Annotated in this window: 74 protein-coding genes (1 of these 74 cut by a window edge); 35 read left to right on the top strand and 39 right to left on the bottom strand. The window is 62.5% G+C overall.

Annotation, left to right across the window (positions count from 1 at the left end):
* Positions 1 to 905: 905 nt before the first annotated feature.
* From GRX03_RS15690 to GRX03_RS15675, 4 genes are all read left to right on the top strand, one after another.
* Positions 906 to 1,769, top strand: a complete 864-nt coding sequence (locus GRX03_RS15690; RefSeq protein WP_368278573.1) for an SDR family oxidoreductase — start codon at positions 906 to 908, stop codon at positions 1,767 to 1,769.
* Positions 1,770 to 1,788: 19 nt separating this feature from the next.
* Positions 1,789 to 2,766, top strand: a complete 978-nt coding sequence (locus tag GRX03_RS15685) for a patatin-like phospholipase family protein (protein WP_159765275.1) — start codon at positions 1,789 to 1,791, stop codon at positions 2,764 to 2,766.
* A gap of 174 nt (positions 2,767 to 2,940) precedes the next feature.
* Positions 2,941 to 3,198 (top strand): VapB-type antitoxin, encoded by a 258-nt coding sequence (locus GRX03_RS15680; protein WP_159765273.1) that lies wholly within the window; start codon positions 2,941 to 2,943, stop codon positions 3,196 to 3,198.
* Positions 3,198 to 3,629: a type II toxin-antitoxin system VapC family toxin gene (locus GRX03_RS15675; protein ID WP_159765271.1), complete on the top strand. Its 432-nt coding sequence runs from the start codon at positions 3,198 to 3,200 to the stop codon at positions 3,627 to 3,629. The genes GRX03_RS15680 and GRX03_RS15675 overlap by 1 nt, the downstream gene beginning before the upstream one ends.
* A 54-nt stretch (positions 3,630 to 3,683) precedes the next feature.
* Here the strand turns inward: GRX03_RS15675 and GRX03_RS15670 are convergent, their stop codons facing one another.
* From GRX03_RS15670 to GRX03_RS15660, 3 genes are all read right to left on the bottom strand, one after another.
* Positions 3,684 to 4,088, bottom strand: coding sequence for a hypothetical protein (locus tag GRX03_RS15670; protein ID WP_159765269.1), 405 nt, complete (start codon positions 4,086 to 4,088; stop codon positions 3,684 to 3,686).
* A complete protein-coding gene (locus tag GRX03_RS15665; RefSeq protein WP_159765267.1) occupies positions 4,085 to 4,954 on the bottom strand; it encodes a ParA family protein in 870 nt (289 codons plus the stop codon). The genes GRX03_RS15670 and GRX03_RS15665 overlap by 4 nt, the downstream gene beginning before the upstream one ends.
* 286 nt (positions 4,955 to 5,240) lie before the next feature.
* The gene (locus GRX03_RS15660; RefSeq protein WP_159765265.1) at positions 5,241 to 5,891 is read right to left on the bottom strand and encodes a hypothetical protein; all 651 of its coding nucleotides are present in this window, start codon (positions 5,889 to 5,891) and stop codon (positions 5,241 to 5,243) included.
* 153 nt (positions 5,892 to 6,044) lie between these two features.
* Here GRX03_RS15660 and GRX03_RS15655 point away from each other — a divergent pair, with 153 nt between their 5' ends.
* Positions 6,045 to 6,632, top strand: a complete 588-nt coding sequence (locus tag GRX03_RS15655; protein ID WP_201289264.1) for an acyltransferase — start codon at positions 6,045 to 6,047, stop codon at positions 6,630 to 6,632.
* Between the two features lie 99 nt (positions 6,633 to 6,731).
* On the opposite strand, the gene GRX03_RS15650 is transcribed toward GRX03_RS15655, so the two are convergent.
* Both GRX03_RS15650 and GRX03_RS15645 read right to left on the bottom strand, forming a co-directional pair.
* Entirely contained in the window at positions 6,732 to 8,411 is a 1,680-nt protein-coding gene (locus tag GRX03_RS15650; RefSeq protein ID WP_159765263.1) for an asparagine synthase-related protein, read from the bottom strand.
* Between the two features lie 1,335 nt (positions 8,412 to 9,746).
* Positions 9,747 to 10,973: a nitrate/nitrite transporter gene (locus tag GRX03_RS15645; RefSeq protein WP_368278570.1), complete on the bottom strand. Its 1,227-nt coding sequence runs from the start codon at positions 10,971 to 10,973 to the stop codon at positions 9,747 to 9,749.
* 297 nt (positions 10,974 to 11,270) lie between these two features.
* Between GRX03_RS15645 and GRX03_RS16625 the strand changes: the two genes are divergently transcribed.
* Positions 11,271 to 12,194: a hypothetical protein gene (locus GRX03_RS16625; RefSeq protein ID WP_201289263.1), complete on the top strand. Its 924-nt coding sequence runs from the start codon at positions 11,271 to 11,273 to the stop codon at positions 12,192 to 12,194.
* Positions 12,195 to 12,649: 455 nt separating this feature from the next.
* On the opposite strand, the gene GRX03_RS15635 is transcribed toward GRX03_RS16625, so the two are convergent.
* The 3 genes from GRX03_RS15635 to GRX03_RS15625 form a co-directional block, all read right to left on the bottom strand.
* The gene (locus GRX03_RS15635) at positions 12,650 to 13,300 is read right to left on the bottom strand and encodes an alpha/beta hydrolase (protein ID WP_201289262.1); all 651 of its coding nucleotides are present in this window, start codon (positions 13,298 to 13,300) and stop codon (positions 12,650 to 12,652) included.
* Positions 13,297 to 14,208 carry a VOC family protein gene (locus GRX03_RS15630; RefSeq protein ID WP_159765261.1) on the bottom strand — a complete coding sequence of 304 codons (912 nt, stop codon included), beginning with the start codon at positions 14,206 to 14,208 and terminating at the stop codon, positions 13,297 to 13,299. Before GRX03_RS15630 ends, GRX03_RS15635 begins: the two co-directional genes overlap by 4 nt.
* Positions 14,209 to 14,488: 280 nt before the next feature.
* Positions 14,489 to 15,460: a quinone oxidoreductase family protein gene (locus GRX03_RS15625; protein WP_159765259.1), complete on the bottom strand. Its 972-nt coding sequence runs from the start codon at positions 15,458 to 15,460 to the stop codon at positions 14,489 to 14,491.
* Positions 15,461 to 15,809: 349 nt separating this feature from the next.
* Between GRX03_RS15625 and GRX03_RS15620 the strand changes: the two genes are divergently transcribed.
* Entirely contained in the window at positions 15,810 to 17,141 is a 1,332-nt protein-coding gene (locus tag GRX03_RS15620) for an MATE family efflux transporter (RefSeq protein ID WP_159765293.1), read from the top strand.
* Between the two features lie 178 nt (positions 17,142 to 17,319).
* On the top strand, positions 17,320 to 18,111 hold the full coding sequence (locus tag GRX03_RS15615) for a hypothetical protein (RefSeq protein ID WP_159765257.1): 792 nt from the start codon (positions 17,320 to 17,322) through the stop codon (positions 18,109 to 18,111).
* Between the two features lie 118 nt (positions 18,112 to 18,229).
* Here the strand turns inward: GRX03_RS15615 and GRX03_RS15610 are convergent, their stop codons facing one another.
* Entirely contained in the window at positions 18,230 to 19,981 is a 1,752-nt protein-coding gene (locus GRX03_RS15610; protein ID WP_159765255.1) for a trypsin-like serine peptidase, read from the bottom strand.
* A gap of 40 nt (positions 19,982 to 20,021) precedes the next feature.
* Between GRX03_RS15610 and GRX03_RS15605 the strand changes: the two genes are divergently transcribed.
* Positions 20,022 to 20,723 carry an outer membrane protein assembly factor BamB family protein gene (locus tag GRX03_RS15605; protein ID WP_159765253.1) on the top strand — a complete coding sequence of 234 codons (702 nt, stop codon included), beginning with the start codon at positions 20,022 to 20,024 and terminating at the stop codon, positions 20,721 to 20,723.
* Between the two features lie 23 nt (positions 20,724 to 20,746).
* Here the strand turns inward: GRX03_RS15605 and GRX03_RS15600 are convergent, their stop codons facing one another.
* Positions 20,747 to 21,811 (bottom strand): zinc-dependent alcohol dehydrogenase family protein, encoded by a 1,065-nt coding sequence (locus tag GRX03_RS15600; protein WP_159765251.1) that lies wholly within the window; start codon positions 21,809 to 21,811, stop codon positions 20,747 to 20,749.
* A gap of 394 nt (positions 21,812 to 22,205) precedes the next feature.
* On the opposite strand from GRX03_RS15600, the gene GRX03_RS15595 reads away from it, so the two are divergent.
* From GRX03_RS15595 to GRX03_RS15575, 5 genes are all read left to right on the top strand, one after another.
* Positions 22,206 to 22,412 carry a DUF4177 domain-containing protein gene (locus GRX03_RS15595; protein WP_159765249.1) on the top strand — a complete coding sequence of 69 codons (207 nt, stop codon included), beginning with the start codon at positions 22,206 to 22,208 and terminating at the stop codon, positions 22,410 to 22,412.
* Complete coding sequence (locus tag GRX03_RS15590) at positions 22,409 to 23,416, top strand: hypothetical protein (RefSeq protein WP_233739997.1); 1,008 nt, start codon at positions 22,409 to 22,411, stop codon at positions 23,414 to 23,416. Before GRX03_RS15595 ends, GRX03_RS15590 begins: the two co-directional genes overlap by 4 nt.
* A 307-nt stretch (positions 23,417 to 23,723) precedes the next feature.
* Positions 23,724 to 23,948, top strand: a complete 225-nt coding sequence (locus tag GRX03_RS15585) for a DUF1328 domain-containing protein (protein ID WP_201289261.1) — start codon at positions 23,724 to 23,726, stop codon at positions 23,946 to 23,948.
* Between the two features lie 344 nt (positions 23,949 to 24,292).
* The gene (locus tag GRX03_RS15580) at positions 24,293 to 25,555 is read left to right on the top strand and encodes a tyrosine-type recombinase/integrase (protein WP_159765247.1); all 1,263 of its coding nucleotides are present in this window, start codon (positions 24,293 to 24,295) and stop codon (positions 25,553 to 25,555) included.
* A gap of 126 nt (positions 25,556 to 25,681) precedes the next feature.
* A complete protein-coding gene (locus tag GRX03_RS15575; RefSeq protein WP_159765245.1) occupies positions 25,682 to 26,446 on the top strand; it encodes a pirin family protein in 765 nt (254 codons plus the stop codon).
* A gap of 13 nt (positions 26,447 to 26,459) precedes the next feature.
* On the opposite strand, the gene GRX03_RS15570 is transcribed toward GRX03_RS15575, so the two are convergent.
* Complete coding sequence (locus tag GRX03_RS15570; RefSeq protein ID WP_159765243.1) at positions 26,460 to 27,614, bottom strand: RNA-guided endonuclease InsQ/TnpB family protein; 1,155 nt, start codon at positions 27,612 to 27,614, stop codon at positions 26,460 to 26,462.
* 2 nt (positions 27,615 to 27,616) lie between these two features.
* The gene (gene tnpA / locus GRX03_RS15565; RefSeq protein WP_394351742.1) at positions 27,617 to 27,952 is read right to left on the bottom strand and encodes an IS200/IS605 family transposase; all 336 of its coding nucleotides are present in this window, start codon (positions 27,950 to 27,952) and stop codon (positions 27,617 to 27,619) included.
* A 359-nt stretch (positions 27,953 to 28,311) separates the two neighbouring features.
* On the opposite strand from tnpA, the gene GRX03_RS15560 reads away from it, so the two are divergent.
* From GRX03_RS15560 to GRX03_RS15550, 3 genes are all read left to right on the top strand, one after another.
* The gene (locus GRX03_RS15560) at positions 28,312 to 30,516 is read left to right on the top strand and encodes a PAS domain-containing protein (RefSeq protein ID WP_159765241.1); all 2,205 of its coding nucleotides are present in this window, start codon (positions 28,312 to 28,314) and stop codon (positions 30,514 to 30,516) included.
* 295 nt (positions 30,517 to 30,811) lie between these two features.
* Positions 30,812 to 31,222, top strand: coding sequence for a Rieske (2Fe-2S) protein (locus tag GRX03_RS15555; RefSeq protein ID WP_368278567.1), 411 nt, complete (start codon positions 30,812 to 30,814; stop codon positions 31,220 to 31,222).
* Between the two features lie 75 nt (positions 31,223 to 31,297).
* Positions 31,298 to 31,714, top strand: coding sequence for a universal stress protein (locus GRX03_RS15550; RefSeq protein WP_159765237.1), 417 nt, complete (start codon positions 31,298 to 31,300; stop codon positions 31,712 to 31,714).
* Here GRX03_RS15550 and GRX03_RS15545 read toward each other — a convergent pair whose 3' ends face one another.
* Positions 31,715 to 32,272: an ArsR/SmtB family transcription factor gene (locus tag GRX03_RS15545; RefSeq protein ID WP_159765235.1), complete on the bottom strand. Its 558-nt coding sequence runs from the start codon at positions 32,270 to 32,272 to the stop codon at positions 31,715 to 31,717.
* A 132-nt stretch (positions 32,273 to 32,404) separates the two neighbouring features.
* On the opposite strand from GRX03_RS15545, the gene GRX03_RS15540 reads away from it, so the two are divergent.
* Positions 32,405 to 32,803, top strand: a complete 399-nt coding sequence (locus GRX03_RS15540) for a universal stress protein (RefSeq protein ID WP_159765233.1) — start codon at positions 32,405 to 32,407, stop codon at positions 32,801 to 32,803.
* 78 nt (positions 32,804 to 32,881) lie between these two features.
* On the opposite strand, the gene GRX03_RS15535 is transcribed toward GRX03_RS15540, so the two are convergent.
* Entirely contained in the window at positions 32,882 to 33,199 is a 318-nt protein-coding gene (locus tag GRX03_RS15535) for an RPA12/RPB9/RPC11 RNA polymerase family protein (RefSeq protein ID WP_159765231.1), read from the bottom strand.
* A 46-nt stretch (positions 33,200 to 33,245) separates the two neighbouring features.
* Positions 33,246 to 34,076, bottom strand: coding sequence for a TrmB family transcriptional regulator (locus tag GRX03_RS15530; RefSeq protein ID WP_201289260.1), 831 nt, complete (start codon positions 34,074 to 34,076; stop codon positions 33,246 to 33,248).
* 314 nt (positions 34,077 to 34,390) lie between these two features.
* Here GRX03_RS15530 and GRX03_RS15525 point away from each other — a divergent pair, with 314 nt between their 5' ends.
* The 4 genes from GRX03_RS15525 (at position 34,391) to aglF (ending at position 39,278) form a co-directional block, all read left to right on the top strand.
* Positions 34,391 to 35,179 (top strand): TrmB family transcriptional regulator, encoded by a 789-nt coding sequence (locus tag GRX03_RS15525; protein ID WP_159765229.1) that lies wholly within the window; start codon positions 34,391 to 34,393, stop codon positions 35,177 to 35,179.
* 100 nt (positions 35,180 to 35,279) lie between these two features.
* Positions 35,280 to 35,585 (top strand): HalOD1 output domain-containing protein, encoded by a 306-nt coding sequence (locus tag GRX03_RS15520; protein ID WP_159765227.1) that lies wholly within the window; start codon positions 35,280 to 35,282, stop codon positions 35,583 to 35,585.
* 77 nt (positions 35,586 to 35,662) lie between these two features.
* Entirely contained in the window at positions 35,663 to 38,371 is a 2,709-nt protein-coding gene (locus tag GRX03_RS16950; protein ID WP_159765225.1) for a nucleotide sugar dehydrogenase, read from the top strand.
* A gap of 163 nt (positions 38,372 to 38,534) precedes the next feature.
* Positions 38,535 to 39,278, top strand: a complete 744-nt coding sequence (gene aglF, locus GRX03_RS15510) for a UTP--glucose-1-phosphate uridylyltransferase AglF (RefSeq protein WP_159765223.1) — start codon at positions 38,535 to 38,537, stop codon at positions 39,276 to 39,278.
* A 30-nt stretch (positions 39,279 to 39,308) separates the two neighbouring features.
* Here aglF and GRX03_RS15505 read toward each other — a convergent pair whose 3' ends face one another.
* Both GRX03_RS15505 and GRX03_RS15500 read right to left on the bottom strand, forming a co-directional pair.
* Positions 39,309 to 40,268: a glycosyltransferase family 2 protein gene (locus tag GRX03_RS15505; protein ID WP_159765221.1), complete on the bottom strand. Its 960-nt coding sequence runs from the start codon at positions 40,266 to 40,268 to the stop codon at positions 39,309 to 39,311.
* 90 nt (positions 40,269 to 40,358) lie between these two features.
* Positions 40,359 to 41,273 (bottom strand): NAD-dependent epimerase/dehydratase family protein, encoded by a 915-nt coding sequence (locus tag GRX03_RS15500; protein WP_159765219.1) that lies wholly within the window; start codon positions 41,271 to 41,273, stop codon positions 40,359 to 40,361.
* Between the two features lie 424 nt (positions 41,274 to 41,697).
* On the opposite strand from GRX03_RS15500, the gene GRX03_RS15495 reads away from it, so the two are divergent.
* The 5 genes from GRX03_RS15495 (at position 41,698) to GRX03_RS15475 (ending at position 48,867) form a co-directional block, all read left to right on the top strand.
* Positions 41,698 to 43,122: a sulfatase gene (locus GRX03_RS15495; protein WP_159765217.1), complete on the top strand. Its 1,425-nt coding sequence runs from the start codon at positions 41,698 to 41,700 to the stop codon at positions 43,120 to 43,122.
* A gap of 207 nt (positions 43,123 to 43,329) precedes the next feature.
* Positions 43,330 to 45,135 carry an ABC transporter ATP-binding protein gene (locus tag GRX03_RS15490; RefSeq protein WP_159765215.1) on the top strand — a complete coding sequence of 602 codons (1,806 nt, stop codon included), beginning with the start codon at positions 43,330 to 43,332 and terminating at the stop codon, positions 45,133 to 45,135.
* Between the two features lie 68 nt (positions 45,136 to 45,203).
* The gene (locus tag GRX03_RS15485) at positions 45,204 to 46,592 is read left to right on the top strand and encodes a sulfatase (RefSeq protein WP_159765213.1); all 1,389 of its coding nucleotides are present in this window, start codon (positions 45,204 to 45,206) and stop codon (positions 46,590 to 46,592) included.
* A 176-nt stretch (positions 46,593 to 46,768) separates the two neighbouring features.
* Positions 46,769 to 47,566, top strand: a complete 798-nt coding sequence (locus GRX03_RS15480; protein WP_159765211.1) for an N-acyl homoserine lactonase family protein — start codon at positions 46,769 to 46,771, stop codon at positions 47,564 to 47,566.
* An 86-nt stretch (positions 47,567 to 47,652) separates the two neighbouring features.
* Positions 47,653 to 48,867: a glycosyltransferase gene (locus tag GRX03_RS15475; protein ID WP_159765209.1), complete on the top strand. Its 1,215-nt coding sequence runs from the start codon at positions 47,653 to 47,655 to the stop codon at positions 48,865 to 48,867.
* Here the strand turns inward: GRX03_RS15475 and GRX03_RS15470 are convergent.
* Entirely contained in the window at positions 48,836 to 50,077 is a 1,242-nt protein-coding gene (locus GRX03_RS15470; protein WP_368278562.1) for a glycosyltransferase, read from the bottom strand. The two genes, GRX03_RS15475 and GRX03_RS15470, sit on opposite strands and share 32 nt — an antisense overlap.
* Before the next feature lie 145 nt (positions 50,078 to 50,222).
* Here GRX03_RS15470 and GRX03_RS15465 point away from each other — a divergent pair, with 145 nt between their 5' ends.
* Positions 50,223 to 51,134 carry a hypothetical protein gene (locus tag GRX03_RS15465; protein WP_159765207.1) on the top strand — a complete coding sequence of 304 codons (912 nt, stop codon included), beginning with the start codon at positions 50,223 to 50,225 and terminating at the stop codon, positions 51,132 to 51,134.
* Between the two features lie 30 nt (positions 51,135 to 51,164).
* Here GRX03_RS15465 and GRX03_RS15460 read toward each other — a convergent pair whose 3' ends face one another.
* The 4 genes from GRX03_RS15460 to GRX03_RS15445 all read right to left on the bottom strand — a co-directional run bounded on the left by GRX03_RS15460 (position 51,165) and on the right by GRX03_RS15445 (position 57,202).
* The gene (locus GRX03_RS15460) at positions 51,165 to 53,930 is read right to left on the bottom strand and encodes an Ig-like domain-containing protein (RefSeq protein ID WP_159765205.1); all 2,766 of its coding nucleotides are present in this window, start codon (positions 53,928 to 53,930) and stop codon (positions 51,165 to 51,167) included.
* A 94-nt stretch (positions 53,931 to 54,024) separates the two neighbouring features.
* Positions 54,025 to 54,231 carry a hypothetical protein gene (locus GRX03_RS15455; RefSeq protein WP_159765203.1) on the bottom strand — a complete coding sequence of 69 codons (207 nt, stop codon included), beginning with the start codon at positions 54,229 to 54,231 and terminating at the stop codon, positions 54,025 to 54,027.
* A gap of 391 nt (positions 54,232 to 54,622) precedes the next feature.
* Positions 54,623 to 55,612: a hypothetical protein gene (locus GRX03_RS15450; protein WP_159765201.1), complete on the bottom strand. Its 990-nt coding sequence runs from the start codon at positions 55,610 to 55,612 to the stop codon at positions 54,623 to 54,625.
* A 75-nt stretch (positions 55,613 to 55,687) separates the two neighbouring features.
* The gene (locus GRX03_RS15445; RefSeq protein ID WP_159765199.1) at positions 55,688 to 57,202 is read right to left on the bottom strand and encodes a right-handed parallel beta-helix repeat-containing protein; all 1,515 of its coding nucleotides are present in this window, start codon (positions 57,200 to 57,202) and stop codon (positions 55,688 to 55,690) included.
* A 233-nt stretch (positions 57,203 to 57,435) separates the two neighbouring features.
* On the opposite strand from GRX03_RS15445, the gene GRX03_RS15440 reads away from it, so the two are divergent.
* On the top strand, positions 57,436 to 58,410 hold the full coding sequence (locus tag GRX03_RS15440) for a glycosyltransferase family 2 protein (RefSeq protein ID WP_159765197.1): 975 nt from the start codon (positions 57,436 to 57,438) through the stop codon (positions 58,408 to 58,410).
* A 15-nt stretch (positions 58,411 to 58,425) separates the two neighbouring features.
* Here the strand turns inward: GRX03_RS15440 and GRX03_RS15435 are convergent, their stop codons facing one another.
* The 13 genes from GRX03_RS15435 to GRX03_RS15375 all read right to left on the bottom strand — a co-directional run bounded on the left by GRX03_RS15435 (position 58,426) and on the right by GRX03_RS15375 (position 74,768).
* On the bottom strand, positions 58,426 to 60,348 hold the full coding sequence (locus GRX03_RS15435) for an alginate lyase family protein (protein ID WP_159765195.1): 1,923 nt from the start codon (positions 60,346 to 60,348) through the stop codon (positions 58,426 to 58,428).
* Positions 60,345 to 61,592, bottom strand: coding sequence for a glycosyltransferase family 4 protein (locus tag GRX03_RS15430; protein WP_159765193.1), 1,248 nt, complete (start codon positions 61,590 to 61,592; stop codon positions 60,345 to 60,347). Before GRX03_RS15430 ends, GRX03_RS15435 begins: the two co-directional genes overlap by 4 nt.
* A 3-nt stretch (positions 61,593 to 61,595) precedes the next feature.
* Entirely contained in the window at positions 61,596 to 62,762 is a 1,167-nt protein-coding gene (locus GRX03_RS15425) for an FG-GAP repeat domain-containing protein (RefSeq protein ID WP_233739996.1), read from the bottom strand.
* Positions 62,763 to 62,887: 125 nt separating this feature from the next.
* Positions 62,888 to 64,669, bottom strand: coding sequence for a hypothetical protein (locus tag GRX03_RS15420; RefSeq protein ID WP_159765191.1), 1,782 nt, complete (start codon positions 64,667 to 64,669; stop codon positions 62,888 to 62,890).
* Between the two features lie 146 nt (positions 64,670 to 64,815).
* A complete protein-coding gene (locus tag GRX03_RS15415; protein ID WP_159765189.1) occupies positions 64,816 to 65,730 on the bottom strand; it encodes a polysaccharide pyruvyl transferase family protein in 915 nt (304 codons plus the stop codon).
* Between the two features lie 62 nt (positions 65,731 to 65,792).
* Entirely contained in the window at positions 65,793 to 66,941 is a 1,149-nt protein-coding gene (locus GRX03_RS15410; RefSeq protein ID WP_159765187.1) for a Gfo/Idh/MocA family protein, read from the bottom strand.
* A gap of 44 nt (positions 66,942 to 66,985) precedes the next feature.
* Positions 66,986 to 67,510 carry a metal-dependent hydrolase gene (locus tag GRX03_RS15405; RefSeq protein WP_159765185.1) on the bottom strand — a complete coding sequence of 175 codons (525 nt, stop codon included), beginning with the start codon at positions 67,508 to 67,510 and terminating at the stop codon, positions 66,986 to 66,988.
* A gap of 169 nt (positions 67,511 to 67,679) precedes the next feature.
* Positions 67,680 to 68,678 (bottom strand): glycosyltransferase family 2 protein, encoded by a 999-nt coding sequence (locus tag GRX03_RS15400; RefSeq protein WP_159765183.1) that lies wholly within the window; start codon positions 68,676 to 68,678, stop codon positions 67,680 to 67,682.
* A gap of 102 nt (positions 68,679 to 68,780) precedes the next feature.
* The gene (locus tag GRX03_RS15395) at positions 68,781 to 70,631 is read right to left on the bottom strand and encodes a glycosyltransferase family 2 protein (protein WP_159765181.1); all 1,851 of its coding nucleotides are present in this window, start codon (positions 70,629 to 70,631) and stop codon (positions 68,781 to 68,783) included.
* A gap of 238 nt (positions 70,632 to 70,869) precedes the next feature.
* The gene (locus tag GRX03_RS15390) at positions 70,870 to 72,156 is read right to left on the bottom strand and encodes a nucleotide sugar dehydrogenase (protein WP_159765179.1); all 1,287 of its coding nucleotides are present in this window, start codon (positions 72,154 to 72,156) and stop codon (positions 70,870 to 70,872) included.
* Positions 72,153 to 73,253, bottom strand: coding sequence for a non-hydrolyzing UDP-N-acetylglucosamine 2-epimerase (gene wecB, locus GRX03_RS15385; RefSeq protein ID WP_159765177.1), 1,101 nt, complete (start codon positions 73,251 to 73,253; stop codon positions 72,153 to 72,155). Before wecB ends, GRX03_RS15390 begins: the two co-directional genes overlap by 4 nt.
* Positions 73,254 to 73,472: 219 nt before the next feature.
* Positions 73,473 to 73,748: a PadR family transcriptional regulator gene (locus GRX03_RS15380; RefSeq protein WP_201289265.1), complete on the bottom strand. Its 276-nt coding sequence runs from the start codon at positions 73,746 to 73,748 to the stop codon at positions 73,473 to 73,475.
* 237 nt (positions 73,749 to 73,985) lie between these two features.
* The gene (locus tag GRX03_RS15375) at positions 73,986 to 74,768 is read right to left on the bottom strand and encodes a glycosyltransferase family 2 protein (RefSeq protein ID WP_159765173.1); all 783 of its coding nucleotides are present in this window, start codon (positions 74,766 to 74,768) and stop codon (positions 73,986 to 73,988) included.
* Positions 74,769 to 74,979: 211 nt separating this feature from the next.
* Between GRX03_RS15375 and GRX03_RS15370 the strand changes: the two genes are divergently transcribed.
* The gene (locus tag GRX03_RS15370) at positions 74,980 to 75,978 is read left to right on the top strand and encodes a DUF1616 domain-containing protein (RefSeq protein ID WP_159765171.1); all 999 of its coding nucleotides are present in this window, start codon (positions 74,980 to 74,982) and stop codon (positions 75,976 to 75,978) included.
* A 25-nt stretch (positions 75,979 to 76,003) separates the two neighbouring features.
* Here the strand turns inward: GRX03_RS15370 and GRX03_RS15365 are convergent, their stop codons facing one another.
* Complete coding sequence (locus GRX03_RS15365; protein ID WP_159765169.1) at positions 76,004 to 76,306, bottom strand: hypothetical protein; 303 nt, start codon at positions 76,304 to 76,306, stop codon at positions 76,004 to 76,006.
* Between the two features lie 245 nt (positions 76,307 to 76,551).
* On the opposite strand from GRX03_RS15365, the gene GRX03_RS15360 reads away from it, so the two are divergent.
* Together GRX03_RS15360 and GRX03_RS15355 are read left to right on the top strand one after the other, a co-directional pair.
* Positions 76,552 to 76,977 carry an NUDIX hydrolase gene (locus tag GRX03_RS15360; protein WP_159765167.1) on the top strand — a complete coding sequence of 142 codons (426 nt, stop codon included), beginning with the start codon at positions 76,552 to 76,554 and terminating at the stop codon, positions 76,975 to 76,977.
* Positions 76,978 to 77,089: 112 nt separating this feature from the next.
* Positions 77,090 to 78,049, top strand: coding sequence for an NAD-dependent epimerase/dehydratase family protein (locus tag GRX03_RS15355; RefSeq protein WP_159765165.1), 960 nt, complete (start codon positions 77,090 to 77,092; stop codon positions 78,047 to 78,049).
* A 61-nt stretch (positions 78,050 to 78,110) separates the two neighbouring features.
* Here the strand turns inward: GRX03_RS15355 and GRX03_RS16800 are convergent, their stop codons facing one another.
* Positions 78,111 to 78,764 (bottom strand): DUF7344 domain-containing protein, encoded by a 654-nt coding sequence (locus GRX03_RS16800; protein WP_233739995.1) that lies wholly within the window; start codon positions 78,762 to 78,764, stop codon positions 78,111 to 78,113.
* A 423-nt stretch (positions 78,765 to 79,187) separates the two neighbouring features.
* On the opposite strand from GRX03_RS16800, the gene GRX03_RS15345 reads away from it, so the two are divergent.
* The gene (locus GRX03_RS15345; RefSeq protein ID WP_159765163.1) at positions 79,188 to 79,715 is read left to right on the top strand and encodes a DUF7344 domain-containing protein; all 528 of its coding nucleotides are present in this window, start codon (positions 79,188 to 79,190) and stop codon (positions 79,713 to 79,715) included.
* A gap of 76 nt (positions 79,716 to 79,791) precedes the next feature.
* On the opposite strand, the gene GRX03_RS16945 is transcribed toward GRX03_RS15345, so the two are convergent.
* Both GRX03_RS16945 and GRX03_RS15340 read right to left on the bottom strand, forming a co-directional pair.
* Positions 79,792 to 79,914: a hypothetical protein gene (locus GRX03_RS16945; protein ID WP_267902795.1), complete on the bottom strand. Its 123-nt coding sequence runs from the start codon at positions 79,912 to 79,914 to the stop codon at positions 79,792 to 79,794.
* Positions 79,915 to 80,249: 335 nt separating this feature from the next.
* Positions 80,250 to 80,591 (bottom strand): DUF4870 domain-containing protein, encoded by a 342-nt coding sequence (locus GRX03_RS15340; protein ID WP_159765161.1) that lies wholly within the window; start codon positions 80,589 to 80,591, stop codon positions 80,250 to 80,252.
* 138 nt (positions 80,592 to 80,729) lie between these two features.
* Here GRX03_RS15340 and GRX03_RS15335 point away from each other — a divergent pair, with 138 nt between their 5' ends.
* Together GRX03_RS15335 and GRX03_RS17140 are read left to right on the top strand one after the other, a co-directional pair.
* On the top strand, positions 80,730 to 81,077 hold the full coding sequence (locus GRX03_RS15335) for a winged helix-turn-helix domain-containing protein (protein ID WP_159765159.1): 348 nt from the start codon (positions 80,730 to 80,732) through the stop codon (positions 81,075 to 81,077).
* Positions 81,074 to 81,300, top strand: partial view of a DUF7521 family protein gene (locus GRX03_RS17140; protein ID WP_449271939.1) — the 5' portion only. Its footprint extends 82 nt past the window's final position; the window shows 227 of its 309 coding nt (coding positions 1-227); the start codon lies at positions 81,074 to 81,076; its stop codon lies off the right edge, out of view. Before GRX03_RS15335 ends, GRX03_RS17140 begins: the two co-directional genes overlap by 4 nt.

Raw genomic sequence — 81,300 nt, 5'->3', positions numbered from 1 at the left:
CTTTATCCTTCCCCCGAGACACACACACCACGTTTCCGGTGAAACGGGGAAAAGCACGTCTTCTACTCCAGGAGAAACGGGGGTTTGGCAGGGGTGTATTTATACTAGAGAACCGGGGGAGGAGTTCACAACTTTTTCAGAGGAAATCCGGTTGGAAACGGTCTGATTAGAGCGTACAGTGCCGATACCGAAGAGCGTGATGAGTTGTTTGTACCGTGAGTGTCTCCAGAGATCAGTCAGAATAGAGTGCTGTCTGTTAAAAATGCGTATATAAGTGGAATAAAAAAGGACTACATAAATCATATTGTGAAATGATGATGCTGTAGTGACAAGTACACGGCTTAGATGTGAACTTGGATGTGAAAAGAGAGAGTCTGATCGGGCCAAAAGCATAGGACGAAGAGAGAAAGGTAGGGAGAGCGAGAAGTGAGAAAGGGACAGAGAGGAGTTCTAAAGGGAGAAGAAGAGCTGAGTAGGAAGCAGGAGAAGAGATGCGAGTTTCCTCTGCACACACTGTTCAACGATGTCCACGTATTATCACCATATCAATCTAGTGCTAGTCTACGTTAGTCTAGTAGTAAACGAACTAAGCTAACTGGAAATAGCCAGGACATTGGTTTACATTCATTTCTTTATATGTGGTTGTCAACAGAACCAATCAGATTTCTATCTCGCGTTGCCAGGATTCTCCGTTTCACCGGAAACGTGGTGTGTGTGTCTCGGGACTCCCCACCTCCCACTTTCCTCGCCCGCAGTGATGATGCCGATTCCGGGTACCACCGTCTGCTCCTCTATCTCGACGCGGCCACCACCCACCAAAGATACCGGATCTGGAACTCATCCTACTACGTATCGTTCGTGTCACTAACTCACTGTTAAGACGGTCGGCGGCATACGGTCTACGCGTGACGGACGATAATTTCGATCTGACCCCTCCGGAGCTTCGTCGCGACGACCTGCTCGTCGTCGATGATTCGCGGTTTACCGAGGAGAATATCGCACTCGTGACCGGCGCGGCTTCGGGTATCGGACAGGCAACGGCGGTAGCTCTCGCGGTGAACGGCCTCACTGTCGTCGGTGCCGACATCGACGAAACAGGGCTCGAAGAGACTCGGGACATCGCCGACGATCTCGGTGCGGACGGCACCGTCGAAGCCGTCGAGACGGACCTCACTAACGACGACGATATCGGGGCAGTTGTCGAGACGGCAGCGGAGTACGGAACCCTCCGATACGTCGCGAACATCGCCGGAATGCAACACATCGACTCTATCGCCGAGTTCCCGATGGAGAAGTACGACCTTCTCCAGGACATCATGGTCCGAGCGCCGTTTCTCACCGCGCAGAAAGCGATTCCCCACATCGAGGAGACTGACGACGGCGTCGGAGCCATCGCGAACATGTCCTCGGTCCACGGTCACTACGCGACCGAGCGCAAGGCGGCGTACATCACCGCAAAGCACGCGATCACCGGTCTCACACGAGCCATCGCGGCCGAGGGAGGCGGGACGTTGCGAGGCTTCTCGGTTTCGGTCGGATACGTTCTGACGCCGCTGATGATCAATCAGATCGAAGACACCGCCGAACAGCGCGGTATCTCGAAACGCGAAGTCATCGAGGACGTGATGCTCGGCCAAGCGAGGACGAAGGAGATGATGACTCCCGCCGAAGTCGCGAACCTGTTCACTTTCGGGTTCTCTCGGCACGGCAAACACCTCAACGGGGCGGACATGCTCTGGGACGGCGGGTACACGCACACGTACCAATGACAGTTGCCGAGGCATATCGATGACCGAGCAGACGAACGTCGCAATCGCCTGCCAGGGTGGCGGCAGTCACACCGCCTTCACTGCTGGCGTACTCGAACACCTCTTCGAGAACTGGGACGATCAGTACGAACTCGTCGGGATCAGCGGCACCTCCGGCGGCGCGTTCAACGCCCTCGCGGCGTGGTACGGACTCGTGACCGGCGACGAGGACGACGCTGCGGAAGTCGTGACCGATATCTGGGCGGACATCGCTGCTGACGGCTACGCCGAGCGCACGACGAACAGTTGGCTGAAAACCCTCAGCCGACTCCAGAGCGCCGGGATGCCGTTCCCGCAGGTCAGTCCGTACCAGACGCTCGGTTCGGAACTCGGCAAGAAACGAATCAGAGAGATCCTCGAAGCGCACGTCGATTTCGACGCAATTCCCGAGCACTGCCTGCCCGACGAGCCGGAACTCGTCGTCGGCACGGTCAATATCAACGCTGGGGTATTCGAGACGTTCACCAACGAGGACGTCACGGTCAAGGCCGTCCTGGCCTCCGCCGCCGTCCCGAATCTCTTCGAGGCAGTCGAAATAAACGGACATTTCCACTGGGACGGGCTGTTCTCACAGAACCCGCCGATCAACGACCTCATGCACCAACCCCCCGAGCGGAAGCCAGACGAACTCTGGATCATCCAGATCAACCCACAGGAACTGGACGAGGAGCCCCAGACGCTCGATGCAATCGCCGACCGCCGCAACGAACTGTCCGGAAACATATCACTCAACCAGGAATTGCGCTTCATCGAGCGGGTCAACGAGTGGGTCGAGACAGGAAAGCTTCCGGCCGCAGAGTTCTCTCAGACAGATATCTGTCGCATCGGGATGGACCGGCGGTACCACTGTTCGACGAAACTCGACCGCGATCCGGAGTTCATCGAAGAGCTGATCGAACTCGGTCGCCAGCGGGCAGAGCAGTTTCTCGATGAACGAACCGACGCGTCGACGAAGTAGTCGCCTCACCACCCCCCCTGACCGACTCACCACCGAGTCGATTGCTGCTCGTCCATCAACTTGGACTATCCCCTCGCGTTCACCAATCAGTCGACAGTACCATGCTCTCGTTATATGAGAAGAGCCGCGTCGGCCACCGTACTATTTATAACTTAGTAATACAAATAATACATCATGGCGACCGTCAGTCTCCGAGTGCCCGATGAGTTAAAAGAGAAGATGGACGATCACCCCGAAATCAACTGGAGTGCTGTAATCAGAGCCAACATTGAAGAGGAGATTGAACAGTTAGAGTCACGTAGCGTTGCTCACGCGGTGGCCACGAGCGAGCGACTAAGCAGTGGGATCGACGAAGCGGAAGTCAAGGACAGAAATACAGCGGAGACCATCCGTGAGTGGCGGGACAAGCGTCATGGGGCTGATTCCGACTGATGTCCAAGATTGTGGTTGATACGAGTGTCGTCGTCAAGTGGTATATCCCTGAACGGCATCACGAACACGCTCGTGCACTCCGTGATGCGTATTTGGACGGGGAGTGTGACCTGGCTGCCCCGGCTCTCATGCCATTTGAAGCGGTGAACGCGCTCAGATACAGTGGTCACTACGAGGGAGAGCGTCTCGAAGCAGCCTCGCAATCCCTCTCGGAATACGGGATTGAGCTCGTTCCCTTCGCCAAAGTTGGACCTGTTGCAAAAATTGCAACTGATCTCGATATCACGCTTTACGATGCTGCATACATCGCCCTCGCTCAGAAGCTCGACACAACCGCATACACTGCTGATGAGAACTTACTCGACGACCTCGACGAAGACTACCGCAATCTGGCCGAACACATCGGAGCGTATTCCGAAGAAGGCGTGTAGTCTCGAGCTCGCTCCGTCATACGAAATCGTGCCACTCTCTACTGGAATCGCTCCTCAGTCGAGGTCGTACCCCCATTCGCGCAGTACCGACCCGACTTCATCGAGGTGCTGTAACCCGACGAGATACGCTGCTTCCCGCAGATCGGCCTTGTTGACTGTCTCGTCGATCGGAACTTCGGTGCGAGCCTCGCGCTCTCTCGTCAGCGTCGATTCCTGGAGGTGTAGCTGCACGGTCTTCGCACGACCGTCCGTGATACTGTTGCGGCTGTAGATCCAGGGAAGCCCCTCCCTTCTCGCCTCGCTGGTCTGTTCCGTCGAGGACTCGATATCCGACGACTCCTCTTCGGCAGGCGTGCTCTGTGCTCTGCCTGTCGCTCGCTCGCGTTGTGATTCCTCGGTCGTCTCGTCGTCAGCGGCCAGGGGATCGTCGTCGCTGGCTCCAGATTTGAACCCGGTCATGCTATCTCCTCCAGTGCACCGGGTTCGGGGGGATGTGGCGCTGTAACCCCGGCTTCCTCCTCGAAAAACCGAGCTAGACGGTCGAACTGCGCCAGCGTCTCGACCTCGTAATCGCGTCGCCGCGAGCGGTGCTCGCGAACGTACTTGAACGCGGAACACTGCTGTTTCCAGCACCCCTCCATCAGCGATGTCCGATCTCCGATCACCTCCGGTGTCGGGAACTCGATCTGTTCGACCATCTCGCGCTGATCGCTGGTGTTTTTCACGCCCATCGGGACCGCTCCGAGCACCCCAACGTCGATACTCAACTGCTCGGCGAAGTTGCTCGCCAGGTTCGCCAGCCCTTCGATCGACGCCTGACCCTTCCACGACGGTTCGACCGGGATCACTAGATTTCGCGTCGCGTAGATCGCATTGTACAGGTGATCCGACTCGGTCGCCGGCGGATCGCAGATCAACACGTCGTATTTTTCGCTCACGTTGCCATCCCGCAACACACGCTGCAGTTGCGCGTAGAGATTGTACGCGTCCCCGAGGTCCTCCGCTTTGCTCTGCTCCCGACTCAGATGTGAGGACAGATCCGCGAGCATGTTGTGCTCCGGGACGATATCGACACCCTCCGACGACCGTACGAGCCCGTCGAAGGAGCCTTTGGGGCTGTTCACCATGTGCCTGACGAGATTATCCGCATTGCTGTCCGCTCGATCCTCGTCGACGCCCATCAGCCGCGACAGGTCTCCGTCCTGGGGATCGAGTGGGACAACGAGTGGATCGAGCCCCGCTCGTGCGTGCGCCACAGCGAGGTTGGCTGCCAGGGACGTCTTCCCGACACCCCCTGCTTCGCTGTAAATCGTATACGATAGCATACCAATGTCTCCGTGTTAGTTCCATAAGTAAGTACGTCAGACAACTTTGACATGTGTCTTTCCTCAGTGTCTTATATACGTCTCTAAGATATCTATCTTATATCTGTGTCTTAGATAAGTGTCTTAGGTAGATGCCTCGGATAACAGTGTAATACAGGAAATACACCTATGTGTCTAATCTAACCATCTGCTGGCGCAGTAGCGGTCGTTCAAAATCGGATCGACGGTCGACTCCTCTGGCCGACGGTCGGCTGCAACCCTCGATCGAAACCGCGAATCAGGCAATTCAGAGGTTATACGGATCGAAATCTGGCCGCGTGTCCCTCATAAGAGGACAGTCATACGCCTCCCTGAAGCGATCAGGAAGTTCGCCAGCCTCGTGGGTGAACAGCAGCACAACCCCGTACGGATGCGAATACGTGCCCGATTCCGGGGGATCGGGATCGAGAAATAGCGCTTCAGCCGCTGGCTTCTCGACTCCCGGGATCGAAGACAGCTGATCCTCCAGCGGCAGTAGACCGGCCAGTACGTTCGGGACGAACGCACCGCTCGGGAGCGGCTCCCTCGGCTGGACGCAACAGGCCCCGACTCGGTTACTGTCCTCCGTCAGGACGGCACAACGCGGCGTCGAGAGCTCGGGTTCCCAGAGGTCGACAGCTACCTCCGGAGGGTCGACGTCGACGGCGAAGTCCATCGTCACCCCACCCACTCTCTCGACGTCGACCAGCCGCCAGGGTTCGTCGTCCGCCTCCGGATCTCCCGCCAGTGTTGCCTCGACGAGATCGCCGGTGTCCAGTTCGTCGACAGTCGATTGCAGACCGCCGTATCCCGACTCGTAGACGGTGTACAGTGTCGGATCTCCGACACCCTGGAGATTGATGTGCGGCACAGATTCGACGACTCGGTAGACGCGAAACTGCCCTGACCGTTCGACCATACCAGTATCAGGTGTCCCACGCGCCTGTACTCGTCGGTTTGTCGGACCAGGACGGTTTAACCACGAGAAAACGGCGTGATGGACTAATCACTCTTTCCTGAATCTTTATGTGGACAATACTTTTGCCTCGGACGTACGTCGTGTCTCATTTAAATGCCGGGGGTCTTGACACGGCTCGTATCATTCCTCAAAGTCGACAGTTTACTCGTACAGGTGTTCGGAGTCAAAGAACAGTATCTGGATCGGTACTACGTGTGGGCGAAGAACCGCTACTACCGACGACAGATCGAAGAGACTGCGGAACAGGTCGGCCCCGGACTCCAACTCATGTTCGACAACGAAAAGACGGTGAACTCGAAGACGGTACTCGGGGACAACGTCCATCTTATCGGTATCCAGGTTCGTGGTGAGGGCCGAGTTACGATCGGGGATAATTTCCACGCGGGATCGGGGTGTGAGATAATCACGGAGAATCACAACTACGACGACGGAGAAGCGATCCCGTACGACGATACGTTCGTCACGGAGAGTGTCGAGATCGGAGACAACGTCTGGCTAGGTATCGATGTCACTGTGCTCCCTGGGGTCTCGATCGGAGAAGGCGCAATCATCCAGGCGGGATCGGTCGTCACGCAGGATATCCCGAAAGGGGCGATCGCTGGGGGACACCCGGCAGAAGTGTTCGAACACCGGGATATGGACCACTACGAAACGCTCAAAGCCGAGGGTAAATTTCACTAACCGTTGAACTCGTACCTCTCATCACTCAGTAGACACTCCTGACTGCACGCCCCGAACGGAGTGTGGCTCACACTCCGTGAGGCGGTGTCTCGCCCGCAACTATCCGCTCTTACCGGCACGCCCGACTGCCCGGTCGAGTTCCGTCGATCCCGGCAGTGTGAAATACCCGTTCTCGTAGAGGTAGAGATACAGGAGCGTCCTGTGCAATGCGTTGTCGTCGACGTTCGCGAACGAAAACGAGTCGAAGGTCTCCTCAGAGACGATCCTGTAACGGGGATCTGTGTGATAGAGATCCTGGCTCCGGTACTCGTTGTAGCGGCGACGGATCGCTTCCGTCGCCGGGTCCGGTAGCGCGTGGACGAGGCGAACGATCTGGTTCCAGAGCAGATTTGCCGGCGACTGTGAAGATCCATCGCCCCCGAGTTCGTCGCGTAGCCGAACGCCACGTACCTCCCTGTCGAGACGTGCCGCGTACTCCTTCAGCGCTCGCTTCTCTACGCGGTCTCTGTGATCAGACCGCTGGAAGAACGAAAACAACTCCTTGTCCAGCAGTGGGTACCACATATCGAATCCGAGATACTCGTACTCTCGACGGATCGTGATGAACTTCGGCAGACGCTCCTGCCAGTACCACTGTTCGATGCCGCGCATGGCAGCGGGAGTCGGCTCTACAGTCCCCGAGTGATAGAGGCTCGCGGGAATCTGGTCTACCATTCGACTCTCGAACAACTCCCGCCACTGCGTCCTGGAGGAGGCCTCCCAATGTGAGTAGTGCAGACTCCAGAGGAGGTCGGTGAACTCCGCTCTGCTGAGCGTGTGTTGCTCTCGAACCCAGGCCGGGAGAAACGTGCCTGCGCCCAATAACTGGTGACCCAGTACGTGAACGACCTCTTCCGGATCGATCCCGCCCGCCTCCAGTTTCCGCCGCTGGATGACCTTGTTGATGCTGGGATACTCCGAGAGATAGCCGATATCCTCGACCAGTTTCATCTGCGCGGAGCCGTCGATCCGTCCGTAATCGGCTGCTCCGCTCGTCACGGTGATATGCTCGAAGTCTAGGTCGTCCGCCAGCGACCGCGCTGTTTCGACGTTCTCCGAACCCGATGCGGCCGCTTGGGTCGTGTACGCTACGACGTTCTCGTATCCCAGCCGATGGAGCATGAGAGCGATTATCCTGGAATCATACCCGCCGGAGAGGCCGAGCAGAATCGTCCGTCCGTCGGCCCGGTCGATTAATCGACCGACTGCGCCTTCGACCACCTCGTCCAGTTCGTCCATGTCGATCGAAGTCGTACTCTCGGTCGGGCTGTGGACGAAGTATCGCCCGCTCTGAACGCCGGGCTCGGAGTCGTCAAACCGCACGAGTTCGCCGGCTCGAAGTTGCTTGACATCTCTACTGAGCGTGTCCTTTCCGGAGACGAAACAGCAAAACAGATACTCGGTCGCGGCGATGGGGTCGTAGCCACGACTGGCGCCGGCATCGTGAACCCACTCGGCAGAATCGCTCACGTACACGTCGTCGGTGACAGCGTAGTAGAGCGGCCAACTCCGGACGTGATCGACGGCGGCGAACGTCGCCGCCTCAGTCTGATGAATAACGGAGAAGAACCCGTTGCCCCGGGAGAGAACTCGACGCAATTCGTCCTCGCTTTCAGTTTTCGAGACTCGGTCCGCCAAGTCCTCGGCGGATAGCTGTTCCCCGTCGACGAACGCGCTTCCGGCGACCATCGTATCCCCATTACGTACCCACTGGCTGTCGTGGTGGAGCTGAATCCTCATAGCGGCACACAGGCCAGAAACCGGATTAAGTACGAACAACTTATTACCGAAAGGGAAGCCGGCGTCTCCGACTCGACCGCCGTGACCAATCCACACTGAGAATTCGATCACGTCGACGCCAACGGAACATTGGCAATAGCTGACGAGCAGACCTGCGTCACCGACCGGGTGAAGCGTCTCCTCGACCCGCGGCGACGAGAGGAAGAACTCGCGACTGGGGAGGAAGTGTTTGATATAGCACTATGTAGTTTACAATCGCAGATTCGGGCCGCAACACTCTTCTTCTCCCTGAATTTGGCGTAATACCCTAACCCACAGTTGATCGTGATTAGAGTGGTAATCACGACCACTCTGACGTGTCCTGCCGCCGTCGGGGAAGCACAGAACGTCGAACCGCACAGAGAGTCTTGAACTCGGGGAGACCCTTCGAACACCGCATCTCTGGTCCGCGTCGAGCATCTCCCCGGTAAGATCTGATGTTTTCTGACACGGACCAATACTCGAGATTCCCATCTCGAAAGACGAGTTCTGGTCGATCGACGAGGATGGGCCATCGCTCTCCGACCTCGCGCCGGACACCACCCAAGGTGCGGTGTATCGCTTCCTCCTTGAGCACGCCGACCAGGCGTTTCGCCAACGGGAGATTGTCGACGCCGACGACATCTCCGAGGGCAGCGTCGGCCCCACGCTGAAGCGCTCGCCGACCACCAGGAACGAGAGTCCCGTCTCGAAGAGTCGACAGATCAGGAAGGAGTCGAAGAGCAACCAGACGATCTTCCGGCGTCCCGGCCAAAGCAACGGTCACGATCGAGGAAATCAACGACAACCGCTACTACTACTGGCAGTGACGGGAGGGAGAGAGGATTCGTTCCCAGTACAGAGGGCCGATCAATCCGAACGAGTAAAACCTCGATGAGAGAGGACACCCACCTCACGTTTCCGTCGTAACTGTCTGTGGACAGAGGGAGGAAGGCTGATCTCGATGGGGCTACACCCCCGGGATTTCCGTCGTTTCTCCACGATGACGCAGGGAGAGTCACGGTTCGTACTATACAGCCACTAACTATGCCGATATGGAACAATATGGAGATGAACCGACTCCTACAGGCGGAGCAAGCAAGTGCCTCGGGACTCGACCCCGAGGCGGATCACACTAGCGGTGGCACGATTCAGTTAATCAGAAGCGGCCGCCCATCAAGCCGTCTGCACTCTCCGCTCTGGAATACAGGTAGATGACTCTCGTTCCGAGAGTGATCTGACCTATCGCTCATACGACTGGACGATGGGAGATCGTGGTCTGACCCCTCTCGTGGCCACCTTGGAGAGTGTTCGTGGTTACGCTCGCTCCGGCTCCGGCGCGTACCACGCCAAGAGCACTCCGAGTACTCCGAGCCCGCCGGCCACGAGGAAGGCCGTCTCGTAGTTCGAGGCCTCGATGAGTCGCCCCGCGGCGATGGGTGCGAGAAACGCCCCCGCCAGGCCGACGCTCGTGAGGAAGGCGACGGCAGTCGCGGCGACGGCCGGCTCGACCAGCTCCCGGACGTACACGAAGACGAGGCCGAGACAGAGCTGGATGGCGAATCCGGCGACGAGCAGCGCCGCGACGACGACGGGAACAGTCCGAATCGCGGTAAAGCCCGCGACGATGGGTGTCGCCGCGAGAAAGGAAAGGAGGACGACCGGGCGGCGGCGACCGCCAAAGAGCGTATCCGAGAGGACGCCGCCGGTCACTCGGGAGAGTACGCCGACGGCCGGAAACAAGGCGACAAGCGCGCCGCTAAGCCCCAACGACAGCTGCAGGTTCTCGGTCAGATACGACGGGGCCCAGCTGTTAACGAACAGATACAGCGCGTAGCCGAGAAAGCCGAGGAGGCCGACTGTCCAGACCCGACGGTTCGTGACGACACGACCGAGGTCCGTCAGCGTCGGCGCTGGGGTCCCGGTAGCGTGTCCGCTGCCGCGGCTCATCGGCCAGAAGATAATCACTCCCACGCACGCGATGCCCGTGAAGATCGGAAAGATTGCCGGCCAGCCGAACTGTTCGGCGACGATGGGGCCAGTCCCCTGCCCGATGGCGAACCCGACCGGTCCGCTCGCAGTGAACGTCGCCACTGCTGTCCCCTGTCTGGCGGGATCGAACGACCGCCCGACGATATCGATGCCCGCGTTCCAGACGACGACGTAGGCGACGCCGCCGAGGACGCGTGAGGCGACGAGCGACCAGTACGCGCCTGCGGTCGCGGCCTGCCAGCCCCACGCTCCGGCGACGAGGAGAAAGCCGACCCCCGCGGCGATGGCGTACCGTGAATTCGTCCGGTCGAGCACGATTCCGACGGGAATACTCGCGAGGACCGCCGTCCCGAACATGACGCTGACGAGGAGGCCGGCTTCCGACGCGCTAACACCCAACGACGCCCGAATGAGGGGTGTCACGCTCGCCGGGACCAGCTCGTAGGCGCCGAGGGCGACGGACATGAGAATTGCGCCCGCGAGCAGCCCCCAGCGGGCACGCTCGCTCGTCACGGCCGTCGTCGCGTCTAGCGTGGTGTCCTCACTCGACACACCAGCTCTGTTCACCCCAACACCTTATCAATGTAGTGCGGTGCGCTCGAATAGCCTGCTCGCACGAATCTATCCGACATGGGCAGGCAACAGATAGCTCCGTCGTCTGTTGCATCTTCCCTCTGTACTGATCGATTACGAGTTATCGAATAAACCGCGAGTCACTCACTTCCGGTGCATACCGAGGGATAGGCGCCCTCCCGGTTTCTGGAAAGCGTTCGGAGTGCCGTTCGTGACTGGCACAAAATATTTCTCAACGAACGTGTTTTTCGTTCCCAACAAAAAGAGCGATCAAATATGGATTGGTCCCTCGTCAGCCAATTCCGCGGTGAGGTTGCGATCGTCGTCGGGTTCCTCTTGCTCCTCAATCCGGCCGTCGTTGGCACGCTCGATATCGGAGATCCGGACAGGTATCGATACGAGGCCACCGAGGTTTCGTTCTCGGAAAACGGAACCTACTCGCACGCAGCCCATCCGATCCCTCTCGATTCCGATGTGGGGTGTTTTGGCGACGATGACTGGAGCCGAGCCTGTATTCTCGAGCGAGCTATCCACGCCAACGGAGGGATCACATACGACGGACCCACAAATCCGTTTTTAGAGAGTGAATACAGTTATATCCACATCTGGGAGGAGGGATTCTTCCGACCGATTACTGAGGAACGGGAGGTTTCGTTCTCGGAAAACGGAACCTACTCGCACGCAGCCCATCCGATCCCTCTCGATTCCGATGTGGGGTGTTTTGGCGACGATGACTGGAGCCGAGCCTGTATTCTCGAGCGAGCTATCCACGCCAACGGAGGGATCACATACGACGGACCCACAAATCCGTTTTTAGAGAGTGAATACAGTTATATCCACATCTGGGAGGAGGGATTCTTCCGACCGATTACTGAGGAACGGGAAGACGGGACTGTCCGGTACGGACTTGCGCCCGTCTCGACAGAGGAGGCCCTCGAAGACGTCGCAACGCCGTTGGAACGGACTGAACGTGGCGTCCGAACTGCTATCGAGACCGGGGCTTACGAGACCTCCGACGAACTCTCAGGCGATAACGAACTCGTGCAGGCCGATAATACCTACTATGTCGTCTACGCAACGGCAGTTCACGAGAGGCAAGGAACAGAGCGGAGGCAAGCAGTTATCGTACTACAGTGGGTGCTCGGAATCGCTGGCGCACTGCTGATTCTCCGCGGACAACGGCACCGGGTCGAGCGATAATCACTCAGAAGAGCCGACCACCTGGACCACACTCACAGTAGGTGCCGTGGGTCGGCTTCCCCGTTGCGGCTGCTATGCTGCTACCGACGGGTCGAGGACCTCCGAATAGCCTGTTCCCGGATACAACTTCTGCGTCTTATGCGGCAATTCTGGGACCCCTCTCCCGGGTACACATCTCGACACACGTTGTACCGCCTACATTGGACAATTCAACGAACCGCGGACCACCTATTTACACTGCGAATTGACCACTGAGAGTGACAGGAAATTCATACATCTCCTGAACGCCGCACAAGATGTAAGCCCCATCTCTCACAGAGGGCCTGCTCCAGATCTGACTGTGTGATGACCTGACATCGCGTATATTCACCCCAGTCGCTTCGACAACCGAACCGGTGGGTGATTCCGCGACTTTCGGTGAGATGCGAATCAGACCGCAGCACCGGATCGATAGGCTACTCGGGTGAAACTGCCGCTATCAGACGGTTGATTGCCGATATCTCTCCATCGTTGATGGCGTGCCCAACTTCCGGATACGTCTCAGTGGTCGTCTCGGCACCCATCGCGGCGAGGATATCGACGCTGGCTTCGACGTGGGCCGTGGACACGTGTGGGTCGTCCGCACCGACCCCACAGAACGAAGGAGTCCCTTCGAGACACCCCTCACGTGGCGTGAGAGTGGCAGTCGGCCCGAGCAACCCACCTGCGAGCGCTGCAATCCCTCCGTACCGGCGGGCTCGACGTGTGACGAACTCCAGCGCGACGGCAGCCCCCTGTGAGAAGCCCACGAACACGACCTTGTCCGGAGAGACGCCGGTCTCGCGGATCAGATCGAGGGCGGTCGCAACCTGGCCGAGTGCCGAGTCGAGATAGGCGTTCCGGCGGTCGGTCAACGGATCGGTGAACTCCCCGGGATACCAGACCCGTCCGGCAGCCGCCGGCGCGACGTAGTGGACGCCCCGACGATAGATGTCGTCGACTAACCGGAGGATACCTGCTGGTGAATCTCCGCGGCCGTGCAGTATGACGACACCTGCCCGGGCGGCCTGCGGTGGCGCACCCGCAGTCGCGATTGACTCGTCTGCGTGTGGGTCGATACGGGTCACGGTAGTTCGATCCGGGGGAGTTGGGACTCGATCGTCTCGCGGTCCTCCTCGAACTGCGAGGGAAGATACAGGTGCTCGCCTGGGGACGGATCGCCTGCCGTCATCTCGATCGGTTCGGTAGCGAGTTCGAAGAGGATGCCGCCAGCGTCGCGGACGTACAGCGAGTGATAGTAGTCCCGGTCGTGCACGTACGAGACGCGCACGTCGTCACGGCCAGCGAGCGTTTCACGCCACGCATGCAACGCGTCTACGTCGTCGACACCGAACGCAACGTGGTGGATCGTTCCCGCGCCCTCTCGACCGTACTCTGTATCTCGGTCGAGAATATCGACGACACCGCGACCGGTCCGATATCGAACCCGGGTGCCGTCCTGACCGCCGCGGGTGAAGCCGAACGTCTCCAGGATACTGGCAGTGATATAGGGACTTGCCGACAAGACCGACACGCCGGCGACACCCCGGATTCCGTGTTCCGGCGGCACCGATCCGTCCCACGGTTCGGCGTGGCCCGTTCCCGCCACGAGTTCAATATGCGTTCCGTCGGGGTCGTGGACGGACAGCGCGCGCTCGTCGAAGCGACGGTCTATCGAGCCAACGACCGCCCCACGATCTTCGAGTCGACTGCGCCAGTAGTCAAGCGACTGGTCCGGAACAGCCAGAGCCGTAGACGCGATCTGTGGACGACCGACGCGACCGTCGGCTTCGTCGAGGAACGGAAAAAACGTCAGGACGGAACCGGCCGACCCGGTCGCATCGCCGTAGTGGAGGTGATAAGAGAATCGATCCTCGAAGTCGACTGTCCGTTTCACGAACCGAAGACCGAGCGCGTCGCTGTAGAAATCGACGTTTGATTGCCCATCCCGTACGATGCCGGTAACGTGGTGAATTCCGTGAACGGCTGGTCTCATGCAATCGCATAGGTCGTGCGAGCATAATGTTTCTCCGGCCGCTGGACACACGCTCTAAGTCCCGCGCGGGAATTCAAACTAGGTAGCGAGGCGGATTCCCCGCGCCACCGTGCGCGGGGCAGTTGACTAGACGCTCTCTCACCGGCCGTCCTCTGGCCCACATCTCGCATGCCTCTTATCAAAATGTGTGTTAAAGAACTGTTTCGGACGGAGAGGAGACATGAGCTGAACCACCAACGGAGTAGATAGTCTCCGGAGCCAAGGCGGACGAAAGGCGAGTTCAGGGAGTGAGAACGATTTTGCCGAGGAAGCTCTCTTCCATGATCGCTCGATGGGCCTGTGCCGCGTCCTCTAACGGATAGGTGCGGTCGATGACCACTTCGAGGCGGTCCTCCGCCACGAGTCGTCCGAGCCGGTCGAGAATCGGCCCGATATCCGGGGCGTCCGGGTGGGTGGCGAGATTCGACATGCTCATCATGTGGATGTCGAGCTCTTTCGACCGCGCTGCTGGCACGTCTGAGAGTGTCGCCTCGTCACCCGCGAGGACGGACACGTCCCCGCCGAATCCTGCGACCGCAACGTCCGTATCGAAGTACGTCCCAGGCAACGCGTCGAGAACGAGGTCTGCGCCCCCCGTCGCCTCGACAGCCGCCTCGGTCAAATCATCACGCGTGTAGTCTATGACCGCCGCTGCACCCAGCCCCCGGACGGCGTCGTGATACTCCGGGCGGGCCGTCGCGACGGGCGTAGCCCCTAGCGCAGCGGCGAACCCGACAGCCACGTGTCCCACGCCACCGTTGCCTCCGTGTATGAACGCCGTCGCCCCGGGCTCCAAGTGAGCGTGGTGAACCATCGCCCGCCAGACGGTGACACCGACGAGGGCGACGGCAGCACCCTCCTCGAAGTCGACGCCATCGGGGAGCGGAGCGAGCAGATCCGTCGGAACGACAGCGAAGTCGGCGAAGGATCCACCCCCGAATCGACCGACGTGCAGGCCAGTCGCGAACACCCGGTCGCCCTCCTCGTGATTGTCTACGTCAGCACCCGCCGCGGCGACGACACCGGCGATGTCCGACCCGGTCGTTTTCGGCAGCCGGGGCGCTCCCTGTTCGCGGAGTATTGCGTCTATGGGGTTGATACTCGCTGCACGCATCTCGACGAGGACCTCGTCGTGTGCCGGCTCAGGACGCTCACAGTCTTCGACCCGAAGCACGTTCACCTCGCCGCAATCGTGGTATCGAACAGCTCTCATTCCTTGTTAGACAATGACGCACAACAAAAGGACTCGGCTTGGCTGTATCTTTACCGCTTCTTCCGCCGGATGGACCCAATCGGGTACGTGATGCGACCCGAAGTCGCCTGCGCCTGATAGGGACCGGGGGTTGGGAGGCGCCAGCGGCGAGATTGTCTGCTGGTCGTGCTGACGGAGGGTGACAGTACATTCGCCCGCCGGGAGCGGACAACCACCGCGTCTCATCCCCGACCGTATCGCCGCCATCCGGGAACTGAAGTAGCTCCTTCGTGGAAAGACGTGCGTGGAGTTCGACGGCACGCGACTACTGGCGGTCTGGAAGCGCGTCGGGGGGCTGTCGTGGCCGGTGATGGTCGAACAGGTCTCGCGGACGCTCATGCGGACGACGGACGTGTTCGTGACGGCTCTGTTCTCCCCGCTGGCGGTCGCAGCGGTCGGTTTGGCTGATCTCTACGCCCGTATCCCACTCCGGATCGGTTTGGGACTCGGCGCCGGTGCCATCGCACTGTCGAGTCAGGACACCAGCAGCGGGGCGACCGAACTCCGAGACGAGGCTATCACGCAGGCGCTCGTCATCGGCGTACTTACCGGACTCCCGATGGTCGCGTTCGGACTGACCCTCGGCGAGGAAGCGATCGGGATCTTGGGCGTCCTCACGGAAGACGAGAACATGGCTGATGTGGCGTCGCTTGGCGGGAGCTATCTAGCGATTATTTTCGCGACATCGCCGGCCCGACACGTGGCGCTGATCGGGGCACGAGCGTTGCAGGGGACCGGCGACACCCGGACGCCGATGTACGTCAACCTCGTCTCTAACGGCCTCAATATCGGGCTCTCGCTAATCTTAGGGTTGGGGTTGTTCGGTGCTCCCCGTCTGGAAATTATCGGCGTCGGCCTCGCCACCGCGATCGGCAACGTGTTCACTGCGACCGTGTTTCTGGGACTCCTGGCGACCGGATATACGAGCGCCGGCTATGTCCGTCCACAGCGGTTCGTCATCGTAAAGCAGTTGCTCGTCGTCTCTGCGCCGAAAGTCGCCGAAGGACTGTTCACGACGATTGTCGAGTTTCCGTTCAATGCGCTGTTACTCGCGTTTGGTACAGAAGTCAACGCCGCTTATCAGATCGGACGGCGGATCTACCAGCAGGTGACGAGTCCGCTGTCCCGTGGCTTCCGGACCGGCGCGAGTATCGTCGTCGGGCAAGCGCTCGGTGACGGGGATGCCGACCGCGCTCGGTTTGAGGGCTGGGCGACTGCGCTGCTCGGCTTGATGACCGTCGGAACGAGCGGGCTCGTACTCGCAGTCTTCGCGGATCCAATCGTCCGTCTGTTCACCGACGATCCGGCTACCATCGGGCCAGCGATTGGTTTTGCGGCCGTCTACGGACTTACCGCACCGTTCACCGTACTTTTCGTGTTGCTCGCCGGCGCGTTGCAGGGCGGCAGTGATACCATGACACCACTCGTTGCCCGGACGACAGGGCTGTTGGGATTCTATTTGGGACTATCTTACGTGACCGCTGTCGTCTTGGGCTGGGGAGTCGTTGGCTTCTACGTCGGGATCTTCGGCTACTACACGTGGTCGTTTCTCGTCGTTGCCGTCGGGTTCCGCTACGGTGGCTGGGCTGATCGCGCGACCGCTATGATGGACGAGCGCGGAAGCACCGGGCTCGAAAGTTGAACTATTCAGCCGTGTGAATAGCTCACAGTCAGGAGTGCTACGGGACACTGGATGCCTGTCGTTGCGACCGAACTCATTCAACCTCCAGTTTGAAGTATCTCAATACGATGCCGTGAGATAGTTCAAACTTCATTTCATAAAATTATATTACAATGAACGTACGAGCAATCAGGTGGTAATGAAGCGCACCCCTCTTGAACGATTTTTCGATCTCTTTGTTAACCGTTCACCGCAGAAAATATACGACGGTTCCCCTCCGCCGTCAGACGAGATTCGAGAGGAGACAATTGTCGACGGGTTCGTCGACCGCCTCGATCAACACGAACTGTGGGTTACTCCACGAGTCAACCTCTGGGAACTGAACTCCGAGCAGACTGGCATGTGGAAACCGGAGGAGATTGTGGGCCACTACGGTCATCCGCTCCAACCGGATATCGATCTTCTATTCGGCCCGGTCGATGGCTCCCGGCGGACTGGACCGCTCGTCGGTGTCGAGGTGAAACACTTCGCGTATCAGAGCGGTGCTGGGAACGTACTTCCGAAGACTCGATTGGCTACCGTCCCCGACGAGAATGGGGGCCAAGAGTGGCAGGCAGAGGGCGGATTCTACGCTGGATTAGACCAGGCGTTGGCCCTTCTGCAGACCGGCGTCGACTACGTCATCCTGGCACATATCATCCATTACGACCCGGATATCTGGGAGCTCCCTCACAGCAACAACACCGAGGACAAACGGGCTGCCTATCGAGAAATATCGAAGACGTACTCACGGAATATCGCGAGGTTGATTGACACGTTTGACCTTCCAATCGGGTACGTCGCTGCCGGTGCGGAGCCACTCACCGATGCGATTGCATCGCATACGATCCGAAAACGATCTCCCGATCGGAATCCATTCGTCCGAGCCGAGAGTGCGGGAAGAATACGCGCTTTGTTGAGCGAGGGCCTGGACCTCGACATCGAATACTGACCCCCGTAACTCACAGCTCAGACCCTCTCAGTACGTCGTCCGTTTGATCGCACGAACACCGGCGCTAATATCGAAACCGGTCGCCGTGCGGTTCCATTCTGTCCGCCGCAAGTCGTGCTCAGAGCACCTCGCGCTCGAAGACGAACGTCCGACTCTGCCCGCCTGCCGTCACTTCGATTCTGACGGTTACCTCGCCGTCGTTGTCGATCACGGTACTCGCCCCGTCCGTGTCGAGGTCGACGGTCGCGTTGTACGGCGTCGTTCCCGGTGGGATCTCTTCGAGCGTCCGCTCGTCGCTCCAGACCTGTTCGCCGCCGGCGCTGATGGAGGCATTCGCTGTCAGATTCGTGATCGTGCTGTCGGTCGGGTTCTCGATCGTCGCGTCGATCTCCCGGCAGGTCAGGCCGCACTCGGTCGCATTATCCACCGAGACGTGCAGTTGGGATAGATCGACCGACTTCTCGGACTGCCGTATCGTCAGGGTCGCGGTATCCGTGTCGCCGTCGCTGCTGACGACCGTCACCTCGGCTGTCACCAGCGGCCAGTCCGGTCCGTAGGTGTGCGTGACTTGTGGCGTCGCTGTCGTCGTGTCGGTACCGTCGCCAGAGACGGTGTTGAAATCCCATTCGTAGGATTCGATCGGTTCGTCGGGGGCGAGAGACGTGCCGGCGTCGAGAGCGACAGGCTCACCGAAACTGACTGTCGTCGATTCGGCCGTCAGGTTGGCGACCGGTTGCAGGTCGACGGAGTTCCCCCGCCGAATCATCTTCCCGATGTCGCTGTACTTGTCCCGAGAGAGCCGAACCGCTATTCCGTCGGAGATCGAATCGAGTATCTCCGGGCCCGAGGAGACGACCGAAACCAGCGTCGGTCGATTCCGGTCGTCGGTCGTCCACACCGGTCCGCCGCTGTTGCCCGGATACAGGAGTTCGTTCGTCGCCTGGCCGGTTGCAATCTTGTGGCACATGTTGTTTAGGCGGCAATCTCCCGACTGCAGAATATCCGTCCCCTGTCCGGCCGTGTCGAGGTCCCACTGTGCGGTCCCGTCGCTGCTGACGTACGGTGCCTCCCGAGCGGGATATCCCGTCGTGTGGAGCTGCGTGTAGTCGAACTCGCTCCCGTAGAACGAGGAGTCGGCGGATCGCCCCTCGTAACTGAACGTTCCCGTTTCCCTGGCGAGGTTTCGGTCCAGCGTGAGTACGGCCACGTCGTAGGCCTGGTTGCCCTGGTCGACCCACTTGTCGTAGGTCTGGATGTACTCCACCTCTGCCGGCCCGAGAAGTTCCTCGCTAAAAGGGCGCTCACCGCCGTTTCGTCCCGGGATGAACTCGATGGTGTCGCTGTAGCCGCTGTCGAACGCCCACGCACCGTCCGTGTACACGCAGTGTCCGGCCGTGATGACGTGGTTGCCCTCGACGACGGTCGCCGAGCAGTAGCCGTCACCACTGTGGGTAAGTTGCCCAACCGCGCTCCACGGATAGCTCGCTGTCACCGAGACGTTCCGCTTCGTGCGATCGGGGAACTGGTTCGGAACGTCGCTCCACGTCACCCCGTCCGGAAGCTCCGCCGACGCCGAGTCGAAGGACGCGTCGGGCGTCCGGTCGACGGTGTAGTTGTCGAAGCGCTCGTCCTGCGGATCGTACGCGACGATCGTCTGCTCACCGTCGCTCTCTCTGAACACCGGCGAGAGCGTCGTCTCCGAGTCGACCGTGACCGAGAGGGACCGACTCGCTCGTTCTCCACTCGGATAGTCTCCCTCCCAGCGGACGAACTCGTGACCGACGGCCGCGTGTGCGGTCACCTCCACGGCCGTCCCCGCCTCGTAGGTCGCCGACACGTCTTCCGGTCTCGGATCTGACGCTTTTCCCACGGCGACGCCGCCACCGGTATCGGGTACGTCGACCGACAGCGTGTGCGTCCGCGGAATCGCCCTGAACGTGACGGTCTACGCACTCGCTACCGCAGACGGAACCGAGCGGTGGTCGACCCCACTCGACATTCCGATCAAGAGTGCACCTGCGATTGCTGGCGGACAACTCTGCGTCGGGGGCCTGACCGGGACGATGACGGCACTGTCGACTTCCGACGGCACCGAACAGTGGTCCGTCGAGACCGACGGCCCCGTGTCGGGGTCGCCTGCAGTCACCGACGACGCCGTCTACGCCGGGACCGCGAACGGGACGGTCTACGCCTTGTCGACGGCTGACGGCACCGAACAGTGGACGAACGACGCCGTCGGCCGGGTCCAGTCCTCGCCGGCGGTAACTGAAACCCAGGTCTACGTCGGTGACGATGACAGTATTCTCCGCGCGCTCGCGGTGGACGACGGCAGCGAACGGTGGCGGGTCGAACTCGACGGGTCGATCACTGCCTCGCCGGCTGTCGCCGGAGGCAGTCTCTACGCCGCAACTGAGGCAGGGACCGTCAGCGCGATCACCGGCGAGAGCGCCGACCCCGATAGTTCACAGTCACAGACCGCTGAACAGCCGACCGAACCGACGACCGGAGAGGCGGCGTCAGACTCCGCAAACGGCCCCGGACTCGGGATTCCGAGCGCCGTCGCTGGCGCCGTCGGCGTGGGTTCGTGGCTCGCGGGCCGCGCTCGTGAATAAAAGACGTATTCGGGAGTGCCGTTTCAGGCGAACTCGTTGCAGACGGGGATCCCGACGGTCTGGAAGTCGTCCATCGAGGCGATCGTCTCGGGGACGGCGTCGAGATCGATCGTCTCGGAGACGACGGCACTGGGATTGAGTCGCCCGCGCTCGACCATCCGGAAGATCTCGTCGTAGCGGGTCGGCTGCATGCCGAAAGAGCCGATGAACTCGATTTCCTGCATCACCATGGCATCGGTCGGGACGGCGACCATCCCCTGCTCTTCCTGTGTCGTCAGGCCGATCTGGACGTGCTGGCCCTTCCGACCCAGCGAGAGAATCGAGTTCCGACAGGTGTCGGCGACCCCCAGCGCGTCGACGGACACGTCCGCGCCGTTGCCGGCCAGCGCCTGGACGGCCTCCGGCACGTTCTCGGTGTCGTTGACGTTGACCGTCTCGTCGGCCCCCAGCTCTTCGGCCTTCTCCAGTTTCTCGTCGATCAGGTCGACGGCGATGACGTTGGCCCCCAGCGCGTTGGCGATGTGGACCGCCGAGAGTCCGACGCCGCCACAGCCGTGGACGGCGACCCAGTCGCCCGCACCCAGATCGGCGCGGTGGGCCAGGCCGTGGAACGCGGTCATGAACCGACAGCCCAGTCCCGCCATGTCTACGGGATCGACCCCGTCCGGCAGCGGGACGGCGTTCATGTCGGCTGTGGGCACGTGGAGTTCCTCGGCGAAGGCCCCGGGTGCGGCCTCCGCGAATCCCAGCGGCACGACGTTCTCACAGACGTTCGAGTTGCCGTTGCGACACTCCTGACAGGCACCGTCTGAGAGGTTGAAGGGAACGGCGACACGCTGGCCTTCTTCGACCCGTTCGACGTCGTCGCCGACCTCGACGACGCGGCCGGCGGGTTCGTGACCGAGGATCTGGCCGCGCGGCGGTTTGGCGTCGACCCAGTCCCAGTCCCCCTTCCAGCCGTGCCAGTCACTCCGACAGACCCCACAGGCCTCGACCTCGACAACTGCCCCGTCGTCTGCTGGCTCGGGCCGTTCCACGTCCGAAATTTCGAGCGGTTCCCCGTACTCTCGTAGGACTGCTGCGCGCATGACATGTATTACTACGAAACAATTGACTTAATATTTGTGCAGAATCTGTCATTATTGCCCTCGTTGGTATGAATTGACACGGGAATCGGATGCGAGTGACAGGCACCTCTCTCGGGAGATCCCCGGGATCGTTCGGTCCTGAACTGCCGAGGGATATCCAACCAATACAGCTATTCAGATGTGGTGTCTGTTGGCTAACACGATGGCAGAGTCACTATCCCGTGACCCGCCCACACCGCCGGGGAGTGTCTCCGCAACTGTGGCGGACGCGCTCGACAGACCCACAGTCGGTGCTCTGAAGACCCTCGCTCAGTACACAGACGAGATAGCCGAAAATAAAGACAGTGAGGAGCGTTCCGGTAGAGACTCGTCCGATGAAGGTGAACGACACAGTATGGGACACTCACGCCCGACGCGATGGGAGTACGAGACGTGTCGTCCGGAACGGGACGAGACAAAAAAGGAGGCAACCGACCCAAAAGCACTGTTGAACGAGTACGGACGGGATGGCTGGGAGTTCGTCGACACCATCGATTACACCGGTGGCGGGACGAAGTATCTCGTCTTCCGGCGGCCGGCGGAGACAGGTGAGCGGACGTGAGCGACGAGAGCGGCACGACCCCATCGAATACGATCGGCAACCGGATCGGGATCAGCCGCGTCAAGTCTGCCGTACTGTTCCGAGCGAATCGATTCGCCGTTACGGCGGGGTTCGCACTCGCTATCTTCCTCGCTTTCGTCCTCGTCACGACACTGTTCGAGTCTCTCTTTCTCCAGCAACTCAGCGGCGGCGACATGATCGATACGATGTTCGCGACGATGCTCAGCGTCGTTCTCACCGGCACTACGCTCGTCGTCTCCATCGGCCAACTCGTGTTGGCACAGGAGACGGGACCGCTCGGTGACCAGCGCGAGCGCATGGACAACGCGATGGAGTTCCGCGAGTTCACCGAGGATCTCACCGGTCGCCCGAGTCCTGCCGATCCCGGTGATTTCCTCGCTGCTCTGGTCGACGCGACGGCAACCAAAAGCACTACCCTCCGCGACGAACTGAGTCTACCGCGTTCGACCGACGCCCACGACGAGATCAGGTCCTTCGCCGACGGCGTCGTCGAGAACGCGGCGGAGGTCAGTTCCGCACTCGCGGGAGCCGAGTTCGGCACGTTCGACGTGCTCTCCGCGGCGCTCGATTTCAACTACGGGTGGAAAATTGCCCGCATCGAGCACCTCGAAGCGGAGTACGGCGAGCGTCTCAGTGACGGCGACATCGCTCGCTTCGAAGACCTCAAAACCGCGCTCTCGATGTTCGGGCCAGCCCGTGAACACGTGAAGACGCTGTATTTCCAGTGGGGACTGATCGACCTCTCCCAGATGATCCTCTACGCGGCGATTCCCGCCACCGTCGTTGCGGGCCTGATGATCGCCGTCGTCGGTCCGGCGACTGCCCCGGGGGCGACGCTCGGCGTCGAACACATCACGCTCGTCGTCGGTGCGGCTCTCTCTGTCACTCTCCTGCCCTTCCTGCTTTTCGCGTCGTACCTCTTTCGTATCCTCTCTGTCGCAAAACGCACGCTCGCTATCGAACCGCTCGTGCTCCGGGAGTAGCGAGGACTCGTTCACAAGTCCTCCCCGCGTACCCTTCTCTCTGCTCGTCGTGATAAGATCGCATTACCACCCCTACGCTCGCGGACTGCCCCTCAGGCGAGTCCCGTGTCTGTCCCGATCGACGGCTGGTGAGACCTCCGCACTGCAAGCCGATCCCGCCCGCCTCTGCGTACCGAACTGTTCGACGGAAGTGCTCGTCGCGGATCACTCCCGTGCGTCGAGGGTGGTCCGTCGACGGAGTAAACGAGATGATTTTGCCGGAGAATATGCGCCAGGTAACAATTCGGCGGTAACCCCAACCGACGGTATGTCCACGCTCGGATCTACAATCGCAAGCACATCGATGACACTCGCTCAGCAGTATCCACTGCAGTCATCCGGGAACTTCATCGAGTACGCCGTCCTGTTTTTCATCCTCGCTCTCGTCGCGGCGGCGCTCGGAGCAAGTGGCGTCGCAGGCGTCAGCATGACCATCGCGAAGTGGTTCGTCATCATCTTCATCGTGCTGGCAATCGTGTCGTTTGTACTCTGAGTCTTCCCGCGGCTATACGGGCGGATTCTCATTCTATACTGTAACACGCTCTTTGTCCAGAAGGAGGGTGCGATCAGTGTTCGAGAAATCTGTTCAACTCGGCCAACTCATCCGGTGAGAGACTCTCCTGCGTGTCGAACGCCGCCTGTCGGCACTCGACAAAGACTATTAGCTTCTGCGACGAACCGACAGCCGATGCAACCGTCCAGAGACGACCACCGGAGAGCCGACGAGAGGCTGTGATTTCACGTGGCTGATGGAACCCATCTCCGCTCGGACTCGATATTGCGCAACACGACCGATTACAGTCCCCTCCCCGAACAGCGTCCAACCGCTGAGTATCTATGATCGACGACACCTCAGAACGGAGTCGCGCTGATCGGCCGCTCAGTAGCTCTTTCGACCGCTATCTCCAGGACAAAGGCAAGGGTCGCGGCGGCGAGGGGGGCAACTACCGCCGCAACGTCGCCCGCGAACTGGAGCGGTTCGCGGAGTGGGCCGCCGGGGATCGTGGCGGCGAGGAGTGGGTGGGAATCGTCCCCGAGAGTGCCGACCGTGAACCGACCTTCGCTGACCTCGACGAGCGGGTGTTTCGCGAGTACGCGCGCCATCTCGCTGGTGACCGGGGACTCAAGCAGAACACCGTCCAGACCTACTACGCGTACATCTCGGCGTGGTGTAGCTGGTGTGTCAACGAGGGGTATCTCGGAGCACACTACGCACAGCGGGCCAGCGCCACCGCACCGCTGCCCGAGGACGACGGCCGCAAACCCGGCGACCAGCAGGCCTGGACGCCGGAGCAGCGACACGCGCTGACTCGGTACGTCGACGAACGGGCTACCGAGGCCATCGACGCATATACGACCCTCTCGAACGACGCCGACCAACTCGATAGACAGCGTGCGCGCTACCGCGCACTCAAAGCCGCCCGGGACCGCGCGCTCGTCTACGTGCTCGCCTACACGGCCGTCCGGGTCGGGGAGTTGCTCCGTGACCCCGACGATCCGCGCCGCCGGGGCGTGCGATGGGAGGATCTCAACCTCCAGGACGGGAGCATGGACGTCTACCGGAAGAAACAGCAGTGGGACGCGGCCAGCCTTCCGGATCCCGTCATCGCGCCGCTGGAGCGGTACCGGACGCTTATGGAGCCTCCGGCGGAGCGGTGGCCCGTCTTCCCGACTTTCGACCAGCGTTCGCTCGCGCAGTCGGTCCGTGCCGAACTGGCCGACCGCGGCGAACGACCCGACGCGATCCGGGAACGCAGAGACGCCTACGCCCGTGACCTTCTGCTGGCGCTGGATGCGGACATTCGTCCGGCATCGCTGACGACCGACGGAGCCCGTTCGATTCTCCGCCGACTCACCGAAGACGCGGCTATCGAGATCGAACACTCGAAACACGACTACCTCGCGCCCCACGGCGGTCGTCGCGGGATGGGCGAGGTGCTGGTCCGGGCCTTCGGCTACACCGTCGCCGCCCGGTATCTCGACAACTCCGAGGAGATGGTTCGCGAACGCTACTCACACATCGAAGCCGGCGAACTCGGCGACGCGGCGACGGAAGCGCTCGACGAAATCGATAGACCCGAATCCATCGATCATCGCTGACGCGCCCGACCGGTGGCCCGCGCCCGTGTTCGTGCCACTTCAGCCCAACGCGGGTCACAGGCTCGTCACTCTCCTCTTTGATTCGTTCACACAGCACCCATATACTCGGGGCCCGTAGGTATCTCGATGACTGATTCGTCTCCCGCCCGCGCTCACCCACAGATTCACACGGCCCCTCGCACAGATGTCTCCCAGAACCAGGGGAAGTTCAGAACCCACTTCAACTTCCCCGGTCGGGCGGTCCCGGACCACGACGACCACGGCTACGGCCCGCTCGCGACCGTCGTGGAGTCGTTCATGGATCCCGGCACGCTGATCCGGATGCACCAACACCGCAACGAGGAGATCATCTCGTGGGTTCCGGAGGGCGTGATGCGTCACGACGACCGCCAGGGAAACAACCTGGTGACCGATCCCGACCACCTCATGGTGATGAACGCCGGCAGCGGCTTCTGGCACGCGGAGGAGACCCTCGCCGAGGACCCGCCGTTGCGGATGCTCCAGATCTTCGTCCGGCCGCACAGCCTCGATCTGGAGCCGGGCATCCAGCACGAACCGATCCCCGACGCGACCCCCAACGAGTGGCGACATCTCTTCGGTCCCGAAGGCAGCGATGCGCCGCTTTTCGTCCATAACGACGTTCACTTCTACGACTGCCGGCTCGACGCCGGCGCGACGACCACGCTCCCGTCCCGATCCGGCTGGGACACCTACTGCTACGTCTTCGAGGGGGCAGTCGAACTCGGTGAGGACTCGCTGGGCCACACCGAGAGCGCGGTCGTGACCGCCGACAGCGACGTCTCCGTCACGGCAGCGGAGGAGTCCACTGTTGTCGCGTTCTCGATCAATCCCGACGCTCCGGTCACGCGACAGGGCACAATCGGTCGCTGACATCCTCCCACGGCTAAAGCCGTGGGGTTCCCCCACTGGGGGTTGAACCCACGGATACGGAGAGGTTCGCAGGTTCGTCGTCACGTTGGACGATGACCTGCGTTTCGGGCCGTGCCAGTACGGCCCCCGCCTCAGACAGCGGTTTCGAGAACTTGCCCAAGGCTCGTTTACCGATATTCAACGCACCGTTTTTGTCCGCATTGTCGTCCAGCCCACATTCAGGACACTCGAACCGCCCCTGCGCTTCACGGACGCCCTCACATCCACAGCGGTTGCACGTCTTCGACGTATCGTATTCTTCGACCAGCTGCACGTCGACGCCAGCGTCGTGGGCTTTGTACTCAATATAGTTGAGTAGGCGGGCGAACGGCATCTTGTGGGTCTTATCGTTGACGTATCGCCCTTTGTCGTTGTCCTTGCGGATACCGCCGAGGTCGCCCACGACGATGACCGCGTTCCGTTCTTCAGCGTCTTCCACAACTTGCCGAGCAATCTTGTGGAGGCGGTCGTCCACCTTCCGTGCCTCCGCGTCACCGACGCGCTCAACTACCTGTTGTCCCTGCCGGGGTTTTGCCTTCCCGATGGACTTGCGGAGTTGTTTGTAGTGTTCGCGGATTTGGCGCACTTCCTCGCCGTAGAAGGTCGTCTTGCGGTCGGAGAGGAACGCACAGGTTGCAACCCACCGTGCGCCCATGTCGATGGCCAGCACGTCGTCGTACTCGTCTTGGACGGTCACAGACCGCTTGACGACGAGATGCACGTACCAGTCACCGTCACGGCGCACCAACTCGCTGTCCCGAATATCCCCACCACGGACGAGGGTTTCGTCCTTGTGCGGAACGTGGGCGGGGCACCAGATGGAGTTACCCCGTCCACGTTCGGGGTCGTAGACGGGGATTTTTACCCACCACGAGGAAAGAACGGTGTCTTCGTCGCGGACTACGTCGAACACGTCGTTGCGGAGAACGACAGGCTGTTCGGTGTCTTCGTTCGGGTCTTTCTGTCGCTGGACTTTCGACGCCTGCTGGTCGGTCGCAGAGTAGAGGTTGGCGTTTCCGCCGTGTACCTCGGTCTGGAACGCCTCGTACTCACGAGCGAGCAGGTCGGCTTTCCTGTTGGTCAGCGAGTGGACTTTGACCCGCACCGTGGTTGAGACGTTCCGTTGCATGACTACTCACCTGCTTGGGCGTCGATGTACTCCTCGATGACTTCGCTGGATACGTCGCCTGCACCTGAGACAAAGTACGAGCGTGTCCACAGCGAGGGGAGGCCGAAGTCGAACTCGTCGCGGAGGTGGCGCGAGGAGTAGCCCTTGACCTGTTGCATTATTTTGTTTGGAGCGAGTGTCGGGTCGCCCGTGATGAACAGGTGTACGTGGTCGGGGCGAATCGCCAACGCCAGTATCTCCAAGTCGAGTTCGCCGGCTTTCTCCTCGATGAGTTCTTCGAGACGGTCGCGTACCTCGTCCTCAAGTACCGATTTGCGGTACTGAGCGGGATCGAAGATCCCGCGAGGTACGCAAAGCTACGCTTTGCTTGACTTCGGACACCAGATGAAGTGGTACCGGAGTTTGTGGACGTTGGTACGTTCCCGATCGAACCCACGAGGCATCGTCAGTATATAGAAACTTTTCACCTAAAGATGTTATGTAAGTATCCAACCCCCAGCCGTGGCTACGAGCGTGGTTAGATTCCCAGTTGTCGGCTTCATCCCACGACTGAAGTCGTGGGCTTTCGCCTCGCTACCGCTGTAACAGCCACGCTGGACCGGCTCTCCGTCGTGTGACGAGTCCCGTGAAATTCTGTTTGTGACACAAAATAGTATAGTGTGTTCCTTCCCCAGTGTACGGTATCACCGGGGAGCCAATGAGGGACGGGGAGCAGACAATCACCGTTGTTCACGTCGACGACGATACAGAGGCTGCCGAGGCGGCCGCAACTCGCCTAGAGCAGATGGACGACCGGTTTACGGTTCGGATCGCCTCGTCAGCGAGCGAGGGCCGGCAGCTGTTGACAGAGCATACGGTCGATTGTATCGTCTCCGCTCACGAACTGCCCGACGAGACCGGAATCGACTTTCTCAAAGCGGTCAGAGCCGAGCGGCCGGACCTCCCGTTCGTCCTCTACACGGGAGCAGGCTCGGAACAGGTTGCGGCGGCGGCCGTCTCCGCCGACGCGACGGCGTACCTGCGGAGGGATGACGACCAGTTCGCGGCGCTCGCGGAGCGAATCACCGAAGCGGTCGAGCGCCGCCGGGCCGCCCGAGATGCCGAGCGGGCGGATCGGCGGTCGACGCGGCCCCGGGAGCGGGCAGTTCGGGACTCGGTTCTCCGCGCACAACAGGAGGCCGTGATCGACGGGATCCTCATCGTCGACGAAACCGGAGAGATCGTCACGTACAACGACCGGTTCGTCGAGATGTGGGATATCGCCGACGAGATCGTCGAGAAGGGCGACCACGATGCGGCGCTCGAACGGGCGATGGATCTGGTCGCTGATCCCGAGCAGTTCTACGAGGAGATCCAGCGCCTCTACGACAATCCGAGCGAGACGAGCCGAACGGAGGTCGAACTCACCGACGGACGGGTCTTCGAGCGGTATACGGCACCGGTCACCGGGGACGACGGCACCCACTACGGTCGGCTGTGGACCTACCGGAATATCACGGAGCGCAAACAGCGCGAGCGGGAACTCGAACGGTACGAGAGGATTCTCCAGTCCATCGACGATATCGCGTTCGTCCTCGACGAGGACCAGATCGTCGAATACGTCAACGAAACGCTCGAACGGCAGTTCGATATCCCGACCGACCAGGTGATCGGCCAGTCGATCGAGGCCCTCTCTCTCGAGTACGTCGCCGAGCACGAGGACCCCGAGAAGTTCCAGGCGGCGATCGACCGCGTCTACGATGCCGATCCGGACGCCGACGATAGTGACCGCTCGGAGCGGATCGAACTGGCTGTCGAATTCCCGGACGGGCAGTACGTCTTCGAGTATCACCTCTCGCCGATGATCGAGGACGCCGAGACGACGGCCGTCGTCGTGGTGATGCGTGACGTGACGGCGCGGAGACGCCGTGAACGCGAACTCAGGGAGACCAAAGAACAACTCGACACCGTCGTCAGAAACGCCCCAATCGTCCTGTTCGCCCTCGACGACGAAGGGGTATTCACGCTCTCGGAAGGCAAGGGCCTCGAACGACTCGGTCTCGAACCGGGCGAGGTCGTCGGGATGTCGGTGTTCGACCTGTACGCGGACCAGCCGGGTATTATCGAGGCAGTCGAGACCGCCCTCGAGGGCGAACGAACGCGATACGTCCAGACTGTCGACGGCCTCTACTTCGACACCGTCTACCAGCCGATCATCGAGGCGGACGGGACAGTATCCGGAGTGATCGGCGTCGCGATGGATATCACCGAGCAGCGCGAGTACGAACAGCAACTCGAACGCCAGAACCAGCAACTCGACGAGTTCGCGAGCGTCGTCTCCCACGACCTCCGGAACCCGCTCAACGTCGCCGCGGGACGGCTGGATCTCGCCCGCGAGGAGTGTGACAGCGACCACCTGGAACACGTCGAGCGCGCTCACGAGCGTATGGAGCGGCTGATCGACGACCTGCTGACACTGGCCCGGCAGGGCGAACCCACGACCGAGTTCGTTACCGTCCACCTCTCGGAGGTCGTGACCAGTTGTTGGGAGACGGTCGAGACGGCCGACGCGGAGTTGCGCGTCGAGGCCGACCGGACGATCCGGGCCGACGAGAACCGCCTGAAACAACTGTTCGAGAACCTCATCAGAAACGCCGTCGAGCACGGCCGTGACGACGTGACGGTGACTGTCGGCGCCATTCAGGACGGATTCTACGTCGAAGATGACGGCCCCGGCATCCCCGCCGACGAGCGTGAGGAGGTGTTCGCCGCCGGCTACTCCACCACCGACGAAGGGACGGGCTTCGGCCTGCGGATCGTCGAACAGATTGTCGACGCCCACGGATGGGACATCACGGTGACAGACGGGGCGGAGGGCGGGGCGCGGTTCGAGATCACGGGCATCACCGAGACGGTAGACTGAACCCCGACCCGGTCCGTCGCACTCCGCGAAGGCACAAGCAGTACGTGAACGACGCGCCAGCGGGTGACTGGGCGCGCTGGGCTCCACAGGCGAAGCAGGGATGTCGTGGCTGGGTCCGCAACGGGAGCGCGACGGAAGTTGACAGGGATCGGAGCCCGGCGCAACGGGTACCGACGGTGTGTCGGCACCGAGCGATAAGTTCGCACGGGTAAAAATGATAGCTGAGGCTCAAATCGTGATTTCACCGTTCGGTACGCCCTTGACATTTTTTACGCTGACACGCGTGTGTGAAGGCGTGGCGACACGTCTCACATCTGTCGACACCGTCCACGCCGAGGGATCGTGGCTGTTCACCGCGACCGACGACCGCGGCGAGACCGTCGAGGTGACCCTCGTTCCCTGCGGAGACGGCGTCGAAGCCTGGGTGAACCGTTGCACGCACGAAGACCAGCGTCTCGACCGCGGCGAGGGGATCGGTGCCGTCCTGCGCGACGGCGGTATCGTCTGTCCGAAACACGGCTCGGTGTTCGACGCCTGCGACGGTGGCTGCGAGAACGGCCCCGCGGCGGGGTCGACACTGCTCTCGGTACAGGTGTCGGTCAACCGCGGCGACGTGTTCCTGACCGACGACGACTACGAGTTCGACCACCAAGGGGGGCGCGACGACGACGAGGGGCCGAGTTCGACCTCGCACCTGCGCTTTTGAGCCGTCGACGGTCCCCCCGGCGACTCCCACACCCGCTGAAACATTCATACGTCTCCGGCGAGAGTGGACAGTGGGATGATATCACGTGTCCTGGTCGCGATGGACGGCTCGAAGATCACCGAGCGGGGACTCGAATTCGCCATCGAGGCCTACCCCGACGCGGAGATCACCGTCCTGACGGTCATCGGCGAGCCGTCCGGCATGATGGGGGAGGCGGTCGGACTCGTCTTCGAGGAGTCGCGCGCGGAAGGGACCGAAGACGCAGAGGTCATCCTCGACCGCGCTCAGGAGATTGCCGCCGAGGACGGCCGCGAGTTGGAGGGGATCATCGGCTACGGGAACCCAGCCAGCGAAATCGTGACCCGGGCGGGAGAGTTCGACACGGTGGTGATCGGCCACCACGACAGCTCTATCGCAGACCGACTGTTTATCGGCAACACGGCTCACAGCGTCGTCAGAAACTGCCCCGTCCCGGTGACCGTCGTCCGGTAATCACTCCGATCCGTCCGCTTCCGGCAGCGTGTCGTCGAGTCCGTCCGCTCGGCTCACCTCGGCCGCGTCGGTGACGACAGTCTCGTCCGCCGTCTCGGAGAGCCGTCGCTGCGTGTCGTCCTGCCGTTCGACGACCTGTTCGGCCCCGGTCACCTCACAGAACAGTTCCCTGAGATGTCGGTGGTCGGGTTCCGGGGAAGAGGGCTGTCCGCCGTCAGTTGCGAGTGGCTTCCCCCCGCCGAGCGAGAGCTTCCGTCTCGGGCCGTCGTTGCCGAAGGTGACGGTGACGCCGCCGAGGCTGGCGACGTATTCGGTTCGCGTTCGACTGTCCGGGCGGAATCGAGGCTGACCGTCGACCAGACCGGCCGCGCTGAGCCTGTCCAGTTTCCGGTAGGCGGTCGCGCGCGATACGTCACAGACATCTACGAGTTCGGGAACGACCTTCGGGCCGCGGGCGAGCGCGGCGAGGATATCCCGAGAGTCCCCGTCCCCGAGCGCGTCGAGCACCGCCGCCGCCGAGTGAGTCGCCGTCGAGCTATCTCCGTGGGTCTCTCGCATAGTGGCCCCAGAGCAGGTCTCGGTCCTTTTTGTTACACGCCGACTACTCCGGACGTGCGGCTGATAGCGCGTCGAATCTCACCAAGTGAGACTGAGAGGTGCCTTCATCGCCACCGACCGGAACATAGGTGTATGGACCAGACAATTCTGCTGGCCGTCGACGGAAGCGATCAATCGACACAGGCGGCGAACTACGCCCTCGCCCTCGCGGAGAAGGAAGGCGCGCGACTCCACGCGATTCACGTCGTCGACACGAACAGCACCCCCGAACCGACCCGGTCGACGGCGGAACTGGCGACGATCCAGGTCGAGGAACGGGGCCAGGAACAACTCCGACAGATCGAGGCGGCCTGTCTCGACCGCGACATCACGGTCGAAACTGTCAGCTGTCACGGAACCCTCACCGAGGAACTCGCTCGCTACGCCGAAGAGATCGACGCCGATCAAATCGTCCTCGGGTACCGCAACCGCCGGATACCGAGCAACTCCCGACTGATGGACAGCCTCACAGCGGAGGTCGTCCGTCCCTGACCCCCCTCTCCGCCGCCGGGAGTTCCGTCTGTCTCCGTCCGGGCCGCGGACGGTTCGCCCGTATTGGGAGAGAGTCTGTCAGGACTCGCGCCACTTGTGACCGCACTCGACGCAGGTGAACAGCCGAACCTCGTAGGACCCCCCTGGTTTCGGCATCATCTCGTAGTACGCCTGCTCGCTGTCGCAGTCCTCGGCCGGACAGGGTTCTTGCATCGTCTCACCGGCGTCCCGGGTCGCGTCGGCCACGTCGGGTGGCCCGTCGTCACGCTGTCCCTCTCTGGTCGCCATCGCCGCTTCCACCTGTGAGTCCCGCGGCTCTTCGTTCTCGCAGGACCGACACACCCACCTGCCATCGTCCGTGTGCATCATCGAACCGCACTCGTCGCAGAATTGCATGGTGAGGGGGTCTACACGCGTGACAAATATAGGTTTTTGAATCTGACTACTCCGCGCCGGAGTCCGGATCGTCCTCCGGGAGCAGTCCGGTCGCCATCAGTCGTCGAACGATAGCGACGAGGCCGTTGTCGAACCCGCGGCCGAACACGGCCTGCTCGTCGGGGTGATCGGTTCCGCTCCCCTGATGGACCGAACTGACGAGGATCGTACTCCGGTCGACGAGCAGCAAGCGGGTGATCTGCGTGTCGTCGCCCATCTCGGGTGCGCCCCGGAGCCAACTTAACCCCGATACGAACACGTCGGCATTGGGCACCATCCGTTCGATTTCGTCACGCAGCGGCTCGTCGACGGTACCGATGACGACGCTCACTCCACGACGCTGTGCCGCTTCGAGCACGTCGATCAACTGGTCGTCTATTCCGCTGTCCTGCCCGAGCACGATGACTAGCTCCTCCTCGGCCTCCGTGATGAGATCCTTGCTCCTGTTCGCTATCGCCGTCGCGCCCGACATAGACCACACTTCGTGGGTGAGTTCGGTCTCGGTGTCCTCCGCGGCGGGTTCGAGTCCGTTGAGGGTATTGCGCAGTTTCTCCGTCCGGTTGACGTACTGTGTTTTGAGCGTGTTCGTGACCTCGTCTACCGAGACCGCGCGGAACTGTTGCGGACTCGACTGGTGGCTCTCGACGAGCCCCTTCGTCTCCAGAACGCGTATCGAGTCGTACACGCGCGTCCGCGGCACCTCCGAAATCTCGCTGATCTCCTTCGCGGTGCCTTGCGGGAGACGTGACAGCGCAACGAACGACTTTGCCTCGTACTCCTTGAGCCCCAACTGCTGGAGCAACTCTACCGCCTGTTCGACGCCTGATAGATCTTCCATGGGTCCCAACCAGATACCGCCGGAGCAGTACCTACCAGTACTTCCCTGCCCCCACGGAAAGTCGTTTCCTCTGTTTACTGATAAAACTGGGTATCTCAGTACAGTAACTCAGAATATCACACAATTTCGCGCGGGAATCGACCGAAAGTCAATCAGCGTACTTCTCTGTCTTCTCGATTAACTCGGTTACTCACAGTAATATTTTACGACGGTAGCGCAAACAGTGCGTGCGTGCAGATGCGGACTGGGTCCCAACCATCCTGTACTGCACGCAGGACATCGCCCTCTCGGGCGGTCCTTTGAGGAAAGAGAGTATGTCAGGCAGGTCGGCAGCACACGAGACGGTTCTCGAACAGCTACAGACGTTCGGGTTGAGTGCCTACGCCGCCCGGACGTTCGTGGCATTGGTCACCCTCGGTCGGGGCACCGCACAGGAGGTGAGCAACACCGTCGACGTTCCCCGGACGCGGGTCTACGACGCCGCCGAGGAACTCGCCGAGCGTGACCTCGTCGCCGTCACGGAGAGTTCACCGAAACAGTTCTGGCCGATCTCTCCCGAGACGGCGGGACGGCAGTTCGAGCGGGAGTACAGACAGCACGCAAACGTCCTGCGCGAGGCGCTCGGGAACCTCGAATCGACGCCCCGCTCGCAGGAACAGCGCGGGGTCTGGACGACGACGGGTTCGGAGGCCATCTCGGAACGACTCCAGCGACTCATTCGGACGGCGGAGACGGATGTCGTCTTCGCGAGTTCCGAGGAACTGCTCGATCCGGCGGTGATCGACACGCTGTCTCGGGCGCAGGCCGACGGACTGACGATCAAACTCGGTGAGATGGCCGATCCGGTCGATTCGGACATCAGAGACGTCCTCGACGACTCCCCCGGACGGGCCACCCTGCGGCAGTTCGAGCGACCGGCTACCGGCCGACTGGCAATCGTCGACGGACAACGAATCCTCGTCAGTACCGTCGTCGAGGACACTGACGCACAGTCGAACGGGGACCGCTCTCCAGGCACAGAGACTGCGGTGTGGGGTGACGGTCTCGACGAAGGAGTCCTGAGCGTCCTCCGAGTTCTCCTCCTTCCCTCCCCCGATAATTAATCCGAATAATCACAAAAAGGTTATATCCGTTACCTGCCTCAGTGGTGGTAACCATGGAGTCGATGTCGGGTGCACCGGCGGACGACCTCTGGAGCCACCAATGAGAGAACACGAGAACGAGGCAGAACAGACAGCACTGCACGGACCCGGTCAGGAGACCGTCCGGACAGACTGGAAACGATACGAACAGCCGGTGTTGGCAATCGTGGAAGCGATTGCGGCTGTCGAAGGAAAGCGACCGACTGATCTCCCGCCGCTCGGCGAGGAGATCGATGTCGACGCGTTGACCGCGCTACTGGAGACCAACCAGGCTGACGAGACGATCACTGTTTCGTTCCGGTACCAGGGCCTCGACGTGACGCTCGACGGTCGAGGTCAGTTGACCGTCACTGCGGTCTCTGATTGATTCGGGTGTCTGCCCGTCGCGGGCCCGGGTGTGACGAACCCGACGTTTGAAGGCGATACTGGGAGTACTGAATCATAATGCAAGTCAGTATTGTCGGGAGCGGCTACGTCGGGACGACCGTCGCCGCCTGTCTCGCCGACATGGGCCACGACGTGTACAATATCGACATCGACGAGACCGTCGTCGAGCAGATCAACGACGGCGACTCCCCGATTCACGAACCGGGCCTTGACGCGCTCGTCTCGGCGTACGGCGGCTCGACACTGCAGGCGACGACCTCCTACGACGCGATTCGGGAGACGGACCTGACGATGCTCGCGCTCCCGACGCCGAACGAACCGGACGGCAGCATCGATCTCAGCGCGATGAAAGCCGGCATGGAGTCGATCGGTGAGGCGCTCCGGGAGAAAGACGGCTATCATCTCGTCGTCGTCAAGAGTACGGTCGTCCCCGGCACGACCGACACCGAACTCCGCCCGATCCTCGAATCGGCCTCGGGAAAGACCGACGGCGACGACATCGGGCTGGCTGTCAACCCCGAGTTCCTCCGCGAAGGCTCCGCTGTCGACGATTTCATGCAACCCGACAAGATTGTTCTCGGGACGGACGGCGACGAGCGGGCGCTGGATCTGCTCGCGCGGTTGTACGAGCCCATCGTCGCCGACTGGGACATCCCGGTCGTCGAGACCGGCCGGTCCGAAGCGGAGATGATCAAATACGCCAACAACGCGTTTCTCGCGTCCAAGGTCAGCCTGATCAACGACCTCGGGAACATCTGCAAGGAGTTCGGCGTCGACTCCTACGAGGTCGCCGACGCGATTGGAATGGACGACCGGATCAGCGAACGGTTTCTCCGCAGCGGCGTCGGCTGGGGCGGGAGCTGTCTCACGGGTGACCAGCAGATCCTGCTCCGAGACGACGACGGAACGCATCTGCTCGAACTCGCGACGTTCTTCGACCGATACGTCACGACAGACTCGCTGTCGGATGTCTCAGTCCTCAGCTGTGACGACGACGGCGACTTCGAGTTCAAGCCGGTCGTGGCGGCGACCAGACGGGAGTACGAGGGACCACTACACACCATCCAGACGCGGATGAACAAGACGGTGACAGTCACCCACGACCATCCGATGGTGACCGTCGAGGACGACACACAGATCGTCCGCGAGGCACAGTCGCTCTCGACCGGCGACGAGATTCCAGTCCAGACGGATCTCCCAAGCCATCCGGTCGAGTCGTTCGACGTGTTAGAACTGATCGCGGCCGCCCCGGCGTTCGACAACTCGAACGTCTACCTCAAGCCAGCCGTCGAACTCGACTCACTGAAGGAAAGGCTTCGCGAGGAACTCGCGGCCTACGACGAGCAGTTCGACTACGACAAGATCCACGAGTTCTGCCGAAACAACTACCTTACCCTCGACGCGTTCCTCGACGCGGAGGATCGACTCCCGGTCGACAGAACTGACCTCAGTCTGTACACGACCGTCGGCGGCGGACAGACCTACATCCCGGCAGTGATCACGGCTGACGAGGACTTCTGGCGGTTCGTCGGGTACTATCTGAGTGAAGGCAACATCCACGACGAGGACGCCAGCCGTGGCTCGACGACGCGCCGGCGGATCTTCCTGAGTTTCCACCCTTCCGACGAACAGGAGTACGTCGAGGATGTCGAGACGTATCTCGACTCGCTGGGCGTTCGATACAACACGAGAACACAGGAGACGACGACAGATATCGAGGTATCGAGCCGCGTACTCGCATACTTCATCGAGTGGCTCGGCTGTGGAACCGGCTCGTACTCGGCGCGCATTCCCGACACGGTCTATCAGGAACCACCGGCGCATCGGAAGGCACTGCTATCCGGGCTCTTCCGCGGCGACGGCCATATCGAATATCCCTCTCACTCCAACGCAGTCGTCTACGAATACGGGTCGGTGAGCGAGGAGTTAATTCGGGGAATGCAGTTCCTGCTTCACAGTCTCGGCATCGTACCGAGCTACAAGAGCTCACAGTCCCAGAAGTCGACCCGGCCGGCACACTTCCTCCGAATTAGCTCGAAAGAGCAGATCGCCGCGCTCACAGACCTGTTCCTGCCGTCGAAACGGGAACAGATTGAACAGCGACTCGCGGCGTACGACAGAGATATCCAGCCCGTAGGACACGACCCCGAGGGGAGGTATACGACCGTCGAGGTCGATGATGTCACCGTCACCGAGGAGACCGTCGACGTGTACTCGCTGGAGGTGGCAGACACGCATCGGTTCGTCACGACCGATGGCCTCGTCGTGCACAACTGCTTCCCGAAAGACGTCGACGCGATCCGACACGCCGCCCGAGAGGCCGGCTACGAGCCGCAGATGCTCGACGCCGCGGTCGCTGTCAACGACCAACAGCCGGATCGACTGCTCGGACTGCTCGAGGAGCACGTCGACGTCGCGGGCAAACGAATCGCCGTCCTCGGGCTCTCGTTCAAGCCCGGCACCGACGACATCCGCAACTCCCGGGCGATCCCGGTGATCGAGCAACTGCTCGACCGCGGCGCGACAGTCGTCGGGTACGACCCCGTCGCAACAGAGGAGATGCGCGACCGATTCCCGGGTATCGAGTACGCCGACTCTCCGGCGGAGGCACTCGACGGCGCGGCGGGAGCCGTCGTCGTCACGGACTGGGACGAGTTCGCCGCCCTCGACGAGGAGTTCGACGCGATGGCTCGGCCCGTCGTCGTCGACGGTCGCCGGATCATCAGCCGCCGCGACGGTATTACCTACGAAGGACTCACCTGGTGAACCCCGGACTAGCGAGCTACTCCGCTGTCTCGCACGCTCACGTCAGTTACACAGCGAGAGAGGCGGGTTCTCGGGGAGACAGAACCGGCGCGGATTGATAGGAACGTCCTACGGCGTGGGTAGCCGGTCGATAGTTTTGGACGCTGCCCCGGAGTACTGGGGTATGCAAGCAGTGGTTCTGGCCGCTGGCAAGGGAACACGACTCCGCCCGCTGACCGACGACAAGCCGAAGGCGATGGTCACCGTCGACGACAAACCGCTGGTCGAACACTGTTTCGATCAGTTGATCGAGTTGGGCGCGGCGGAACTGATCGTCGTCGTCGGCTACGAGCGCGACCAGATCGTCGAGTACTTCGGTGACTCCTACCGTGACGTTCCGATCACCTACACCGTACAGGAGGAGCAACTCGGACTCGCACACGCGCTGTTGACCGTCGAGGACATCGTCACGGACGATTTCATGCTGATGCTGGGGGACAACATCTTCCGTGCCAACCTGGCGGACGTGCTCCGGAGACACCGCGAGGACCGGGCCGACGCCGCCTTTCTCGTCGAGGAGGTCCCGCCGGAAGAGGCCTCGCGCTACGGCGTCTGTGACACCAACGATTACGGCGAAATCGTCGAGGTGATCGAGAAGCCCGACGACCCGCCGACGAACCTCGTGATGACCGGCTTCTACACCTTCACGCCGGCCATCTTTCACGCCTGTCACCTCATCCAGCCGAGCAACCGCGGCGAGTACGAGATCAGCGACGCGGTCGACCTGCTCATCCAGTCCGGCCGGACAATCGACGCTATCGGGCTGGACGGCTGGCGGATCGACATCGGCTATCCGGAGGACCGCGACGAGGCCGAGCGCCGCCTCCAGCAGGCGGAGGCCGACCCGGTCGAAGCCGAGAGCGACTGAACCTCCGACGGCCCGTCCGCGGCCCTGTACTCAGGCTTCGTTTGCTGTCGTGCCACCCTGTGGTCGCCCCAGCGCGATGTCACGAGCGCGTCTGGCGGCAGCGAGTCCCGGCCGGCCGAGGACCGAGGCGGCGGCCTGGATCCCTTTCGGCAACTGGTCGCTGTCGGCGTAGTACAGTGATTTGAGAAAGCAGAGAGTGGCGGTCGGCGACCACGCCCGGCGTTCGATCAGTTCGTTCCCCTGCCGCTCGTACCACGACGACAGCAGATCCCGCCGGATCTCCGGATACTGGGCGTATAGCTCCTCCTGGTGCCGTACGTTCTGTTTGACCTTCTTGAACTTCCGAAGCCCCGTCCAGAGCTTGTTGTTGTCGCGGCGATAGAAGACGAGAATCTCGTCGACGTAGTCGACTTTCGTTCGACGCGCCAGTTCGATCTTCAGATCCGTATCCCCCAACTCGATATCGAGGTCGTCCTCCGGCGCCATCCCCGCGAGCGGCATACAATCGAGCAACACCTCCCGCTCCATGAGCAGTGACCCGGTCCACAGCGGGAACGTCTGAAACCGCAGCGCGTGCTCCAGGATGTCGCCGGAGACTTCCGGCTTCGGGTAGTTCGGCTCCTCGCCCCACATGACTCCACAGTAGGAGACCCCGACATCCGGGTTCTCCCGCAACACTGCGGCCGTTTTCTCCAGTTTCCCCTCCAGAAGGCGGTCGTCGTCGTCGAGTAGCTGGATGTACTCCCCCGTCGAGGCCTCGATCCCGGTCGTGTAGGCGGCCGCCCAGCCGCCGTTTTCCTCTCGGACAATCGGTTTGTCGATGACATCGCTGTACTCTTCGAGCACCGGTTCCGCGTGGCCTTCCCCCGAGTCGTCGACGACGATGAGTTCGACCGGTTCGTACTCTTGTTCCGCGACGCTCTCGATGGCTTCCGGCAGGACGTCGTTCCTGTAGTGGGTCGGAATAATCACCGAAATCCGTTCGTCCATACGTCCGCTCCGGCGGCCGCCGTGATTGTTAGTAACAGTGTACGGTCGGTAGTAGAATGCTACTATTCCACACGCCTATCTCGCTTCCACTCAGATCTCCCGGGCGAGTTCTGCCGTTGCCCGCCTGACGGCGTCTTCGCTCGACAGTTCGGGCGTCCAGCCCAGACCGGCGAGCTTTTCGATCGAGAGCCGCATTCTCGGCACGTCCCCCGTCCAGCCGCGCTCCCCGCCCGTGTACCGATACGTCGGCGTCACGCCGAGTTCCTCCGACACAAGTTCGGCGATTCGCGTCACGGAGGTCGTCGTCCTGGTCCCCAGGTTGTAGGTCGCGACCGGTCCCGACGCGTTGGCGTGGACGTGTACCATCGCGTCGAGACACTCCTGGAGGTGCATATACGATTTCTCCTGGCGGCCGTCTCCCAGAATTGTCAGTTCCGAGGGATCGGCCCGAAGTTTCTCGATGAAATCCGGAATGACGGCTCCGCGCAGGCGCGGTCCGACGATATTCGCAAACCGATAGTTATAGACCGTCAGATCGCTCGTGTGTGCCGCCGCCGAGAGAATCCCCTCGCAGGCGAGTTTGCTCGCGCCGTATGCACTGATCGGCTCCAGCGGCGCGTAGTCCTCCGGCGTCGGCCGCGGTGCCTCGCCGTAGACGGTCGAAGTCGAGGTGAACAGGAACTCGGGGATGCCCGCCTCCACGGCGGCGTCCACGAGCGCGCCGGTCATCGCCGTATTCTCTCGGAACTGTCCGCGCGGGTCGTCGTCGTCGACCGCCTTCCGCGACGCCAGGTGAAAGACGCTGTCGTAGGAGCCATCGACGACGGAATCGACGGTCGCACTGTCGGTTAGATCGCCCTCGACGAACGCGCAGTCGTCGGGAACCCACTCCGCTCGCCCGTTCGAGAGGTCGTCGACGGCGGTCACGTCGTGACCCATCCTGGTGAGTCGCTCGACGAGATGTGAGCCGATGAACCCGGCTCCGCCGGTGACGAGCGCCTTCATACCCGGCCCCCGGCCGTCGGCGGGTGACTGCGGGCGCTGATCAGCCAGTCCGACAACGCTGTCTTCAGAGGGTGTTTCGTGATCCGCCACGGCCGCGCGGCGTATCCTTCTGCGGGGAACACAACGGGCATGTCTTGTCGTGTGCCAACCCGCCGATTTGTTATAGCGTAGCTACGGCGCGGCCGGCCGGGGCAACTCGGGGTTCCGCAAGGCCGTTCCAGAGCGTCGAACCGTCGGAGAGTTCGTTCCGCGGCCGCTGGTTCCCGCCGGGAGTCGTCCGATCGCGGTAGTCGGATCCTACCTCGACTGCACGCTGTCTATACTTTTCAGGCGGCCTCTCCTGCTCCGGTGTAGATATGAGACAGACACCGGACCGTGGGATACAGACCGCACCGAGGGACACCGTGGATCGACGAACTGAACGATGACAGCGCGCCCGAACGTCCTCTGGATCTCGCTGGAATCGGTGCGCGCAGACCACACCTCGCTGCACGGCTACGACCGCGACACGACGCCGAATCTCGACCGCATCAGCCGTCGCCCCGACGCGACGGTGCTCGATCCGGTCGTCTCCGGGTCGATGTGGACGCCGGCCTCGACGGCGTCGATGCTGACCGGGACCCACATGTCCACTCACCAACTCGGGGCCGACGGGAAGTGCGAGCGGAAACTGCTCCCGTCCGTGGAGACGCTGCCGGAGCGACTCTCCGAGCAGGGGTACCGGACCGGGCTGTTCACCCCGACGTACTACATCGGGCCGGAGACGGGTCTCGACCGCGGCTTCGATCACGTCGACGACCTCTCGATCAGACAGGAGGACTTCTTCGGCTACGACGCGGCCACGAGAGACCGCATCGTCTCCGCGCTCCGCTGTGTCCGGGGTCGACCGACCACCGATATCGCGACGCTGAAAGAGGAGATCACCAGAGGCAAGAACTACCTCTTGGAGCGGCGCTTCGACCGGTGGGGACACGACGGCAGTACCGCGCCGTTTTTCGCCTACGCACACGTCCCCTCGCCGCATCACCCATACAACCCCGTCACGAAGTTCCGGGACGTGTTCACCGACGAGATCGGGATGAGCGCCGCCGAGGCCGCCGAACTGTCGGAGTCGGTCTACACCGGAACCGACGGCATCCGACGCCGAATGGCGCGCGGACTCGACCTCTCGGACAGCGAGTGGGAGGCGATCACGGCGCTGTACGACGCGGAGATCAGATACGCGGACAGCACGGCGGGGGAACTGATCTCGACGGCCGCATCGCTGTCGCGCCGCCCGCTCGTGATCGTCGTCACCGGTGACCACGGCGACCTCTTCGGCGAACTGGGGCTGATCGGTCACAACCTCGTCCTGCACGACGGCCTGACACACGTCCCGGGTCTGGTCGTCGGCATCGACGATGTCGTCGATGACTCCGAGACGGTCACACAGCATATCGATCTCACTCGGACTGTCGGCGCCGTGACCGGCGTGCCGACCGAGGAGTTCGAGGGACGGGACATCCGCTCGGCACAGCGACCGTACGCGATCAGCCAGCGGGGGGTGGCTCACCTCGACGAGTACACGAAACACGACGAGAGGTTCGACACCTCCCGGTTCTTCGAGGCGCCGTTTACCGCCGTCCGAACCCCCGACTGGAAGTATCTCGAAAACGACGAGCGCGCGGTGTTACACGACCTCCCCGACGAACGGACGGACGTACTCGACGGCCATCCCGCGGTCGCGGACGAACTCTCCGGATACATCGACGCAGAAGGAATCGACTGGGGAGCGGAGGAACGCGCGGAATCGGTCGAGTTCAGCGAACAGGCCCGCGATCAACTCCGCGATCTCGGCTATCTTGCCTGAGACCCCTCCGGTGTTCTTCTCGCGATACCGACCACTTCTCACGACCGATCCGGGTGACGGCACCCGCCTCGCGTCTCGGTAGTATCTCTATAACAAGATACTCTCCTCCATCTGCTATCTGTATGACGGCGATGCGACCTGATCGATGTTCTCCAGTAATCGGTTCTCGCGATCACCATCAGCGACGTACCCACACTCACGACAACCATGACTGACCCAGACCTCCAAAACGTCTCTCGCAGAGAGCAACTGGACGCGCTCGTTGCGGCCGCCAAGTACAAACCCCTGTTCACCGCTGCCCTCGTCGTGTTAGGGCTGTTCGTGGCGGTTCTCGAAGGCATCGGGCTCACGTTCATCATCCCGATTGTCGAGATCATCCAGGCCGAGGACCCCGTTGCCGAGGCGGAAGGGCTGTCGCTCGTCTTCGCGACGATTTATCAGGCCCTCGGCATCCCGTTCACGCTCGGCTACGCCGTCGCCGGTGTCACGCTGGTGATGACGCTGCGATACACCAGCAGTTTCGTCTACAACTGGCTGCGGAAGATGCTCCGGTTCAACTACCAGCGGTACCTCCAGAAACGGGCGTTCAACAGCGCGCTCAAAGCCGAGATGGAGTACTTCGACAAGGAAGGCTCCGACGAGATCCTGAACACGATCATCACCGAGTCATCCGCCGCCGCCCGCGTGATCAACAAGGTTGTGAAGATCCTCAACTTCACCTTCCTGACCAGCGTCTATCTGCTGATCACGCTGTGGATCTCCCCGTTTTTGACCGTCATCTCGGTGATCGTCCTCGGGACGATCACGGTCCTGTTACAGGGAGTGTTCGAGTCGGGTTACGACCTCGGTGATCTCGTCGCGGACGCGAACGAACGCCGACACGAGGCCGCACAGGCCGGGATGATCGGTATCCGCGATATCCGGGTGTTCAACCTCAGCGAGGAGATGTCGGAGCAGTTCGACAACGCCGTCGATCAGTTCACGACGAACAAGATCAAACTCAAGCGCAACCAGACCGCGATCAACCAGTTCTACAACCTCGCCGTCGCGGTGTTCGTGTTCGTGCTGATCTATGTCGCGTTGCGCTTTGCCAGCCTCACCTTCGGCGAACTCGGTCTGTTCCTGTTCGCGATGTTCCAACTGGGGCCGAAGGTGAGCGGGCTGAACGAACTCGCGTACTCCGTCGAAAACGAGTTGCCCCACCTGGTCCGGACCCAGCAGTTTCTCGACGAACTCGACGACCGCCAGGAGCCGACCGGCGGCACCCGGTCGGTCCCGAACCCCGTCGAGACCGTCGCCTTCGACGACGTCTCCTTCGCGTACAACGAGGACGAACCGGTGCTCCGAGACGTGAGTTTCAGCGTCGACAAGGGGGAGTTCGTCGCGTTCGTCGGCCAGTCCGGTGCCGGTAAATCGACGATCGTCTCGCTGCTCGCGCGGTACTACGAGCCGGACTCCGGGCAGATCTACGCCGACGGCGTGCCGATCAACGAGATGAAACCGGACGAGTGGCGCGACCGACTGGCAATCGTCAGACAGAGTCCGTACATCTTCAACGATACGCTGCGGTACAACCTCACGCTCGGAAACCGGCACGCGTCGCAGCACGAAATCGACCGCGCCTGCGCAATCGCCCGCGTCGACGAGTTCTTCGACGACCTCCCGAACGGCTACGATTCGCAACTCGGGGACGAGGGTGTCAGGCTCTCCGGCGGGCAGAAACAGCGGGTCGCCCTCGCACGGGCGCTGTTGCAGGACGCGGATCTGCTGGTCCTCGACGAGGCGACCAGCGACCTGGACACCCACCTCGAACAGGAGGTCCAGCAGGCAATCGAGGCGATGGACCGCGAGTACGGCATCATCACCATCGCTCACAGGCTCTCGACGGTCGAAAACGCCGACCGGATCTACACCATGAAAGACGGGACGATCACCGAGCGGGGCGGCCACGACGAACTCGTCCGCAACGACGGCAAGTACGCGGAACTGTACTCGGTCCAGACGAACCGGTGATCCACGCCCGGACCCGAACTGTGTACTCACCACCTCACCCGTAGACACAATTCACCCGAGCACGACATATGGCACGGAAAAGCATCGTGTGGCTCTCCATCGAGAGCCTCCGGTACGATCACACGACGCTGTCGGGCTATCAGCGACCGACGACGCCGAATCTCGCCGACATAGCCGCACGGCCGACGGCCACCTCGTTCGATCAGTGTTTCGCACACGGCAACTGGACGCGCACGTCGACGACATCCATCCTATCGGGGACCCATCCGTCCTCTCACGGCGTCTTCTCGACCGGCCAGCAACTCGCACCGACCGCCGTAACCGTCCCCGAACTGCTCTCGGAGGCGGGATACGACACCGTCTGTTTCTCCCGCAACTCACAGATCGAATCCGCAATCGACGCCGAAGACCGATTCGACGAGTACTTCGCGGTCGACCGGACGACAGCCCGGGATATTGCCGGTCTCTCGGGTCTGCTCAAGTATCTCTTGCAGATCCGGTCGCACGGTGGCGGGTTCACGACCGACACGAGCCGTCACAGCACCGGCTATCTCGTCAACGAGGGCATCAAAAAACAGGTCACCAGCGAACGGGAGCCGGTCTTTCTGTACGTCCACTACAACGACACGCACCAGCCCTACGTCCCTCCGCTCCCGTATCTCAAACGCGCGACCGCAGAGCTCTCGATTTCTGCCGACCGGGCGGCGAGGCTGGTCATCGACCTCTTCGACAACATGTACGAACTGATGGCCGGTGAATACGACCTGACCGACGAACAGCGTGCGGCGATGCTCGCACTCTACGACGCCAGCATCGCTTACACCGACCAGCGCGTCGGCGCTATCGTCGAGTACCTCCGTTCCGAACTCGACGCGGTCGTCGTCATCACGGGCGATCACGGCGAACTGTTCGGCGAGGATGATATGTTCGCTCACCGGATCCGAACGCACGACGCCGTGACACACGTTCCACTCGTCGTCCTCGGAGAGACCGGGGTACTCGACTACTCCGGACCGATCCAGCATATCGATGTCGTGCGGACGCTTCTCCGCGAGGTCGGCGTAGACCACGAGCAACTGGAGGGACTCGACCTCCGGGAAGACAGCCGGGAGTACGCCGTCACCGAACGCGGCGGCGACCGGGCCGCGAAGACCTTCGACAGGCTCCGGCAACGCTCGGACGAGTTCGCGCCCGAGCAACGCCACCGGGGCCATCTCGTCACGCTCCGTTCGGAGACGTTCAAATACGAGCGCAGCGACAGCGCCGAACGGCTGCTCGAACTCCCCGACGAGTCGACTGACGTGAGCGAACGGTATCCCGACGTGCTCGCGGAGTTCCGCGAGCGATACCGCACGTTCGCCGACGAGTTCGCGCGGGACAGGTCGCTGTCGGCCGAGGCCGACCTGTCTGCCGGCGTCGAACGGCGACTGCAGGAGATGGGCTATCTGACGGACTGAGCCGCTGGCCCTGGCATTTCTGTCCCGCGACCGTCTACACGAAACTCGTGTACTGCGGATCACGGCGGGAACACTCGACATCCCCGCTCCGCCCGGGTTGGTTTCGATACCCGGGCAGACGCCGCTGCTGTCCGTGCCCATGCTTTATTGCGGTATAGTACGTGGGTAGTTTCCATATGTCAACCGTTACCGAGCTGCGCGAGTTCAACACCGCCAACTGGTCGCTCGACAACAGTTTCATGGAACAGCTGACAGATCCGGGGGAGCCCTACACAGCCGTCTGTCCCTTCTACGTCGTCGACCACCCCGAGGGGGTCGCGGTGATCGACACCGGACTGAGCCACGAGATGCTCGATGATCCCGCGTCGTACGGCCCCTACGGCGCGGAGTTCATGGAGGCGTTTCTCCCCGCCATCGAGTACGGCCCCGACATGCATCCGCGCGCACAGCTAGAAGACGCCGGGTACGACACTTCGGAGGTCGATTATCTCGTCCTCACACATCTCCACTCCGATCACGCGGGGCACATCGATACGTTCTCCGAGGCGGAAGTGCTCGTTCAGAAAGACGAACTCCGGTACGCACACTGGCCGGTGCCCGTCCAGGAGGTTTTCTATCTGGAGGGCGATTTCGACATGCTCCGCTCGGACGCCTACGACGTGACACCCATCGAGGGGCCGTACGACGTCTTCGGCGACGGCAGTCTCACCACGTTCCCGACGCCGGGACACACCCCCGGACACCAGTCCGTACAGGTGGAGCTACCCGAGACCGGGACCGTCATTCTGGGTGCCGATATCGCCCACAAGGAATCGGGGTACGAGCGGGAACATCTCGCCTCGTTCAACTACGACATCTCGCAGTCAATCGAATCGCTTCGACAGCTAAAAGCCCGCGCTCGCCGGGAGAACGCCGAGGTGTTCGTCACTCACGACAACGGGCATATCGAGGAACTCGCCACCGGTCTGCAGTAGGTATCGCCGGTCGAGCAGGGCGTATTCGGCCCCGCGGCTCCGTAGCCGCTCTATAATTTTCAGCACCGTCTGCGAACAGTCGGCCGATGTACTCCGCAGTCGCGGGCGCAATCAACCATCCTGACGCGCTGAATCCCTACCAAGCACTGTTCAATTTTCGGATGCTCGACGCTCTCTCCGAGGCCGGTGTCGACCTCGACACCGTCTCTCCGCGTCCGTTCGCGCCGCCGATCGGTCCGTACTCGTCGTACCGGTCGATTCCGCTCCGCGAACAGTGGGGACCGTACACCCTTCACCACCCCCGCTTCTGGTATCTCCTCCCCAAACGGCTCCTGTACGCGGCCTCCGGGGAGTCATACGCGCGCAGAGTGCCCGCGTATCTCGAACGCGAACTCGCGGTCCCAGACGTAATTCATGCTTGTCACATCTACCCCGACGGATACGGACTGTTACCGTACGCGAACGCCCACGATCTGCCGCTTTTCGTCGTCGCCCACGGCAAACTGCTCAACAACCTCGGGGACCTCCCGCCGACGGTAGACGGGAAGGTCCGCGAGACGCTCGACGAAGCCGCCGGTGTCCTCTGTGTCAGCGAGGCCCTCGAAGCGGAGGCGGCCCGACACACCGACCCGTCGAAGGTCACGACGGTTCCCATCGGCGCGGACCCCGAGAAGTTCCCGGTCGACGAACAGTCTCGGCTGCGGGCCGAACTCGGCATCGACCCGGATGCGACCGTCGTCCTCTTCGTGGGCCAGTTCACCGAGCGGAAGGGGATCGAAGAACTCGCGACCGTGCTTCCCGACCTCGACCTCGATTCGACGGAGTTCGTCTTCGTCGGCCACGGCGGCGAGCTAGAAGAGGAGTTGAAACGGGCCGTCGCGGACAGCGGCTTCTCCAACCGTCACGTCTACACCGGCGTGACCTCGCTGGCGCTGCGACGCTGGCACGCGATTGCCGACCTGCTCGTCCTCCCGAGCCACGCCGAGGGCCGCCCGACGGTGATCTACGAGGCGATGGCCAGCGAGACGGCCGTCCTCGCCTCGAACGTCGACGGCATCCCCGAGCAGGTCGCCGACGGCGAGACCGGCGTGTTGATCCCGCCGAAGGATCTCCCCGCGCTACGCGGGAGCCTCGAAACGCTGACAGCGGACCGCGAGCGCCTCCGGGAGATGGGCGAGGCGGGGCTCGAACGACTGCGGGCGAACGACTGGACGTGGGCCAGCCACGCCGAGCGAGTGACAGAGCTCCACCGCGCTGCCCTCGAGACGGCTACTCCTGTCGATCAATCTGTTCCTCGATGAACTGCTCGTACGCGTCGAGTACGGCATCGGGAGCGAACTCCGCGGCGCGTGCCCGAAGCAGGTCGGTTGCCGGCGGCGCGTCGAGTAGTTCCGTCACACCCGTCGCCAGCGCTCGCTCGTCGCCGACGGGTGCGAGCACGCCAAATTTCCCGTTGTCGAGAATCTCCCGCGGTCCGCTCTCGCAGTCGGTCGCGACGACCGGACAGCCACACGCGAGCGCTTCGATCAGGACCGTCGGCAGCCCCTCGTATCTCGACGAGAGCAGAAACACGTCCGCGCGACTCATCAACCCGTACGGGTTCTCGACGTAGCCGGGCATGGTGACGGCCTCGGAGAGCCCGGCCGCCTCGATAGCATCCGCAATCTCCTCGGACTGTGGGCCTGTCCCCGCGATGATCCCCCGCGCGTCCGGGTTCTCCTCGTAGACCCGCTGAAACGTCCGGACCCAGGTGTCGAGTGCCTTCTGCTCGGTGTGTCGGCCGACGAAGACCACGACATCTCTGTCGTCGTCTTCGAGCCAGGGGTGATCGACGGGCTGTCGTGCCCGCCGTTGAATCTCCGCCACGTCGACCGGATTGTGTAGGACCGAGATGTCCTTCCGATCGACCGGCGTTCGCGCGGCCAACCCCTCGGCAACGCCGTCGGACACGGCGATGAGTCCGTCCGCCGCCGGGTAGAGCCGCGGGACGACCGACTCGACGACCCGGTCTTTCACCGTCTGCTCGGTTGACTGCCCGAACGCCGCGTGGTGCGTCGGGATGATCTTCGTCTCGGTCTCGAACAGGCGGTTGATCGTGAGACTCACCACGCTCGGGTGGCGCAGATGCGGCAGGAACAGCGCCGGCTCACGACGGCGGAGATACGAGACGAGCGCGGGCAGGTGTGCCCCGACGCCGAGCACCGAGGTGCGATCCGGCTGGAGGGTCACGACGGTCACCTCGTCGTCGAGTTCCGTCCGGAGTTTGCCCTCGTTGCGCGAGAGGAGCAGTTCGACGGCGTATCCCCGGGCCGCCAGCCCGTTGACGATGTTGACGGTCACCTGCTCGGCACCGCCGACGGTCAGATCCGGAATAAAAAACGCGATCAGCGGCTCTGCCGTCCCGGCGGCGTCGGGACCGGACCCCTCACCGCTCGTCTGCTCCGCGTACAGCCTCGCGTCACCCTCCTCGCGTGATCGGTCGCGTATCGATTGCACTGGTCGAACGCTCACGTACCGTCCACTTGGTTATGGATCTCTTTCCCGGCAGTACCGGCGACTGCCGGTGTTTCCGACTACGAAGACGGCTCTTGCCGTCGCAGAAGCTCCGTCGGTAGGTGCAGAATAACAAATCAGACATTCGGCCAACGACCGGACAATGTACTCGCTGCACGGGATCCGAAAGGGGCTGGCGAATCCGCGATTTATCCTCCAGGAGCTGAACCGGCTGTACTACCAGCGGCTGTACTCCCGGACGCACAACGAGGACGGACTGGATATCTTCGCCGCCGACTGGGACACGCTCGTGATCCTCGACGCCTGCCGATACGACCTCTTCGAGCGCGTCGCCGACCTGCCCGGAGAGACGACTGCCGTCCGCTCGAAAGGCTCCGCTACAGAGGAGTTCCTCCGCGGCAATTTCGACGGAAAACGACTTCACGATACCGTCTACGTCACCGCGAGCCCGATGTTACACCGCCACCGGGACGACATCGATGTCGAGTTTCACGCGACGGTCAACGTCTGGGACGACCGAGGCTGGGACGACCAGTACCGGACGGTGCTCCCGGAGACGATGGCCGAGGAGACGCTTGCGGCCGCCGAACAGTATCCGAACAAACGCATCCTCTCGCATTTCCTCCAGCCACACTACCCGTTTCTCGGCGAGACCGGGGCGGAGTGGTTCGATCTCGACCGCCTCGACTTCCAGTGGGAGGACGTCGCGACCGGTGACCTCGACATTCCCGACGCGGTGCTCGAACGCGCCTACGAGGAGACGCTGGAGGCGGCGCTGCCGTCGGTCGAACGACTGCTCTCCGAGCTACGGGGCAAAACCGTCGTGACGGCGGATCACGGCCAGATGTTCGGTGAACGGCTCTTCCCGGTTCCGATCCGCGAGTACGGCCACCCCGTCGGGCTCTACGCCGAGGAACTCGTCCGCGTCCCCTGGCACGTCTCCGAGAACGGCCCGCGCCGAGAGATCACGGCCGAGACGCCGACCGAGGAGACAACTCGGGCCAGCGAGGACGTCGCCACCGACCGGCTTCGGGAACTCGGCTATCTCAGCTAACCCGGCAGAGTTCGAGCGCCCGATCCTCGCTCAGAGATCTTTCGACTTGCTCGCCACCCGGTTCTCGGTGTCGGTGACGATCACCCGAACTTCGTCGACGGCGCCTCGCACCCGCATGATGTGGGTGTAGCTCGCCGTCTCGCCGGTGACGACCGTGCTGTCCGCCCGGACGGTTCGGCCGTTGAGCAGCAGTTCGGTCACGACCGTATCTAGGGGGTTGGTGCCCTTGCTGACCGTGTAGTCGACGTCGTACCGCGTCCAGCCGGATTCGCTCTTGTTCGTCGCCTCGAACTGATCGATCTGCGGGCCGTCGATCTGTCTCTGCTTGGTCTGAACAGTGAGGACATCGCCGGCGATCCGCTCCGGATTCTCGACGACCGCTCTGAACTCGTAGGTCGTCTCGGGCTGGAGATCGGCCAGTTCGGTGCTGAACTCGCCGGCGTCGCTCACCGTCTGTGCCGGCGTTCGCTGCCAGCTATCCGCGCCGCTCGGGCGGAACTCGAAGCCGACGGAGAGCGAGTCGGCGGTTCCGAGATCGATCACCTCACCGATCACCCGGACGCTGGAATCGGTGACAGAGTCGCTTCCGACGGTCGCGATTTCGATGGCGTTGTCGACGGTGACTCCGATGCTCGCTGTCGCGGCGTTACCCCACGAGTCGACGGCGCGAGCGCTGATCGTGTGCGATCCGTCCTGAACGGTCGTCGAGTCCCACGTCGCCTCGTAGTAGCCGCTCTCGGAGTTGTAGCTCGCTGCCGTCCAGGAGCCGTCGTCGATCCGATACTCGACGGTCGGGTCGGAATCGTCGGGGTCGCTGGCCGCGATAGCGACCGAACTCGTTCCGGTCACAGTCGCTCCGTCGCTCGGTGAGGCGATGCTGACCGACGGCTTGCTGTCCGGTGTCCCGGCCTGTGCCGTGCCGCCGTCGGTCGCGACGCTGAACCGGTCGAACTCGACTGCGTCGGGATCGAACGATCCGACCCCGACCCACCCTTCGGAGAGGTCCCCGTCGGTCACATCGACATCCCAGGAGTCCGGTTCCTGCGTCCCCGCCTCCCAGACCTTCGCCCTGAGGCGGTCGCCGTCGGCCCGGAACCGCCGATAGTAGAACGTGCCAGTGTCGAGGTTGCCGAACTGGGCGAGCGTTTCGAGGCTGCCGCCGACGTGTTTTCCGAGTCTGAACGATCCACCGTTCGTTTCTTCGGCCTGGATCCAGTAGCCGTTGTGGCCGCTCGCGGTGTTGCTCCCCCGGAGGTAGATGCGGGCGTGATAGCCGCCGTTGCCCGAGTAAAACTCCGGAATCCGGAACTTGTCGAGTACCTCGGCGTCGGCCTGTGTCCCGGCCTGATCCCAGGACAGCGCCTGCCGGGTCCGCTCGCCGTCGTCGTCGGTGAACACCAGCGCGGCCTCCCCGTCGTACTCGCTGCCGGATCGGATCGTCCAGTCGTTTTTCGTGCTGTTGTACCGCGGTGTCCACTCGGTGAAGACGCCGCTGTCGGTGGTACTGCTGCCGTCTGTCGTCTCCTCCGAGCCAGTGAACGCACCGACATCGCTTTTCTGCGGAACGGAGAGCCCGGGCGCACCGCTCTCGGAGACCGATCCCGCGTCGAAACTGCTGTCGACGACCGACCCGCCGACGTTGCGGTGGGTAACGACATCCGACTGGGCGGTGTTGCCCGACCAGCCCCAGACGGCGATTCCGTTGTTCTGGGTCTCCTCGACGTGGATCGAGTCGGCGGTCACGTTCTGATCGTCCGTGATGCCGATTGTGTACCCGGACTCGCCGGACTGATCGCAGGCGATACACGAGACGTCAGTCATGTTCACCTGTGCGGTCCCGCCGCCACCGCCGGCCAGACGCATCGCGGGCGTGTCGGCCTGTGCGATCTTGATCGAGTCGAGGGTGAGCGACCAGTCGCCTCTGTCACCCTTGACTGTCTCTCGGATGACGCTCGGGTTGATGTTTTTGTGCCCGTAGAAGTGGGCGTTTCTGATGACGGGATGGATTCCGCCGTTGCTCACCTTGCTCCCCTGGTGTGCGTTCTCGACGTAGACGTCTTTGAACAGCGCGGTCCCGTTGATGTTGAGACCGTTGCCGGGGGTGGTGTCGCTGCCGCCGATGTTCAGGATGCGGAGGCTCTCGAAGGTGTTGACGATGTCCGCCTCGTTTTCCGGGTTCGTGGCCGACTGGATCGAGAGGCCGTGGTGTCTGGCGGTCGTATCGATCGTCAACCGCTTCGCGTGCACCCGATCACAGCCGACGAGTTCGTCGTCCGTCCCCGAACGCATCTGGAACGCAGCGCTGGTCGTGTCACGAATCTCGATGTCCTCGAAGTAGATGTCGTGTCCGGTCGTGACCTTCTTCACGCCGGAACTGGTGAACTCCTGGTGGATATCGATACCCCGCCCCGGGTCGACGCCCCCGTCGCGGTGGTTCCCGTCGAGGACGAGGTTTTTCACGTCGACGTCGAGCTTGCCGTCGTCCGCTTCGCCCGGGTTGACCGAGAGCAGTGCCGGGGTGTATTTCCCGGTGTTGCCGTCGGTGAACTTCAGCACCGTCTCCGGACCGTCGCCCAGGATGGTGAACGACACACCCTCCTTGTTCGCCCCGATGTACAGTACACTGCCCCAGTGGGGGTCGTCGTCCCACTCCTCCAGCGCGTAGGTGTTCGCCGGGAGATAGACGGTGTCGCCGTCGGTCGCGTCGTCGATTGCCTGCTGAATCGCCGCCCGGTCGTCCGTCGATCCGTCACCCGCCGCGTTGTACGGACTCTCCGTTACATCGAGCACCGCCATTAGGTCTCACCTACTTTGCCGTCAGTGCCCGTCTCCGGCTCCGTCCCAGAGCGGAACTCCGCCCGCACAGCCGCTCTGTGTCGGTACTCCCCGCTCATTGTGCGTACTCACTGAAGTCGGTGGTCAGCACCGTTCCGTCCTGACTCCCAGCAGTCGTACCGGCGAATCCGCTGCCGGAAACGAGTGCTGCGCCCGACGCGACAGCCCCGAGTTTGAGGTAGGTCCGTCGAGTAAGTTGATCGTTCTCGCCCGAATTCGAGTCGGGCCGCTCCTCGCCGCTGTGTGCCAGCTTGCGTGCCATTGCATGCAGTAGTTTCCGCCTACCCGTATTAATACTTGTGTTCGCATATTGAATTATGATAAAAAGTAGGTCAGACTGACTGTTATCGATATTCTGGTAATATTTCGGAGATTTATTCCGTATCGTTGATACGGATTAAATAGGGTTAAGAACGCTTGAGCTCCGATAATCTAACTTACGTGCTCGATAGTTGCGGGATATTCAGTAACTAACTATTAGTATTCTTATCTAATTCACTCGTACTTCAGACTACCACTTTTACTTTTCGATCAGTTTGTGGTACTTGCTGAATTTGCTGGTTCTTGCTCCCCGTTCAGAGCCGCCTATACGTAGTAGGAAATTCTTACTCCGTGTCACCGCGCCCGCGGCAACCGCAGAATGGGGTGCCGGTTCAGAGGTAGCCCAACTGCTCCAGCCGTTCGGTGACCGCCGACTCCGACGGCGCGGAGTCGTCGAGGTCGACCGCGGGTGTACTGGTCCCGGAATCGGTGGCTGTCGTCCTCGCCCAGGGGACTTTCTTCAGGTTGGGGTGGACGAACCCCTCAGGGTGGCCGTACTGGCCGAACTCCCCGAACAGGTCGCCGTGGTCTGCGGTGATCGCTACCCGCTCTGCGTCGACGTTCTCGCGCAGTCGCTCGACGGAATCCAGGACGAGTCTGAGTGTATCCAGATAGTTTTTCCAGACTTCCGCTCGGTCCGCCGCACCCGTCTGGATCGCCTCCCACGGGTGGTTCTCGACCTCGGTAATCGGTCGTTTCTCGCGGTACGGGCCGGCGATGTGCGGCCGGTGGGGCTGGAAGTAGTGGACGATCATCCGGTCGGCGTCGACAGACCGGCCCGCTTCGATGGCGTGATCCGTCACGACGTCGGGCGGCAGCGTCTCGAAGTACTCCTCGTACTCGTGGTCGTGTGGCAGGTGCCGGAGTAACTCGAACTGCTCGCCGTCGACGACGTCCCAGTCCGCCCACATAACCGGCGTCACGTACGTGCGCGGCGGCCGCGCGCCGTCGGTGAACGTCGGACGGGTGTGGGGATTCGAGGAGAGATACGCCGTCTCGGCAATCTCGTCGGCGTAGGCGTTCGTGAAGGTCTTGCAGAGCCACTCGTGAGACGAACTGCCGACCGACCACATCGAACCGACCGACTCCAGCCAGTCGTACTCCGGAGCGACGGCCCGCAGCGCGTCGACCCGACAGGCGTCGAGTACGAGCAGCAGGTCCCACTCCCGCTCGAAGACGTTCGTCCCCAGCGGATACCGCGATGTCAGCGAGAAATACGCCGCGTTGTACGCGCCGCCGAGAAAGTACTTCAGACCGCTCTCGTACCCCTCCGGCGGGTTGTCCGTCAGCGTCCGGAGCCAGCCGGTAATGTCGTGTTGCATACCCAATCCAGCCGCAATCGATCAATAGTTATACCGCACCTACCGGCCGCGCCTTCGTCCTCCGCCGATTTGCCCTCAAGAGCTGTTGATCCCGACATCGGCGGCGTCCGGGACCTCCGGGACGAACGGGTCGGCGCCCTCGCGGTCGGTCTCGATCGTAATGTCTCCGGGGTTGCCGAGGCCTCCGGCGTTGTCCCGGTGTAACGTCTCGATTCTCCCGCTGGATCTCGTCGTCGAAAACACGTCTCCGCTCGACCCGTGGACCGAGAGCCGCCGAAACTCGACTCCATCGAAAGACCCGCCCTCCCTGTTTCGGATCGCGACCTCCCCGTTCGTCATATTCGCGTTGTGAATCGCGACCATGTCTCCGACCCACTTGACGGCAGGGGGACCGTTGCCGATCTCCCCACGGGACTGGAGGGCGTACTCCGTCGTATCCCACGATTCGAGATGCTCCGTTCGGAGGGTCACGGATCGCGACCCGCGTTCCCCCAGGCTGTTGATGCAGTTCCGGCCGTAGAAGTTCGGTCCGTCGGGTCGTTCGTCTACTTTCTGTTCGAGAGAGTCTGTGTGTCCCTCGTGATAGACGTGTCTGAAAACGACGTGGCTGCCTCCGGAGAGTTTACACAACCCGGACCCGGTGCCGGTGGCGTGACAGTTGACCATCCGCAGCCGACCGTCGTTGTACCGGATGTTCACCACGTTTCCCGCACAGTCGAGAAACTGGCAGTTCCGGATTCGACACGTCGTCCCCCGTCTCGGCCGCACTGAGATGTGATGGGAGTTCGCGTCCCCGTTGGCGTCGTTGTGGACGCCGATCCCGTTGTCCTCGAAGGTGCACCGCTCGACGCGCTCGACCATGTGTCGTCCGCGAAGGCCCGCCAGATGCCAGCCGGAGATGTACGCGTTGTGCAGCCTGATCCGTCCCCGTCCGCCCGTCTGCAGGCCCCACGACCCACCGCCGGCCTTCGAGAGGTTCGGGAGTGCCTCGTAGTTCCCGTGTAGTCTGACGTTCTCGACGGTGATCGTCCCGTGATCGTACCCCTCTTCCCACATCAGACCGCTCTGGTTCGGCTGTTCGTCCGGGGGCGTGTGCTCCGAAATCGCGAGCGTCGCGACCTCCGGGCCGGCTCCGACGATGGAGATACCCGGCGGCTCCCGCCCGCCGAATCGGACGAACGGGTCGGGACCGCTCCCGTCGTGGCCGATGTAGTACGTCCCGGAGGGAATGTAGACGGTTCCGTTTCTGCCCGCGGCCCGCGCGGCCTCCAGCAGCGCCCTGAGGTTCCGCTCGGCCGTCGAGATACGCTGGTCGTCGGGATCAGAGAGCGCGCCGTAGGCCGTGATACTCTCGCCGGGATGATCCGTACTGTCGCCGCACGCTTCGCCCTCACACTCGGTCCCGTTCCGACTCGGCTGCTCACCACCGCTGCCGTCGGTGGTCAGTTGTCCGGTCCGTGCGGGACGAACGCCCTCCTCACCGACGAACGGCGCTTCGGAACCGCTGATGAGTGCCGCTGCTCCGGTCCCGAGTACGGCGAGCGCGTGGCGTCTGCTAATCCGGTTTCTGTCCGGCTGGTCTTCGGTCATGAATGCGGCGTCACTCCCTCGTCGGCTCGTTCGGCGCACCGAGGCGACCGGGCGGGGTCCCGGCGTTCCGTCCAAATGGTCATGCCGCGTGTCTGGATATCTCCGACAGAGATGGGGCTGACATTTGGTTATGCTTCTCATATACTACCGTCGTGTGTAGCAAATTCGGGAGCGGTCCCCCGCCTCGCGGTATCCATTGGGTAACCAAATGGCTGCCGCGCGGAGCATCGACCATGCACGAGGGCGCGGATCCGGACGCAACCGACCCCACGGTGAGCGTCGTCATCCCGACCTACGGCAGAGCCGAACAACTTCCCGGTGCTATCGAGACAGTCGCGAACCAGACCTACGAACAGATCGAACTGCTCGTCGTCGACGACGGCTCTCCGGAGCCTGTCGCAGATATCGTCGATACGGAGAACGTCGACGGCCTCGACAGTATCGAGTTTCTCCGCCACGACGAAAACAGGGGTGCGAACGTCGCCCGAAACACCGGTATCAAAGCCGCCACGGGCACGTACGTCGCCTTTCTCGACGACGACGACCGCTGGCACGAGGAGAAGATCAGTCGACAGGTCGAGACGTTCGAGGCGGCACCGCCGTCGGTCGGCGTCACCTACACCGGAAAGCGGGCAGAGGGGCCCGACGGAACGACGGTGACGAATCCGACTGCGAGCGGCGACGTCCTTCCGGATCTGCTGACTGGCGAGTCCTTCGGCCAGTTCTCGTCGGTGATGGTCCGGGCCGACGTGATCGATACTGCCGGACTCCCGGACGAGCGATTCCCGGCGTGGCAGGACCGTGAGTGGTTCTTCAGGCTGGCCCAACACTGCGAGTTCGAACCGATCAGCGAAACGCTCACGTACAGACACGTCGGCCTCCCGGACAGCATCACCAGACAGTTCGAGCAGAAGCGCGATGTCGCGTACCCGCTGTTCGTCGAGAAACACTATTCGCTCGCGAAGTCCTACGGCCGGTACTACGCCCGGACGTTTCTCGCTTCCCTCCGGACCATGCTGGGCAGGGCAGCGGTCCGCGTGGGCCGGTATCGCGACGCGAGAAAGTACTTCCTCCTGGCATTTCGCGCCAACCCGTTCTACCGACGGCTCCACCCGCACCTGCTCGCCTCGCTCGGGGGGCGACGAACGTACGAATCCTCGGCGCGTCTCCGGCGGAAACTACAGCGACTCGCCAGCGTGCTGCCCTGACGGCACAGCGCCCCGTCACCGACGCGACAGCCCCGGTTCGGGGAGGTCGTAGCCCTGTTCACCGATCACGAGTCGTCTCGGACCGTCGCGTGTGTCGGTCACGTCGATCGACTCTGGGTCGACATCTCGCTTCGTGAACAGCGCCCGCAACCGCTCCCCCCTGTCGTTCGGACCCGTCGGGGTCAGCTCCAGCACCGCTCGCTGTCTGCACTCCCCGAACCGCGGAAAGTACGGCCCCGTCGTCACTCCGATGTCCGTCCGCTCGTCCGGCAGGACGAACGCCCGCCCGCCGTCTTCGAGCGGCAGCCGGACCCGCCCGCTTGACTCGATGGACGGCTCGATGCCCGGATGGAGGTGTATCCGCCCCCGGAGTGTCCTGTCGCCGGAGTCGTCGACGCGATCGGTCAACAGCCACCAGTCGTCGTCTGCGTATACGTTGCGTTCGTGTGTATACGCATTCCCTCGATGCGGGAGCGCTCGGTACCGCCCCGCGAACTGCGTCACGCCGTCTGCGTCGAAGCGGGTCTCCGGCGTCGGTCGAGGGCCCATGAGGTACGTGCCGCCGACAGCGATCGGTTCGTCGGAGCCGACGGTGACGGTGTTGTGACCGCGTGCGCTGCGCGCGTAATCGCGGCGGCAGTCGTCGACGTACCCGAAGGTACCGGTGTCGGTGGCTACCGGCTGGTCGTCGATCCACAGCAGCAGACTCAGCGTGTCACTGTGTGAGTGCCCCGGCAGGTGTGCCGGGCCGACGGCCCCGCCGTCGATCAACATCGCGCCCGCCCCCGTACGGAGCCAGTGATAGCCGGACGTGGTCTCCGGCGTCGCCTCGTTTGTCGGCGGTTCCCACTGCTCGGCGTCGGTCTCGAAGCCGACCGCTGTTCCGTATCGCAGACAGTCTCCCAGTGGAAGCCCCTCACCGTGGACGGAGTCGTTCAACAGCGGCAAACCGCGGTCCGGCGGGCGGAGAAACCGGAGGAATTCGACCCCGTCCCGTGCGGTCGTACGCAGTCCCGACGGGACCGAGTAACCGCCCACTCTGAGCAGGTGACAGGCCGTCAGATACCGGGTCAGGACGATGACGTGGTACATCGGGCTTCGCTCGAAGTGGTAGCCGTCGTCGAGAAACTGCTTGTCCGCCGCCTCCGTGAGCACCGCCTGGCCGGTCTCGCGCCACCCCCTGTGCTCGAAGAGGACACCGGCGACCACCAGCGCCGCCCCGTTTTCGATCAGGTGGTTCCCGCCGACATCGCGCTCGATGTGGTTCCGCAGAAAGAGTGCATTCTTGTATATCTCCCGCCTGAGTTCGCGCCCGACGCCCCCACTGCTGGTCTCGTCGCTGCTTCGCCAGGCGAGATACCGACTCAGGTTGAGAATCCGCAGCGAGACCGCCCACGGCGTCCAAGCGCCGCGGAGATATCCGGCCGACCCGACCTCGACCGCTCCGATCCAGTCGCGGACACACTCGTCGAAGCGTTCCCGAAGCGCCGGCGCCCGCTCGCTCTCCGGGTCGGTGCTCGCACAGAGCCACTGTAACGGCTGAAACGCGTAGAGCTTCAGCGCCCACAGCAGTGGAAGTCGGTCGAGTCGGCCGTCCGTCCAGGCAACGCCGTCGCCGTCCGCGAGATGGAGCGTCCGATTGAGAAAAGTGAACGTGCCGCCCGCCGCATCCTCGGCGCGTTCCTGATACCGGCTCCGGGTCGTCTCGTCGAGACTCGTGCGGAGCGTTGCCGTATTCTCGGCCAGCGGCCGGGGCCGAGCCTGCGGGTCGTCCGGAACGCGGCGGTCGTAGATGCCGTCGAAATCGACCGGCACTCGTGGCGCGAGAACCGCCCGAACTGTCCGCTCTGCGATGCCGGCGAGTTGACGCGCCTCCATGCGTCTCGCAGTGTGGTACCGCAGCGAGAGTCCCTTCGGTGTGAGTACGTCGTGACTCATGCGTTGGACTCGTCGATCAGCGTTCCGAGTTCGTCAGCGAACGCGTCGGCAATCGCCTTTCGGTCGTACTCCTGTTCGGCACACGCCCGGCCGTTCGCTCCGAGTTCTCGCCGGAGCCCGTCGTCGTCCAGCAGTCGCTCGAACGCCTCGGCAATCGCCGCCGGTTCGGCGTCGGCGTGGAGGCCGCACTCGTTGTCCTCGACGAAGCGCTCTATCTCTCCGCGCCCGGTCACGACGCTCGGCAGCCCGCTGGCCATGTACTCGTACAGTTTCGTGGGCATGGCGTAGGATAGCTCGTCACTCTCCTCCAGCGCCGCGACACCGAGCGTCGCGTCGTCGAGCAGCGCCGGCACCTCCTCGCGGGGGACGAGGCCGTGAAACTCCACTTGGTCCTGGACTTCGAGTTCGTCCGTGAGCCGTCTCAACTGTGACTCCCGGTCACCGCTGCCGACGAGTCGCAACACCGCAGCGTCCTCGGGGAGCCGTGACATGGCTCGCACGCAGGACCCGAGCGCCTGCGCGCTCCCGAGATTGCCGGTGTAGATGATCGTTGCCCTGCCACCGTCGGTCGTCGCCTGTGGCTCGTCGCTGTCGCCCTCCGCGGAAGGCTGGAACCGCCGCACGTCGACGCCGTTCGGAACCAGAATCGTCTTCGCGGCTAACGACTGACCGTACTTCTGTTGTAGCGAGTCACCGAGCGCCTCGGTCGTGACCGCGATCCGGTCTGCCGCGTGGAGCACCCGCCGCTGGAACCGCCGACTCACCCGTTCGATCAGACTCCCCGGCGTCAGATAGCCGAGCGAAATCGAGGCGTCGATCCAGAGGTCTCGAACGTCGACGACCCACGGCGTTCCGAGCGCCGCCGCCAGCAGACCGGGCGCGCCCGTCGAAATCGGAGGCGTAGTCGTTACGACACAGTCGTACTCCCGGACGTGCCAGAGCAGCCAGCACATCGCATGGATCCCGAAGACGAGGTAGTACGCCAGCCGTCGCGCCATCCCGGGATCCTCGGTCTGTGGCTGCCACGACCACAGGCGGTGGACGGTCACGCCGTCGCGGTCTTCGGTCTGCTTGCGGGTCCAACTCCTGTCGAACTCGCCCGGCGGGTAACTCGGCGGCGGCGCGAGCACGGTCACGTCCCACTCGTCGTCGAAATGCGCGGTGATATCGTGGACTCTGGCGGCGTTGCCGCCCTTGTCCGGCGGGAACCGCTGGCTCACGAACACGACGCGCCGACTCGTCATCGTTCAGACCTCATTGTACCAGATATCGACGTGGTGTTGGGGGTGGTACGACTTGCCGACGATGTCGGGGCGGCCGTTGCCGGTCAGATCGACGGCTTTGGCCTCGTGTGTCCCGACGCCGGTCGCAATCGCCCGCTGCTCGAACTCCCCGTCGCCGTGGTTGAGAAACAGCAACTGCTGTGGGGTTCTGTTCTCCTCGAGGCTCATCTCACCGACGTAGATGTCCGGGTAGCCGTTCCCCGAGAAGTCGGCGATCTGCAGCGAGTGCGGGCAGAACAGGTCGTCTTTGAGGACCGTCGCCTCCCAGTCGGGCGGATCGAACCAGGCGACGCGGCCGGGGTGGCTCCCGAGTTCGGGCGAGTCTCCCTCTGCAAAGACGACCTCCAGATCGCCGTCGCCGTCGAGATCGGCCACGGCGACGCGGGTCCGATCCCACCCGGAGACGATCGGTTCGGCGTCCCAGTCCGCTCCCGACTCCGGCCGGTAGAGACTCGTTCCCGCCACCAGTTCCGTCGTTCCGTCGCCGTCGATATCGAGCACTGCCAGTCCCTCGATGTCCCGATTGTCGTCGATGACGTGCCGGTTGTGATCCGGCCACGGCGACAGCCTGGGATCCGGCGGAATGTCGTAGTAGAAGACGGTCTCGGCGTTCTGTGAGAGGCCGACGACCTCCGGGTCGCCGTCGTCGTCGATATCTGCGACCGCGAGGTCGTGGTACTTCTCGAACTCGTCGGTGATGAGGTGTCGCGTCCACTCCTCGCGCGGATCCTCCGGAATTTCGAACCAGTAGACGTCGGTGTGCCGGATGCCCTGCCCGGCCACGAGGTTCATGCGGCCGTCTCCGGTCACGTCGCCCAGCGCGGCGCCGACGTCCAGATACGGCGTGACCGAGACATCGTGGCGCTCGAAGCCCGGGTTCTCGTACCAGAAGACGTGGGTTTCGGTGAGACCGACAGCCGACCGTAACCGGCGGAACGTCGGGATCCCTCGCTGTTTCGCGGCGTCGACGAACCGCCGGCCCGGAAAGCCCTCGCCGTGTCCGCCGACGATGATGTCCTCCCGGCCGTTCCCCGTGAGATCCGTCGTCAGGCAGAACCCGAGTTTCCCACAGGGCGGGTCGGCGTCGATCTCCTCGTGGGCGAACTCCATCGCCGTGCCGAGCAGCGTCATCTGTTCCGTCCGGCCCAGTGCATCCTGGCCGGTGTCGAACCACGCGTGCTGCGAGACGGTTCCTCAGACATGTTCGGGTTACAGGACACCGGAGTACGTCTTTAGTAACCGGCTGCTACCGGCCGTTAGTTTCCGTTTTCAGCCGTCGCCGTTCCGCGAATCCGGTACTGGTTGTAATCCCCGTTGTCGTAGATCCGGTCGACGGTCCGATCCCGTTCGAGGCGAGCGAAATCACTCGGCGTGTACCGCCAGTCGTCCCGATACCCCGGGAACAGTTCGGGATACAGGATCCGCCCGCGACGGGTAACCGTCAGGTAGGCGTCCTCGCTGTAGCTCGCCCCGAGCGACGGCCGTTCGGTGTAGTTGAACCGCGCCGGAATCACAGCTCTCGAAAACGGCAGCGGCGCGTCGACGCCGTTCTGGGCGTGGTGAAATCGACGGTGGCTGAGTTCGATCCCGCCGAGTTGGTTGTCGGTGTTTCCGTGCGTGGTGATCCATTCGGACCCGGATAGCTCCATCTCCGTGACCTGTGGGTTGTCCGCTGTCCCGTACGGCGACGGATAGAACGTTACGACGGACAGCCCGGCCAGGACGACGATGGCTACCAGAAAGAACAGTCTGACCCCGGTTCGCGAGCCGACGGTGGGCCAGGAGACCCGGTCAGCGAGGAGGTAGAACAGCTGTCCCGCGAGGACGACTGCGCCGATCTTCGCGATCTGAAACGGTCGACTCGGCGGGACGATGAGGTCGACGAGCAGAAAGCAGAGTCCGCCGAAACTGAAGACGGCCAGCGTCGCCCCGAGCATCACGGTGTAACTCGTCGGCGAATAGCGTCGCCGAACGAAGAGAATCGATCCGACAGCGAGGAAGAGAAAGCCGAGCGTGAACACCGAGAAAGCGACGCCGTAGAGGGCGATCGCTTCGCGCAGAATATCGATCAGCGGCGGCGACGCTTCCTCTGCCGTCGCCGCGTAGGTGTCGACAGGAGCCTCCCCCGTTTCCGGACCGAATAGCGTGTAATACGCGGAGTTGAACCGGGTGATGATCCCCGTGAAGTTCGAGTACCACGCCAGGAAGATCACGGCCGACAGCGAGATGAAGTTCGTCGGCGTCGAGTACCGGTCGTCGATCCCCGGCACGATCCGCGCGACGAAATACAGCGAGAAAATCCCCACCAGAAAGAGCGCAGTCAGCGGGTGATACAGCAGAAGCGTCACCAGCGCGACGACGAAGGCGATCCGCGTCGACGGTGTCGGACTGCGCTGGCTCTTGAAGAACAGATAGAAGACCACCGGCAGAAAGAGCAGACTCAGATCGTACGGCCGGAGGCTGACGTGTGCGTCTCCGAGAATCGGCAACAGCACGAACGGGAGGCCGAACAGTACCCGTCGGCGCGAGTCGAACAGGTACACCAGAACGTAGTACATCCCGACGAAATACACCGCCGCGAAGACGAGCGGGACGGCCAGCCCGATTGTGAACAGATCGGCACCGGTCGCCTCGCTGACGGCCATCACGAGGAGATGCATCGGGGGGTAGATGTTGTCCCCGACACTGCCGGAACTCACGATGTCCCGAACGTACCCGATGTGGCTCATCGGATCGGCGTGTCCGTAGAGCATGTACCCCCGGACAAGCGGGAGCAGCAGGAACAGCGCGTTCGTCAGGAGCAGGAGCGCAGTGCCGAACACCCAGGTCCTGTCCTCGGGGACGGCCGCGCTAGCGACGATCGTGAGGCCGCCGAGCACGAACGCGCCGACCAGCAACAGCCAGAAGTGGCCCGGATACCCCTCGTATATCGAGATCTCGTACTGGGTCGGGTCGGGAGTCTGGAGGACGATACCGACGGCCGCGAGGAGACAGCCGAGACCGACTGCGCTGAGGAGGTGGCCTCTGTACGCGTTCATGTTAGTCGTTCGACCGACCCCGACCGCTCCACGATTGTGGGTTCTCCCCCTCGCGTCGCTGTCCAGTCGTGACGGCTCTCGGTCTCGTCGCGGCGATAGCTGACATACCACCCGATTACGTCATGCTTTCAATTGTTATTCGTCGCCTATCGTCCGGCTCGCTCGGCGTCTCGTACCGCGTGTGGATGGTCTGTCGGGTGCCGGAACGTTATCTGCGGTTCGTCGGACAGCGAGTACTCGTACACACCGCGGCCGGTGTGCTGTTCCGTATCGTACCACGTGACCGGCGTGTCCAGGATCCACCCCAAGATAGCGACGCGGACACGGTCCGTGTAGATCCGCTCGGCCCGCGCCGCCGCCCGCACCCACTGGCCGTACGACTGCTCCATCGTGCTGATGTCGTTGACCGTCAGCGGTGCGGTGATGTCCGTTCCGATCGTCGGCACGAGCGAGTTCCCGTCCGTCCGCAGAGCGAGTAGCGTGTACTCCGCGGTGTTCGAGTGCTTCGGCAGGGCGCGTTCCTCGACGTACAGCGCCGTATCGTCGTCTGCGTAGACCTCGACGTGATCGCACTGGGCGCTCGCCCGCCAGATTACGTCGTAGGAGTATTTCTCCCGACAAAAAAAGTGTGTCTCGTTGTCGACGCGCTCGAAGAGCGCGCTCGGATCGGTCTCCTCGAACTGACAGCTCTGCGGTCCGACGATGATCGGGCAGTCGAAAAACCGGGCGACGGTCAGAAAGCAGTCGATGCCGGCGCGCCGACGGTCGGTGACGTTCCCGCTGCCGTGAATGTAGACCGCCGAAACGTCCTCGAACAGCCGAGTTCGGGCGTATTGCAACTGCTGGTATCCCCACTTCGCGCTCTGTGTGAGGCCTGTGAACGAGCCCCGTGACTCGTCGAATCGGCTGTCGTCGAGGTCGATCCGCCGGATCGCCGTCCCGTCGAGATACTCCTCGAACCCCTGGCGCGTGAGTGAATCGCCGTGAGTCGATCCAGGTTGGACGGTCAGCAGCGTCCCTCCGCCGACGACATCCGTGAGTACGTTGCGAAGCTCTGTCATACCGTCCCGCCCGGTGGTCGGGACAATAGTTATGCTGGAGGTAGCGCCGGGGAACCGACAGATTACTCGTCGGCGACCGGGGCTTCGGGCCGATTCCCCCGCACGCCGCCGCGGTCGACCGAACCGTCTTCGACAATCGCTTCGAGCGGATTTCCATCGACCGTCAGCGGCAGCGAGACCCTGCCGCCCCGGCGGGCGGACTCCCAGCCCGCGAAGACGATCTCGGTCGTCTGCAGCGCGTTCTCCGCCGCGAGCGTCGACGACCTGCCTTCTTCCAGCGCCGAGACGACTTCGGCGATGGCGCGCTCGATGTACGGCGGATCGGCCAGCAGGCTGTCGGGACCCACAGGTACCCGGGAGAGCACCCGGTCGACCGGGTGTGGTTGGACCCGCCACACGCCGTCCCGACCGGTGTCGACCGACTGCCAGCCCGACTCGGCGGTTCGGAGCCGCACGGGTGGGCCGTCCACGTGACCGATCTCTATCTCACCATCTTCACCGATGAGTCTGAGTTGGCAGTCGAGAAGACCCTCAGAGCCAGTCGAGGCGAACCCGTCTACGCCGGAGTCGTATCGCCAGCGCAGCAGCCCCTCGGTCTCCTGGTACAGCCCGTACTTTCGCTCCGGGTCCCGACAGTCCACCTGACCGAGTACCCACTCGACCGGCTGTTGGTCGGTGAGATAGCCCGCCATATCGAAGAGATGCGTCCCGTAATCGTAGAGATCCGGCCCGCCGAGTTCGATCCGTTCGAGGGGCCCGATTCGACCGCCGTCGAGCAGTCGCTTCGTTTCGGTGTAGGGGGCTGCGAAGCGGCGCTGGTGGTTGATGGTGAGCTGTGTGCCGTGTGTCTCGCAGGCGTCGACCATCGCCCGACACCCGCCCCACGTGCCCGCCATCGGCTTCTCGCAGTGAACCGCCCTGACACCAGCAGCCGCGCAGCCGGTGACAATCTCTGCGTGCGTCGGCGGCGGCGTGCACACGCTGACGATGTCGGGGCCGACTATGTCGAGCATTTGCTCGTAATCCTCGTAGATCCGCTCGATTCCGAAGGTGTCGGCGAAGGCGACGGCGTTCTCCCGGACAATATCCGCGCAGGCGACCATCTCGACGCCATCGAGTCGCTCGTATGCACGTGCATGCCGGTATGCGATTGCGAACGTATCGGAGTCTTCGGGGTTTCCGGTGCCAACGACGGCGACAGTGTAGCCCATTTGTGTGCGCAACGGCTAGTCCGGATTTGGTTATCCGCTCTGTACTACCCCGGCTGGCGCCGCTCCCGGATGGTAGCTCCGATATCGACGGCGATGTAACCGAAGATGACCACGAGTAACGCTACTTCGAGGAGGAAAACGGCATCGAACATCGGGAGGTTGTCGCCGTACCCGACCGTCCGGTCCGGGTTGGCCGGCAACAGCGGCCAGAACAGGTTCGGAAACCAGTACGAGTCGGTTCCGTGAAACAGGACCGACCGAAAATCAGTCGCGATGTGTGAGAGATGGCCCCAAGCGAAGACGAGGCCAGCGAACAGCTGGTCTAACCTGGCCGCCAGTACGACCACTGCAACGAGAACCGGGACCGAGAGCACGAGCGAGTGTGCCACCATCCGCCCGCTCGGAACGACACCGAACTGCCACGCGAGCGGCTTGTCGATCACGTCGGCGGCGAGGCCACCGGCGACTGCGATCAACATGATCGGTCCGCTCGGCAACGTCCGCTCTCTGAGTACCGTATAACAGACGACCGGGAGCAGCGCCAGTATCACGTGTTTGATTGGATCCATCGGGTCTCTCCTCGGTGCGTGTGTCGACACCGCGAGTCCGAGCGCGTGTACCGTGCAGCGAACGATTCGTCGTCACTCGCGACAGCGACTGACCAGCGGTACGTGGTGTCTGAGTCGCTTCGAGCGGTACGAGATCTAGTCGTATCGACCTGTCGGTACGACTCGGCTATCACTGGTCAGTCCGTTCCGAGCGGGTTGCAGTCTCCCTGGGGAGAAACAGCAGGAGAACGATACTGAGCAGTGCTGTTGCCAGCACGGAGACGATTGTCGTCGTCGTCTGGTGCAGGATCAGGCCGACGATCAGCGGTGTCACCAACCCGACTGTCACGGCGGCGGCGACGCGACCGGGCCTGTCTCGAAGGACTGAGAGCGCGAGCGACTGCAGCAGCCCGAGCCCGTGCGTGACCGGGTGTCGTGAACTGGCGTTGTCGACATCGTAATCGATGCGGGTCGGCACCTCGGCGATGTCGTACTCCTCGCGGGCGGCCTGAAAGAGGATGTCCAGACTGGCTCCCATCCCCGATCCGATCTCCGGTGCCGTCGCCATCGTGGCGATTGCGGAGTCGTCGTACGCCCTGAACCCACACTGGCTGTCGGTCACCGCCGGGTAGGAGTAGCCGATTCGCAGTGCCAGGTTGGTCAGGGAGTTGATGACGAACAGCCCGACCCTGCGGTAGCCGGGAATATCCGGGGGCGGATCACCGACGAACCGGCTGCCGGTGACGACTTCGGCCTCGGTCTCCCGCTGTGTGGCGACCAGCGCCGGGATGTCCTCCGGGTCGTGTTGGCCGTCTGCGTCCAGAATCACGAGGTGGTCCGCGTCCCTGCTGTGTGCGTACTGGAAGATCGTGCCGAGGGTCGCTCCGTACCCCTGATTCTCCTCGTGTCTGAGCAGTGTCGCCCCGGTCGAGGCCGCCTTCTGTGCCGTCTGATCCGCGCTCCCGTCGTCGACGACGACCACCTCGTCGGCGTAGTCCCGTGCAGTGCTCGCGAGTTCACCGATTGTCTCCTCCTCGTTGTACGCAGGAATCCCGGCGACGACGCCGGGAGCGCCCCGGTCCTCGGGCAGATCAGCCCCCGGTTCGTGGTCGGATCGACTCCCTCCGACAGCGACAGCACCGGCTGTCGACCCGGAGTGAGCGGAAGAAGCGTTCTGTGGGTCTGGCACGCCCGTAGCAACGACCAGACCCAGTATTGTTACTAGTTCTATACTTTCTCGCCGACGGAGCCCGGCCAGACGTAACAGAAACCTTACCGCAGGAGGGGACTCTCACTCCCGAAGTCGATCCACGAGTCGTGTGTACAGCGTGGACGCGACGTCGTATCCGGTATCGCCCAGCATCGCGACGGCGGGTCGGGCGAGATCACCGAACGAGCGGTCGTCTTCGTACTCGAGCGCCCGGAGAAACGCGACCGGTGCGGTCAGCGACCACCCGCCGTGTCTGAGCGAGTTCTGTCCGATGGTCGTGTACGCCTTTTTCAGCGCCGCTCGACGAATACTCGGGTCGCGTTCGTCGTACAGCGGGCTGTACTCGTTGACGATCTTCAACAGTTCGTAGCCGACCGCCGGTCGTTCGGACCGTCTGTCTTCCCCGCCGCCGCGGTACACTAACGCGTCGCTGACGTGATCGAACGCGGTCCGGCGCGCCAACTCGATTCGTAGCCCGATATCGTCCGCCCCGTCCCGGTCGGCCAGCGGGAGAACGCCGTCGAGCGTCGACGCCGAGATCAGCATCGTCGACGTGGTACAGGCTTTAGGTCCGAACTGGAGGGTCTCCTCGAGGAGTCTCCCGGTCGCCGAGGGGGAGGGAACTCGTAGCCCGCTGCTGCTCGCTTCGCCGCAGAATGCGACCCCGACGTCCGGATCGGATTCGAGCAGTTCGACCTGTCGAGCGAGTTTCTTCGGATGCAGGCAATCGTCGTCGTCGAGCAACTGGACGTACTCCCCCTCCGCGGCCTCGATGCCCGTCGTCCGGGCCTGATTAGCGCCGCGGGTCTTCTCGTGTGCGATGTACCGGATGTCCTCTCCCTCGACGACCGGTCTGGCGCGCTCGATTCCCGAATCGTCGACGACGAGCAGTTCGACGGGGCTGTACGTCTGGGATTTGACGCTTGCAATCGCCCGGGAGAGCTCCTCGTTGCGGAAGTGCGTCGGAATGACGACCGAGACGAGCGGACCGTCATCCTCGTCGGAGCCGTCGGGACTCGTCTCGGCGCTTGCCCCCTTCGCCGTCGTCTGTCTGGAGGGTGGTTCCGACTGTTCGGTCTCGATTGTGAGCCACGGTACCGTCACGAGTTCGGGGGTCCTGATTCCCTCCGGATGGCCGTACATTCTGACCGGAAACGGCCAGCAGATCTCTCCGACGTTGTTCCCGTGATCGGACGTAACGACTGTCCTACCGGGGAGGTCTGCAACGAGGTCGCGGACGTACGGCAGCACGTACCAGAGGTTCTCGGTGTACGCTCGCCAGGCCGCTCCGGGGGACTGCTCGCCGTCGCGGAGATCCTTCCAGATCGGCGTCTCGTCGGCGCCCTCCTCGGCGTCCGTGGCCCGGGCCTTGCCACCCATCTGTCCGTGTTCGATTGACCGCCCGAACGGGCCGATAAACGGGTAGTGCGGCTGGACGAAATGGGCGATAATCCGACAGTCCGGGTACGCCTCCCTGGCCTCGCGGGTCGCCGTTACCATCGGCTCCGGCGGAACGGTTCCGAGGTCGCTGTCCCACTCGTCCTCCCAGACATCGATCACCTCGCGAAACACCGGATCCAGGTCGACATCGGCCCACTCTTCGACCCGGTGAATCGGATTCGCGGTCACGTAGACGGTGTCCTGGTACCGTTTCCCGTCGAATATCTCGGACAGAAACTCCGGGGTCGCGGTCGCCGTCGACGTGGTCGCCTGCAACGCTCCGTCGAGGGTGTTGTACTGGCGAAACATGTCGTACCGACAGCCGTCGAGGAGGAGAAGTTGGTCCCACTCCCGACTCATCGGATCCACGCCGTCGTCGGTCGCGAACTCGAAGTACTGCGACATGGCGATGTGGACCGCGCCGTCGACGTACTTCGGAAACCGGTCCAGCCCCAGCGGTCTGATCCGGTCGCTGTTGTGTCCACCGATCATCCGTCTACTCGCTGTCCCGATCAACCGCAGTCAGTGCGCGGAGAGTGCTCTCCCCGAAACTCTCCTGGTAGCAACTGTCAACTGGCGAACGCTGGCTCGGTCGTCCGGGCGCCGCTTTCCGACGGCTCGTACTCATCATGCTGGGGGGCAATTTCAGGAGCGTGGGCATAGTTAAGCAGTTGCTAAGCCGCGTACAGGGGCGGCTAACGGCGACCCGGGATCGGTCCGGTCGGCCGTTTCAGATCTGGCGGACTGCGAACCCCGCCTCCCGCCATCGCGGTGCGTCGAGGTGTGCCTTCGTATCGATTAGGAGCGCTTCGTGCATTCGCTCGGCGATTGGCTCCGGATCGAGGTCGGCGTACTCGTCGTGATCCGTCGTCACCACCAGTGCATCTGCCCCGGCGGTCGACGAATCGAGGTCCGCGAGGTCGAGCGTCGGATCCGTGACGTGTGGATCGTGAATTTCGACCTCGATGTCTCCGGTCGGGCCGCCGTCAGTCGCGAGTTCCGCCGTCTCTCGATCCGCCAGCGTTCTCGCGAGTTCGAGCCCCGGGCTGTTACGGGCATCCGAGACGTTACCTTTGTAGGCAACGCCGAGGATCGCGATTTTCGTGCCGTCGAGACTGTTCAGTTCCCGTTCGAGCAACTCGATCACGAACTCCGTCATTCCGTCGTTGACCTCGCGAGCGGTCGAGATGAGTTCGATCTGGTCGGAGCCGGTGCCGAGGAACCACGGGTCGATCGGCAAGCAGTGGCCGCCGACGCCGGGACCGGGCTGGAGGATATCGACGCGCGGATGGGCGTTGGCCAGGTCGATCGCCTCACGCGAGTCGATCCCGTAATCGTCCGCGAGACGGGCAATCTCGTTCGCCAGCGCGATGTTCACGTCCCGGTAGGTGTTCTGGATGAGTTTGACGAACTCCGCGGTGGTCGGGTCGTCCGTCGTCCGAATCTCGCCGCTGACGAAGGAGTCGTACAGACGCACCGCCGACTCCGTAGAAACGCCGTTGACGCCGCCGAGCGTCCGGTCGTTCTCCCGCAGTTCGGAGATGATGTTGCCCGGTAGCACCGTCTCCGGGCAGTGGACGAGCGCGAAGTCGGTCCCGGCGGTGAGGCCCGTCGACTCCAGGATGGGCTGGAGCTGTTCAACCGTCGTTCCCGGAGGGACTGTCGATTCGAGGATGACGGTATCCCCGGCCCGGAGCAGCGGCGCGAGCCCGTGGGCCGCGTCCCGGAGGTAGGAGAGATCCGCCGTCCGCTCGGTTTGGTCGAACGGCGTCGGCACGCAGATGATGTGGTATTTCGCCTGTACGATTTCGTCGGTGATCTCCAGTTGTGCCGATTCGAGCGCCTGAGTGACGAACGCCCGTAGCCCGGGTTCGTCGAGGTGCACGTCTCCGTTCTGGAGGTCTCCTCTGACCGTCTCGTCGGCGTCGTACCCGTAGACATCGTGCCCGTAGTTGGCGAGCATCGCCGCGGTCGGGAGCCCGATGTACCCCAGGCCGTGGATACAGACCGAACTCATTGGGGCACCTCCTCGGGAGCACGGGTGACCGCCTGTAGGATCTGTTCGCCCGCGGTCCCGTCCCCGAACGGGTTCTCCCAGTCGCCGTCGGTGTCGATCATCTCCTCGACGCGGTGGATGATCGTCGCCGGGTCCGGCCCCGCGAGCACGTTCGCCCCGGCCGAAATAGTCTCCGGACGTTCGGTGTTGTCCCGGAGCGTCACGCAGGGCGTGCCGAGGATGCAGGCTTCCTCCTGAACGCCGCCGGAGTCGGTCAGGATTATCGACGCCGCGTCTTCGAGGCGAATAAATTCGAGATACTCACGGGGCTCGACCAGGCGAATCGGCTCCGGGACAGTGATGTCGAACTCCTCGATGCGCTCTCTGGCGCGGGGATGAATCGGGTACACGACCGGCAGCCCGTGACTGTCTCCCGCCCTGCTCGCCCCGAACAAGAGCGCCCGGAACCGCTCCGGATCGTCGACGTTCTCGGCGCGGTGCAGCGTCATCACCGCGTAGTCGTCCTCGTCGAGACCGAGATCCGCGAGCGCGGTCGTCCGCTCTCTGGCTAACTCCTTGTGTCGTTCGAGAGCGTCGACGACGGTGTTGCCGGTAACCTCGATCCGTTCCTCGGGGATTCCTTCTGCGAGCAGATTGTCTCGGCTCTGCTCTGTCGGTGCGAAACAGCGGTCCGCGGCGTGATCCGCGAGCGTTCGGTTGGTCTCCTCGGGCATCTCGCGGTCGCCGCTTCGGAGTCCGGCCTCGACGTGGCCCAGACGTACGTCCAGTTTGCTGGCCGCGAGCGCGCCCGCGAGGACGCTGTTCGTGTCCCCCTGGACGAGCACGGTCTCCGGATCACACTCCTGGAGGATCCGCTCGACGCCGATCAGCATCTCGCCGGTCTGCTTGCCGTGATCTGCGGAGCCGACGCCGAGGTTGTAGTCGGGATCCGGGAGCCCGAGTTGGTCGAAAAACACCGAATCGAGCGTCTCCGAGTAGTGCTGGCCGGTGTGGATCAGGGTGTGCGGAACGGATCGGCGCTCACACGCCTGGATCACGGGCGCGAGTTTGATGATCTCGGGTCTGGTCCCGAGAACGAGAGCGATGCCGTTGCTCATACTCCGTCACCGGTTGGTGCTCGGTCGGCCGCGCTGTGGCTCCGAACTGTACTCCGGTGAACCGCGAGTGCTGTTCGATTAGCAGTACGAACCCGCAGCGGGGCAGGACGACGGGCAGTGCGGGACATGGTTGCACTGGCCGGAAAGCAGCCTTTGTTATACACATCCTCACGAGGCGACGGGGGAACGAGCCAGCGGGTAGCACCCGGCTACCGCCTCTCAGTCGAAGGTAACGTACTCGTCCTCCCAGCGCCGCCGAGCCTGCAGTTTCTCCCGGCCAGTCTCCGAGACCGTGTAGACGTTCGTCCGGCGGTCACGTTGGCCCTTCTCCAGATAGCCCTCGTCGACGAGCGTGTCGAGGTTCGGGTACAGCCGCCCGTGAGTGATCGTCTCGTCATCGGTTTCGAGTTCGGCTTTGATCGCCTGCCCGGAGGGCTCGTCTGCACCACAAGCGACGTAGAGGATGTCGCGCTGAAAGCTCGTCAGATCGAACAGTGGCACACCCATTGTACAGCCAACGCCGTCGACGACCTTTGTTATGAGAGGCTGAATAGTGCGGACAAAACCCACCGACGGAAGGCCGGAGCGGACCGTAGACTTATGAACTCCGATGGCGTACGTTCAGATGGTATCCGAGCCGCTCGGCAAGCCAGCTTGTGTGCCAGCAACCTGCGTGCCGTGGGCCTCGGGTGCCCTTCTTGATACGGCGTAGATAGTGCTACGCCGGGAGTTTTACTCGCCGGAGTGCGAGGAGCGGGTCGGTCCTGCGTCTTCGGTGCCGAAGTCGGTGTCGAGGAGCCCGGCGATTCGACCAAGCGTCCCGGCGATTGTCTCCCCGCTTTTCGCGAGTGTCACCGCCGGGGACCGACGGACGTAGTTTCGCGGGGAGAACAGATCGGCGAGGGCCCTGACGAGGATCCGAGTCTGAGGGAATCCCTTCTGCTTGAGGTAGTACGGCGTTCCTTTCTCCAGATAGTAGGTCTTGTGCCAGTAGTCACGGATCGACTCCGCGTAGACGTGATCGACGACCATCTCGGGGTTGTACCAGATATCGTACCGCTGGCGGACGCGGTCGGCGAGTTCTTTCTCCTCGTGGCCCCATCCCATCGTCTCGTCCCAGCCACCGACCGCGTCGAGCGCCTCCTTTCGCATCCCCATGTTACAGCCCCAGAAGTAGTCGACGGTGCGTGGTTCCGGGCCGAAGTCGTAGTGGTTCGTGAGTTGGCCGGCGAAGACGTCGTCTCGCGGATGGACCGTCCGGCCCGCGACGGCGGCGGCGTCTTCGAGCGTCGCTGCCGCCTCGGTGAGATACCCCTCTCTGGGCATCGAGTCGTCGTCGAGGAAGAGAATCTTCTCGGCCGCCGCTCGGCGGTAACCTTCGTTTCGCGCGCGTGTGACCGGCACGTCGTCCCGGACGATCACCTCGTAGTCCTCGAACGGGCAGCGGTCGAGATACTCGATCGCTTCGATCTCCGAGCGCGGGCGGACGGTCGGAATGACGACACTGAGTTCCATACAGACGGACACCGGAACCGTCGGCAGTGGGGGTCATTACTATGCACTCCCTTCCCGGCGTCGCGGCCCGGACCGACGGCCGCCAGTACGTCGGTCGACGGTAGCCAGGAGGGGCCAGACACCCGCCGGTGGGGACCACGGACGAAATCAACGCGGCCGCGGGCGTGGTAGGGAGTGAGTAATTTTGTGTAACGGGAGGATTGCCCGGAGTATGTCCTACCGTGGTGAATCCGAATCGTCTTTCCCGATCGATCTGCTTGCCGTCGGTCTGCTGGGACTGTACACGCTCGGTGTCGCTGCCGGCGTCGTCGGTGACGTTCCCGGCCGCAGACCGCTCGGTGTCGCCGCGTTGCTGTTCGCGCCGGGGTACGCGCTCGTGTGCGGGTTGTTCCCCCGCGAGCGCGGCCAGGAAACCATTACCGAGGTCTTCGAACCGACTGTCGGTGAGGACGCCGGACAAATTACCGTCATCGAGCGGTTGCTGCTCGGCGTGGGGATGAGTCTCTGTCTGGTCCCGCTTCTCGGACTGGGGCTGGTATTCGTCGGGGTCGGCGTTCAGTCCGCCGGAATGCTCGGGGCCACCGGACTGACCACAGTCGTGCTCACGGTGATCGCCGGAGTCCGGAGGCGGCAGGTACTCCCCTGGGAGCGGTTCGATCCACTGCCGGCGGATCTGTCCCGCGACTCGGTAAGATGGTCGGGCGAACTGGACTTGCGGACGGGGTTGAGCGTCCTGCTGGCGATCGGGTTCGTCGTCGCCGGTGCTGGTATCGGCGTCGCGGTGCTGGAGACCGATCGCGGCGAACAGTTCACCGAGTTCGGACTCGTGACAGAAGATCCGGAGACCGGCGAACTGACCGCCGACGACTATCCCGACGAACTCACGCCAACACAGTCCGAGCGCATCCAGGTCACAGTGACGAACAACGAGGGACGGCCCGTCGAGTACACCGTCGTGACGCTGGTCGAATCACTCGATTCCAACGGGAACCGCCAGCAAGCAGAGCGGGTCGACAGTTTCCGGGTGTCAGTCGAAAACGGCGAAACCGTTCGAGAGCAGCGCTCGCTCGACCCGGAGATGTCGGGCACGAATCTCCGATTGACCTATCTGCTGTACGTCGGTTCACCGCCGGACGAGCAGACGCCGGCGACGGAAACCGCCTACCGGAGCGTCCACCTCTGGGTCGATGTCCCGACCGGCGGTAACTGATTGCGCCGGTAAACGTCCATCCCGTTTATACGACCGCGGCAACTCGTTCGCTGACGATATACGCCAGGACGAGCCAACCGGCCGCCTTCACCCAGCGCAGTCGCCGCCACCACACCGCCTCGGGTTCCGCCGGCGCGAACACCTCGCTGGTGATGAGAAACCAGACGAACCCGAGCACGAAGTACCGTCGCCACGAGAACTCGTCGAGCGACCAGAACACGATCGGAAGCGCACTCAGGAAGACGACAAGCGTCACGACGAAGAGCCTGAACCGGTCCTGTTGTGCCTCGAACCCCGCTACGGTCTGCGTTTGTCGAACCCACGTCATAACAGTGTATTCGTCCTATCGTTGCGCTCGTCACCGTTTAGTAATGGCCCGCTATCGGTTCCGAGACCGAGTGGTACATAGAATCTACTCGTCGTCGAGCGGGACAGCAGCGCCGAACGCCGTCACCGCCGTGATCGCGGCCGCAGCCGTGGCGAACGTCGAGCCACGAGACAGGTTCCGCGGCTGTCGGGTCGACGACTGTATACGGTCTGTACTTTAGTACCAGCACGGGAAACCAGCGGGGTATGTCCAGCCGAACCGAACGCCAACCGGCGCCGCGTCCACGTATCAGAGAGAGCGCGAAGGCGCTGTTGACCCGTGGCGACAGGACACTCATCGTCAAGGAGCGTCACGGCGACGGCACGCCCTTCTGGACGCTTCCCGGGGGCGGAATCGAAGCCAACGAGTCTCGGCCCGCGGCGCTACGGCGGGAGCTGGCCGAGGAACTGCAGTGTCAAAGCGCCGTCGGCGAGCGAGTCAGCCGGTTCTGGTACGCCCACACCAGCCGCGATATGACCATCTCCCTCTGCTCGGTCTACGACTGCGTCCTCGTGACGGCGGCCAGCCCGAACCTGACAGAGGGTGTGATCGCGAAACGGTGGGCCGCACCCGACGAACTACCCTCGAACACCCTCCCTCAGGTGCGGTATCTCATCGAGAGACGCAGCTAACGGTATCTCATCGGAAGACGGAATCGACGGTGTCGAACCGGGTCACGTACCGCGGCTTCCGAACGCGGGCTATCCGCTGTATAACAATACCGGCATTCCCGCAAGAACGGGTATGCATTCCCCACTCGGAATCGATGCGGGGGAGTACGATGTGACCGACAGACGGATCCTCGTCACCGGAGGCGCGGGGTTCATCGGCAGCCACCTCGTCGACACGCTCGTCGAGGATAACGCCGTGACAGTCCTGGACGATTTCTCGAACGGGCGCGCGGAGAACGTCCACCTGAACGCGAACGTGATCGACGGGGACGTGCGTGACAGAGAGGTGCTCAAACGAGCGATGCGCGATACAGAGATTGTCTTTCACCAGGCCGGCATCGTCAGCGTCGAACAGTCGATCAGTTCACCGACGACGAGCCACGATGTCAACGCCGGCGGCGCGGTGACGGTCCTCGACGTCGCCAGACAGACCGACACGCGCGTGGTTGCCGCCTCCAGCGCGGCGGTGTACGGTCACCCGCCCGAGGTGCCGATTTCGGAGGACACGCGGTTTCGGCCGACCTCTCCGTACGGCATCGACAAGGCGACACTCGATCATTACACGCGACAGGTCGAGACGCTGTACGGTCTTCCGACCGTCTCGTTGCGGTACTTCAACGTCTACGGCCCCCGGCAGTCGGCGACAGATTACAGCGGCGTGATCAGTACGTTCGGCGCCCAGGCCGCCGCGGGTGAGCGTCTGACCGTACACGGTGACGGCACGCAGACGCGGGATTTCGTCCACGTCTCCGACGTCGTCCGGGCGAATCTCTGTGCCGCGACGACAGATCACACCGGCGAGGCGTTCAACATCGGGACGGGTGAACAGACGAGTATCAACGAACTCGCCGCGCTGGTCTGTGAGGTGACCGGCTCCGACCCCGGAGTGACACACACCGCCGGACGGGACGGTGATATCGACCACAGCTGTGCTGATACGGACAAGGCAAGCAATCGACTCGGGTTCGAGGCCGAAGTCGACCTCGCCAGCGGTCTCCGGACGATACTCACGCCGTCCCGACGAACACAGTAACCCACGCAGTCGTTCGACCGATCCGCACACGACGGTGCCGTGAGCCAATCGAAGGGACAGATCACTTACTATCCGAGACGAATCTGACACTCTGAACGACCGTCAAGCCTACCAGCGGAAACAGTCCCACGACGAGCGGCACCGATCGGAACGGTTCTGCGCCGGCCCACGCGGCGAGTACCACCAACACGCTTCCGAGTGCGACGCCGAGATACAGCCGGTACCACCGGCGGGGGTCCGGCGAGTCCAGGTACGGTTCGAGCTGTCCGGCGTTCGGGCCGCGTTCGATCGTCCCCCGATTTTTCTCGAACTCGATCACGTCCGCGTCGTCCATCTTCGGGAGATGACTCTGGTACAGCCCGACGTAGACGCGTTTGCGCTGCTGTGACGTGATCGCTCGCGGGGTGGTGTCGTTCTCCGCCGCCGCGATGTGCTCCGCGACATCGCTGAGACTCGCCTCGCCGTCGTTGTCGTACAGATACCTGAGCGTCTCGCGGCGGCGACTGTTTTTCAGTAAGCCGAACACCCGATCGATCGAGAGATCATATCCGTCGCCGTCGCTCTCCGAGCCTGCCCGGTCGAGCGCGCTCGGTCGGTCCGAGCCGCCGTGTATCTCGTCTATCTTCGCAGGGATGGACTCTTTTTCGGGCGGGTCGCTCCTCGAGGAATCGTCCGACGAGGAGACGACCCGACGGTCGATGTACGGTTCCGTCATGGCCGTCTCCACCCGTCGGGACGCTGGCCGACGCTCCCGCCGACAGGCCACGAGATGCGGCGAATCCACGTTGTCTCGGTCACGCGCATTTGTGTAAGCAACAAGAGAGGTTATCTTTGTTATACTCCTCCTTGCGACGGGTTAGAGTGGTCACAACGGGGTGGACAGCCCGCGGCTGGGAGGACGCTCAGCGGCGGCGACACGGAGTCGGGAATAACCGCAACCTACCGGAATCAGTCGCTGTTCCCGCGAGAGTAACTTGAAGACAACAAAGTGACCGGAAGGAAAATCGGGGGATAGCTCTGCACCGAAATGTCGACACCCGGGCCGGGGATGCACCGTCGTGGTGGGGCGGGCGCACCGGTTTGGGGAACGCGCTCGCCCGACCGATCGGTAGCCACGCGTATACGCGAAGAGGTCACTATGGGAACCAGTGAATCCGACCTGTCTCAAGATGTCGTGTTTGATATTCTCAGCAGCCCGCGGCGTCGGTACGTGCTGTATCACCTTCGGACGACCGGGGAGACGGTGCAGTTGACCGACCTCGCCGAAGAGGTCGCGGCCTGGGAGAACGACACGGATCCGAGCGAGATTACCGAACAGGAACGCAAGCGGGTCTACGTCTCGCTGTACCAGACACACATCCCCAGGCTCGCCGAGGTCGGTCTGATCGAGTACGACAAGGACACCGGAGAGATCGCGCTCGCCGACCAGGCCAGGGACATCGACAGATATCTCGACGCCAACTCGCGGTACCCCTGGCAGCGGATCTATCTGGTCCTGGCCGGGCTCTCGGCCGCCCTGCTCGCCGTGACTGTCGTCGTGGACCCGATCCCGGAACTGGCGGTGTCGGCGATCATCGTCTTCGCGTTTCTCATGACTGTAATCGTACACGTCGTGACTCGGCTGCGGAAGCGACGGTCGGTCCCGGACGAGCTGTCGATGAAATAATCGGTCGGAGTAACCCGACCGTGTGGCTCGAAAGGACGTCTTTTGAAGGGCCGTGCAAGCACAGCGGGGACAGCGGCTACTCCTTGCCGTCAGGTGAAACGGAATCGGGGAGCAGTTGTTCCGGCTCTCGTCGGAACACCGGCGTGTTCGCGAACTTCTCGATCCGTTCCATCTCTGCCTCTGTTATATGCTGTGGCATCACTTGTATAAGCACCCATATGTGAATAGTAATTATTCGCCTATTCAGATCTGATTGCGAGTAAGTTACGTATATAAATTTTGTATATGGTACATAACGGGGGCAGTATTGGACGAATATGAACTTTCTGGGGATCGATACCCCAGGGGCGCTCGGGAAGATGAGTCGCTGAGGGGAGCGAACCGCCGCGGGAATCTACGTTTCGGTGATGGCCGGTCGCCAAGGGACTGGCCCCTATCCCGGAGAAATCCGGATCGCTCGGAACGAAGTCGGTACAACACAGAGACGTGACGACAGAACCGTCGATGCCCCTGGGTAAACTATCCCAAACAGAGCTAGAGTAACTGTGGAACAAACGGATACGGCCAGGCCTCCCCGTAGTATGCTCTCACACTCGCTAACAGCGCAACGCTCACGGTCACAACTCCGGCGCTCACTGCCAGTACTACCCCCGCGAGTTCGCTCACGGCGAGCCCAATCAGTACGATTCCGACAGTAAGAGCCGAAAGAGGGATGTGCCAATTCAGCGCGTTCCTCGCATTTCGTTCCACAAATTTGTCGTCCGACAAGAGGTACACGAAGACGAGGCCGAATAGTCCGGAAAACAGCCCGATAGCGTGGACGAGTGACGCGATCAGTGTGTCCCCCTTCTGGGTCTCCATATCAGTGGTTGTCATCAGGCAGTACGACGAACTGTCGTATAAAAGATAGATGGGCATAGTTCCAACACGTGGAACTCCGGAACACCACTCATGTATTTCCAGTCATAAATTACACATGAACGCGGCGAAAAATCAACGCAACGCCCGAGTTCGATGTCCAACGAAGAACTTAGACGGCTGTTGGATGTGCTTAGCGACCGGCATACAGTGAAAATTCTGCAAGAAACGATGGACGAACCAAAGTCGGCTAAGAAGTTAAGCGAGGTGTGCGACATCTCCCCGCAGTCGGTCTATCGGCGGACAGACGAACTCACGTCGCTCGGGTTAATGGAAACGGAGAAGAGATACGACCCCGACGGACACCACTTCACCGTATTTAGTTCATCTCCGGCGAAGGTATCGGTCGAAATTACCGAAGAAACGGTCAATATAACCGTTACGACAGAAGAGACGATGGCAGATCGTCTCACAGATTTTATCACTCGATCGAACGATCAATGACCGGGATACCCACGTGGCACCCAATCGGGTTGATCGGCGTGTGTTTTGCACTGCTCTCTTTGCTACTCGGGGTGGGTGTTGCGCTTTTGGCTGTACAGGGATACGTCGAGAACGATGCCCGGCCGATGCTGTTCGTCGCAGTTGGATTTGTCCTCGTCGTTGTGGTACCACTAGTCGCATTGGTTGGCATGATGTTGTCGACAGAACAGATAATCATCTGGAC

Source organism: Halovenus carboxidivorans, assembly GCF_009831575.1.
GTDB classification, from domain to species: domain Archaea; phylum Halobacteriota; class Halobacteria; order Halobacteriales; family Haloarculaceae; genus Halovenus; species Halovenus carboxidivorans.
The sequence above is the reverse complement of the archived record's forward strand: the minus strand, read 5'-3'. Positions and strand labels throughout refer to the sequence as shown.

Coding starts and splice junctions, on each gene's coding strand:
- GRX03_RS15415 (WP_159765189.1), bottom strand. CDS start 65,730: ATGACAGAGCTTCGCAACGTACTCACGGATGTCGTCGGCGGAGGGACG.
- GRX03_RS15595 (WP_159765249.1), top strand. CDS start 22,206: ATGGGACACTCACGCCCGACGCGATGGGAGTACGAGACGTGTCGTCCG.
- GRX03_RS15620 (WP_159765293.1), top strand. CDS start 15,810: ATGGTCGAACAGGTCTCGCGGACGCTCATGCGGACGACGGACGTGTTC.
- GRX03_RS15530 (WP_201289260.1), bottom strand. CDS start 34,076: ATGGAAGATCTATCAGGCGTCGAACAGGCGGTAGAGTTGCTCCAGCAG.
- GRX03_RS15560 (WP_159765241.1), top strand. CDS start 28,312: ATGAGGGACGGGGAGCAGACAATCACCGTTGTTCACGTCGACGACGAT.
- GRX03_RS15670 (WP_159765269.1), bottom strand. CDS start 4,088: ATGACCGGGTTCAAATCTGGAGCCAGCGACGACGATCCCCTGGCCGCT.
- GRX03_RS15650 (WP_159765263.1), bottom strand. CDS start 8,411: ATGAGGATTCAGCTCCACCACGACAGCCAGTGGGTACGTAATGGGGAT.
- GRX03_RS15480 (WP_159765211.1), top strand. CDS start 46,769: ATGTCAACCGTTACCGAGCTGCGCGAGTTCAACACCGCCAACTGGTCG.
- GRX03_RS15375 (WP_159765173.1), bottom strand. CDS start 74,768: ATGGAACTCAGTGTCGTCATTCCGACCGTCCGCCCGCGCTCGGAGATC.
- GRX03_RS15365 (WP_159765169.1), bottom strand. CDS start 76,306: ATGACGTGGGTTCGACAAACGCAGACCGTAGCGGGGTTCGAGGCACAA.
- GRX03_RS15655 (WP_201289264.1), top strand. CDS start 6,045: ATGCCGGGGGTCTTGACACGGCTCGTATCATTCCTCAAAGTCGACAGT.
- GRX03_RS15525 (WP_159765229.1), top strand. CDS start 34,391: ATGTCAGGCAGGTCGGCAGCACACGAGACGGTTCTCGAACAGCTACAG.
- GRX03_RS15440 (WP_159765197.1), top strand. CDS start 57,436: ATGCACGAGGGCGCGGATCCGGACGCAACCGACCCCACGGTGAGCGTC.
- GRX03_RS15570 (WP_159765243.1), bottom strand. CDS start 27,614: ATGCAACGGAACGTCTCAACCACGGTGCGGGTCAAAGTCCACTCGCTG.
- GRX03_RS15685 (WP_159765275.1), top strand. CDS start 1,789: ATGACCGAGCAGACGAACGTCGCAATCGCCTGCCAGGGTGGCGGCAGT.
- GRX03_RS15390 (WP_159765179.1), bottom strand. CDS start 72,156: ATGAGTTCGGTCTGTATCCACGGCCTGGGGTACATCGGGCTCCCGACC.
- GRX03_RS15535 (WP_159765231.1), bottom strand. CDS start 33,199: ATGCAATTCTGCGACGAGTGCGGTTCGATGATGCACACGGACGATGGC.
- GRX03_RS15625 (WP_159765259.1), bottom strand. CDS start 15,460: ATGAGAGCTGTTCGATACCACGATTGCGGCGAGGTGAACGTGCTTCGG.
- GRX03_RS15550 (WP_159765237.1), top strand. CDS start 31,298: ATGATATCACGTGTCCTGGTCGCGATGGACGGCTCGAAGATCACCGAG.
- GRX03_RS15410 (WP_159765187.1), bottom strand. CDS start 66,941: ATGGGCTACACTGTCGCCGTCGTTGGCACCGGAAACCCCGAAGACTCC.
- GRX03_RS15580 (WP_159765247.1), top strand. CDS start 24,293: ATGATCGACGACACCTCAGAACGGAGTCGCGCTGATCGGCCGCTCAGT.
- GRX03_RS15675 (WP_159765271.1), top strand. CDS start 3,198: ATGTCCAAGATTGTGGTTGATACGAGTGTCGTCGTCAAGTGGTATATC.
- GRX03_RS15360 (WP_159765167.1), top strand. CDS start 76,552: ATGTCCAGCCGAACCGAACGCCAACCGGCGCCGCGTCCACGTATCAGA.
- GRX03_RS16950 (WP_159765225.1), top strand. CDS start 35,663: ATGCAAGTCAGTATTGTCGGGAGCGGCTACGTCGGGACGACCGTCGCC.
- GRX03_RS15545 (WP_159765235.1), bottom strand. CDS start 32,272: ATGCGAGAGACCCACGGAGATAGCTCGACGGCGACTCACTCGGCGGCG.
- GRX03_RS15370 (WP_159765171.1), top strand. CDS start 74,980: ATGTCCTACCGTGGTGAATCCGAATCGTCTTTCCCGATCGATCTGCTT.
- GRX03_RS16800 (WP_233739995.1), bottom strand. CDS start 78,764: ATGACGGAACCGTACATCGACCGTCGGGTCGTCTCCTCGTCGGACGAT.
- GRX03_RS15680 (WP_159765273.1), top strand. CDS start 2,941: ATGGCGACCGTCAGTCTCCGAGTGCCCGATGAGTTAAAAGAGAAGATG.
- GRX03_RS15430 (WP_159765193.1), bottom strand. CDS start 61,592: ATGACGAGTCGGCGCGTCGTGTTCGTGAGCCAGCGGTTCCCGCCGGAC.
- GRX03_RS15505 (WP_159765221.1), bottom strand. CDS start 40,268: ATGGACGAACGGATTTCGGTGATTATTCCGACCCACTACAGGAACGAC.
- GRX03_RS15475 (WP_159765209.1), top strand. CDS start 47,653: ATGTACTCCGCAGTCGCGGGCGCAATCAACCATCCTGACGCGCTGAAT.
- GRX03_RS15575 (WP_159765245.1), top strand. CDS start 25,682: ATGACTGATTCGTCTCCCGCCCGCGCTCACCCACAGATTCACACGGCC.
- GRX03_RS15340 (WP_159765161.1), bottom strand. CDS start 80,591: ATGACAACCACTGATATGGAGACCCAGAAGGGGGACACACTGATCGCG.
- GRX03_RS16945 (WP_267902795.1), bottom strand. CDS start 79,914: ATGCCACAGCATATAACAGAGGCAGAGATGGAACGGATCGAGAAGTTC.
- GRX03_RS15485 (WP_159765213.1), top strand. CDS start 45,204: ATGGCACGGAAAAGCATCGTGTGGCTCTCCATCGAGAGCCTCCGGTAC.
- GRX03_RS15660 (WP_159765265.1), bottom strand. CDS start 5,891: ATGGTCGAACGGTCAGGGCAGTTTCGCGTCTACCGAGTCGTCGAATCT.
- GRX03_RS15435 (WP_159765195.1), bottom strand. CDS start 60,348: ATGAGTCACGACGTACTCACACCGAAGGGACTCTCGCTGCGGTACCAC.
- GRX03_RS15630 (WP_159765261.1), bottom strand. CDS start 14,208: ATGAGACCAGCCGTTCACGGAATTCACCACGTTACCGGCATCGTACGG.
- GRX03_RS15540 (WP_159765233.1), top strand. CDS start 32,405: ATGGACCAGACAATTCTGCTGGCCGTCGACGGAAGCGATCAATCGACA.
- GRX03_RS15615 (WP_159765257.1), top strand. CDS start 17,320: ATGAAGCGCACCCCTCTTGAACGATTTTTCGATCTCTTTGTTAACCGT.
- GRX03_RS15335 (WP_159765159.1), top strand. CDS start 80,730: ATGTCCAACGAAGAACTTAGACGGCTGTTGGATGTGCTTAGCGACCGG.
- GRX03_RS15500 (WP_159765219.1), bottom strand. CDS start 41,273: ATGAAGGCGCTCGTCACCGGCGGAGCCGGGTTCATCGGCTCACATCTC.
- GRX03_RS16625 (WP_201289263.1), top strand. CDS start 11,271: ATGGATTGGTCCCTCGTCAGCCAATTCCGCGGTGAGGTTGCGATCGTC.
- GRX03_RS15495 (WP_159765217.1), top strand. CDS start 41,698: ATGACAGCGCGCCCGAACGTCCTCTGGATCTCGCTGGAATCGGTGCGC.
- GRX03_RS15490 (WP_159765215.1), top strand. CDS start 43,330: ATGACTGACCCAGACCTCCAAAACGTCTCTCGCAGAGAGCAACTGGAC.
- GRX03_RS15420 (WP_159765191.1), bottom strand. CDS start 64,669: ATGAACGCGTACAGAGGCCACCTCCTCAGCGCAGTCGGTCTCGGCTGT.
- GRX03_RS15395 (WP_159765181.1), bottom strand. CDS start 70,631: ATGATCGGTGGACACAACAGCGACCGGATCAGACCGCTGGGGCTGGAC.
- GRX03_RS15585 (WP_201289261.1), top strand. CDS start 23,724: ATGTCCACGCTCGGATCTACAATCGCAAGCACATCGATGACACTCGCT.
- GRX03_RS15450 (WP_159765201.1), bottom strand. CDS start 55,612: ATGCAACACGACATTACCGGCTGGCTCCGGACGCTGACGGACAACCCG.
- GRX03_RS15520 (WP_159765227.1), top strand. CDS start 35,280: ATGAGAGAACACGAGAACGAGGCAGAACAGACAGCACTGCACGGACCC.
- GRX03_RS15405 (WP_159765185.1), bottom strand. CDS start 67,510: ATGGATCCAATCAAACACGTGATACTGGCGCTGCTCCCGGTCGTCTGT.
- GRX03_RS15460 (WP_159765205.1), bottom strand. CDS start 53,930: ATGGCGGTGCTCGATGTAACGGAGAGTCCGTACAACGCGGCGGGTGAC.
- GRX03_RS15425 (WP_233739996.1), bottom strand. CDS start 62,762: ATGACGCTGCTCGGCACGGCGATGGAGTTCGCCCACGAGGAGATCGAC.
- GRX03_RS15455 (WP_159765203.1), bottom strand. CDS start 54,231: ATGGCACGCAAGCTGGCACACAGCGGCGAGGAGCGGCCCGACTCGAAT.
- GRX03_RS15665 (WP_159765267.1), bottom strand. CDS start 4,954: ATGCTATCGTATACGATTTACAGCGAAGCAGGGGGTGTCGGGAAGACG.
- GRX03_RS15445 (WP_159765199.1), bottom strand. CDS start 57,202: ATGACCGAAGACCAGCCGGACAGAAACCGGATTAGCAGACGCCACGCG.
- GRX03_RS15600 (WP_159765251.1), bottom strand. CDS start 21,811: ATGCGCGCAGCAGTCCTACGAGAGTACGGGGAACCGCTCGAAATTTCG.
- aglF (WP_159765223.1), top strand. CDS start 38,535: ATGCAAGCAGTGGTTCTGGCCGCTGGCAAGGGAACACGACTCCGCCCG.
- GRX03_RS15355 (WP_159765165.1), top strand. CDS start 77,090: ATGCATTCCCCACTCGGAATCGATGCGGGGGAGTACGATGTGACCGAC.
- GRX03_RS15345 (WP_159765163.1), top strand. CDS start 79,188: ATGGGAACCAGTGAATCCGACCTGTCTCAAGATGTCGTGTTTGATATT.
- wecB (WP_159765177.1), bottom strand. CDS start 73,253: ATGAGCAACGGCATCGCTCTCGTTCTCGGGACCAGACCCGAGATCATC.
- GRX03_RS15465 (WP_159765207.1), top strand. CDS start 50,223: ATGTACTCGCTGCACGGGATCCGAAAGGGGCTGGCGAATCCGCGATTT.